Origin of the sequence: Nocardia asteroides, from assembly GCF_900637185.1 — a bacterium.
GTDB classification, from domain to species: domain Bacteria; phylum Actinomycetota; class Actinomycetes; order Mycobacteriales; family Mycobacteriaceae; genus Nocardia; species Nocardia asteroides.
In genome coordinates this window covers 1,146,936-1,259,137 of the sequence record NZ_LR134352.1, presented here as the reverse complement: position 1 = coordinate 1,259,137, position 112,202 = coordinate 1,146,936, and the positions used below count along the sequence as shown (strand labels likewise).

The following is a 112,202-nucleotide window of genomic DNA, read 5'->3' as shown; positions in this document are numbered from 1 at the left end:
GCCACGACCACAGAAACCCAGTTCCTCGAGCTGCATCAGCACGAACGGGGTGAAGTGGTCGTAGAGGATGGCGGCCTGCATGTCGGCGGCGCTCAGGCCGCTCTGCGCCCACAGCTGATCGCCCACCAGGCCCATTTCCGGCAGGCCGGTCATGGCGTCACGGTAGTAGCTGGTCATCACGTACTGGTCGGCACCGCTGCCCTGGGCGGCGGCCGCGATGATCGCGGGGCGCTGCGGCAGGTCACGGGCGCGCTCGGCGCTGGTGACCACGATGGCCACGCCGCCGTCGGACTCCTGGCAGCAGTCCAGCAGGTGCAGTGGTTCGGCGATCCAGCGCGAATCCTGGTGCTGTTCCAGGGTGATCGGCTTGCCGTAGAAGAAGGCGTTCGGGTTCACCGCGGCATGCTTGCGGTCGGCCACCGCGACGGCACCGAAGTCGGCACTGGTGGCCCCGGTGACGTGCATGTACCGGCGCGCGACCATCGCCACCTGCGCGGCCGGGGTGCCGAGCCCCTGCGGATAGGCCCAGCCCGCGTCGATGCCCGACGAGGTGGGCGCGGCCGCCAGCGCGGGCGAGAACTGCCCGAACCGGGCGCCGGACCGCTCGTTGAACGCGCGGTAGGCCACCACCACGTCGGCGACCCCGGTGGCCACCGCCATGGCGGCCTGCTGCACGGTCGCGCAGGCCGCGCCGCCGCCGTAGCCGATGTGGCTGAAGAACTTCAGGCTCGGGATACCGACAGCCCTGGCCACGGCGGCCTGGGTGTTGGTGTCCATGGTGAAGGTGGTCAGGCCGTCGACGTCGGCGGGCGTGAGACCCGCGTCGGCCAGCGCCGCGCTGACCGCCTCGGCGGCCAGGCGCAGTTCGCTGCGGCCGGAGTCCTTCGAGAAATCGGTGGCGCCGATGCCGACGATCGCGGCGCGCCCGGACAGGCCGGTCATGCGTTCTCCAGGGAGGGAAGTTCGATCACCGCGGTGGCGGTGATGTGCTCGCCGAGGCTGTCGCGACCGCGCACATCGATGGTGACGCGCGCGCCGGACACCTCGGTGACGGTGCCCGAGAGCGTCAGCGTGTCACCGGAATACAGCGGCACGCCGAGGCGCAGGGCGATGGACTTCACCAGCGCGGTCGGCCCCGCCCAGTCGGTGACGAAGCGCTGCACCAGGCCGGTGTCGGTGAGGATGTTGACGAAGATGTCGCTGGACCCGCGCTCGACCGCCTTGTCCCGGTCGTGGTGCACGTCCTGGAAGTCCCGGGTGGCGATGGCCGTGCTGATCACGAAGGTGGGATCGGCGTGGATCACCAGCTCCGGCAGCGTGGTGCCCGCCGCGACGGCGGTGGGTGCGGACGTTGCGGTCATAGCGCGGCCTCCCAATAGGGCAGAACGGTTCCGTCGGCGAGCTTTTCGAAGGCGACCCGCACCGGCACGCCGATGGCGACCTCGGCCGGCTCGATGCCGCGCAGCTCACCGAGCATGCGCACCCCTTCGTCGAGTTCCACGAGGGCGACGACGAACGGCAGGTCCCGGCCCGGCACCTTCGGCGCGTGGTGCACGACGAAGCTGAACACCGTGCCGGTGCCCGCCGCGACCACGTAGTCGGTGGTCTCGGCCTTGTCCTGCCACAGGGCGGGGACCGGTGGGTGACGCAGCGAGCCGTCGGGCAGCCGCTGGATCCGCAGCTCACCGGCTTCGGTACCGGCCCAGAAGAATTCGGTGTCCTTGGAGATCACCGGGCCGACGCGGCCCTCCGGCGCGAGCGCGATGTCGCCGGTCGCGGGCGCGGCCTCGTCCTTCGCCGCGGGCGCGAATTTCAGGATGCGGAACAGCATCTCGGTGACCACCTCGTCACCGACCGACCAGGTGGTGGTGAAGGTGAGGAACCAGCCGTCCCCGAGTCCGGTGCGCTTGGGGCCCTTGAACTCCGAGAGCCTGCTGCGGACGGTCACCTCCTCGCCCGGCTGCAGGTAGCGGTGGTAGGTCTGCTCGCAGTTGGTGCCGACGACGGAGGTGAAGCCCGCCTCGTCGAGCAGCTGCGTGGCCAGGCCGAGCGGGTCGTCGGTGGCGCGCACGCCGTGCAGCCCGTTCATCGTCCACACCTGCGCCATGGCGGGCGGGGCGACGATGCCGGGGTGACCGGCGGCCTTGGCGGCCTCGGCGTCGACGTAGATCGGGTTGGTGTCGCCGATCGCCTCGACCCAGTTGTTGATCATCGGCTGGTTCACCGGGTCACGACCGGCCCGCGGTGCGGACTGGCCGGCCGCGGCCAGCTCGGACAGTGCTTCCTGCACGCCCTGCTCCTTGCTCATCGGGGGACGCGCGGCAGTTCCAGGCCGGCCGAGGCCACCAGTTCGCGCATGATCTCGTTGACGCCGCCACCGAAGGTGACGACCAGGTTCTGCTTGGTGCGCCGGTCCAGCCAGCCGAGCAGTTCGGCGGTGCCGGGCTCGGCCGGGTCGCCGTAGCGGCCCACGATCTCCTCGACGAGCCTGCCCGCTTCCTGCAGCGACTCGGTGGAGAAGATCTTGGTGGCCGAGGCGTCGGCGATGACGGTGTTCTGCGCGGCGGCCGGATCGGCGGCGGCGACCTGCCAGTTCAGCAGCTCGTTGAGCCGCACCATGGTGCGCACCCGGCCCAGCGCGCGGCGGACCTCGGGCTCACCCAGCAGCTGGTGCTGGGCCGACCAGTCGTGCAGCCGGTCGTAGAGCTGTTCGATCTTGCCGGACGGACCGAGGCTGACCCGCTCGTGGTTGAGCTGGGTGGTGATCAGCCGCCAGCCGCGGTTCTCCTCGCCGACCAGCATCTGGGCGGGCACCCGCACGTCGTCGAAATAGGTGGCGTTGGTGTGGTGGGCGCCGTCGCAGGTGATGATCGGGGTCCAGGAGTAGCCCGGATCCTTGGTGTCGACGATCAGGATGGTGATGCCGCGGTGCCGCGACTCCACCGAACCGGTGCGGCAGGCCAGCCAGACGTAGTCGGCCTCGTGCGCGCCGGTGGTGAAGATCTTCTGGCCGTTGACGATCCAGTCGCCGTCGCCGTCGCGCACCGCGGTGGTGCGCAGCGCGGCCAGGTCGGTGCCCGCCTCGGGTTCGGAGTAGCCGATCGCGAAGTGGATGTCGCCGGACAGGATGCCGGGCAGGAACTTCCGCTTCTGTTCCTCGGTGCCGTATTTCTGCAGCGTCGGGCCGACGGTCAGCAGGGTCACCAGCGGCAGCGGCACATCGGCGCGCACCGCCTCGTTGAAGAAGATCTGCTGTTCCATCGGGCCGAAGCCCTGGCCGCCGAATTCCTTCGGCCAGCCGACGCCGAGCCAGCCGTCGCGGCCCATTCGGCGCACCACCTCGCGGTAGGCGTCGCCGTGCCGGTTGATCGCCATCTCGGCGTGTTCGGCCGGGGTGACGAGATCGGCGAAATAGGAACGCAATTCCTCGCGCAACCGCCGCTGTTCGGCGGTCAGATCGATGAACATCTTGCTCCCAGAAGGTCGAGGCGCAGGCCCTCGCCACCGAGCAGGCGGGCGAGATCCTTGGCCTGTGAGTAGTACCGGTGCATCGGGTGGGTGATGTCGACACCCAGTCCACCGTGCAGGTGATGACATGTCTGCATGGCACGCGGAACTTCGGTGGCCGCCCAGTAGGCGAGCACGTCGAGATCCTCGTCGATGCGGCTCTGGTGCGCGGCCGACGAATCGTCCTGGGCCAGTGCCCAGCACGCCGATTCGGCGGCCACGTGCAGGGTGCGCGAGACCACGTACAGGTCGGCGACCTGCTGGGCCACCGCCTGGAACTCGGCCAGCGGCCTGCCGAACTGGTGCCGGGTCCGCACGTGCTCGGCGGTCAGCGTGAGCGCGCCCTTGAGCAGGCCGTCGGCGACGGCGCCGATGGTGGCCAGCGCGTAGCGGTGCAGCCGGGGCAGCACGTCGGCGGGCAGCAGCTGCGCGGCGGGGATCTCGACCTCGTCGAGGACCACCGTCGACTCCGGGATGCCTGCCGAACCGGCGACCGGGAGTAGTTGCAGCCCCGGCGCGACCGATTCCACCAGCGCGACACCGGCGTCGGTGGGCACCAGGATCCAGCGCGCCTGTTCGGCGTAGATCACGCCGACCTTGCGACCGGTGATCCGCACGGTGTCACCGTCGCGGACCGCCTTGGTGGTCGGCGCGGTGGTGAACGGGGCGCCCGGTTCGCTGAGCGCGGCCGTGAGCACGGTGCCCTTGCCGACCTCGGCGACCACGCGGCCGGCGAGTTCGTCCGACAGCGCGGGCAGCAGCGGCAGCACGCCGAACCCGAAGGTCGGCAGCGCGGGCACCGCCACCGCGTCGGTGGCCAGCTCCATGAGCAGGGCCGACACCTCCGGCAGGCCCATGCCGTCGCCGCCGAACTGCTCGGGCACGGCGACCGCGAGCAGGCCGGAGTCGATCAGGCTCGGCCACAAATCCATATCTCTGGCCTGCTCACGTTCGAGCAGGCTCACGACCACCTCGGCTACAGCGTCGGCGCTTTCGTCGCGGGTGAAGTCCACGGCGTCCTCCCTCATCGAGCTAACTGTCCGCATCGCGCGGCATGCCGAGAATCCGCTCGGCGGCCACGGTCAACAGGATCTGCTCGGTACCGCCCGCGATGGAGAGACAGCGTGTGAGCAAGAATTCTTTCAGGGCTTCGTCTTCCAGGGAACCTTCCTGACCGGAAAGTTCCAGGGTGTACTCGGCCAGGTCCTGCCGGTGCCGGACACCGACGAGTTTGCGGACGCTCGCCTGGGCGCCCGCGTCGACTCCGGCCATCGTCGCCACGGCGATCCGCTGTTCCAGCAACGAGCCAGCAATCGACGAGGTGATGAGGTCACCGAAGCGGTCCTCGCGCAGTTCTGTTCCCCATCCACCGGGCGGGAAACGGTCGAGCAGCGCCTCCAGCGCGCCGCCGATACCGCCGCCGCCCATGGCGACCCGCTCGGCCGAGAGCGTGGTGCGCGCGATCTTCCAGCCGTTGTTCACCGCGCCGACCAGGCAGTCGTCCGGGACGAACACCTCGTCGAGGAAGACCTCGCTGAAGCGGGCCTCGCCGGTGATGGTCACCAGCGGGCGCACCTGTACGCCGGCCGCGCGCATGTCGACCAGGAAGTAGCTGATCCCGCGGTGCTTGGCCGCGGCCGGATCGGTGCGCGCCAGGCAGATGCCCCAGTTCGCCTCCGAGCCCAGCGAGGTCCACACCTTCTGGCCGCGCAGCACCCAGCCGCCGTCGACCTTCTCGGCGGTGGTGCGCAGCGCCGCCAGGTCCGAGCCGGCGCCCGGCTCGCTGAACAGCTGACACCAGATCACCTCGCCGTGCAGCGTCGGCCAGACGTAGCGCTCGATCTGCGCCTCGGTGCCGAACCGCAGCAGGGTGGGCACGGCCCAGCCCGCGACGGCCAGGTCGGGGGTGGTGAGGTCGGCGCGGCGCAGCTGTTCGGCGATCTGCAGGCAGGTCATCGGATCGGCTTCGCGCCCATACGGTTTCGGCCAGTGCGGCATCACGAAGCCGCCCTCGACCAGTGCGCGCTGCCGCTGCGCCGGGTCCAGCGCGGCGATGGCGGCGACCTCGGCGCTCAGCGCGGAATCACCCGCCGCGTCGCCCAGCACGCGCTCGGCGCCGGTGGTGCGGCGCTGCCCGGCCCTGGTCAGCTCGGTGACCCTGGCCCGCCAGCGCGCGGAACCACCGAGCAGCTGCCGCAGCGAGCTCGCCCGGCGCAGGTAGAAGTGCGCGTCGTGTTCCCAGGTGAAGCCGATGCCGCCGAGCACCTGGACGGCGTCCTTGGCGGTGTCGACCGCGGCGTCGAGCGCGGCGGCGGCGGCGACCGCGGCCGCGATGGGCAGCTCGGCGCCGCCCTCGTCGATCGCGGCGGCCGCGTCGGCGGCGACGGCGCGGATCAGCTCGGTGCGGCACAGCATCCAGGCGCAGATGTGCTTGACCGCCTGGAAACTGCCGATCGGCTTGCCGAATTGCTCACGAACCTTGGCGTATTCGACCGCGGTGCGCAGGCACCAGCCCGCGATGCCCGCCAGTTCGGCCACCGCGAGGGCGACGAACAGGTCGGTGACATCGGCGGCGGGATCGAAGCCACGCGCGGCCGCGACCGGCACCTCGGTGGCGGTGACGCGGGCCAGCGGCACGGTGTGGTCGGCGGCGGCCAGCGGCTCGATGGCGACCGCGTCGGCCGGGATGAGCAGCCAGCGGGTGCCGTCGACGGTGTTGGCGGGCACCAGCACCTGGGTGTCGGTGTCGGCGCCGTAGACGTGGTCCCAGGTGCCCGTGACGATCCAGCCGTCGTCGGTGCCCGCGGCCTTGGCGGTGAGCTCCTCGGTGGGCACAGCGATGCCGCAGGGTGTGCCTTCGGTCACAGCGCCCTGCGTGATCAGGCCGGCCAGCGCGGTAGCCAGCACCGGCCCGCCGACCAGATCGTCGGCGGTCTGTTCCAGCAGCACGGCCAGGTCGGCGACGCTGCCGCCCAGGCCACCGTGCTCTTCGTCGAGCGCGACCTCGAACAGGCCGAACTCGGTCAGCGCGGGCCAGTACTGGCGCCAGCTACCGGCGCCGCCGGCCCGCATTGTTGCAATCGGCGCGACCGAACTCGCCCAGCCCCGCAGCGACTCCGCGGCGGCTTTATGCTCGTCAGTGGTGGCGATGGTCACAAGAAAAACCGCCCTTCCGGCGTGGCTCCCACTCCTAGAACATGTTCTAATATCCGGGCCGGGTGTAAGTCAAGAGACCTACACTGGCTGACGTTTCAGGCGCACTCAGCGAAAGGTTTCCCCGATGGACAGCCCGGCCCCCACGCCCACCGTGACCACACTGTCCGAGGACGAGCTGAGTTCCAACGCGCAGCGGGAGCGCCGCAAGCGCATCCTCGACGCGACCCTGGCCCTGGCGTCCAAGGGCGGCTACGACGCCGTCCAGATGCGCGCGGTGGCCGAGCGCGCCGACGTGGCCGTCGGCACCCTGTATCGCTACTTCCCGTCCAAGGTGCACCTGCTCGTCTCGGCCCTGGCCAGGGAGTTCGAGCAGTTCGAGGGCAAGCGCCGCCCCCTACCCGGCGACGGTCCGTCCGAGCGCATGCACGGCCTGCTCACCCAGATCACCCGGATGATGCAGCGCGACCCGCTGCTCACCGAGGCGATGACCCGCGCGTTCATGTTCGCCGACGCCTCGGCGGCGGCCGAGGTGGATCGGGTCGGCAAGGTCATGGACCGGGTCTTCGCCCGCGCGATGAGCGACGGCGAGCCCGACGAGCGCCAGCTCGCCATCGCCAGGGTCATCTCCGATGTGTGGCTGTCGAACCTGGTCGCCTGGCTGACCCGGCGGGCGTCGGCGACCGACGTCACAGAACGACTCGAGCTCACCGTCGACCTGTTGCTGGGCGATCGCGGATAGACCACAAATCCCCCACAGCTGTTGACACGCGTCGGCCGTGCGCCTTCCAGTGGAAGGATGCATGGCCGACGTCGCATATGCGAAAGGATGCATCTACCGGGGCGACAGACCGTCCCGAAGCATCCGCGCGCCCGATGACCCCGGCCGCGGCGATCGATAGCGATCGGCAATGGCCCGGGATTTGCGAGAAACCGACCGCACAACCCGCCGCGCCGTCTGCGCGCCAGAATTGACGCAGTATTGTTTTTCGCGCCCCCTGATCAACTCCTCCGATCACTAGGTTGGATGCGTGAGCGCACAGGATCTGCCCTTGGAAGTCCGCCGTGCACTGGCGTCGGTTGCGCGCGTGCCACGGCTCTTGGTTGCCTCGGACTATGACGGGACGATTGCCCCGATCGTGTCCGACCCCGCGAAGGCCTTTCCCCAACGGGAATCGGTCAGCGCCTTACGCGCGCTCGCGGGGTTGGCGAACACGACCGCCGCGGTGATTTCCGGTCGGGCCCTACGTGATCTGGCGGCGCTGTCGCGCCTGCCGGTCGAGGTCCAGCTGATCGGCAGCCACGGCTCGGAGTTCGATGTGGGCTTCGTGCACGCGATCGACAACGACGCCAAGCAACTGCTCGCCGAGATCCAGACCGCCTTCGCGCGGATCGCGGCCGAGAACCCCGGTGTGACCGTCGAGACCAAACCGGCCAGCGCGGCACTGCACGTGCGCAACGCCAGCCCCGAGATCGGCAGGCGCGCACTGAATTCGGTGCGCCAGGGCCCGGCCTGCTGGGTCGGCGTCCAGGTGACCGAAGGCAAGGCCGTCATCGAACTCGCGGTGATCCCGACCGACAAGGGCACCGCGCTCGACACCATCCGGCACCAGGAGAGCGCCTCCGCGGCGGTCTTCTTCGGCGACGACGTCACCGACGAGAAGGCTTTCCGGGTGCTGTCCGGTCCCGATGTGGGGATCAAGGTCGGCGACGGTGAGAGCCTGGCCAAGCTGCGCGTGGAGTCCACCGAGGACGTGGCGCGGGCGCTGGCGTTCCTGGTGGAGGAGCGCCGCACCTGGCTGGCGGGCGCGAGCGCGCCGCGGATCGAGCGGCTGAGCATGCTGTCGAGCCCGCGCTCGGTGGCGCTGCTCACCCCGGACGCCACCGTCACCTGGTTCTGCCACCCCGAACCCGATTCGGCCGCGGTGTTCGCGCACCTGCTCGGCGGCGCGGGCGCCGGCCACTTCACCGTGGCGCCCGAGCGCGCGGGCCTGCCGCTGTCGCAGCGGTATGTGGACGGCACCATGACCGTCCAAACCCGCTGGGCCAGTTTGCAGGTCACCGATTACCTGCCGCACGACGTGGCGCCCGACCGCACCGACCTGACCCGGGTGATCACCGGTGACGCGAAGGCCGTCGTGACCTTCGCGCCCCGGCCGGAATTCGGCCAGGTGCCGGTGCGAATCGAGGCCGTGCCCAACGGACTTCGGGTCAGCGGCACCAACGATCCGATGGTGCTGCGCTCCCCTGGTGTCGAATGGGAGATCCTCTCCGACGGCACCTACGAGCAGGCGCGCGCGGTGGTCGACCCGTCCGGCGCGCCGGTGGTGCTCGAATTGCGCTGCGGTACGGCCGATCTGGCGCCGTCGATGACGCCGGAACACCAGCGCCGTCAGCTGGCCGAGCAGTACTGGTCGCAGTGGGCGGCCGGGCTGCAGCTGCCGCCGCTCAAGCCCGACCTGATGAAGCGCTCCGCGCTGACCCTGCGCGGGCTGGTGCACCGCCCCTCCGGTTCGATCCTGGCCGCGGCGACGACCTCGCTGCCCGAGGACATCGGCGGCGTGCGCAACTGGGACTACCGCTACTGCTGGCTGCGCGACGCCTCGCTGACCGCGCAGGCGCTGGTGACCCTCGGTTCGCTGACCGAGGCCGAGGAGTTCCTCGGCTGGGTGCACCGGGTGCTGGACACGATCCCCGGCCCCGAGCGGCTGCACCCGCTGTACACGATCTACGGCGAGACCCTGCCGCCCGAGGCCGTCATCGACCTGCTGCCCGGTTACGCGGGCTCACGGCCGGTGCGCGTGGGCAACGCGGCCAACATGCAGGTGCAGCTCGACGTGTTCGGGCCGATCGTGGACCTGATCACCACGATGGCGCACGAGCGGGAACGTCAGGGCATCACCGCGGCGGCCAAGGCGCTGCCCGACGCCGACTGGGAACTGGTGCACGCCATGGTCTCGGCGGTGCAGCGGCGCTGGACCGAGCCCGACCACGGCATCTGGGAGATCCGCGGCAACCCGCGCCACCACGTGTACTCCAAGGTGATGGGCTGGCTGACCATCGACCGCGCGCTCACCCTGGCCGCGCGGTTCGACCGGCCCGCCGATCCCGAGTGGGCCACGCTGCGCGACACCATCGCCGAGGAGGTGAAGGCGAAGGGCTGGAACGAGGAGGTGCAGTCCTACACCGCCGCCTACGACGGCACCGACCTCGACGCCGCCACCCTGCACATCGGGCTCAGCGGCCTGATCGACCCGGCCGACCCGCGTTTCGAGGCCACGGTCGTCGCCACCGAGGCCGAATTGCGCAGCGGCGCGACGGTGTATCGCTACCACCACGACGACGGCCTGCCCGGCGGCGAAGGTGGCTTCCACCTCTGCGCGGCCTGGCTGGTCGAGGCCTACCTGCTGATCGGCAGGCGCTCGGACGCCGAAGCCCTGTTCGCCCAGCTCGTCGCCGCAGCCGGCCCCACCGGCCTGCTCAGCGAGGAGTACGACCCGGTCGCCGAACGCTCCCTGGGCAACCACCCCCAGGCCTACAGCCACCTCGGCCTCCTGCGCTGCGCCCAGCTCCTCAGCCAACCGGCGGATGTCCTGGTGTAGGTGCCGTGCGTCGAAGCCGGGCTCGGTCCCCGAGCCCGGCTTCGAGGTTGCCTCAGTCGGCGCGGAGCCGTAGCGGTGGCCGCAAATTCAAAATCGACAGTTGTAGACCGAGATCTTGATGAGAATCAGGGATTTCGTTGCTACGCCATTGAACTGTTCCTGCGTGAGGTTCCACTTCGGGTCACTCGGCTCCGTTGTCGAGGGAGTCAGAAGAGCGACCGACGCACCACACTCATCATCGACATCCGGTCGGGAACCCCGCGCTACCACAACACTCCGGTCGGCCACACCGGGGACGTCCACTCGAGGCTGCGAAGCCGTGAGCGACATCGTTGGTATGGATACCGCGGCGAGGACATCCGGCCTCGGTGCAGGTCCAACGAAATAGGCTGCTGCACCGGACGTATAAGCGTCGGGTACTTCCACTATGGCTGTGCGCGTGAAACCAGCGACAGTCGCCGCGTCCACCAGTTGCACAGCCTCGGTAGGCCCATCGTTGGACATTTCCACCCGGACGATGGCCACAGCGGCTATCGCGCACGCCGCAATGCCGGAACCCAAAATCGCAATCTTGCGCCCGCGAGCACCCACTGTGTACCGGCTGGTCACCGATGCGCTGAAAATGTCATACAGGGCTCCCGAGCCGGTGGGTGTAGGTCTCGGACCATCCGGTTGCGAAGGCGCTCGCTGCGGCACCTGCCCAGCTCCCGCCGGCACAGGATTCGACTTCACCGCTGGCAACGTCGAGTACCTGGCCCAAGGTGTCAGCGAGATCGTAGACGTAGTTGCCGACGTCACGGACACTGGCGGGGACCACCGACATGGCCCCGTTCTCTCCCCCTGGGGTGCTCATAGTCCCTGATGCTATCGCGGGTGGATCTGTCTGGGCGACCTCGCATTTCAGCGCGAGTGAGCCCGAATTACACAGTGGCACAATGCTCTACCGCTACAACCATGACAGCGGCCTGCCCGGCGAGAGGGAGTTCCCTGGGCGCTGTCTGATTGACGGAGGCATACCGGCTCATCGGCGGGGCTACCTGTCTCGAGAAGTCTGGCTCGGATTTCGAGCCCGGCTTTTCGGTGTTCTGGCCGCGGGCACATCCGGGCAGGCGCAGTCGGGTACCGCTCTCAGCCCGCCGGTTTGTCGATGCGGCGGACCGGCTGGCCGGTCAGGGTCGCGATGGCCTCGTAGTCGAGGTCGGCGTGGAGGACGGTCAGTTTGTGGTGGGTCGCGGTGACGGCGACGAGCAGATCCACCGGGCCGGCACTTTGGTGTCGGCTGGCGTCCGCGAGGCGCTCTTGTAATGCGGCCGACTCGGTCCAACAGGAGTCCGGCACCGTGAAGTAGGGGAAGATCTCGTGGAGCAGGCCCGCGGCCTCGTAATAGGCCGGGCGTCCGCCGACGGCACGCAGGTACTCCTGGCGGACGGGTTCGCAGACCCCGACCAGACCGGAACTGACGGCTTGATCCCATTCCGCCCCTGTCTGGCCACGAAAGAACCGGACCAGGGCGCTGGTGTCCGCCAGATAGCGCTCGGTCACGCCGCGGAGCCGCGGCGACGGCCTTCGCCATCGAAGTCGATCTCACCGGCCGCGACCATGTCGCGCATCCGGGCGATCGCGGCTGCTCGCCGCCGACGGTCGACGATCTCGCGCAGAGCCGCGTTCACGGTCTCCCGCTTCGTCGTGGTGCCCAGGTAGCGAGCCGCCTCCGCCAGAGCCTCGTCGTCCAGATCGATCACGGTACGAGCCATCGAAACCTCTCCGGTTGATATCAAATTCTTGCCCCAGTATATCAATCGGGCGAGTTCCCGGCCGAGATAGTTGATCAGCGGACGAACTGCTAATCTAAAACGGTAACGATTTCCATTATGATCCAGGGCACAGTGGGGGGTGCCTGATCGAGTCTGGCCAGGAGTACCGCGTGAACAGTCGATTCGCCCGCATGTGTGCCGGACTCACGGTGGGAGTGGCGGCGGCTGTCGTGCTCACCGCGTGTGGTGGTTCCGATGACGCGGACGGGGTGTCCGTCGTGGCCTCCACCAATGTGTGGGGTTCCATCGCCACCGCGGTCGCCGGGCCGGATGTGCGGGTGACCTCGATCATCAGTGATCCCGCCGCCGATCCGCACTCGTTCGAGACCTCGGCCACCGATACCGCCGCGATCAGCGACGCCGATCTGGTCGTGTTCAACGGCGGGCACTACGACGAGTTCATCGAGAAGGCCATCGACGGCAAGGACAAGCGGACCGTCGAGGCGTTCGAGCAGCGCGCCGACAAGAGCGACGAGAACGAGCACGTCTGGTACGACGTGACCACCGTCGCCGCGGTCGCCGACCGGATCGCCGCCCAGCTCGGCGAGATCGACAGCGCCAACGCCGCCGCCTACACCGAGCGCGCCACCGCCTTCAAGAACCAGCTGATCGGCGTCAGCACCATCACCGGCACCATCGCCACCCAGCACCCGAACACACCGGTCGCCCAGTCCGAGCCGCTCGCGCACTACCTGCTGGTGGCCGCGACCGCGCAGGACAAGACCCCGCACGAGTTCCAGGAAGCGATCGAGCAGGAGACCGACCCGGCGCCCGCCGCCGTCGCCGCCACCCGCGACCTGCTCACCGGCAAGCAGGTCAAGGCGCTGATCTACAACACCCAGACCCAGGACAAGATCACCCAGGACCTGCGCGCCACCGCGCAGGGCGCGGGCATCGCGGTCGTCGAGGTGACCGAGACCCTGCCCGCCGGTGTCGATTACGTCCAGTGGCAGACCGCGAACGCCAAGGCGCTCGCCGCGGCGCTGCGCTGAGGCCGGCCATGTCGACGACCGAGGGAACGGCACTGCCCACCGCGCTGTCGCGGGCGGGCACCGGCGACGCCGCCATCCGGCTGCGCGGCGCCACGCTGTCCTTCGGCGACCGCACCCTGTGGCGCGGCCTCGATCTCGACGTGGCACCGGGCGAGTTCATCGCGGTCCTCGGACCCAACGGCTCCGGCAAGACCTCGCTGCTGCGGGTGCTGCTCGGCACGCTCGCGCTGAGCGGGGGCACCGCGCAGGTGGCGGGCAAGCAGGCGGGCGTCGGCAATCCCGGCATCGGCTATGTCCCGCAGCAGAAGACCATCGACGCCGGTGTGCAGCTGCGCGGCAAGGATCTCGTGGGGCTCGGCGTCGACGGGCACCGCTGGGGCCTGGGCTGGCGCCGCCGCACCGAGCGGACGGCGCGGGTCGAGGCGGCCGTCGCCGCGGTCGGCGCGCAGCACTTCGCGGACAAGCCGCTGGAACTGCTGTCCGGTGGCGAGCAGCAGCGGCTGCGGGTCGCGCAGGCGCTGGTCGGCGATCCGGCGGTGCTGCTGTGCGACGAACCGCTGCTCAGCCTCGACCTGGCCAATCAGCGGCTGGTCGCCGAACTCGTCGACCGGCGCCGCCGCGAACACGACACCGCGGTGCTGTTCGTGACCCACGAGATCAATCCGATCCTGCCGCTGGTCGACCGGGTGCTGTACCTGGTCGACGGCGCCTTCCGGATCGGCACGCCCGAGGAGGTGATGACCTCGGCGACGCTCTCGGAGCTGTACGGCACCGATGTCGAGGTGCTGCGGGTGCGCGATCGGCTCGTGGTGGTCGGCACCGGCGACGACATGGACGCGCTGGGCGGTACCGCCTGATGGACAAGCTGAACAAGGTGCTGCACCAGATGTTCGATCTGGGCACCACCGCCGATCTGCTCACCTACGACTTCGTGCAGCAGGCACTGCTGGCGAGCGCGCTGCTCGGCCTGCTCGCCGGGCTGATCGGGCCGCTGATCGTGAGCAGGCAGATGTCGTTCGCGGTGCACGGCACCAGCGAGCTGTCGCTGACCGGCGCGTCGGCGGCGCTGCTGGCCGGTGTCGGCGTCGGGATCGGCGCGATCGCCGGGTCGGTGGTCGCGGCGGTGCTGTTCGGCTGGCTCGGTTCCCGTGCGCGCGAACGCGATTCGGTGATCGCGGTGGTGCTCTCGTTCGGGCTCGGCCTGTCGGTGCTGTTCCTGTGGCTGGCGCCGGACCGGGCCGGGTCGAAGTTCTCGCTGCTCACCGGGCAGGTCGCCAGCGTCGGCTACGACGGCCTGGCGCTGCTGCTCACCTGCACCGCGGCCGTGCTCGCGGTGCTGGCCGTGGTCTACCGGCCGCTGCTGTTCGCCAGCTCCGACCCCGAGGTGGCGGTGGCGCGCGGGGTGCCGGTGCGGGCGCTGTCGGTGATCTTCGCCGTGCTGCTCGGCATCACCGCCGCCTTCGGCGTGCAGATCGTGGGCGCGCTGCTGGTGCTCGCGCTGCTGATCACCCCGGCCGCGGCCGCCGCGCAGGTCACCGCGAGCCCGCTGCGGGCCACGGTGCTGTCGGTGATCTTCGCCGAGGTCGCCGCGGTGGGCGGGCTGTTGCTGTCGCTGGCGCCGGGCGTGCCGGTGTCGACGTTCGTCACCGCGATCTCGTTCGCGATCTACCTGGTGTGCCGGTTCGTCGGCCATCGCAATCGCAGGCTGGCACCGGCTCGCTGATTTCTGGTGCCACTTGGGGCCGAAATCGTCCCCAACCGCCGCGCGGGCGAGCAGACTACACAGCATGATCGACTTCGCTGTTCCGGATGATCTGGCCGCCCTGCGGGATCGGGTTCGCGCGTTCGTCACCGAGCAGATCGTGCCGTTCGAGCGCGATCCGCGGCTCACCGCGCACGGCCCCACCGACGAGCTACGCGCCGAACTGGTCGAGCTGGCCAGGGCCGAGAAGCTGCTCACCGTGCAGGCGCCGGTGGAGTACGGCGGGCTCGGGCTCTCGCATGTCGAACAGGCGCTGGTCTACGAGGCCGCGGGCTGGTCGACGCTGGGCCCGGTCGCGATGAACTGCGCTGCGCCCGACGAGGGCAACATGTTCCTGCTCGGCAAGATCGCCGACCCGGACCAGGTGGACCGGTACCTGATGCCGGTGATCCGCGGCGAGCAGCGCTCGGTGTTCGCGATGACCGAACCCGACGGCGCGGGCTCCGACCCCGGTCAGCTGAGCACCGAGGCGGTGTTCGACGGCGAGAACTTCGTGCTGAACGGGCGCAAATGGCTGATCACCGGCGCCGACGGGGCCAAGACCTGGATCATCATGGCGCGCCTTGCCGAGAACCCGCACCTGCCCGCGGGCCCGACCCTGTTCCTCACCGACGGCGACGCCGAGGGCATCGTCATCGAGCGGATCATGAACACGATGGACCGCAACTACGTGGGCGGCCACGCGGTGGTGCGGTTCGAGAACCTCACCCTGCCGCCCTCGGCCGTGCTGGGACGCACCGGCCAGGCACTGCGCTACGCCCAGCTGCGGCTGGCCCCGGCCCGGCTCACGCACTGCATGCGCTGGCTGGGCGCGGCCGAGCGGGCCCAGAGCATCGCCGTCGACTACGCGCGCACCCGTACCGCGTTCGGCAAGCCGATCGGTGAGCACGAGGGCGTGTCGTTCATGCTCGCCGACAACGAGGTGGCGCTGCACCAGTGCAGGCTGACCATCTGGCACAGCTGCTGGCTGATGGACCAGGGACAGCAGGCCAGGCACGAATCGTCGATGGCCAAGTCGTACGTGTCCGAGGAACTGTTCAAGGTCACCGACCGCTGCGTGCAGGTGCTCGGCGGGATCGGGATCAGCGACGAGACCGTCGTGGAGATGCTGTTCCGCGACATGCGCGCGTTCCGGCTCTACGACGGACCCACCGAAGTGCACAAGTACGCCATCGGCAGGCACCTGCTGCGCGAGTGACGCAACGGCGGGTCGGCGCCGCTAGTACCATTCGATCCCATGAGTTCGGAACTGCTCGTCGATGTCTCTGCCGGAGTCGCCGTGCTCACGCTCAACCGCCCCGCGCAGCAGAACGCCGTCACCCCGACGATGGCGGCCGAGCTCAGCGCCGCGCTGCGCCGTTGCGACAGCGAGGACGCGATCCGGGCCGTGGTGATCACCGGTACCGCGCCCGCGTTCTGCGCGGGCGCCGACCTGTCCGCCCGCGCGAACGGCGAGGTGAGCCTGGATCCGCCGCCGTGGCAGGTCCGCAAGCCGGTGATCGCCGCCGTCAACGGCCACGCGGTGGGGATCGGGCTGGCGCTGGCCCTGCAGTGCGATCTGCGCTATTTCGCCCGCGACGCCGTCTACGGGCTCAGCCAGGTACGGCGTGGCGTGCTGGCCGACGGTTACGCGCACTGGACGGTGCCGCGCCTGGCCGGGCTGGCCAACGCCGCCGACATCATGCTGACCGGCCGCACCTTCGACGGTGACGAGGCCAAGTCGATGGGCCTGGCCAACGCCAGCCTGCCCGCGGGCGAGGTGCTGCCCACCGCGATGGCGGTCGCGCACGACATCGCCAACGGACCGGCGCCGCTGCCCGTCGCACTGACCAAGCGGCTGATCTGGGAGGGCCTCGGTATGACGCCCGCCGTGGTCGGGCAGCTCGAATCCGAGCTCAACGCGCATGTGGCCAAGAGCGTCGACGGCGGCGAGGCGATGGCCGCGTTCAAGGAGCGCAGGCAGCCCAAGTGGACGGGCAGCATCAGCGCGGAATGGCCCGCCTGGGACGCCCACGCGGAGCGCCCCAGCCTGGACTGACGCCTCAGAAGTTCCCGTTGCAGGAGCCGGCCAGGTACAGCATCGCGAACAGCACCATGAGGATGGTGCCGATGATGCCCGCGATGTACCCGATGGTCACCTGGGAACGCCCGGAGAGCGCACCGTAGGACGCGTCGATCTCGTTGAGCGCCCGCTTGCCGAGCACCCACGCGATCGGCCCGAAGATCCCGCAGCAGAACGGGCTGAGCAGCCCGAGCACGAGGATCAGGTTGGCCTGCGGGTGCTCGACCGTCTCACCGATCGGATGGTTGGGTATCGCCACGCATCGAATTCTACGGCGACAGAGCCGATTTGCCCGGAAACCCCGCGCAGATCAGCCCTGACGGCGCTGTCTGGCGATGTCGGCCAGGACGACACCGGCCGCGACCGAGGCGTTGAGCGACTCGACCGGACCGGCCATCGGGATGCTCAGGATGGAGTCGCAGTTCTCCCGGACCAGCCGCGAGAGGCCCTTGCCCTCGGAACCGACGACGACCACCGTCGGCACACTGCCGTCGAACTCGTCGAGGTTGGTGTCGCCGCCCGCGTCGAGACCGACGATCTGGAAACCCTGGGCCGCCCAGTCCTTCAGGGTGCGGGTCAGGTTGGTCGCCCTGGCGACGGGCAGCCGGGCCGCCGCGCCCGCGCTGGTCCGCCAGGCCACCGCGGTGACACTCGCGCTGCGCCGCTGCGGGATCACCACGCCCTGCCCGCCGAACGCGGCCACCGAGCGGATGACCGCGCCCAGGTTGCGCGGATCGGAGATGTTGTCCAGCGCCACCAGCAGGCCGGGCTCGCCGGAGGTCTTCACCCGGTCGATCAGGTCGTCCGGGTGCGCGTAGCGGTACGGCGGGACCTGCAGGGCCACGCCCTGGTGCAAACCGTTGGCGCTCAACCGATCCAGATCGGTCCGCGGCACCTCGAGAATGGAGATGCCCATGTCCGCGGCGCGCTGCACGCTCTCGGAGAGACGGTCGTCGTTCTCGGTACCGACCGCGACGAACAGCGCGGTGGCGGGCACGTCGGCGCGCAGACACTCCAGCACCGGGTTGCGGCCGAGGACCAGCTCGGGACCGTCGTCGGACTTGCGGCCGACGCGCGGCACCCCGGCCTTACCGGTGGGGCGATTCTGCTGCGCCGCTTTGGCTTTGGCGGCGGCCGCGGCCCGCTTGGCGGCGGGATGCTTGGTGCGGGCCTCGGCGGGCGGGGTCGCGCCCCTGCCCTCGAGCCCGCGGCGGCGCTTGCCACCGGAACCGACGACGGCGCCCTTCTTGGTGCCGCCCTTCCTGATCGCTCCGCGTCGCTGTGAATTGCCTGCCATCAGTTCGCCTTTCCGCTCGATGCGCCCAGCGACCATTCCGGCCCCTGCGGGGTATCGGTGACCTCGATACCCGCTGCGACGAGCCGATCCCGTGCGGCATCGGCTTCTGCCCAGTTCTTCTCCGCCCGCGCGCCCGCGCGGCGATCCAGCTCCGACCGGACCAGCACGTCGAGCGCGTCGAGCGCCGCCGAATTGTCGGCGGGGGTGTACCAGTGCGGGTCGAGCGGGTCGACGCCGAGGATGCCGAGCATCGCCCTGACCTGCCCGGCCGCTTCGGCCGCGGTCTCGATCGTGCCCGCCTCCAGCGCGCGATTGCCCTCGTGCACCACGTGGTGGATTTCGGCCAGCGCCTTCGGAACCGCCAGATCGTCGTCGAGCGCGGCCGCGAATCCGTCGGTCCATTTCCCGACCGAGACCTCGCCGACGCGGTCGAGCACGCGATGCACGAATGCCTCGATACGCCGATAGGACGCGACCGCGTCGTCGAGCGCTTTGTCGGAGTATTCGAGCATCGAGCGGTAATGCGCGCTGCCCAGATAGAAACGCAATTCGACCGCGCGGACCCGGGTGAGCACATTCGGGACCGAGAGCACATTGCCGAGCGACTTCGACATCTTCTCGCCGCCCATGGTCACCCAGCCGTTGTGCAGCCAGTAACGCGCGAAACCGTCACCGGCCGCCTTGGACTGGGCGATCTCGTTCTCGTGGTGCGGGAAAATCAAATCCATTCCACCGCAGTGGATATCGAATTCGGCGCCGAGATAGAACTCGGCCATCGCCGAGCATTCCAGGTGCCAGCCGGGGCGACCGGGGCCCCACGGCGACGGCCAGCTCGGCTCGCCCGGCTTGGCCGACTTCCACAGCGTGAAATCGCGCGGGTCGCGCTTGCCGCGGGTCGGCGTCTCGCCCTGGTGCACGTCGTCGAGTTTGTGCCCGGACAGCTCGCCGTAGTTGGGCCAGCTCAGCACGTCGAAGTAGACGTCGCCGTCGGCGGCGTAGGCATGGCCGCGCTCGATCAGCCGCTCCATCAGCCCGACCATCTGGGTGATGTGGCCGGTGGCGCGCGGTTCGGCCGAGGGCGGCAGCACGCCGAGCATCTCGTAGGCGGAGTCGAACGCGCGCTCGTGCGTGGCGGCCCATTCCCACCAGGGGCGGCCCGCCTCGGCGGCCTTGTTCAGGATCTTGTCGTCGATATCGGTGACATTGCGGATGAACCGCACGTCGAAGTCGTGGGCCAGCAGCCAGCGGCGCAGCACGTCGAACGCGACGCCGCTGCGGACGTGCCCGATATGGGGCTGACCCTGCACGGTGGCCCCACACAGATACACCGAGGCACGGCCGGGGACCAGCGGGGTGAATTCCCGCAGGGTCCGCGTGTCGGTGTCAAAAAGGCGCAAGGTCACGGCATTCGATCCTAGTCGGTGGGATGGGCGTGATGATGACCGGCCGCTTCGTGGCTCACGGGGAATCGCCGAGGATGCGAAACGGCGTTGCGGCGGCGGAGGAATTACGGCCCCGTCAGGGCTGCGGACACTCCGCCAGCAGACAGGTCGCGATGGCCGCGACACCCTCGCCGCGACCGGTCAGGCCGAGACCGTCGGTGGTCGTACCGGACACCGAGACCGGTGCGTCAAGTAATTCGCCGAGTACTTTCTGCGCCTCGACGCGGCGCGGGCCGATCTTGGGCCGATTGCCGATGACCTGCACCGCGGCGTTCACAACGGAGAAGCCCTCCTCGGCCAGCAGCCTGCGGACCTCGGTGAGCATGGCGGCGCCGGTGACACCGGACCATTCGGGACGGCCGACGCCGAAGACGGCGCCGACATCGCCGAGACCCGCGGCGGAGAGCAGCGCGTCGCAGAGGGCGTGCGCGGCGACGTCACCGTCGGAATGGCCGGCGCAGCCGTCGGCGTCGGGGAACAGCAGACCGGCCATCCAGCAGGGACGACCGGGTTCGATGGGGTGCACATCGCTGCCGATGCCGACTCTCATCGCGCGACCGCCTCTTCGGCACGTGGCGCGGCGACGGCGGCCTGATCGGCGCGCAGGGCGTCGGCCAGGCGCAGGTCGAGCGGGGTGGTGATCTTGAAGGCCAGCGGGTCGCCCGGCACCGTGCGGACGGCGACGCCGAGGCGTTCGACCAGTCCGGCGTCGTCGGTGGCGCCGACCTCGGTGGCGTAGGCCTCGCGCAGCAGATCGGCGGCGAAGCCCTGGGGGGTCTGGATGGCGCGCAGGTGCGCGCGGTCCGGCGTGCCGGTGACGACGCCCTGGTCGTCGACCGATTTCACGGTGTCGACCACGGGCAGCGCGGGGACCACCGCACGACTGCCCGCCTGCAGCTCGGCGGCCACCCGCGCGATCAGCTCCGGTGGAGTGAGCGCGCGAGCGGCGTCGTGCACGAGGTAGAACGCCGCGTCGGGCGCGGCCGCGATCCCGGCGCGCACCGAATCGGTGCGCTCGGCGCCGCCAACGACGACCTGCACCGGCACAGGGGGCATCGAACCGCCGGTCAGTGAGGTGGTGGACAGCAGAGCGGACGCGGCTTCGACCAGTTCGGCGGGTACGACGACGACCACCCGGTGCACCGCACCGGACGCGATCAGCCCGTCGACCGCCAGCCGGACCATAGGTGTGCCGCCGACCGGGACGAACGCCTTCGGGGTGGATTCACCCAGGCGCACGCCACGACCGGCGGCAGGGACCAGTGCTACGACAGGTCGCACTTCTAGGAAGCCGCGGCGAGGACCTCGTCGAGCAGCGATTCGGCCTTGCCGTCGTCGGTGCCCTCGGCGAGCGCGAGCTCACCGACGAGGATCTGGCGAGCCTTGGCGAGCATGCGCTTCTCACCGGCGGACAGGCCGCGGTCCTGCTCACGACGCCACAGGTCACGCACGACTTCGGCCACCTTGTTCACATCGCCGGAGGCGAGCTTCTCGAGGTTGGCCTTGTAACGGCGGGACCAGTTGGTCGGCTCCTCCGTGTGTGGCGCGCGCAGCACCTGGAAGACGCGGTCGAGACCCTCCTGGCCGACGACGTCCCGGACGCCGACATATTCGGCGTTCTCTGCGGGAACCCGAACGGTCAGGTCGCCTTGCGCGACCTTCAGGACCAGATACTCTTTCTGCACACCCTTGATGGTGCGGGTCTCGATTGCTTCGATCAGCGCCGCTCCGTGGTGGGGGTAAACGACGGTGTCTCCGACCTTAAAAATCATGTGTCCCGTGCCCCTTTCGATGTTCACAGTTTAACATGCGACTCGATAACGGCGCGATCAACTGTGCAGGTCAGGGCCACAACGAGGGCATCGTAGGGGTTGACAACGCCGAATTGTTGTGCATTCCATTGCGCCAGAACGGGTTAACCACCAGCACAGCGAGCCGCGAGCACAGCCGCCCTGCCCCGCATCGATCCGGCAACCCCGCTCCGGACACCGAACTGTTACTTCCGTGCCCGCGCGTCGCGAGCCCGGGCGCCACGCGCGCGAAGCGAACTACTACGCTGCCTAGTTACTACCCTCCGATCCGCCGTGTGGAACGGAGTGAGCCCGGTCGACATGGAGGACAAACCGTGACTGCCCTGAAAGCTGTGACCGCCCCGTCGGCGCGACGTCGCATGGTGACGGTTGCCGCGCTCGCCGCTGCCGCGGGCATCGCCCTGAGCGGCTGCAGTGCCGGCCAGCACACCCAGACCTCGTCGCAGGCCGCCGCGATCAACGGCAACCACGCGAACGTGGGCGACATCTCGCTGCGCAACGTGCACATCGTGTACCCCGCGGCCCCGGCCGAGCACGAGAAGGGCGGCAAGGCCGTCATCGCGCTGTCGATCATCAACGGCAGCGAGATCGTCACCGACGAGCTGACCAGCGTCACCACCGACCTGGGCACCGTCAAGCTGACCGGTCCGGCAGGCGACGCCAAGTTCGTGCTGAAGCCGCAGCAGACCGTGGTCGCGGGCCCGGTCAAGGCCACCGGCGAGAAGCCGGAGGAGGCCGACCACCACGGCGCCACCTCCACCACGGCCGCGCCGACCACGTCCGCCTCGCCCACCACCACGGGCGCCCCGGCGACCGCCACCGGCGACACCCCGTCGATCGATCCGGCCGCCAAGCCGGGCAGCATCGAGATCACCGGCCTGAGCAAGACCATCTACCCGGGCCTGACCTACAACGTCACCTTCAACTTCAAGGACGCGGGCACCGTGCAGGTGTCGGTCCCGGTCGACGCCGCCGAGGCCGACCGCGTCGAGAACGACAAGTCCGGCCCGGCCCCCGAGGGCGCCGGCGGCCACTGATTCCGGTCCCGAGGACGAGCCGTCGCGGTGTTCGCGGCGGCTTTTCCTATTTGTCGGAGCCGGTGCGTAGGGTGCGCTCGTGGCCAAGACCAAAGCTGTCTTCCGGTGCAGTTCGTGCTCGCACGAGGTGTCCAAATGGGTGGGTAAGTGCCCGGAGTGCGGTGCCTGGGGCACGGTGAACGAGGTGGCCGTCTCGGCGGCCGCCGCCGCGCCGGGCAGGCGTGCGATGCTGCCGAGCACGGCCGCGGCGCCGCTGTCGCAGATCGACGCGAAGGTCACCCAGGCGAGGTCGACGGGGGTCAGCGAGCTGGACCGGGTGCTCGGCGGCGGTGTGGTGCCAGGGTCGGTGGTGCTGCTGTCGGGGGAACCCGGCGTCGGCAAGTCCACTCTGCTGCTCGAGGTCGCGCACCGCTGGGCCGCGCAGCGCAGCGAGACCTCGCTGTATGTGACGGCCGAGGAGTCGGCGGGGCAGGTGCGCCTGCGCGCCGACCGCACCGGCGCCGTGCACGACCGGGTGTATCTGGCGGCGGAATCGGATCTGTCGATCGTGCTCGGCCACGTGGAACAGGTGCGGCCGACGCTGCTGGTCGTCGACTCGGTGCAGACGATGCTGGCACCCGAGGTCGACGGCGTGATCGGCGGCGTCACCCAGGTCCGCGCGGTGACGGCGGCGCTCACCTCGCTGGCCAAGGCCAGCGGCATCGCGGTGCTGCTGGTCGGCCATGTCACCAAGGACGGCAATGTCGCCGGCCCGCGCACGCTCGAGCATCTGGTCGACGTGGTGCTGCAGTTCGAGGGCGACAAGAACTCCACGCTGCGGATGATCCGCGGCATCAAGAACCGCTTCGGCAGCGCCGACGAGGTGGGCTGCTTCGAGCTGCACGAAGACGGCATCGCCTGCGTCGACGATCCGTCGGGCCTGTTCCTGCACCATCGCACCGACACCGTGCCCGGCACCGCGGTCACCGTGGCGATGGACGGCAAGCGCCCGCTGGTGGCCGAGGTGCAGGGCCTCACGGTGAAGACCGAGATACCGCAGCCGCGCCGCGCTGTCAGCGGGCTGGACTACAACCGGGTCGCCATGGTGCTGGCGGTGCTGCAGAGCCGCGGACGGGTGTTCCTCGGCAAGCACGACGTCTACGCCGCCACGGTGGGCGGGATGCGCCTGGTGGAGCCCACGGCCGATCTCGCCATCGCCCTGGCCATCGCCTCGGCCGAGGCCGATATCGCGCTGCCCGCGGGCTGGGTGATCCTCGGCGAGGTCGGCCTGGCCGGTGAGGTCCGCAAGGTCACCGGGCTCTCCCGGCGGCTCGCCGAGGCCGAGCGGCTCGGGTTCACCACGGCCCTGGTGCCGCCCGGTTCGGAGAAAACCAAGATCGGTTCGATGCGTATCCACGAGGTCGGGGATCTGCGTTCGGCACTTCGATTGGCGCAACTCCGCAAATCCCGCGCAGCCAAGGAACCGGTCGCCGTGGAATAACCCCGGCAAACACCGGAATTCGCCGAAATCGGCCATTTCCACGGCAACGACCATTGACGATCTGGCCGATCATGCGAAGTCTGCAAATCGACCGAACTCGACCATGTGATCTACAGCGCACCCGCACAATGCGCGACACCTATCGACGGATCGGCCGCCACGACGGTGATACGCCGCGGCTATGCCGCCAGGTTGAACGGTTCGGCGGCGCTGCGCACCGCGCCGAGTTGCGCCACGACCATGTACGCGCCCGCCGGAACCTGCAGCCGGTCGCCTTCGCAGTTGGGCTGCGAGGTGGTGCCGAACCAGGTGCCCTTGTACGACAGCTGTTCGCCCGCCTTGAGGGTCTTCACTTCCGGCGGTCCATCCGGATTGCAGTCGTTGCTCGCCCACAGGCGCCGCTGGCCGTCCAGCGTGTACACCAGGAACTGCGGGCCGGGCCCGAGGTCACGTGAGCACGCCGCCGAGGAGATATTGGTGATCACGGTGCCGAACGCGGGCTGATCGCCCACCCGGTAGGTCGGCTGCCCCACGGACACCTTCAACGCCAGCGACTGGTCGGTGCACGGCTGAGCCGGGGGTTCGGCCGCGACGCTGGTCGCCGAGGCGGCAGCCGAGGTCGAACTGCTCGGTGCCGCGCTGCTCGACTCGGCGGCGCTGCTACTGCTGCCCGCCGCCGAGGTCGACGTGGCCGCGGCCGACGTGCTCGACGTCGCCGCGGCGGTGTCACCGGAGGAGTCGCCGCCCCGCGCGATCATGGTGACGAGCAAGATCACGACCGCCAGCGCGACGATGACGACGCCGATGGCGAGTGCACGGCGACGCCAGTAGATCTCCGGTGGCAGCGGTCCATTCGGTTCCAGCACGCCTCAACGGTAAGCGCACCGCGCGGAGGCGTGCTCGATGACCTCGGCGTGTCGGGGGCAGAACCGGGACTATCCCCCGGTTCAGGACATCTCACCGATGTTTCCGACGACGCGGCGCAGGTGCACCCGTCCGTCCTCGAGCGCGTAGGTGACACTCGCGATCGCCAGCTGGCCGGTGGCCACCCGCTGCGAGATGATCATCGACCGCTGCATGAGCAGCCGGCTGGTCTCCACCACGTGCCTGGCCTCGAACTCGTCGATGGAGGTGAGGCCCTCGCGCCGGCCGACCAGGATCGACGGGGTGACCCGCTCGACCACGCTGCGGATGAAGCCGCCGGGCACCTCGCCGCCGTCGAGGGCGTCGATGGTGGCCTTCACGGCACCGCAGCTGTCGTGACCGAGGACGACGATCAGCGGCACGTTGAGCACCTCGACGCCGTATTCGATCGAGCCGAGCACCGAGCTGTCGACCACGTGACCGGCGGTACGGACGACGAACATGTCGCCCAGGCCCTGGTCGAAGATCAGTTCAGCCGCCACCCGGGAGTCACCGCAGCCGAACAGAATGGCGTGCGGGTGCTGGCCCTTGACGAGCTTGGCTCGGTCGGCGGCGCCCTGGCTAGGATGCAGCAGGTTGCCGCTGACGAAGCGCTCATTGCCTTCGCGCAGTGACTTCCAGGCACTTATCGGATTGGAACCAGGCATACCGACCATTGTGCACAGGCTGTGGGTTACCAGCGAGTCCGCCGCGTTACGCGTCGGCAAAGATGGCCTGGCCGAGGCGGAACGGAAACAGTGAGTATCGACGCGGACGTCCTGCTGGATTGGTTCACCGACACGGCGCGTGATCTGCCGTGGCGGCGGCCCGAGGCCACCGCATGGCACATCCTGATGAGCGAGATCATGCTGCAGCAGACCCCGGTGGTGCGGGTCGAGCCGATCTGGCGGGAGTGGGTGGCGCGCTGGCCGGTGCCGTCGGCGATGGCGGCGTCCTCGCAGGCCGAGGTGCTGCGCGCCTGGGGCAAGCTCGGATACCCGCGCCGGGCGCTGCGGCTGCACGAGTGCGCGCGGGTGCTCGCCGCCGACCACGGCGACGTGGTGCCCACCGACGTCGACGTCCTGCTCGGCCTGCCCGGTATCGGCGCCTATACCGCCCGCGCGGTGGCCTGTTTCGCCTATGGCCAGCGAGTTCCCGTGGTGGACACCAATGTGCGCCGGGTGGTCGCGCGCGCCGTGCACGGCCGCGAGCCGGGCAACCCGTCGTCGCGCGACCTGGCCGAGACCGAGGCGCTGCTGCCCACCTCGGTGCCGCGCGCCGCCACGTTCTCGGCGGCCCTCATGGAACTGGGCGCGCTGGTCTGCACGGCCCGCAATCCCGACTGCGCCCGCTGCCCGCTGCCGGCCTGCGCGTGGGTCGAGGCGGGCAAGCCCGCCGCCGAGGTGGTCCGCAAGGTGCAGAAGTACGAGGGCACCGACCGGCAGGCCCGCGGCAGACTCCTCGACGTGCTGCGCGCGGCCTCGGGTCCGGTGGAACAGGGGCGCCTGGATCTGGCGTGGACCCGCGACCCGGGTCAGCGCGCGCGGGCGCTGGATTCGCTGCTGGTCGACGGGTTGATCGAGCAGACCGAGGACGGCCTGTTCGCGCTGGCCGGAGAAGGCGGGGCCGCGGGTTAGGCACGCGGTCGAGCCCGTCCGGTGCGCCACCGATCGCGGCCTCGAATCGGTCAGCCCAGCACGCCGCGCAGGAACCGGCCGACGTGTTCGCGGTACACCTCGGGCGCTTCGTCGTGCACCAGGTGCGCCGCACCGGCGACGAGCACGTACTCGGCGTCGGGATGCACCTCGGCCATGGTCCGCATCTGCCCCGGCGGGGTGATGGTGTGCTCGCCTTCGAGGAGCAGCACCGGCATTTCGAGCGACTTCCACTCGGTCCAGAAGTCCCTGGTGCCCCACTCCTCGGAGATGGCGCGAAAGGTGTCCACCTCACCGTGCAGGCGGTAGCCGTCGGGCCCTGCGGTGAACGCGCGCAGGAAATACCGGCCCGCGACCGGCCCGAAGTAGTCGAGGACGGCCCGCTCGTCGGCGAAGGGCTGGGGCCAGGAGTGGATGAGCTCGGCCCAGTGCGCGGCGGTGCGGCCGGTGAAATCGGGGGCGATGTCCTCGACCACCAGGGCGCGCACCCGGTCGGGGTGGGTGGCGGCGAAGACCCAGCCGTGGATGGCGCCCATGGAGTGCCCGACGATCACCATCGGCTCGGTGATCCCGGCGGTGAGCTCTGCCAGATCGGCGACGAACGCCTCGGTGGTGAGCTCGGCGGGCGGCACGCGACCGTGCCCGGCGGCGTCCACGGTGTAGAGGTGGCCGTATTCGCGCAGCCACGGCAGCTGATCGGTCCAGGTGCGCGCGCTGCCCATCAGCCCGTGCAGCAGCAGGATCGGGACGCCGGTCCCGCCTTCGTCGTACAACACCCTGCCGATTGTGCCCCAGGCCGGGCTGTTTCCCGCGCGGTCGTATTGTCGGCTCATGGCTGTTGTGAAGATCAATGCGATCGAGATTCCCGAGGGCGCCGGCCCCGAGCTGGAGAAGCGGTTCGCCGCCCGTGCGCACGCGGTGGAGAACTCCCCCGGTTTCCTCGGATTCCAGTTGCTGCGCCCGACCGCCGGTGAGAACCGGTATTTCGTGGTGACCCAGTGGGATTCGGAGGAGTCCTTCGCCGCGTGGCGCGACGGCCCGGCCCGCGCGGCGCACGCCGGTCACGGTGCCGAGGGCGAGCGGCCCAAGCCGGTCTCCACCGGTGCGTCGCTGCTCGAGTTCGAGGTGGTCCTGGACGTGCCGGCGAAGGCCTGATCACGGCGTTTCCCCTGGACATGCGGGCACCCATATTGACGTGCATGGTCGGCTGCTGTCACAGTTCGGGGGAAAACACGCGTGGGTGCGCGGTAATTCCGGTGTGATTCCGGAGCGGTCGCGCCACTGTATTCCGTACCGGGTCCCCGGTGCCGGAGAGCCAGACACCGGCACCTGCGCACCACACTTCGACCATGGGACGCGTATCCCTGAGGAGGACCCGAATGGCAATCGCGCATTCCCCCAGCCGGTCTACCGGCCTGGACACCCTGGCCACCGTGCTCGTCACGGTCGGTGTCGTTCTGCTGGCACTGCTCGCCCTGTACCTGGTCGGATTCGACCAGGGGGCCGTCTCGCGTAGCGGGATGTTCCTGCACGAGCTGATGCACGACGGACGTCACCTGCTGGGTGTTCCGTGCCACTGACCGGATCACTGAAAACCCTGCTGTTGCGTGGCCTGCTGGCCGGCTTGATCGCCGGCCTGCTGGCCGCGACAGTGGGCTACTTCGTCGGCGAGCCCCAGGTGGACGCCGCGATCGCCATCGAAGAAGCTGCCGCCGCTCCGGCGGACCATCCGCACGAGGCAGCCGAGCCCCAGGGCCATTCGCACGGCGGTGACGAGGAACCCTTGGTCAGCCGGACCGGGCAGAAGGCGGGACAATTCCTCGCCCTCGGCCTCGCCGGGATGGCCTTCGGCGCCCTGTTCGCCGCGGCGGTGAACATCGCCCGCCGCTACACCGCGCTGCCGGGACCGCGCTTCTCGCTGATCAGCGCCGGGCTGGCGTGGGCGGCGATCGTCGCGGTGCCGTTCTTCAAGTATCCGGCGAACCCGCCCGCGGTGGGCGATCCGGAGACGATCAACGACCGCACGTGGCTGTGGGTCGCCGCGGTCGTGCTGGGCCTGCTCGCCGTCGCGGCGGCGGTCGCCGCGTACCGGGCGCTGGCCGGACAGCTGGACACGCTCCGGCTCATCGCGGGTGTCGCCGCGTTCGTGCTGGTCACCACGGTCGGCTACGTTCTGCTGCCGGGCGTGAACGAGGTCGCCGACGACTTCCCGGCGACGCTGCTGTGGAAGTTCCGGGTGGCCTCGCTGGCCGAGACCACCACGCTGTGGGTGTCGCTGGGCCTGGCCTTCGCCGCGCTCACCGAATTCTCCACGCGGCGTAGTACTCCCGTAGCGGGGCAGGTCGCTACCGCGGGGTGATTCGCCCCGGTCGTCCGGAAAGGCAGTGTCGGTCTCATGACCGCCACTGCCTTTTCCGTTTCCGCCGACCGCCCCGTCGCCGTCACGGTCGCCTTCGGCGCGCTGCTGACCGCGCTGGCCGCCGGTGCCGCCGAAGGACTGCTGCGCGCCGTGCGCGGCGGTGGTGAATTCGGTGCCACCGCGGCGGGACTGCTGCCACGCCTGGCGATCTATCTCGTCGTGGCCGCCGTCGCGCTGGTCATGCTGCACGGCAGCCGGGTGGCGCGCGCCCTGCTGACGGTGGGGATCGGGGTGGTCGGACTGCTCTCGCTGATCATCGAGCCGGTCGCGGTGCTGCTGTCGGCCGACGACTACGCGGTGCTGTTCGGCGAGCTGGCACCGTCGTCGGCGGTGCTCGTCGGCTGCCGGACCGTGCACATCCTGGCGGTGCTGGTCGCGATCGCGGCCATGTACACGCCCGCGGCTCACCGCTGGTTCACCCAGCGATGAGCCGCGTCACGATGCTCAGATGATCTCGGCGTCCAGCTCCACTTCGGCGACGCCGGCCAGGGCCTTGCTCACCGGGCAGCCGTTCTTGGCGGCGACGGCGGCGGCGTAGAAGCCCTCGGCGTCCAGGCCGGGGGCCACCGCGCGCACGGTCAGCTTGATCTTGCTGATCCGGAAGCCACCGGCCGGGTCGGGACCGAGGGTCACGTCGGCGGTGACGTCCAGGCTCTCCGGGGTGCCGCCGGCGTTGGCGATCTCGGCCGACAGCGCCATCGAGTAGCACGACGAGTGCGCCGCACCGATCAGCTCCTCCGGGCTGGTGCCCTCGGCGGCGTCGGCCACCCGGCGCGGGAAGGTCACATCGAACTTGCCCGCACCGGAGCTGACCAGTTCCACCTGCCCGGTACCGTCCTGCAGTCCGCCTGCCCAGAGGGTGCGTGCGCTACGAGTCGGCATGACAATCCTTTCGATTCGGGGGAATTGCGTCCGCTGACGAACCTACTCGGCCGGGCGCCGGTGCCGACCCCGCTTCCGCTCAGGCGGTGCCGGTGACCTCGTCGAGGCGCTCCAGCATGTCCGGCCAGACCTGCTGGTGCAGATCGCGAATGGCGACGGTGGGGAACCCGGAGTGCCGCAACCGCAGCCGGATGCCACGTGGCTGCTTGAGGAATTCCGCGGCGACCACGGTCTCCACGCCCTCGGTGGCCGCGGTGACCCAGGTGAACTCCACCCGGCGGTCCGGCTCCAGGGCCAGGACACGGCCGTAGTGCGGGTTGCGCTTGTCGGCCGAGCCGGTGTCGAAATAGAGGGGTTCGTCGACGCCGGGGCGGCCGAGCACCGAACCCGGAACCGCCAGCCACAGGTCGAGGCCCTTCGTCCAAGCCGCGTAGAGCAGGCTGGGCGAGGCTTTCATCACGCGCTCGACCGTGAGCTCGTGCGGTCGCGCAGACAGATCAGGGGGGCGAACTGGCTGGTCCATCATCCGACCTTACCGGCCCGGAGCCGGTCAGGGCCGCATCGGGTGTGCGACAGCGTTACTCGGGATTGGTGACCCTGGCGAGCACGATGCCGCCCAGGATCAGCGCCAGCGCCAGCATTCGGCCCGCGCTCAGCGGGTCCTTGTGCACCAGCACCCCGAGGCTGATCGCGCCCAGCGCCCCGATCCCGGTGAACACCGCGTAGGCGGTGCCGACCGGCAGGGTGTGCATGGCCCGCGAGAGCAGGTACACGGCCAGCGAGCCGAGTGCGATGCAGAGCAGAGTCGGGCCGAGTTTGGTGAAGTTCTCGGTGGGCTTGATGGTCTGTGACCAGACGATCTCGACGAGGCCGGCCAGGCCGAGGATTACCCAGCTCATCACACGTACGCCTTCGCGAGCAGGCGGATTTCGGTCAGCGCGGCGGTCAGTGATGCCTCGTGCGCGTCGCGCAGGTGGGCCAGGTTCGGGTCCTGGACGGCATTGGCCAGTTCGGCGTTCACGACGACGGTGTCGGTGACCGCGAAGTGCCCGGCGAAGAAGTCGCGCAGGTAGCGCTCCTGGTAGTCGAACGCGGCTTTGGGCGCGCCGGGCGAGTACGCGCCGCCGCGGGCGCTGACCACCACGAACCTGCGCTCCCCCAGCGACATTCGCGGGAAGGTGATCTGGTCGAGCCAGGCCTTGAGCGAAGCGGGGATCGAGTAGTTGTACATCGGCGTGCCGATGAGGATCACGTCGGCGGCCAGTACCTGCGCCAGCAGCGGCTCGACGATCTCCCACGCCGCCCGTGCCGCCGGTGTCGCGGCCAGTTCGGGCAGCCGGTCGAGATCGGTGCTGCCCGCGGCGAGGACGGCGTCGCACAGCTCGGTCCAGCCTTCGCCGATGAAGGGCGTCGGCTCGGCGGCCAGGTCGCGGTAGGTGTACTCGCCATCCGGGTTCGCGGCCCGCCAGGACTGGACGAATTCCGCGCCCAGCCTGCGGCTGACCGACCGGGTGCGGGCGCTGGCGTCGAGGTGCAGGAGGTGTGTCATGTCGAGCCTTCCATAAATGGACATCATGTCCGCTTGTCGCTGACACGACCATAGAACATAAGTGGACACCTTGTCCACATATTCGTTTCTGGGCTACAGTCGTCACCATGGAGCCCCGATCAGACCTGCTCACCGGCACCGCGCTCGACGCGCCGCGGCCCGCCGAGCGCACCGACGCCGCCCGCAACCGGGCCAAGGTGCTGGCGGCGGCCGCCGAACTGTTCGCCACCCGCGACCCACGCACGGTCACCATGGACGACATCGCCAAGGCCGCCGGCGTCGGCCGCGGCACCCTCTACCGCCGCTACCCCGACCGCACCGCCATCGCCGAGGCCCTGCTCGACGAACACGAACGCGCGCTCCAGGAACAGCTGCTGCGCGGTGAGCCGCCGCTCGGCCCCGGCGCGGCTCCCGCCGACCGGCTGGCCGCCTTCTACGGCGCGATGGTCGAATTGCTCACGGCGCACGCCCATCTGGTGCTCGGCGCGGAGACCGGCGGGGCGCGCTTCGCGACCGGCGCGTACGGGTTCTGGTTCGCGCACGTCCGCGCCCTGCTGGTCGATGCCGCTGTGCCCCAGCCGGATTCGCTGGTCGACGTGGTGCTCGCGCCGCTGGCGGCGGAGATCTACCTGCGTCAGCGCGAACGTGGGCTCGCGCCCGAGCAGATCACCGACGGGCTCGCGGTGCTGGCCCATCGGCTGCTCGGCGGCCCGGAATCTGTCGGTCCCCACGGTTAGCGTCAGCCGGGTGACGACACTGCCGACCGACAGCGAAGCCGCCCAGTTCTGGGCCCTGATCGAAACCGCATGGGACCGGGCCGGTTCCGCGGCCCGCACCGCCCTGCTCACCCCGGGCGCCGATCTCCCGCGCGAACACACCGACCGTTTCATCGACGCCCTGCGCTCGCTGAGCACCGACTTCACCAGCGCCGAGCTGACCGCGCTGGACCGGGTCGCCGAGCGGGCGCTCTACGAGATCGATCGGGCCGATATCCAGGAGATCACCGACGGCTCCGACGACGGCTTCCTGTACGCGCGCGGCTTCATCGTCGCCATGGGGCGCGAGCACTACGAGGCCGTGCTGGCCGATCCGGCCGTCGCCGTGCCCGACGCCGAGTGCGAGGAGATGTGTTACTTCTTCGCCCACCTGCACGACCGCCTGTACGGCGGCTTCCCCGAGACGGGTTCGGGCATCTCGCGGGAGACGGCCTCGAACCCGGCCGGGTGGTCCTGATCGGTCAGGCCAGGTCGCGGCGGGTCATCAGCCAGACCGTCCCGCCGCCGAAGACCAGCAGGTAGCCGGTGAGCAGCGCCAGCGACTCGCCGCGGGTCAGGATGTCGAGCACGCCGGGCGTGGGCGGGCCGTCGACGGTGCGCAGGGCGCCCGCCAGCGACCCGGCGGCCGTACCGGGCAGCACATCGGTCACGGCCTCGATCGGGCCGAAGATGCCTGCCACCCCGCGCAGCAGGTTCTCGACCACGAGCACCCACACCAGACCGAGGCCGACGGCCAGCGCCGGACCACGGGCGACGGCACCGACACACGCGCCCGCCAGCGTCCACATGCTCAGAATCGCCACGCCGGAACCGATTCCGAGCACCGACTGTTCCAGCGACGGCAGCACCAGCGGCTGCCCCTCGCTCACGGCGATCAGCGACGCGACCCCGAGATCGACGGCGAACGCCACACCGACGAGCGCGATCACGACGACGAGCAGGCCGACCAGCAGTCCACCGACCACGGCCTGCCTGCTCGGCCCCTGGGTGAACACCGTCTTCCAGGTGCCCCAGCCGTACCCGCTGCCGACCGCGAGCGCGCCCAGGATCAGCATCAACGCGCCGCCGAACATGGCCATCCCCTGGGTGAACACCTCGGGCACCGCGGCGGGCATCAGCTGGCCGAGCAGCACGTCACGAGGTAGGCCGTCGGCCATGGCCCCGCTCTCGCCGGAGGTGTAGGCGAGGTAATTGAACAGGTAGGCGAAGGTGAGGTTCAGCAGAATCCACACCCCGAGCACGATCCAGAACGTGGGCCAGCGGCCCAGCCGGATCGACTCCGCGCGCAGACTCGCCCACAGATCTCTCGTCATCGCGTGACCTCCACAGCCGTCATCTCGAAGAACACTTCTTCCAGGGATTTCTCGTCGACCCGCAGTTCGAGCAGGTCGGCGCCCGCCGCCAGCACGGCCCGCGCCACGGCGGGCGCCGTCGCCGCCGTGGCCTCGACGCGGATCCCCTCGGCACCGGCCCGCACCGGCGCGCCGGTAACCGCCCGGATCGCGGCGACAGCGGACGCGACGGGGTCCGCGCGTACCAGCAGCGTTGCGGTGCCGCGTAGTTCGGCCACCGTCGACTCCGCCAGCAACCTGCCGCCGGCGATCACGCCTACGCGATGGCAGATCTCCTGCACCTCGGCCAGCTGATGGCTCGACAGCAGCACCGTGTGCCCGTCGGCGGCGAGATCGACGATGAGGGTGCGCATGTCGGCCAGGCCCGCCGGATCGAGGCCGTTGGTCGGCTCGTCGAGGACGAGCAGATCGGGGTCGCCGAGCAGGGCGGCGCCGACACCGAGTCGCTGTTTCATGCCGAGGGAATAGGTGCGAAAGCGGTCGCCCGCCCGGTCCGCCAGGCCGACGCGGCTCAGCGCGCGCTCGACCGCCTCCGCACCGTGGCCGCGATATCGGGCCAGGACGCGCAGATTGTCGCGACCGGACAGGTACGGATAGAAGCCGGGGCCTTCGATGAGCACGCCGATGCGGCGCAGGACCGCCGGGTCGCCCGGCGGCAGGCCGCGCACCAGCGCCGTGCCCGCGCTGGGCCGGATCAGTCCGGCCAGCATGCGCAGCGTGGTGGTCTTGCCCGCGCCGTTGGGGCCGAGGAAGCCGTAGATCTCCCCCGCGCCGACCCGCATACTCACCGCGTCCACCGCGAGGTGCTCGCCGTAGCGCTTGGTCAGCCCGTCGGTGACCACGATCGAATCGTTCATGGACTCAGAATCCGCGCCGGACCGGCGTTCGGGCATCCGTCGCGCGGCGGCTTCGCCACTACGCCGCGCGGCCTACCGCGACGCCAGACATTCGCCCCGAGAGGCGCCGCTGACCGGCCGCGGCGTGGTTCCAGCCGGAATTACGCGCGCAGGCCCACGCGGGCGGCCGTCGCACGCAATAGGGTGACAGAGGTGGGAGCGTCTGCGAAATGGGAGCGTGGCTCGGTCGTTCAGGACTGGGGCCTGGCAGTGGTGGTCGCGGTGATCCAGCTCGCCGGGAGCTCCGGGGCGAATACGCACCAGAGCGGGGTGCGTTCGCTCGACGCGTTCGCGTATCTGTTGCTGCTCGCGGGCCCGATCGCGCTGGGCTTCCGGCGGCTGCTGCCGGAGCCAGTCCTGCTGGTGACGCTGTTCGCCGCGATCGTCTACGTGCTGCGCGACTACGGCTATGGGCCGATCTTCCTGTCGCTGGTGATCGCCTTCCTGACCGCCGCCATCAACGGATCGCGTTGGCGCACATATCCGTTGGTCGCGGTGGGCTATCTGACCATGGTGTGGCCGCTGCCCGCGCTGCTCGGTCGGGGCACCGGCGCCTGGCAGGCCTTCGGGCTACTGGCCTGGATGGGTGTGCTGATCGCGGTGGCCGAGGGGGTGCGTCAGCGGCGGGCGATCGTGCTCGCGCGCAGGCAGCGCGCCGAGGCCGCGCGCCGCGACGAGCAGGCGCAGCAGGCGCGGGCGGCCAGTGAGGAACGCCTCGCCATCGCACGGGAGCTGCACGATGTGCTCGCGCACAGTCTTTCGCTGATCAATGTGCAGTCCTCGGTGGCGCTCGAGCTGTTCGATCGCAAACCGCAGCAGGCCGCCGCCGCGCTGGCCACCATCAAGACCACGTCCAAGGAGGCGCTCACCGAGGTGCACACGCTGCTGCACGCCATCCGCAGCGGAGCGAGCGTGGCGCCCGTCGAGGAGTATTCCGATTCGGTTGCCGCCGCGCCCGATTCGCCGCCACCCGCGCCCCAGCCCGCCCCGCCGCCGCGACCCGCGCCGCGCGCGCCCGCGCCGTCCCTGGACGATCTCGACACGCTGCTGGAACGCACCCGCGCGACCGGATTGACCGTCGACACCAAGATCATCGGCACGCCCAAGAAACTGCCGAGCGTGATGGACGTGGCCGCGGCCAGGATCATCCAGGAATCGCTGACCAATGTGGTGCGGCACGCGCCCGGCGCCGCCGCGCTGATCACCCTGCGCTACACCGCCGAATCGGTCGACATCACCGTCGACAACACCCGGCCCACCGGCCCGGCCGTGCGCTCCGGCGCCGGCGGCAACGGGATCATCGGGATGCGGGAACGGGCGCACGCGCTCGGCGGCGCGCTCACCGCCGGGCCCCGGCCCTCCGGCGGGTTCCGCGTGGCGGCACGGCTGCCCGCGCGGCCGGTCGGCGATGCCCCGCCTGCCGCGAGCGAACCCCCGAACGATCGGGAGGCGACCGCGTGAGCGAGATGGCACCGGTCGCCGCACGGCCGATCGACGCTGCCCCACCGGCCGCGACCGCACCGCCGGACGACCAGGAGGCGAGCGCATGAGCGAGGCGGAGCCGGTGATCCGGGTGCTGGTCGCCGACGATCAGGCACTGGTGCGCGGTGGGTTCGTCGCCCTGCTCGACGCCCAGGACGACATCGAGGTGATCGGCGAGGCCGAGAACGGCGAACAGGCCATCCGGATGACCCGCGCGCTGGTGCCCGATGTGGTGCTCATGGACATCCGTATGCCCATCCTGGACGGGCTGGCCGCGACCAGGATGATCGCCGACGATCCCAAGCTCGCCGAGGTCAGGGTGGTCGTCCTCACCACCTTCGAACTCGACGAGTACGTCTTCGAGGCGATCCGTGCCGGCGCGGCGGGTTTCCTGGTGAAGCACACCGAACCGGCCGACCTGCTGCGCGCGGTCCGGGTGACCGCCGCGGGCGACGCCCTGCTGTCCCCCGGCGTCACCCGCCGCCTGCTCGCCGAGTTCTCCACCCACGCCAAACAACCCCCACCCGCCGCACTGGCCGAACTCACCGACCGCGAACGCGAGGTGATGACCCTGGTCGCCGAGGGCCTCACCAACGCCGAAATCGGCGCCCGCCTCTACCTCAGCCCCGCCACCGCCCGCACCCACGTCAGCCGCATCCTCACCAAACTCGCCGCCCGCGACCGCACCCAACTGGTCGTCCTCGCCTACGAATCCGGCCTCGTCCGCCCAGGTTGGCAGTAGAAACACCGTTGCCATATAGGATCGATGCTATATAGGATCGATCCTATGACCCTCTACGTGGTAGAGCTCGAGCCGGAACTGTGCGAATCGGAACACGATCGAGCCCACGCGGATTTCGACAGAGAGGTACCCGATCATGGCTGAGCATTCCTCGATGGATGACCTTCGGCGCGAACGGAGGAGCAGGCCGGATTTCGATGCCGCGGAGTACGAAGCGGGCCGTGCCGAGGCGATTCTGGCGATCGAACTGGCACAGGCCATCCGTGAACTGCGGCTCGAGCTCGGGCTGACGCAGACGCAGCTGGCCGAACGTGCCGGGTTGCGGCAGCCCGAGATCTCGCGGCTCGAATCAGGCGGTGGTACACCGACAATAGGCATGCTCGAGCGGTTGGCTCACGCGCTGGAGGTGCGTTTCGTCGCCCGGTTCGAGAAATTCGACGCCGCCTGAGCCGACGTGGTCAGGGCTAGCGGCCCGGGTCGGCTTTGCGGCGTTCGGCGGTGGAGAAGCGGGCTCGGCGGGCGGAGCCTGCGGGGGCGGCTTGGGCTCGGGCGGAGTAGGCGGACAGGGCGTCGAAGGCGCCGCGGACGCCGCCCGCGACCGGGGCGTAGGTGATGGCGGAGTCGCGGTCGATGCCCAGGTTGGTGCCCACTTCGACGGCGTCCATATTGGCGCCGAGGAAGACGAAGGTCCAGTTGTAGACGTCCTGCTGCTGGGTGATCAGGGACTTCACCGCCGCGTGGGTCCACTCCCGGCTGGAGTTCTCGTGGCCGTCGGTGAGGACGACGACGATCACGGTGCCGGGCCGCTCGTGCTCGGGCCGGGCCGCGAGTTCGGCCCCCACGTCGGAGACCAGCTTGCCGATCGCGTCGTAGAGCGCGGTACCGCCGCGCGGCACCAGGTTCGGCGGCGGCACCCGGTCCAGCGGCTGGTTGGCGTAGACCACCTCGTAGGCGGTGTCGAACTGCGCCAGCGTCACCTCGATGGATTTCGGCACCGTGCGCTGCTGCTCGAAATAGGCGGCCAGCCCGCCCTCGGTGTCGGCCTTGATCGACTGCATCGACCCGGAACGGTCGAGCAGCACGGCGATCAGTGTGCGATCGGAATCGGTCATGTGAACACCCCCGTGTTGTTTTCCTGCGACGAACAATTCCCACCGTACGCCGCCCCACCGACCGCGAAATGCCATCGAAAGCCGATGAAAAGCGAATGCCAAGCCGACGGCCATTCACTGCGTGCGGCGGTAGAACAACACGTCGGTTCGCCGAAATGAACACGAGCAGAGGGGAATTCATGGGCGCGGTCATGTCGTTCACGAAAGTGGGCCCAGCCGATCTGGAACGGCTCACCCAGGACAGGGAGTGGGCGGAGCGATTCGTCGAGCAGGCGCACACACCCGACACCGAGCCCACCGGCTACCTGGACAAATCCTGGGCGGGCCTGCGGTACCTGTTCGAAGCGGCGCGCACCGGGGTCGACCTGTTCTTCACCGGCCGCCCACTCGACATCGAGACGAAGGGCTACAGCACCTGGACCCCGGAGGACGTGTCGTACACCGCCGAACTGCTGCGCGCCCTCCCCTTCGAGAAGCTGGCCGACCACTACGACCCACAGCGCATGGACGACACCCTGGTGTACCCGCACGTCTGGGTACGCGACGGTGACGACGGCCTGCGCACCCTCAACTATCACTACGCCCAGCTGGTGCGGGTCTTCGACTTCGCCGACCGCCACGGATCGGGGTTCATCCAGAGCTTCTCGTGAAGCGTGGCGTTTCGGTCGGGTCTCGTGGCGTCTGGGTCGCGAGCCGGGGAAAGCAGCGTTGTTGCACCCCGCATGACGACGACATCGACCCTCGCCGCGGCGCCGCACACCGGCCGCCGCGCGTGGCCCGCCCTGCTCACCATGTTTCTGGGCAGCTTCACCCTGGTGACCGCCGAGTTCCTGCCGCCGGGGGTGCTGACCGCGCTCGCCGACGATCTGCGAGTGCCGGAAGGGGTGGTCGGCCTCTCCGTCAGCGCGACCGCGCTGACCGCGCTGCTGGCCGCGCTGGGACTCGGCTCGCTGTTTCCGAAGGTCGACCGGCGGACGCTGCTGCTGGTGCTGACCGTCGGGGCCGCGGTGTCGAACGTGCTGGTCGCGGTAGCGCCGAATATCGCGACGCTGCTGCTCGCACGGCTGCTGCTCGGCGTCGCGGTGGGCGGGTACTGGTCGATGGCGCTGGTGATCGCCGCGCAACTGGTGCCCGCCGAGCGGCTCGGCCGGGCGATGATGATCGTGAACGCCGGCACCACCGTCGCCACGGTGGCCGGGGTGCCGCTGGGCGTGCTGCTGAGCACGTACGCGGGGTGGCGGACGGTGTTCGTGGTCGCGGCCGGGCTCACCGTGCTCGCGGCGGTCGCGGTGCGGCTGATGCTGCCGCCGATCGCGCCGAGCAAGGGCATCGGCTTCGCGGCGATGGGCGCGGCGTTGCGGGCGCCGGGCGTCGCGCTAGGACTGGTGAGTGTGGTCGCGGTCATCGGCGGGCATTTCGCCGGCTTCACCTACATCCGCCCCGCGTTGACCGAGCTGATGGACGCGGGACCGACGGCCGTTCCGGTGCTGCTGGCACTGTTCGGGATCGGCGGCCTGATCGGCAATTTCGTGCTCGGATCGCTCGCCGACCGCAGACTCGAAGTGCTGCTGGTGGCGGTGCCGACGGCCATCGGGCTGTCGCTGCTGGCGATCATCGGATCCGCTGCCGTTCCGGTGCTCGGCTATGTGGCCGTGGTGGTGTGGGGCGGCGCGTTCGGCGGCATCCTCAACCTCGTGCAGGTGTGGGTTTCGCGGGTGCTGCCCGACCGGATCGAGGCGGGCAGCGGACTGGTGGTCGGCGGGTTCCAGCTCGCGATCATTCTGGGTTCGGCGGTCGGCGGACGCGGCGTGGACGGCATCGGTTTGGCCGCGACCTACGGGTTCGCGGCAGGCGCCGCGATCCTCGGCGGTGTTCTGGTGCGGGTATCACTGGCGAGGTCGCGCGGCTGACGCCACCGGTGTCACCGCCACTCACCCACGGGCCGCACGTCGCCATTCGGTCGGTGTGCGGCCCGTGTGCCTGCGGAACGCGCGACCGAACGCGGTCTCGGATCGATAGCCCAGCCGCCGCGCCACCGCACCGACCGAGGCGTCACGCTCGGCCAGGAACAGCTGTGCCCGCTCGACCCGCAGTGCGGTCAGATAGCGGCCCGGGGTGAGCCCGGTCGCCGCCTGGAACCGCGCGGCGAAGCCGGATCGCGACGCCAGCGCGACCCGGGCCAGCGCCTCGACCGTCCACTCCCGGCCGGGGTCGGCGTGCATCGCCGCCACCGCCCGCGCCACGCCGGGCTCGTTCACCCGCAACAGCCACCGCTTGGGCGCGCATCCGCGGGCATGCCAGGACTCGATCGCCATCGAGCCGATCAAGGTGGCGACCCTGTCGCCCTGCACCCCGAACGGGTCGGGGCAGTCCCGCACCAGGTGCTCCAGCATCGTCGCGGCCAACGGTGCGTGCCGGACGAATTCGGTGAGCAGTACCCGCCGCGGCAGCGCGTCCATCGCGTTGCCCGACCCGACCGGATCCAGCCGCACCCGCAGCACAGCGCTTTCGGCGAGGCCGGTGAGGGCGAGGCGGTTCGGGCGGGGGACGAACAGGAAATCGCCACTCGCCAGATCCTCGGCCTCGCCGTCGTGATCAACGGAGGCCGGGCAGTGGACCCGGACCAGGCCGTCGGTCACCACCAGGGCGGTCGGCCCGCCGGCGAGGTGCTCCCAGCCGCCCGCGGCGAGCGCAAATTCGTCCCGGCCTGCGAAGCGCCATTGCAGACCGGCGAGCACATTGTCGAGACCGCTCGCACCAGATTCGATCAGCGTCACCGTGCACATCCTCCGGGTGGATCTCCGACGGATTCACGGTACCAAGGCAGCTCGGAGCCGGTGCGGCGGTGGATCGGGCGGCGCTACGCCTGCGGACGTAGCCGTGATCGGGTCGCGCGGCCGATGTCCGCGCGGCTTCCCGCGAGCAGGCTGAATCCATGAACATCTTCGACAGCGCGACGACGCTCACCGTCCTGGCCGACCACTACGACGGCGGCTGGCATCCCTGGCCGTTCTTCTGGATCTTCCCCCTGCTGTTCTGGGTCACCGTGCTCGCGGTGCTGTTCCTCGCCCGCAGGCGCTGCGCGGGTCGCGGCGGCGGGGTCGCCGCCCTGCGGGACGGTTTCGCCCGCGGCGAGATCAGCGAGGCCGAGTACCGCACCCGCCTCGCCGTACTGACCGAACCCCGCGCGAAGAAGTAGGAGCGGGCCATGCGATTCGGCATCATCCTGACCCCGAGCTCAGGTGCGGAATGGACGCGGGCGGTCGTCGACGCCGAGCGGCGCGGCTATGCGACCGTGCTGCTCCCGGACACGCTCTACACACCCTCGCCCCTACCGGCGCTGGCCGCGGCCGCCGCCGTGACCCGGCACCTGCGGCTGCGCCCCAATGTCCTCGCCGATCCGCTGCGCACGACCGGCCAGACCGTCCGGGATGTGGCCGCGCTGCAACTGCTGTCGGACGGCCGGTTCGAACTCGGCATCGGCACCGGCCGACCGGACGCCCGGTCCGAGGCCGAAAGGCTCGGCCTGCCATGGGCTTCCGCGGGTGAACGCCGACAGCACCTGATCGACACCGTGTCGGCGGTTCGCGCGCAGGTCGATCCCCCACCACCGGTCGTGATCGCGGCCAACGGCCCGCGCATGCTGGCCACGGCCGCCGCGCACGCCGACCGTGTCCTGCTGGCCGCCGCGCCGGATGCCACCGAGGACGAGCTGGCCCGCATGGTCGGCATGGTCACCGAGCACACCGATCGGCCGATCCGGTTCACCCTGCAGCTCACCGGCATCGGCGATCGCGTCCCGGTCTGGCTGAGTGCCCGGCTGGGCCTCACGGCCGACAAGCTGCGCGCGGCACACGCCGCCGGACTTCTCCCCAGCGATCCCCAGGCCGCTGTGGAAATCCTCGAATCCCGCGGCGCCCGCTACGGTATCGACGAAGTGATCGTCCCCGGTGAACTGGCCGACGCCTTCGCGCCGGTCGTGGCCCTGGCACGTCAGTAGATGGCACTCCAGTACGCCTCGACCACGAAACCGACGATGTAGCGGGGATTCTGGGGATCGTCGGTCACGGTCACCGTCGCCTTGGACAGGTCGATCTTCATCCCGTCGTCGTGGCGGAACTGCTGGCTGTTGGCGGTGTAGGTGAAGAACGGCGCCTCGAACGGCTGAGACCGCAGACCGGGCGCCCAGGCGCGCAACACCCGGGTGGTGTCGGCGCGTTCACAGACCGCGAACTTCTCCTTGGAGTTGCGCAGCGCGCCGATCAGCAGCACCGGACGTTCGCCCTCGAGACAGCGCGCGCCCTGATCCAGCCACCCGCGCGCGTCGGCGGCGGTCGGCAGTACACCGTCCACGATCGGCCCCTTGGTTGTCGTCACTACCGCCGTAGACGTCGGCGGCGCGGCGACCTCCGAATCGGCTGTGCCACAACCCGCCACGGCGACACCGACGACAATCACTCCGGCGCACCGCGCCTTTACCCACCCGAACACGCGGGTAAACATAGCAATTCGGGCGGCGGTGTCGGTGGGCGCTGCTAGCTTCGGCCGCAATCAGTGGGAGGCAGGGAGTTGTTGTGGGAGTGATCATGTCGTTCACCCGGGTGAGCGCGGCGGAGCTGGACCGGCTGACGGCGGCTACGGAATGGCCCGACGATTTTCTCGACGAACTGGCCGCGCCCGCAGGCGGTCCCAGTGGATATCTGGACAAGGCCTGGGCGGGGCTGGACCACCTGCTGGCCCAGGCGCAGATCGCGGTGGATCTGTGCGAGACCGGACGGCCGCTGGCCTCGGAGAACTACTTCGCCTGGAGCCCGGACGACGTGTCCGCCACCGCGAAGACCCTGAGCAGGTACCCGTTCGACGAGCTGGCCCTGTTCTTCGACCCGGCGGCAATGGACGAGGCCGGGGTGTACCCGAACATCTGGGTCCGCGACGGCGATGTCGGTCTGCACTATCTCCGGCACCACTACGACGGCCTGACCCTGGTGTTCCGGTACGCCGCCGAACGGAACTCCGGCTTCCTCCAGCACTTCGGCTGACCGGAGACGAGAAAGCCCGCCCCTGGAAATCCAGGGGCGGGCTTTCTGCGTTCAGCCGGTTACTCGCCGGAGGCGGCGGCTTCGGGCGTGGTGCCCTCGCCCGCGCCGGTCAGGACGACCTCGGGCTTGTCGTCGCCCGTGGGCGCCTTGGTCAGCTTCGCCTTGCCCGCGAAGGTGAACTTGGCGTCCTCGCCCTGGCCCTCGCCGTTCCAGCCCTCCACGTCGACCGTGATGACCTGGCCGGCACCGATCTCGCCGAAGAGGATCTTCTCCGACAGCTGGTCCTCGATCTCGCGCTGGATCGTGCGACGCAGCGGCCGCGCACCGAGGACCGGGTCGAAACCGCGCTTGGCCAGCAGGGCCTTGGCCTGCTCGGTCAGCTCGATGCCCATGTCCTTGTTCTTCAGCTGCTTGGCGACGCGGCCGATCATCAGGTCCACCATCTGCACGATCTGCTCGCTGGTGAGCTGGTGGAAGACGATCACGTCGTCGATGCGGTTGAGGAACTCGGGGCGGAAGTGCTTCTTCAGCTCGTCGTTGACCTTGAGCTTCATCCGCTCGTAGTTCGAACCCTCGGCGTTGGACTGGGTGAAGCCCAGGCCGACGGCCTTGGAGATGTCGGACGTACCGAGGTTCGAGGTGAAGATCAGCACGGTGTTCTTGAAGTCGACCGTACGACCCTGACCGTCGGTGAGACGGCCGTCCTCGAGCACCTGCAGGAGGGTGTTGTAGATCTCCTGGTGCGCCTTTTCGATCTCGTCGAACAGAACCACGGAGAACGGCTTGCGGCGCACCTTCTCGGTGAGCTGGCCGCCCTCTTCGTAGCCCACGTACCCGGGAGGGGCACCGAACAGACGCGAGGCGGTGAAGCGGTCGTGGAACTCGCCCATGTCGATCTGGATGAGCGCGTCGTCGTCGCCGAACAGGAAGTTCGCCAGCGCCTTGGACAGCTCGGTCTTACCGACACCGGACGGACCGGCGAAGATGAACGAGCCCGAGGGGCGCTTCGGATCCTTCAGGCCGGCGCGAGTGCGGCGGATCGCCTTGGAGACGGCCTTGACGGCGTCTTCCTGGCCGATGATCCGCTTGTGCAGCTCGTCCTCCATGCGGAGCAGACGGGTGGTCTCCTCCTCGGTGAGCTTGAAGACGGGGATACCGGTCCAGTTGGCCAGCACCTCCGCGATCTGCTCGTCGTCGACCTCGGCCACGACGTCCAGGTCACCCGAACGCCACTGCTTCTCCCGCTCGGCGCGCTTGGCGACGAGCTGCTTCTCCTTGTCGCGCAGGCGCGCGGCCTTCTCGAAGTCCTGCGCGTCGATGGCGCTTTCCTTCTCGCGGCGGGCGTCGGCGATCTTGTCGTCGAACTCGCGCAGGTCCGGCGGCGCGGTCATCCGGCGGATGCGCATGCGCGCGCCCGCCTCGTCGATGAGGTCGATCGCCTTGTCCGGCAGGAACCGGTCGTTGATGTAGCGGTCGGCCAGCGTCGCGGCGGCGACCAGGGCACCGTCGGTGATGGACACCCGGTGGTGCGCCTCGTAGCGGTCGCGCAGACCCTTGAGGATGTTGATGGTGTGCTCGACGGTCGGCTCGCCGACCTGCACCGGCTGGAAGCGGCGTTCCAGGGCGGCGTCCTTCTCGATGTACTTGCGGTACTCGTCGAGGGTGGTCGCGCCGATGGTCTGCAGTTCGCCACGGGCCAGCTTCGGCTTCAGAATCGAGGCCGCGTCGATGGCGCCCTCGGCGGCACCAGCGCCGACGAGCGTGTGCAGCTCGTCGATGAACAGGATGATGTCGCCGCGGGTGTTGATCTCCTTGAGCACCTTCTTCAGGCGCTCTTCGAAGTCACCGCGGTAGCGGCTGCCCGCGACCAGGGAACCCAGGTCGAGGGTGTAGAGCTGCTTGTCCTTGAGGGTCTCGGGGACCTCGCCGTTGACGATGGCCTGCGCCAGGCCCTCGACGACCGCGGTCTTACCGACACCGGGCTCACCGATCAGCACCGGGTTGTTCTTGGTGCGGCGGCTCAGCACCTGCATGACGCGCTCGATTTCCTTCGAGCGGCCGATGACCGGGTCGAGCTTGCCTTCGAGGGCGGCCTGGGTGAGGTTGCGGCCGAACTGGTCTAGCACCAGCGAAGTGGACGGCGTGCCCGCCTCACCGCGCGAGCCGGAACCCTCGACGGGTTCCTTGCCCTGGTACCCGGACAGCAGCTGGATGACCTGCTGACGGACGCGGTTCAGGTCGGCACCGAGCTTGACCAGAACCTGGGCGGCGACGCCCTCGCCCTCACGGATGAGTCCGAGCAGGATGTGCTCGGTACCGATGTAGTTGTGGCCGAGCTGCAGCGCCTCGCGCAGGCTCAGCTCCAGCACCTTCTTGGCGCGCGGGGTGAAGGGGATGTGACCGGACGGCGCCTGCTGGCCCTGACCGATGATCTCCTCGACCTGGCTGCGCACACCCTCCAGCGAGATGCCAAGGGACTCCAGCGACTTCGCCGCCACGCCCTCGCCCTCGTGGATCAACCCAAGCAGGATGTGCTCGGTGCCGATGTAGTTGTGGTTGAGCATCCGGGCCTCTTCTTGGGCCAGGACAACGACACGCCTCGCGCGGTCGGTGAACCTCTCGAACATCGCTCCCTCACTCTCCTGCTCCGACATTCTGGCAACAGACGCCGCAGTGTGCTCGGTACAACCTAGGGCGTCGGACCGACAACTGTCGCCGTCAGCCTGCCATGAAGCCCGGGGGTTGCGGCCCCCGCCTCCACTCTAGTTGGCAGGGGATTCCGCCGCCGCCGGTCCACCCTATTGATGACCGGCGGCAACATGGTCATTCACTCATAACGCGCACGTCGCGGCATTCGTTTCCCTCCGAGTTTTGCCTACAGCGAAATATGTCGGAGTGATGACGGCGCTAGCCGGTGAACGGCGGCACGAACTCGCACGGAACCGGGGCCTGACGGGCCGGATCCAGCGCGTTGAGGACGTGACCTGCGGCGCGCGGGCTGCCCGCGATGGCCATGTGCTCGGAGTAGTCCTGCGCGCAGCCGTCCTGCACCACGATCGAGGTGGCGTTCGGACCGGGCACGAGGCCCGAGGTATACGGGACGACCAGTTCGTCGATCGAGGAGACGATGTTGGTGTAGGTGACCGACGGGCTGTACACCCCGTCGGCGTTGAGCGCGGTCATGAACTCGTCGCCGGTGAGCATCTGTCCGCAGGCCTGGCACAGCGAGGTCGCGACCGCGTCGAAGGCCGGTCCGGCGCCCAGCGCCCGGCTGTAGGCGGCGATGTCGCCCGCGCCGAGCGCGTTGGTGCCCAGCCAGGGCGGGGCGATGCCGACCAGCTTGTCGACCTTGCCGGCGCCGCCGAGCCGCTTGATGTAGTAGTTGCCGACGATGTTGCCCTGGGAATGGGCGACGAGGTCGACCTTGTCGGCGCCGGTGCTCGCCAGCACCCGGTCGACGAAGGCCGCCACCTCGGCCCCGCTCTGCTCGATCGGACGCATGCCGCCGACCGCCGAGACCGGCCAGGGCAGGCCGTAGGCACCGTAGGTGAGGGCGAACACGCAATAGCCCTCGTTGGCCAGCAGCGGGGCGTACACGCCCCAATTCGTCTGCGCGCCACCGCCGGTGCCGTGCAGCAGGACCACCGGGTTCGGATGCGCCGCGGAGGGGACGCAGCCCGGATCGTTCGCGCCGGGCAGCGCGCCGCCCGGGTTGGCCAGCTCCGGCGCGATGCCGGCGAAGAAGTTGTAGTCGACCGGATAGTCCGCGGCGGCGGCGCCCGAATTCCCCCAGGTCAGCAGCGCGGCGGCGGCCAGTACCAGCAACGATCTCGAACTACGTCGCATGAAACGACTCCTCACTAGAACGTGTTCCGCTCATCATGGAACACGTTCTAGTGAGCCGTGGGCGCTATTGACAGATTGCCATCAGCGCCGGATCGGCGCCGCGGCGTAGCCGCCTGCCAGGGGTGCGGCCATCGGCTGCGAAACCTGCTGTCCGGCAACCACACCGGCGGCGGCGACACTCGACTTGCCCTGCTGCACGCCCGCGGCGAACAGCGCGCCGCACAGCACCAGGAACGCGGCGGTGTGCACGACGGCGCGCAGGATGTTCCAGCGCACCCACGCCGCCTCGAAGTCGGCGCGCACCGCGGCCGTGTCGGCGATCGCCGCCGGGTCGCCCGCCGCGGCCAGTGCGTCGTTGAGCGGCACGTTCATCCCCGCGGTCACGGCGAAGGCGATCACATTGAGGGCCAGGGCGACGCCGATCCAGATCAGCGTGGTGCGGTGCTCCTTGCCCAGGGTCAGGACCGCGGCCAGCGCGGTGAACCCGACCGTGCCCATGAAGCCCAGCATGAACCACGGGTTGATGATCACCACGTTGATCTTCTGCATGACGTCGATCAGCGTGCGGTCCTCGGTCCGGGCCAGCGCGGGCATCACCGAGATCGCGTAGGCGTAGAACACGCCCGCGATCAGTCCGGTGCTGAGCAGCGCCGCGACCAGGGCGGCCATCCGAACTGCGAACATGTGATGTCTCCTGACTCGTCGTCCGGAGCGTCGAATCCCGTGCTCCGGTGTTACGACTCAGTCAACAGTGTCACGCGCGTTCCCGACATGGTTCAGACGCTCACGCACCTGCGCGAGCGTCGCGACCTCACAGATCGTGGTCGGAGATCATCCCGCTCTGCATGGCCAGCGCGGCGAGCCGGGTGCGCTTCTGGTTCTGCGGCAGGTTCTCGACCCCGAACTTCGCGAACAACGCGCGCAGATGGGTCTTGATCGCGTCGATGGACAGGAACAATTCCTCGGCGATCTGCTGATTGGAGGCGGGCGTGGCGAAGCCGGTGCCGTGCTTGTACGGCCTGCACAGCGCGATCAGCACCGCGCGCTGGGTATCGGTGAGCGAGCGCATGGTGGGAATGGAGCCGGAGGCGGTGTGCGTGGCGTCGTCGACCACGCCGCCGAAATCGAAGAAGTGCACCAGCGTGGTGCCCACCCGGATGCGGTCGCCGGGGCTGAGCCTGCGCCGGCCGATCAGCCGCTCGCCGTTGACGAAGGTGCCGTTGCGGGACAGGCCGTCGTCGACGATGGTCCAGTGCGCGCCCAGGTATTCGACGGCGGCATGCAGACGGGAGACCTCGGCGTCCCAGCCGAGGACGAGGTCGGCCTGCACATTGCGGCCGATGGTGAACCGCTGCTGAGCGGGCTCCAGCGCCAACTCGTGCTGCCGCCCGGTCTCATCGGTATACCGCAAAAACGAACTAGCCATTCCGGTCACTGCGCGTTCCCGCCTCTCTGTCCCGCCTCTCCGCGATTCAGGCCGGACTCGTGCGCGTCGACAGAAACGTCGGCGGGCGGCGGTAACAGCGTCGTCCGTTCGCCCGCACCCGGTGAGTTACCCATGTACTCGCCGAATCGAGTCGAACCGTCGGCCCTTGCCGACGTGAAAAACCTTGCGCACGAACATCAGTCTATCGCCCCTGGAGGCCGACGCCGCCTACTCCGACCTGGGTCGACACCAGTAGACGTGAACGGCGGTCCGGGTTACGCGTGCGCGCGCCCCAGGACCGCCGCCGAGCTTCAGGCCTTGCCGACTTCCTTGTTGTACGCCTCGGTGATGTCGGCCGAGATGCGGCCGCGGGCCGAGACCTTGTGGCCCTTGCGACGGGCCCACTCGCGAATGGCGGCGCTCTGCTCGCGGTCCATGGAAACCCGGCTCTTGCCCTGCGGCGCCGGCGCGCCCGCGGCCTTCACCCGGCGACGGCCACTCACGCGACGCGCATTGGCGACCCACTCGTCCAAGCCTTCGCGCAGCCGCGCCGCGTTAGCCTCCGACAGGTCGATCTCGTACGACACGCCATCGATAGCGAACTCGATGGTCTCGTCCGCGATGGACTCACCGTCGACATCGTCGATCAGGCTAACGGTGACCTTCTTTGCCATGAGATGAACGTCCTCTCGAAATCGTCAAGCCTGCCTCCAGGCCGAATACCCGAGGCAAGAATACCTCTAATTACGAAAATTCCAACACGAGGTCTTCGCCCCGCAAATCGACTGGTCAGCGACTACTCGGCCGGACAATCGGGAACAGGATCGTTTCCCGGATTCCCAAACCGGTCAGTGCCATCAACAAGCGGTCGATTCCCATACCTGTTCCGGTGGTCGGCGGCATGCCGTGTTCCATCGCGGCGAGGAAGTCTTCGTCGAGCACCATGGCCTCGTCGTCACCGGCCGCGGCCAGGCGTGCCTGATCGACGAACCGTTCCCGCTGGATCACCGGGTCGACCAACTCCGAATAGCCCGTTGCCAACTCGAACCCGCGAACATACAGGTCCCACTTCTCGGTGACACCGGACTTGCTGCGATGCTGACGGGTCAGCGGCGAGGTCTCCACCGGGAAGTCGCGAACGAAAGTCGGCGCGTACAGCTTGTCGCCATACGCGTGTTCCCACAGTTCTTCGACAAGTTTGCCGTGACCGTAGCCCTTGCCCGCAGGAATTTCCAGACCCACCCGATCGGCAAGCGCGAGCAATTCCTCGACGGTGGTTTCCGGAGTCACCTCGACACCGATCGACTCCGACAGCGACGGATACATCTCGACCGTCGTCCACTCGCCGCCGAGATCATATTCGGTGCCGTCGGCCAGGGTCACCACGAGGGTGCCGAATGCCTCTTGCGCGACTTCCTGGATCAATTCCCGGATCATCGTCGCGGAGTCGTCGTAGGTGCCGTAAGCCTCGTAGGTTTCCAGCATCGCGAACTCGGGCGAATGCGTGGAGTCCGCGCCTTCGTTGCGGAAGTTCCGGTTGATCTCGAAGACCTTCTCCAGGCCGCCGACCACACACCGCTTGAGGAACAGCTCCGGCGCGATACGCAGGAACAACTCCATGTCCAGCGCATTGGAATGGGTCACGAACGGGCGCGCGGCGGCGCCACCGTGGATGGTCTGCAGCATCGGGGTCTCGACCTCGAGGAAGCCACGGCGCTCCAGCGCGGTGCGCAGCGCCCTGACCACGTTCACGCGCGTCCGGGCCATCTCCCTGGCCTCCGGGCGCACGATCAGGTCGACGTAGCGCTGCCGGACCCGCGACTCCTCGTTCATCTCCTTGTGCGCCACCGGCAGGGGCCGCAGCGACTTGGCCGCCATCGACCAGGAATCGGCCATGACGCTCAACTCACCGGTCCGTGAGGAGATGACCTCGCCGTGCACGTACACGAAGTCGCCGAGGTCCACATCGGCCTTCCAGGCCGCCAGCGCGTCGGCGCCGACACCGTTGAGGCTGATCATCGCCTGCAGCTTGGTGCCGTCGCCCTCCTGCAGCGTGGCGAAGCAGAGCTTGCCGGTGTTGCGGACGAAAATGACGCGGCCCGCGATGCCGGCCTGCAGACCGGTCTGGGTGTCGGGTTCCAGATCCGGGTAGGCGGCCCGAATTTCGGCCAGCGTATGGGTGCGCGGCACCACCACCGGATAGGCCTCACCACCCCCCGCGAGCAGCCGCTCCCGCTTGTCCCGGCGAATCCGCATCTGCTCGGGGACATCGCTGTCCACGGCGGAACTGACGGCGCGGCCGGTATCGGCGGGGTTAGGGGTGCTCACATCCGATAACAGTAGCGTGCGCCGGAAATGTATTTGCGGGGAGATCACGAAGAACTCGGCGGTAACCGCGCGCCGCACCGACCATTCCCCACCCGGATGCAATCCACGTCACATTCTCGAAACAAATCGCCAGCACGACGTCCCCCGAACCCCCACGCTCCCAGCCCAACTCGGGCCGCCGGCGACGCCGGGCGGACCGCCGCGAGCGGCTAGAGCGAAGCCAGCGCATTCACCTCACGGGCAAAGTGCGGCGCACTCACCGCGACGGTCAGCAGGCCCGCCGACTTGAGCGCCTGATAGCCGCCGATGAGATCGGTGGCCCGGTGCAAGCCCAACTGCTGCAACGAGGCCGCGGCCAGCGAAGAGGTGTAGCCCTCCGAGCAGAAGATGATCCATTCCACGTCGTGATCGACGGCCAGCGACAAACGCGCCGACGAGGTCGGATCGAGGCGCCATTCCAGCACATTGCGCTCTATCACCAACGCGCCCGGCAGCGATCCCTCCCGCACCCGCTGCGCGGCTGGACGGATGTCCACAAGAATGGCGCCCCTGGCCAATGCCGAGGGTAGGTCGTAGACGTAGAGCCTGCTGAGGTCGGCGCGGGCGTTCTCGAGCATCTGATCAATCGTCAAACGACTCATCACAGGTCACCTTCGGGCTGGTCGGTGAGGACGGTTTTGGTGCGTCGCAAGGTGCCGTGACCGGTCACCTCGTAATAGGACATCGCCGACAACGGCGGGGAATAGGCGTGCACGCTCAGTGTCGGGTCGAGCGGGCCCACGGATTCGGCGGCGGCGGGCGCGCGCACCACGTCGTGCACCCAGCCGATCGGGAACGAAGCCTGATCGCCCGCGGCGAGCGTGCGCCTGCGCAACTCCGAACCATTCCAGCGGAATTCCGAGAGCGCGCCGCTGAGCACGGTGAGCGCGCCGAGCGAACCGGCGTGGTCGTGCAATTCGGTGGATTTACCCGGCGTCCAGCTGATCAGCCAGACATCGACCTCGTCGTCGGCGATCAGACGGGTCGCCCAGCGCTCTTCCGTCGGCCAGATGCCGTCGGCGGGCAGCAGGTGGTCGTAGCGGCCGGCGAGCACGTCTTCGGCGCCCTCGTCGGTCAATCGCAGCAGGTCGGCGGGCCGCAGCCGGGTCGGCAGCGCCGAGGCGACGGCGCGGTCGAGCGGCGGCTTCGCGGAATACGCGTCGCGCGCGGAGGAAAGGGAAAGAACAGAGGAACGCATGAGCGCATCTCCAGGAGGTGTGAATCGGTCGAGGGCATAACGGCAGCCTCGAACGGTCGAGGCGAATCAGCCTCGACAACACTCCTGGGTGCTCACACGAAAGGACACGAGCGTGAGTTTAGCAGCTCACGCCCGTGCCCGGGAAAATGACGTGGGCCACAGTCACTTCTTGTTGCGCTCGTACACGTGGCGCAGGCCGGTGAGCGTGAGATGCGGCTCGTGCTTGTCGATGGTCTCCGACTCCGGCACGATCAGCGGCGCGCCCGCACCGGTGGCGACCACGGTGACATCGGTGCCCGCGAAGGCGTCGAATTCGTCGCGGATGCGGTCGATCAGGCCGTCGACCAGGCCGGCGAAGCCGAACACCGCGCCCGACTGCATGCACTCCATGCTGTTCTTGCCCAGCACCGAACGCGGCCGGGTGAGCTCAACCCGGCGCAGCGCGCTGCGCTCCACCAGCGCCTCGGTGGAGATCTCCACGCCGGGCGCGATCACGCCGCCGAGGAACTCGCCCTTGGCCGAGACCAGGTCGACGCAGATGGCCGTGCCGAAGTCCACCACGATCGCGGGCCCGCCGAAGCGGCGGTACGCGGCCAGGCAGTTGACGATGCGGTCGGCGCCGACCTCCTTCGGATTGTCGACCAGCAGCGGGATCCCGGTCCGCACACCCGGCTCGACCAGCACATGCGGCACGTGCGCCCAGTAGCGCGCCAGCATCGTGCGCAGCTCGCGCAGCACCGGCGGCACCGTCGACAGCGCCGAGACGCCGACCACCTGGTCGAGCTCGGCGCCGACCAGGCCGCGCACCTGCATGGCGAACTCGTCGGCGGTGAGCAGCGGGTTGGTGTGGATACGCCAGTGCCGCACCAGGTTCGCGTGCTCGCCGCTGCCCGAGAACAGGCCGAGCTCGATCCCGGTGTTGCGGACGTCGATGGTCAGCAGCATCGCTGTCCCCCCGCCCCGCTCAGACGAACGACAGCGAACGCGGGGAGGTCAGCCCGGAACCCTCGGGCGCGTGCGCCGGGTCCGAACCGAGCTCGACCGGGCGGTTGCGGTCGTCGACGAAGACCACCTTCGGGTCGTAGTCGCGCAGTTCCTGCTCGTCCATCTGGCCGTAGGCGATGAGGATGACCAGGTCACCGGGGTGGACCAGGTGGGCGGCCGCGCCGTTGATCCCGATCACGCCGGAACCGCGCTCGCCCGCGATCACGTAGGTCTCCAGGCGGGCGCCGTTGTCGATGTCGACGATGCAGACCTGCTCGCCCTCGAGCAGATCGGCCGCGTCGAGCAGGTCCTGGTCGACGGTCACCGAACCGACGTAGTGCAGGTCGGCGTGGGTCACCGTGGCGCGGTGGATCTTCGACTTCATCATGGTGCGCAACATCGTCGTCGGCCTTTCTCAGAGCGCCTGCGAAGCAGGCAGGGAGTTCGCGTCGGGGTGCCCGTCGAGCTGGGCGCCGAGCACAATCGGGGCATTGTCGATCAGGCGGGTGTCGCCGACCTTGGCGGCGACCAGCAGCCGGGCGTTGCCCGCGGTGGGCGCGGGGCCCAGGTTGCTGTCGCGCAGTTCGAGGTAGTCGACGTCGACGCCGTCGACCGAGTCGAGCACCGCGCGCGCGGCCCGCACGACCGCGTCGGGACCGAGCCCGGCGGCGTGCCGACCCGCGGCCAGCGCGGCCGACAGGGCCAGCGCCGATTCCCGCTGCGCGGCGTCGAGGTAGCGGTTGCGCGAGGACAGCGCCAGGCCGTCGGGCTCGCGCACGGTCGGGTAGGCCACGATCTTCGCGTCCATGTTCAGGTCGCGGACCATCTGCCGGATCAGCGTGAGCTGCTGGTAGTCCTTCTCGCCGAAGTACGCCTCGGAGGCGTGCGCGATATTGAGCAGCTTCGCGACCACGGTCAGCATGCCGGCGAAATGCGTCGGCCTGCTGCCGCCCTCGAGCTCGGCGCCGAGCGGCCCCGGCAGCACCGTGGTGCGCGGGCCATCGGGGTACATGTCGGAGGCGGTCGGCGCGAAGACCAGGTCGACGCCCTCCTGCCGGAGCAGTTCCAGGTCGGCGTCGAGGGTGCGCGGGTACGCGTCGAGGTCCTCGTTCGGGCCGAACTGCAGCGGGTTGACGAAGATCGAGACCACCACGACCTGGTTGGTCAGCTTGGCCTGCCGGACCAGCTGCAGATGGCCTTCGTGCAGCGCGCCCATGGTCGGCACGAAACCGATCGTGCGCCCGGCGCCGCGCAGCGCCTTGGTCACCGTCTCGAGCACCTCGGGGTTGTGGTGCACGGTCAGCGCGCCCGGCTTGAACGCGCCGGTGGCCCGGGCCCCGCCCTGGTGGTGGTGCACTTCCCTGGTTTCCATCAGTGGCCTTCCTTGGCGAGCAGCTCCAGCAGGGCCGGATTGGTCTGGGCGAGTTCGGCGGTGCGCAGCGACATGGCGCGATAGGCGGCGGCCAGGCGCTCGTCCACCGACTCGAGGGCGGCGAGGTGCGCCGCCACCGCGTCGACGTCGCCGCGCGCCACCGGGCCGGTGAGCGCGGACTTGCCCCGGCGCAGCGCGTTGTCGAGGGCGGCCGAGACCAGCGGGGCGAGCAGCCGCTCGGGCAGGCCGTTGGGCTGCTCGTCGACCACCGGCTGACCGAGCAGGCCGGGGCCCGCCATGGCGGTCCGCAGCGCCGCGACGGCGTCGACGATGACGGTGATCAGGTGATTGGCGCCGTGCGCGAGGGCCGCGTGGTACAGCGTGCGCTGCTCCTCCGGTACCCGGACCGGTTCGCCACCCATCTCGATCACCAGCGCCTGACCGATCGCGTAGCCGACCTCGTCGGCGGCGGTGATCCCGAAACAGGCGTTCGCCAGCCGGTCGATGTCCTCGTCGTGGCCGGTGAAGGTCATCGCCGGGTGGATGGCCAGGCCCAGCGCGCCCTGCTCGGTGAGCGGGGCCAGCACGGCGACGCCGTTCGCGCCGGAGGTGTGCGCCACGATGGTGCCCGGCCGCACGACCCCGGCAGCCGCCAGGCCGCGGACCAGCCCGGCCAGCTCGGCGTCGGGGACGGCGAGCAGCAGCAGTTCACTGCGCGCGGCGATCTCCTCGACCGGCATGACCCGGGATTCGGGCAGCCGGGTACGCGCCCGGTGCACCGAGGCATCGGAGATCGCGGCGACACCGAACACCACATGACCGGCTCGCTCGAGCGCGACTCCGAGAGCCGAACCCACCCGTCCCGCCGAGACGATTCCCACCGTCAGTCGTGCGGGCGCAGGGTCGACACCCACGTTCGCGCCATCGGAATTGACACTTCTCGAGGTCAACGTTGTCCTCTCGATTGCGTTCCAGTCCCGCAGAGCGGGTACCAGACGTACGCGTCGAGAATATCGGGAGGCGTTCACGCCACGCCACGCCCCCGGCCCGTGATCTTTGTCTCCGGGCGGGGGCGCCGCTCGGCGTCATGCGCGCGACGTGCGGATTTCCAGCGCGCAAGCGGTGATCGGCTACGAGCGGGAGCTGGATTCCGACTGGAGGTTGGCCATGATGTCGGCGACCGACAGGCGCGGGGCGCCCTCTTCTTCGGCGCGGCGGCGGCGACGGGAGCTGGTGCCGACCGTGGGGCCGGTGGGCTTCGTGGGCTCGGGTTTGGGGGTGGTGCCGGTCGGCTCGGGGGCCGTGTCGGCGGTACCGGTGGGCTCGGCGGTGGGCGATGTGGGGGTCTCGGCGGGCGTTGCTTGGGTTGCCGCGCCCTGCGCCGAGGTTGCGGCGGCCGATTCCTGGGTCGCGGCATCCGATGCCGAGGTGGGCGCATCCGACGCCGAAGGTGCGGTGCCCGGTGTCGCGGTGCCCGAAGGCGAGGTCGCTGTGTCCGCGGGCGAGGTCGCGGTGCTTGACGTCGAATTTGCGGCCGAGGTCGCGGTCGTCGGTGCCGGGTTCGCGGCAGCCGATGTCGACGGCGCGGCGCCTGCGGAGGTCGGTGTGGCGGCCTGGGTGCCGCGTGCCGGTGCGGGCGCTGTCGTGTCGGCCGGGGTCGCGGTGGGGTTGACGGCCGGGCCGAGTGGGGCGCCGGTGTCGTCGAGCTTCTTGGTGTGCGGGGCCGACAGGCGCGGGGGCGGGGTCTTGCCGTTCGACGGGGTCGGTGCGGCCTGGGCCGTCTGCGCGGCCGGAGCCTGCTGCGTCGCCGCGGCGGGGTGCGGAGCCGGGGTCGGGTGCGGGTCGAACTGCTGGGTCTCGGCGTAGTCGTCGAGCTGGATCGCGGAGGTCTCCGCGGTGACCGGATCGTCGTAGGGGTCGGCGAAGTTGGCCGAAACCGGCTGCATGAACACGGGTTTCAGCGCGCTGGGCGGTTGCTGCCACGGGCCGAACCAGGCCGCGTTGGCATCCACCTGGCTATCGGAATAATCGTGATCCGCGTCGTCGAAAGCGTCGAAATCGCCCGCGGGCAGGGCGTCGATGCGGACCGCGTCGGCCTGCAGGGCGGGCTGTTCCTCGGGTAGCGCGCCGTCGAACAGGACCTGCAGGTTCTGCCGGAGCTGCGCCAGCTCGGCGCGCAGGGCCGCGATCTCGGAGGCGTCGGCGCCGACTTCGGCGCGCACCCGGGCCTCCACCCCCATCTCGTATTCGCGGCGCGCGTTGATCTCCCGCTCGAGCTGCAACTCGTACACCGTCTGCAAATCGCGCACCTTGGCCTTGTCGACCGCGGCGTCCTTGCGGTATCTGGTGGCCGCGAGCGCGCCGATGACCGCCGCCCACAGGGCCGCTACCAGGCCGACCCGAACGTATTGCACGTTCTCGCTGAAGATCAGGAAAACACTCGCGGTCAGGCCGAGCAGGATGAGGACGCCGATGAAGAGCTTTCCCGCGTCGTCCCGTCGTCGACGGGGCGGAGTGCTACGGGAGGGTGAAACCATGTGGGCCAGGGTAGCCGGAAACTGCTGGTCGTCCCACCGAACCACCCGGTGATTCCATTCGCGAATTGCTAGGTGGTAGCCGGTTCGTCCGGTGGTTCCTCCGGGGCCCGGCAGCAATACTCCAGCCACAAAGCCGCAGCAACCAGGGCGGAACCGGCGCACATGCCGACCACCGCGCCCGGGGAATCCGCGGCGGCCGCGGTGACGGTGCCGCGCTGTGGGAAGACCCACAGTAAGAAGCCCAGCCACACGCCCGCCGCGATCGAGCCGACCTGCAGTGAGGCCTTCGCCAGCGCGACCGCGCGCGCGACATTGATCGGATGCAGTTCCTCGGGCCCGTCCCCGATCTTCTCGTCGGCGATCTTGGCCTTGATCACGAACCCCAGCGCCACCTCGATCGCGGCGACCGGCAGCAGGGAGGCGCCGGCGGCCACCGAGATGGACGGGAAGGTCGAGTACGCGAACCGGGTGGCGACCCAGGCGATCGCCGCGGCGACCACCACGTTCAGCGCGAGGTCGAGCACCCGCGTCGGCTTCAGCACCGGCCCGCGCTCTCGTCGCCCAGGACCAGCTCGGTCCGCACCACCCCGGCCCGCTCGGCGGGGTCGAGACCGGCGAGCAGCTCGGCGATCGGCGTCTCGGCGCCGTCGACCCAGAGCCGCGCGCCCGGTTCCACATCCAGCCACGGCACCAGCACGAACGCCCGGTTGTGCGCCTGCGGATGCGGCAGCAGCAGTGCGGGATCGGTGTCGCGGCGAATGGTCGCGCCGGTGGCGTCGGTACAGGAGACGATGTCGACGTCGAGGGTGCGCGCACCCCACCTGACCTCACGCACCCGGCCGGACGCCTGTTCGAGGTCCTGACCGAAGCGCAGCCAGGCGTAGTCGTCGAAGGCCGGATCCTCGGCCACGACAACGGCGTTGAGGAAGTCGTCCTGCTCGACACCGCCCCACGGCGCGGTCGTGTAGACCGGCGAGACCGCGACCACCCGCGGTCCGAGCGCGTCGACGACACCGCGCAGCCGGGCGAGCCGGTCGCCCAGATTCGAGCCGATCGACAGGACGGCGCGAGTCATCGCCGCGGCCCCGGCTCGACCGTGCGGTAGCGCGTGGCCACCACGCGCACGTCGGCGAAGGTGTGCGGGATCGGCGCCGACGGCTTGTGGACCACGACCTCCACCGCGTCGATGCGCGGGTCGGTCATGACGTCGTCGGCGATCTCGGACACCACGGTCTCGATGAGATCGCGCGGCGGACCGGCGACGATGCGCACCGCACGGTCGGCGAGCGCGCCGTAGTCGACGGTGTCGGCCAGGTCGTCGGAGGCCGCCGCCGCGGCGAAGTCGACCCAGACCGTGAGGTCGACGACGAACTCCTGCCCGTCGCGGCGCTCGAAGTCGAACACGCCGTGCCTGCCGAAGACCTTCAGGCCGCGCAGCTCGATCCGCGAGGTCGCGGGCCGGTCGGCGGGCGGAGGCAGCAGCGGTGAGCTCATCGGGTGACTCCTCGGGCGGCAGTGGCGCGGCGCCACGCGTCGACGACGGCGATCGCGTCCAGCGAAGCGCGCACATCGTGCACGCGCACACCCCACGCGCCGTGTGTCGCGGCCAGCGCGGACACCGTGGCGGTGGCGGTTTCCCTGCCGTCCGGCGGACGCGGGCCGGAGTCGTCGGCCAGCAGCGCGCCGAGGAAACGTTTACGGGAGGCGCCGATGAGGATCGGCAGGCCGTCGGCCACGAATTCCGGCAGCGCGGCGAGCAGTTCCCAGTTGTGTTCGGCGTTCTTGGCGAAGCCGAGGCCGGGGTCCAGGATCAGCCGGTCCGGCGCGACACCGGCGGCGACGGCCAGTTCGACCTGCGCGGCGAGTTCGGCGCGCACCTCGGCGACCACGTCGTCGTAGTGGTCGGCGGGGCCGGTGTGGCGGTAGTCGGCACCCGCCCGCCAGTGCATGAGAATCCACGGCACGCCGGATTCGGCGACCACCTTCACCATGTTCGGGTCGGCGCGCCCGCCGGAGACGTCGTTGACCACCGACACACCGGCCGCCAGCGCGGCCTCGGCGACCTCGGCGCGCATGGTGTCGACACTGGTCGGCACGCCGGCGGCGACCAACCCCCGGATCACCGGCGCGACCCGCGCGGCCTCGGTGGCCGGGTCCACCCGGTCGGCGCCGGGCCTGGTCGACTCACCGCCCACGTCGACGATGTCGGCGCCCGCCTCGTACAGCGCCACCCCGTGCGCGACCGCGAGGCCGGGATCGAGGTAGCGACCGCCGTCGGAGAACGAATCGGCGGTCACGTTGACCACGCCCATGACCACACACGAGCGGCCGCCCCGCGCGGTCACGAGGGGCTCGCTCATTTGCGCAGGATCAGGTCCAGCGCCTCGGCTCGCGAGGCGGCGTTGGTCTGCAACAGGCCGCGCACCGCCGAGGTGGTGGTGCTCGCGCCGGGCTTGCGGATACCGCGCATGGCCATGCACAGGTGCTCGGCCTCGATCACCACGATCGCGCCGCGCGGGTCCAGCCTGCGCATCACGGCGTCGGCGATCTGGCTGGTCAGCCGCTCCTGCACCTGCGGGCGCTTGGCGTACAGGTCGACCACGCGGGCCAGCTTGGACAGACCGGTGACCCGGCCGTGCGTGCCCGGGATGTAGCCCACGTGCGCGACACCGTGGAAGGACACCAGGTGATGCTCACAGGTGGAGAACATCGGGATGTCGCGGACCAGCACGAGTTCCTGGTGGCCCTCGTCGAAGGTCGTCGCGAGCACCTCATCGGGCTCGGTGTAGAGCCCGGCGAACATCTCCCGGTAGGCGCGCGCCACCCGGGCGGGGGTGTCGAGCAGGCCGGGCCGGTCCGGGTCCTCGCCGACCGCGATCAGCAGTTCCCGGACCGCGGCCTCGGCCCGATCCTGGTCGAATCGACGGCCGGTCGCCAGCGCCGTCAGGTCCTGCGGGCTCGTCGCACCGAGCTCACCGTCGGCGATCGAGCCGTTCCCCGCCGGCTCGGCGACCTTCTTGTTGGCCGTCACTTCTGCGCACCTCCACATGTCGACGCCGCTGATCGTCCGGCATCCGACGGTCGAGCGTAGTTGGCCACCGGTCAGCGGCGGTCGTCAGATCCTGACTCCGGCTGCTGGGGCGGGGTGCCCGGCTGCTCACCCCACGGCTGGAAACCGCCGTCGCGCTGCCGCTGCTGCTCCGGCGGCGCCCAGCCGTTGCCGTGACCCTGCGGCGGCTGCTGTTGCTGTGGCGGCTGCTGCTGTTGCTGGTCTTCCCGCGGCGGCCAGCCCGGTGCCGACCAGCCCGCCGGAGCGCCGTAGTCGGGACGCGAACCGTGCGTGCCCGAGGTCGGCCGCGGGAACGCCTGGGTCGGCGCGGTGGGCAGCGGGTAGCCCGTGGCGGGCGGCGCGGGCTGACCGTACTGCGGCGGCTGCGCCGGGTAGCCGTTGGCGGGCTCGAGCGGCGCACCGGCCGGAACCGGAGCGGGCGGGGCGGGCTGCACCGGCGGCCACGGCTCGCCGCGCTCGGCGGCCAGCTCACCCGGGGTCTTCACCGGCGGCTTGTCCGAGGGCAGCCGCTCACCGAAGTCGTTGAACGCGGTGATCCTGGGCCGCTTCTCGACCCCGGCCAGCACCTCTTCGAGGTCCTTGCGGTGCAGGGTCTCACGCTCGAGCAGCGCCGACGCCAGCGCGTCGAGCTGCTCGCGGTACTCGCTGAGGATCGACCAGGCCTCGGTGTGCGCGGCCTCGATCAGGTTGCGCACCTCCTCGTCGATCTCGCGGGCCACCTCGTGCGAGTAGTCCGAACCCTGGCCCATCGAACGGCCCAGGAACGGGTCGCCCTGCTCCTGGCCGTAGCGAACGGCGCCGAGGCGCGCGCTCATGCCGTACTCGGTGACCATGCCGCGGGCGATCTTGGTGGCCTGGTCGATATCGGACGACGCGCCGGTGGTGGGCTCGTGGAACACCAGTTCCTCGGCCGCGCGGCCACCCATCGCGAAGACCAGCCGGGCGATCATCTCCGAGCGGGTCATCAGGCCCTTGTCGTCCTCGGGCACCGTCATGGCGTGGCCGCCGGTGCGGCCGCGGGCCAGGATGGTGACCTTGTAGACCGGCTCGATGTCGGGCATCGCCCAGGCCGCCAGGGTGTGGCCGCCCTCGTGGTAGGCGGTGATCTTCTTCTCGTGCTCGCTGATGATCCGGCTCTTGCGGCGCGGACCACCGATGACGCGGTCGACCGACTCCTCCAGCGACTCGCCGGTGATGACCGAGCCGTGCTCACGCGCGGTGAGCAGCGCGGCCTCGTTGATGACGTTGGCCAGGTCGGCGCCGGACATGCCGACGGTGCGCTTGGCCAGGCCCTCGAGGTCGGCGTCGGGCGAGATCGGCTTGCCCTGCGAGTGCACCCGCAGGATCGCGCGGCGACCGGCCAGGTCGGGGTTGCCGACCGGGATCTGCCGGTCGAAACGGCCGGGACGCAGCAGCGCGGGGTCCAGGATGTCGGGGCGGTTGGTCGCCGCGATCAGGATGATGCCGGTGCGGTCGCCGAAGCCGTCCATCTCGACGAGCAGCTGGTTGAGGGTCTGCTCACGCTCGTCGTGACCGCCGCCGAGGCCGGCGCCACGCTGACGGCCGACCGCGTCGATCTCGTCGACGAAGATGATGCAGGGGCTGTTCTGCTTGGCCTGCTCGAACAGGTCGCGCACGCGGGAGGCACCGACACCGACGAACATCTCGACGAAGTCCGAGCCGGAGATGGTGAAGAACGGGACGCCCGCCTCGCCGGCGACAGCGCGCGCGAGCAGGGTCTTACCGGTGCCGGGGGGACCGTAGAGCAGCACGCCCTTCGGGATCTTCGCGCCCAGCGCCTGGTAGCGGGCCGGGTTCTGCAGGAAGTCCTTGATCTCGTACAGCTCTTCGACGGCCTCGTCGGCGCCCGCCACATCGGCGAAGGTGGTCTTGGGCATGTCCTTGGACAGCTGCTTGGCCTTCGACTTGCCGAAGCCCATCATGCCGCCGCGACCACCGCCCTGCATCCGCGACATCACGAAGATGAACAGGCCGACCAGCAGCACCATCGGCACGATGAACAGCAGCAGCTGGGAGAGCCAGCTCTCCTGCTTGACCACCGTGTCGTACTTGGCGCCGGACTGCTGCACCGCGTCGAAGATCTGGGCCGAGGTCTCACCACCGCCCGGGTACTTGGCGACGATCTTGGTGTTGTTGCTCGTTGCCTCGTTGCCGTTGTTCAGCTCGATCCGGAGCTGCTGCTCCTTGTCGTCGATCTGGACATTCTTGACGTTGGCTTTGTCGTTCAGCTGGCTGAGCGCCACGGAGGTGTCGACACTCTCCCAGCCGCGCGTGTCATCGCTGAGAAAGCTGAACAGCCAGATCATGAGCATGATGCCCGAGATGATCGCCAAAGTGCGAAACACTGTCTTGCGGTTCATAGAGCGTCGGCCGGACGGCCCAGTCCTTTCCGGTTATTTCTCCGGGTGTGCCTAGCGAAGCGTCGAGATCGGCGGGTTTCGGATGCGGACATGCCACGTTACCGCGTACGGTCTAGTTCGATACATCGCGCAGTTCGGCTGCTGGTGCAGTTGCACTGGTCAACGTTCAGAGCTGGGGAACGGTTCCCGAAAGCTCCGAACGCGTTGTTGCAAGTGGCCACAATCATGTCATGCCCGCCTTATCGTGGGCGACGACACAACTACAGCGCAGGGGGTATGGACATCGTCGAGCTACGAACACCCACAGCGATTCTGCGCCACGGCAGTGGGCGTCTCACCGTCCTGCGGCCGGGTACCGATGGCGAGCGGGTACTCGATGTTCCCATCGCCGACCTGCTCAAGGTGCGCCTGAACCGCCGCGCCGACGACGCGGTGGTGATCGAGATCTACCTGCGCCACCCCACCCCGGTGCTCACCGGCGTGCCGGCCGACCGCACCCCGCTGCCGGTCCTCATCGCCGAGCACGACGTGCCGGCCGCGCTCGGCATCGTCGACCGGATCAACGACCAGATCATGGCGACCCAGCGCATCGACGTCGCCGCGCCCGATCTCACCCCGCCCGCGCCCGAATGGGGCAAGTCGGGGCCGGTCAGGGCCGATGTCGAGCGCGCGGTGCGCCGGATGGCGCCGCGCAAGGAAGCCCGCTCGGCGATCAACGCGCTGCACCGCTACGTCACCCCCGACGAATACGTGCTGGAGACGGCGATCGCCGTCGCCGCGCCGCCCGCGGGCACCGGCACGGGATTGCTCGCCGCGACGACCACCCGGCTGCTGTTCATCGCCATCGGCGGCAGCGAGCGCTACGCGCACGAACTGGCCGTCGCCGCGATCCTCGGCGCCCGCACCGTCGACGGCGCCCGCACCGCGCCCGGCGAGATCGACACCAGGCACGGTGGCTCCGGCATGGACGTCAGCGACGGCAATCGCACACTGCACTTCGCCGGCGTCGACCGGGCCGACACCGAGCGGGTGACCTGCGCGGTCAACTTCGCCGTGCGCAGGCAGGCCGCCGACGGCGCGGCCGGGCCGGCCGATCCGGGCGTGTCGCAGCTCTACGCCGAATGGGAGCTGCTGGTGGAGCGGCACTCGCTCGGCATGGTCGACGACACCCAGTTCCAGCGCTACGGCCGCGGGATCCTGCGCAGTCTGTGACCCGGGGGCCCGGACCGGACCTCAGTTCGGTTCGGGCGCCTCGGCCTGGGTCTTCTGCTCCGGCTCGTTCAGCTCGATCCGCCGCCACGGGCTGGTCGGGCGGGTCCACAGCCGCAGCAGTTCCATCCGGCGGTCCACGCCGCCGTTCTTGAGTTCGGCCAGATCCTCGGTGGCCTGCCAGTAGGTCCAGCCGGCCAGGTAGGCGTCACCGAACTGACGCCAGTTGCGGTAGCGCCGCTGGGCGGGCCCGAGGGCGCGCATCGCGTACTCCCACGCCACGTCGGCGTCGATGTATCCGGCGGTGAAGGCCATCCGCGCCACCGCGACGACCCGGGCGAGGTCCCAGGCGTGGATGTCGTTGGGTAGCGGGCGGGCCAGGTGATCGGTGAAGCCGATCTTGATGGCCTGGGCCCAGATGTCGTAGTCGCGGACCAGCGCCTCGGGGTTCTCCATGCCGCGGAACGAACCGACCTGGCGCAGGAAGGCGCGGTGCCGGTCGGCGCGCTCACCGAAGCGGTCGCGCTCGCTGGCGTTGATCGAGGCCATCACCAGTGGATGCACCAGCGCGTAGAGGGGGGCGTGCATGCCCTCGAGCAACTGTTCCATCGACGCGCGCGCCTCGGTGCCGTCGGTGATGCCCCACGCGCCGGTGAGGGTGTCGATGGCGAGTTCGCGGCGGTCGCCGAGCGGATGCTCGCGCTCGGGACCGAGCAGCATCGCGTCGTGGAACGCGTCCCACCGGGTGGAATAGAAGGCACCGAGCGCCAGTGCGCGAAGTTCATCGTCGCTCACACCGGCGCCGGACCAGTGGTCTTCCTCGCGACCGTCCAGTTCCGGATAGGGAAAGGTGGTCAGCGCTGGTACTCCCCTGGCAGGCATGCGGCCGAGTCTAGTGCCGTGGCTGCCAGCACGGGCTCAGGAGCGAATCTCCTTTCTTGGCCTGCCGTGACCTGCCCCACAGGTTTATTGTTCTGACATGTGTAGAAATATCACCGTCTTGCGTGGTCTGGAGCCTGCCGCCACCGAGCAGGAGATCTACGCTGCCGCCTTGCAATACGTGCGCAAAGTCGGCGGCATCTCCGGGCTGAGCAGCACCACCAAACCCGCCGTCGACAAGGCCGTCGCCGCGATCGCCGCGGCCACCACGACACTGCTCGCCGAGCTGCCCGATCGCCGGGTCCCCCCGCCCACCGAACCGCCGCTGCGCCGCATCGCGGCCAGGGAGACCGCCGTTCAGGAGACCCCGTAGGCGGCGACACAATCCAGCGCGACCTCCAGCGCCAGCGCACGCGCGGCGACCGGATGTCCGAGTAGCTCCTCCACCCGGGTGATCCGGTATCGCACCGTGTTCTTGTGCACCCCCAGTTCGCGCGCGGCCTCCTCGGGGCTGCGCTGTGCGCGCAGGTAGGCGTGCAGGGTCTCGCGCAGCCGGGTCGCGACCGGGTCGGTGCCGGTGAGCCCGCGCAGTTCGCGCGCGATCAGCCCGCGCATCGCGGCCGTGTCGATCCCGGCCAGATAGGCGATCTCCACCTCGCGGTAACTCGTGACCGCCCGCTCGCCGTGCTCGGCGACCCGCCGGGCCGCCACCGCCTCCCGGTGACTGGCGACGAATCCGTCGACCTGCGCGCCCGGCAGCCCGAACGCCACCCGCACCGGCGCCGCGACCTCGCACCGCGCGATCCGCGCGGCGAGCTCGGCATCGTCGTCGTCGACCGTCGCCCAGGCCCACAGCCCGCTGGCGCTGGCGGCGACCGTGAGCAGCCCGCTCGCGCCGAGCGTGCCCGCGATCCGGGTGGCCGCGCGGTCGAGCAGGCCGCCGGGTTCCTCACCACCACCGTCACCGCCGGTCCACAGCAGGAAGGCCAGGTGCCGCTGCGCGAGCCGGTAGCCGAGGCCGATCGACGCCTCGTCGACGTCGACCACCGTGCCCGCCAGCAGCGCGCGGACCAGTTCGGTGCGGGTGTTGAGCGCGTCGCGCAGGACGTGCTCGCGCTCGGCCATGAACGTTCCGGTGAGCGCCTCGATCGACTGGCCCATCCAGCTGGTCGACCGTTCGAACATCCGCAGCATGACCGCGCGTTCCAGCTCCGGCGGCACCTGACCCGCGGTGATGGTCTCGGTCATCACGGCCTGCGCCTCGGCCAGGCCGGCCCGGTAGGCGCGCAGCAGCACCCGTACGTCCAGTCCGCGCCGGGCGATGGTCCTGGCCAGGACGTGCGCTTCCTCCGGCAGGGCGAGGTCGTCGGTGTCGGTGGCCAGGCCGGTGAGCACCACCCTGGCGTGCGCGCGGGTGCTGGCGGCCAGGTCGCGACGCAGGTCGGGATCGGCGAGTTCGGGGGAATCGGCCAGCACGGCCGCGTCGAGGCGCGCGAGGACGCGGTCCATCGTCTGCGTGCGCAGCAGTTCGTAGACGTACTCGGCGAACCAGCCGCGCACCTGTTCGGCGATTTGTTCTCCAGGCACCAGAAAATCCGATTTCGTTGACGTATACGGCCAAGAATCCGCGCCTCGATTGTGCCAGGCTGATAGTTGGTGAACTGAATCACACAACGCAGTGGGGAGCACGACAGTGACCGAACTCGACCAGACCGCGGCGGCAGGCGCCGAGGTGATCGCGGTGCGCAATCCGGCGACCGGCGAACAGACCGGCACCGTGCCGATCACCGCGCCCGACGACGTGGCGGCCGCTGTCCGCGAATTGCGCCTCTACCAGCCCGAATGGGAGGCGATCGGCCCCGAGGGCCGCAAGAAGTGGCTGCTGAAGATGCAGGACTGGCTCATCGACAACACCGAGCACCTCGCCGCGGTGCTGCAGTCGGAGACCGCCAAGCCGCGCGTGGACGCGCTCATCGACCCGGCCTTCGCCGTCGACCTGCTCGGCTACTACGCCCGGCGCGCCGGCAAGTTCCTCGCCGACGAGCACCCCGCCCCGCACAGCCCGCTGGCCCGGGTGAAGTCGCTGACGGTGGCCTACCGGCCGTATCCGGTGGTCGGCGTGATCACGCCGTGGAACTTCCCGCTCGCCATGCCCGCGATCGATGTGTTCCCCGCGCTGGCCGCCGGCGCCGCGGTGATCCTCAAGCCGTCGGAGGTGACGCCGCTGTCGGCCGTGGAGCTGGCGCGCGGCTGGGCCGAGATCGGCGCGCCGCCGGTGTTCAAGGTGGTCACCGGCGCGGGCGCGACCGGTGCCGCGGTGGTCGAGCACGCCGACTACATCCAGTTCACCGGTTCCACCGCGACCGGCCGCAAGATCGCCGCCGCCTGCGCCGAGCGGATGGTGCCCTACAGCCTGGAGCTGGGTGGCAAGGATCCGGCGATCGTGCTGGCCGACGCCGATATCGACCGCGCCGCGCACGGCATCGCCTTCGGCGGCATGTTCAACGCCGGGCAGGTGTGCATCTCGGTGGAGCGGGTCTACGTCGAGGCGCCGGTCTACGACGAGTTCGTCGAGAAGCTCACGGCCGCGGTCGCCGCGCTGCGCCAGGGCGCCGACGGGCGTGAGTCCAAGCACGACGTGGGCGCGCTGGCCAACGAGAACCAGGTGCGGATCGTGCAGCGCCACGTCGACGAGGCGATCGCCGCGGGCGCGCGGGCGACCACCGGCGGCAAGCGCACCGGCGTGGGCACCTTCTTCGAGCCGACCGTGCTGGTCGACGTAAACCACTCGATGTCGTGCGTCGCCGAGGAGACCTTCGGGCCGACCCTGCCGGTGATGAAGGTGGCCGACGAGGCCGAGGCGATCCGGCTGGCCAACGATTCGATCTACGGCCTGTCGGCCTCGGTGTGGACCGGCGACAAGTCGCGCGGCGAGCGGGTGGCCCGCCAGCTGAACGCGGGCGCGGTGAACATCAACGACGTGTTCGCCAACCTGTTCAACCCGGCGATGCCGATGGGCGGCTGGGGTCAGTCCGGTGTCGGCGCGCGCTGGGGCGGCGCGTCGGGTGTGCGCAAGTACTGCCGGGCGCAGGCGATGACCAAGCCGAAGCTGCCGACCATGAGCAAGGAATTGTTCTGGTACCCGTACGACATGAACAAGCTCGTCGTCGCGGTGGCGGCGATGCGGGCGGCCGGCGCGCGCGGCATGCGCCGGATCGACCTGCCCGCGGTGCTGCGGCTCAAGCAGAAGTAGGCCGTCGCCCGGCCGCGACGGGGTTCGTCGCGGCCGGTTCCGGCACACCCGAAACCTCTTTGTGAGCAAACTCACTCATTCGCAGCATCCGGCGCGCGAACAGTGGTCAGCGGTATGTTTCGCCGCCCGACCGGACCGCCGCGGTGCGTGCCACAGCGCCGACCCGATCTGTGAGTCGGGACGCATTTCCGCTGGTCAACCGCCCAGCTATCGCGGAGCCACCGCTCAGCATCCGTCAGCCGCGGATAAATGACGGCTCAATGATGCAGCGCACCATGTCAGGTCATATGCTGTGCGTTACCAACCTGGTGACTGTTTTGATCCACCTCCGCGAGGTTCCTTGCCCGTTTTGGCTGGAATTTCCCGACCGATTCTGATAGCAAGGTGCTATGGACCCGCATTTGCGCGATCTGCGGTATTTCGTCGCCGTCGCTGAGGAACTGCATTTCACCAACGCCGCTCAGCGGTTGCACATCGCTCAGCCGACGTTGTCACGCCAGATCCGCCAGCTCGAACGCCAGCTCGACGTGGTCCTGTTCGACCGCAACCAGCGCAGTGTCGCCCTCACCGTCGCCGGTAAGGAACTGCTCGAAGGCGCCCGCAAGATCCTGGAACTGTGGGAGGTCACCAACGTCTCCCTGCAGGAAGCCGGCGAGGTCCTGCGCGTCGGCATCCAGTCCGCGCTCGGGCGCGGCCTGCTCAACGACCTGGAGAGCGCCAGCGGCCACCGCCTGGCCCTGCACGCCGCCTCCTGGAACGACCCGTCCAGCGGTCTGGCGGGCCGCCAGGCCGACCTGGCCCTGGTGTGGCTGCCGCTGCCCGATCCCAACCGCTACCGCTGGCAGGTGCTGCGCACCGAGCCGCGCTGGGTGCTGCTGCCCGAGACCCACCCGCTCGCCGAGCAGGAGACGATCGAGTTCGCCGACCTGCTCGACGAGTCTTTCGTCGCCCTGCCCACCGAGGCGGGCGCGGTGCGTGACTTCTGGCTCGGCAACGACGCCAGGGGCGGGCGGGCCGCCAAGATCGGCGCCGAGGCCGCCACTCCCGAGGACAAGCTCGAGGCCGTCAGCCTGGGCCTGGGTGTGTGCCTGCTCGCCGAGAACAACGTCCCGATGTACCGCTGGCCCGGCCTGACCGCGCGTCCGGTGGCCGGCCTGAGCCCGTGCGAGCTGGCCGTGGCCTGGCGCGCCGACGACACCAGGCCGACCATCCTGGAGTTCGCCGGTCGCGCCGTCGACGGTGGTTTCTCCGAGCCGCAGACACCGGCGCCCGCCGCGATCGCGGTCTAGTTCGACAACTCCAGCTGGGCGGCGAGGCCGAGCAAGGTGGCCTCGCTCCCCGGCGGACCGGCCAGCTGCGCCGCGAGCGGGGTATGCGCCTCGGGATGGGTGCCCATCGGCACCGACGCGGCGGGCCAGCCGACCAGATTCCAGAGGCCGGTGAAGGGCGCGTAGCGCGCCGAGGCGAGCACGTTCGCCAGCCAGCCGCGTCCGCTCCACCGCTTGGCCTTGGGTGGCGGCGCCGCGAGCGTCGGGGTGATCACCACGTCGAAGTTCTCGAAGAAGTCGGCCAGGCCCGCCTCGATCCGGTCGACCTGACCCGGCCGGACCAGCCGCAGCCGCCGGATCAGCCTGCCCACGGCCAGATGCCGTTTGGTGCGGGCTTGCAGCAGGTCCGGGTGCGGGAGCCGGGCCGCGTCGGACAAGCCCGCGGTGGGCCAGCGCAGCAGCATGGTCAGCGCGGTGTCGCCGTAGGGCAGTTCGACCGGTTCCACCAGGTGCCCGGCCGCCGCCGCGCGCGCACCCGCCGTGCGCGCCGCCGCCGTCCAGTGTCGATCCATCCGGACGAGTCGCGACGGCGGAGCCACGGCAAGTCCGATGCGTAGTCGGTGTGGCGCGCGTAGCTCGGCCAGGTCCGACCGGCCCGCGAGCACCGACAGCGCCAGCGCCGCGTCCGACACCGTCGTGGCCAGGACACCGTTCTCCGCCATGCCCGCCCACGAATCGGCGCCGATCTCGGACGGCACCACCTGCCTGCCCGGCTTGATCCCGAAGACGCCGCACGCCGCCGCGGGCACCCGGATCGAACCGAGCCCGTCGTTGCCGTGCGCGATCGGCACCAGGCCCGCCGCCACCGCCGCCGCCGCGCCACCCGAGGACCCGCCCGCCGTCCGGCCGACATCGCGCGGATTGCGGGTGACGGTCCCGTCCTCGTCGGTGGTGGCCCACAGCCCCAGTTCGGGCATGGCCGTCACCCCGACCACGATCGCGCCCGCCGCGCGCAGCCGCGCCACCACGGGATGATCCGCCGGTTCGGGATCGGTCGCGCTGGCCGCCGACCCGGCCCTGGTCGGCACGCCGGTCACCGCGATGTTCTGCTTCACCGCCACCGGCACGCCCGCCAGCGGCAGGGCGTCCAGATCGTCGCGCGCGGCCAGCTCGACCGCCTCGGCGCGGGCGGCGTCGGCGCGCACCACGGTGAACGCGTTGATCTTGCGATTTTCCGAGGAGATGCGGGTGAGTGCCTCGGTCACCACATCGAGTGGCACGATCGTGCCCGCGCGAACCCGGGCGGCCAGCGCCGCCGCCGGGCCGCCGATGGGGTACTCGTCGGCGGGTGGGTGGGAAGAGTCCATCGCCACCTCAGCGTCCGTCACGCCGTCGTCGTCGACGGACTCCCATGCTACCGCTGTGAGGTCATCGTGCATGTGCGGATTCGCCCCCGTCGCATGGTCGTCGAAATTCGGGTGATCTGCTCTAAAGGCGCAAGTTATCATTTCGAGTACGGCTCGGGGGACGATGGCGTCGGGTGTGGCGGAAGGAATTTCGCACCGATCCGCTCCGAACCTTAGGTCGGTTGGAATGAGTGATAGCACCGGAGGCGGTGAACGGCCCGACGGGAGCACCGGCGGGTCCACGAACGTGCGCGGCGACATGGTCGAGGCGTTCGCCGCGGCGTGGGGTTCGACCGGTCAGCCGCCCGATATCACCGAGTTCCTGCCCGACGCGCTGACCCTGCGCAGGCAGGCCCTGCACGAGCTGATCCGCGTCGATCTGCGCCACCGCTGGCTGCACCACGCGAGCGAGACCGTCGCCCGCCTGCGCCTGGCCGACTACTGCGCCGAGTTCCCCGAACTCGACTGCTCGACCCTGCCCGCCGGCCTGGTGTTCGAGGAATTCGTGATCCGCAGACACAGCGGCGAACGCCTCGATCCCCGCTCCTACCTGCGCGAATACCCGGACCAGGCATCGAGTCTGCGCGGGCTGCTCAACACCGACGAGCTGGAACAGAGCACCCACCGCGCCGACGATCCCGACCCCACGGTGAACCAACCGCCCGAGTCGATTCGTACTACCCAGGTGACCACGCCCGAGCTCGATCTCACCGCGACAGCGACCGCGTCGGCGACCGCCGCCGACACGGTGCCGGGTGCGTTCGCGCCGCTGGACCGGATCGAGATCGGCCAGCGTATCGGCGACTTCGAACTGCTCACCGGCCTCGGCTCGGGCGCCTTCGCGCGGGTCTTCCTGGCCCGCCAGACCTCCATGCAGCGACTGGTCGCGGTGAAGGTCTCGGCCGACCGCGGCACCGAACCGCAGACACTGGCCCAGCTCGACCACGACTACATCGTCCGGGTCTTCGACCAGCAGCTGCTCGACACCGAGGCGGGCGGCCCGTCCACCGCGCGCCGGCTGCGCCTGCTGTACATGCAGTTCCTGCCCGGCGGCACCCTGCTCGGCCTGCTGCGCTGGGTCCGCGCCACCCCGCCCGCCGAGCGCAGCGGCAAGCTGCTGCTCGACGCCGTCGACGCCGCCATGGAGGAGAAGGGCGAGATCCGGCCCACCGATTCCAGCGTCCGCGCCGAACTGGCCGAGCTGAGCTGGCCGGAGACCGTCGCCTGGCTGGGCAGGCGACTCGCCGAGGCGCTCGACTACGCCGCCGCGCACGGCGTGCTGCACCGCGACGTGAAACCGGCCAACGTCCTGCTCACCGCCGAGGGCGTGCCCAAGCTCGCCGACTTCAATATCAGCTTCAGCCGCACGGTCGCCGGGACCAGCCCGGTCGCCTACTTCGGCGGCTCGCTGTCGTACATGTCGCCCGAGCAGCTCGAGGCCTGTCACCCCGGCCTCGGCCGCAGCGCCGCCGACCTCGACACCCGCTCCGACATCTACTCCCTCGGCGTCGTCCTCTGGGAACTGCTCACCGGCGCCAAGCCCTTCGACGACAGCACCGCCGAAGCGGCAGGCTCCGGCGACGAGACCACCCTCGAGGCGATGCTGGAACGCCGCAGCGGCGGCGTCGACGCGGCCGCCCTGGACCGCGTCCCCGAGAACTGCCCGGCCGCCCTGCGCCGCGTGCTGCTGACCTGCCTGGAACCCGACCGCGCCCGGCGCTGGCCGGACGGCGCGGTGCTGGCCAAGCAGTTCGATCTGTGCCTGGACGAGCGTGCGCGCGACCTGGTCGACCCACCGCCGAAGAGCTGGCGGATGCAGTTGCGCCGGTTCCCGCTGCTGGCGATGGTGCTCTCCGTCGGTGTCCCGAATGCCCTCGCGTCCTGGTACAACATCCTGCACAACCAGACCCTGGTCGTGAGCAGGCTCAGTGAGTCGGCACAGAACACGTTCATCGTGATCACGGCAGGGGTGAACCTGATCTTCTTCCCTGCGGGCACGGCACTACTGATCTACCTGGCCAGATTCATCCTCGGCGTGCCACGAGGATTGCGCAAAGGCCGCCGATATGACCCATCCGTGCTGAGACGCGCTCGACAGGACACGCTCAGATTCGGCGACCGGGCGGTCGTCGTGGCGTTCTCGCTGTGGGCATTGGCCGGCTTCACCTTCCCGATCGCACTCGAGCTCGCGACCGGGAATGTGCCCGGCCCAGCCGTCGTCCATTTCTTCGCCTCGTTGCTGGTCTGTGGCGCGATCGCGGTGGCCTACCCGTTCTTCCTCGTCACCTTTTATCTGGTCCGCTGCATCTATCCGATCTTCCTGCGGCACGGTGAGATCAGCGCCGAGGACAGCGAGTGGCTGAGCGCGCTCAGCAGGCGCAGCACCTGGTACCTGGCGATCGCCGCGTCGGTCCCGCTGCTCGCGGTGGCCGGGGTGACGTTCCTGCCGCCCACCGACATCCCCCAGGTGATCGTGGCGGTCCGGGTGCTCTGCGTGGGCGGCATCATCGCGTTCATCGGCTCCTACCTGCTGTTCCGCGCGCTCGAAGCCGATCTCGCCGCGCTGCGCCGCGTCGTCAGCTGATCGTGATGAACCGCTCGGGGAGTGGGGCCGTACCCCCGGCGTGAGCTCGACACGACTCGGTGAGGTGACCCGGCCCGCGCTCGATCGCACCGGTGCCGCGCATCCGGAGGATCGGCGGGGGCTGGACCGGATCGAGGTGGGGTCCCGGATCGGGGATTTCGAGCTGCTCACCGAGTTGGGGGCGGGCGCGTTCGCGCGGGTGTTCCTGGCTCGGCAGCGCTCGATGCAGCGGCTGGTGGCGGTGAAGGTCTCCGCCGACAGCGGGACCGAGCCGCAGACGCTGGCCCAGCTCGACCACGACTACATCGTGCGGGTCTTCGACCAGCAGGTGCTCGACCGGCCCGCCGACGGCTCGCCCCGGCTGCGGATGCTCTACATGCAGTTCCTGCCCGGCGGCACGCTGCTCGGCCTGCTGCGCTGGGTCCGCGCGACGCCACCGGCCGAGCGTTCCAGCAACCTGCTGCTGGACGCGGTGGACGCGGCGATGGAGGAGAAGGGCGAGATCCGGCCGACCGACTCGGCGGTGCGCGCCGAGATCGCCGGGCTGAGCTGGCCGGAGACGGTCGCCTGGCTGGGCAGCAGGCTGGCCGCCGCGCTGCACCACGCGGCGGGCAACGGCGTGCTGCACCGCGACGTGAAACCGGCCAATGTGCTGCTCACCGCCGAGGGCGTGCCGAAACTGGCCGACTTCAACATCAGCTTCAGCCGGTCGGTGCCCGGCGCCAGCCCGGTCTCCTACTTCGGCGGGTCGCTGGCGTACATGTCGCCCGAGCAACTCGAAGCCGGGCATCCGCGCCGGGCCCGCACCGCCGCCGACCTCGACACCCGCGCCGACATCTACTCCCTCGGCGTGCTGCTGTGGGAGCTGCTGACCGGCGTGAAACCGTTCGACGACACCACCGTCCCCGACAGCGACCGGCACCCCGAGCTGGGCTTGGACGCCGCGCTGGAACGGCGCGCGGCCGGGGTCACCCCGGCGGCGCTGGCCCTGGTCCCCGCCGACTGCCCGGCCGCCCTGCAGCGCGTGCTGCTCACCTGCCTGGCCGCCGACCGCGACGACCGCTGGAGCGACGGCGCCACCCTGGCCGCCCAATTCGACCTGTGCCTGGACCCGCACGCGCGCGACCTCACCGACCCGCCCCCGCACAGCTGGCGAATCCGCTTGCGCCCGTTCCTGTTCGCGCTGCTGGCGCTGTCGATCGCGCTGCCCAACCTGCTGGCCGCGTACTACCAGCGGCAGCTGAACACCGCTCTCATCCACGGCGGGCTGGCCCCCGACACCAGGGCGACCCAGCGCATGGTCTCCGATATCGCGAACCTGATGTTCTTCTCCGTCGGCGGCGCGGTGCTGGTGTATCAGGGGCGGCGCGTGCTCACCGTGCCGCACCGGATCCGCGCCGGGCTGCGCTGCGACCCCGGCACCATCGACCGGGCCAGGCAGGACTGCCTGCGGTTCGGTCATCAGGCCGTCGTCGTGGTGTCGGCGCTGTGGCTGGCGGCGGCCGCGCTCTACGCGATCACGCTCTGGGTGGTCGACGGGATGGTGCCGCTGCGCACCGCGCTGCACCTGTTGCTGGTGGGGGCGATCTGCGCCGCCATCGCGATGACCTACCCGTTCTTCCTGATCACCCTGTACCTGGTGCGCTGCGTGTACCCGGTGTTCCTGCAGCACGGCCGTAACTTCCGCGGCGACCGGCGCTCGCTGGCGACGCTGGCCGTGCGCTGCCGCCGCTACCTGGTGATCGCGGCGTCGATCCCGCTGCTGGTGGTGGCCAGCGCGACCTTCCTGCCGGTACCGGACCTGCTGACGACGATCGCCCCGCTGCGCACGATCTGCGTGGGCGGGGTGATCGGTTTCGTCGGGTCCTACGTACTGTTCCGGATCATCGAGTCCGACCTGGTCGCCCTGTCACGGGTGGTCGGTTCCCGGCGGTCGGATCAGGAATAGACCTTCGGGTCCAGGGTGCCGATGAACGGCAGGTCGCGGTAGCGCTCGGCGTAGTCGAGGCCGTAGCCGACGACGAATTCGTTGGGGATGTCGAAGCCCACGTGGGCCACGTCGACCGGGGTGCGCAGCGCGTCGGGCTTGCGCAGCAGGGTCACCACTTCCAGCGAGGCCGGGTTGCGGGTCGACAGGTTGCGCTTGAGCCACGACAGGGTCAGACCGGAGTCGATGATGTCCTCGACGATCAGCACATTGCGGCCGGCGATGTCCTTGTCCAGGTCCTTCATGATCCGCACGACACCGGAGGACGAGGTGGACGAGCCGTAGGACGACACGGCCATGAACTCGAGCTGGGTGGGGATCGGCAACGCCCTGGCGAAGTCGGTCATGAAGAAGATCGCGCCCTTGAGCACGCAGACCAGCAGGAGGTCGCCCTCGGGGGAATCGGGCGGGTACCGCTTGGCGACGAGCTCGGCCAGCTCCTCGATTTTGGCCTTGATCTCGTCTTCGGTGATCAGCACCGATGCGATGTCGTCTCCGTACACGGAAGTGGGTTTCCCTTCAGTGGGTGTCGATCCCGGCTCGACCGATCCATTATGTGGCATCGTTTCGCGGCTGCGCGCGTACCGTCAGCGTGCCATGCTCGCGCGCCACGACCAACCTGTGGTCCCGTCCGCCGCCGGCCACCGCGACGCCGCCCTGCCCGCGCCAGTTGTGCACGAGCTCGTCGATCGCTTGTAAATGGGCGTTCAGCAAGCCCCCGACGCCCTGCTCGGCGAGCCAGGCCCGGATGACGCGCCGTCGCAGCGCGGGCGCGGCAGTGGCCAGGATCTCGATGGACAGCGCCGGGCGATGACTGTCGCCGGCGCCACCCGGGCGGGCGGCGGCCGAGTGTGCGGTCGCCGCGCGCAGCAGGTCGGCGGTGAGCACGTCGAGCACCTCGCCGTCGGCGCGCAGCTGGTCGGCCGTGCGAGCCAGGGCCTTGGCCACGCCGCCGCCGAGCACGTCCTCGAGCAGCGGCAGCACCTCGGTGCGCAGCCGCACGCGGGTGTAGGCGGGGTCGAGATTGTGCGGGTCGGCCCACGGTTCGAGGCCGAGGTCAGCGCACATCCGCTCGGTCTGGGCCCGCCGCACGCCGAGCAGCGGCCGTCCCCACGGCGCGTTCCAGGTCGCCATGCCGCGCAGCGAGTGACCGCCCGAGCCGCGCCCGAGGCCGAGCAGCACCGTCTCGGCCTGGTCGTCGAGGGTGTGCCCGAGCAGGACCGGCTTGTCGCCGCGGGCCGAGTCCAGGGCCGCGTACCTCGCCCGCCGGGCCGCCGCTTCCACTCCCCCGTCGCGCCCCACGTCGACCGGCAGGACCACGGCTTTCACGCACCCGAGCGCCAGCGCCTGCGCGGCCGCCCGCGCGGCCACCTCCGCCGACCCGTCCTGCAACCGGTGATCCACCACGACCGCGTGCACGGTCTCCGCCTCGACCACGGCGGCAGCCGTCAGCGCCAGCGAATCCGCGCCGCCGGACAACCCGACGCACACCGGACTCGGTCCGCCCCGCGCCGCGAACCATTCCCGCACGCCCCGACGCACCGCCAGCACGGCCGCGGTCTCGGGCAAACGCGGCGTCGAAGTCATGCGCGCCATGCCGGGCAGCGTCGGCGTGATCCGCCGAGCACGATCCTCATGCCAGCAGGCTACCCAGCGCGTCTGCGCCCCTGGTGCGCAGAACGGGCTCCGCGTCGTGCTGCCTCCGCCCGCGACCGGCAGCGCGAATCCGCCGCCGTCTCCGCGCTACAACGAGGCCCGGCCGCGCGCTGGTAGCGACTCGCTGCCCGGCAGAGCAGCCGCCTGGCCGCTCAGAACAGGACGCGCCGGATCCAGCGCTCGGGCTCGTCCACCTCGTCGAGGCGCGGCAGCGTGTCCGCGTTCGTCCACACGGTGTTGAACTCGGTCACCCCCACCCGCTCGACCACCGCGTCGACGAACTTCTTCCCGCGCACGTACTGGGCCACCTTGGCGTCCACCCCGAGCAGCGCCCGCAGCAGCCGCTGCACCGGGTTGGTCGGCTTCTTCCTGCGCTGGTCGAACGCGGCGCGGATATCGGCCACCGTCGGCACCACGGCGGGGCCGACGGCGTCCATGACGTGGTCGGCGTGGCCCTCCAGCAGGGTGCCGAGCATGAGCAGGCGGTCGAGCGCCTCGCGCTGCGGCGGGGCCTGGGCGGCGCGCAGCAGGCCGACGACGCCGCGGCTGTTGGGGTCGTCGGCGGCGTCGCCGTTGCGCCGGGACTTCACCTCGGTGAGCAGCCTGCCGAGCATCTCGCTCATCGGTTCCTCGCCGACCTCGCTGAGGATGTCGACATTGGTGCGCATGTAGCCGGCCAGCCACGGCGCCGAGGAGAACTGCACCCGGTGGGTCACCTCGTGCAGGCACACCCACAGCCGGAAGTCGGTGGCGTCGACGCCGAGCGCGCGCTCCACGCCGAGGATGTTGGGCGCCACCAGCAGCAGGGTGCCGTCGTCGCCGGTGAACGGGTCGTACTGGCCGAGGATGGCGGTCGACAGGAACGCCAGCATGGTGCCCGCCTGCAACCCGGCCGGCTTGCCGACGAGCTTGCCGGTGGTGCTCGGCGCCTCGGTGCCGGTGAGCACGGCCATCGAGTCGGCGGCCGCGGCGATCCAGCCCGGCCGGTCGACGATCCGGGCCGCGGGCACCGGCCGGTCGTCGAGCAGTCCGCTGACCTCACGCACCGGCCCTTCGGCCCGCACCGAGGCGGTGGCGAGCTCGGCGACGACCTGTTCGGCGACCTGCCGGGAGGTGCGAGGCCCCGCGGGCGCGAGCACCGCGCCGGTCCGCGCGGCCAGCCGCCAGTCGACGGCGCCGCCGAATCCGGAGTTGGTCCGCCCGTTCTTGTCCTCGGTCATCGCCACCCGCTCTCAGGAGCATCCGCAGTTGCGCAGCGTGCCCGCGACCGCGTCGAGCGCGGGCCTGCTGACCTCCGGCAATCGGTCGTTGGACATGAGGGCGAAGGTCAATACCCGCCCGTCGCGGTCGAGCACATACCCGACCAACGCGCTGGCCACGCTGAGAGTTCCGGTCTTGGCCCGCACCCAGCCCGCGCCCGCCCGGTTCTGGGTGACGAAGCGCGGCGCGAGCGTCCCGGTGCCACCGGCCACCGGCAGGTCGTCCAGCAGCGGCGCCAGAGCCGCTGCGCGCGGGTCGGTTTCGGGCCTGGCCCGGGTGCCCGCGGGCACGACGGAGGCGGCGCCGGTGGGCTCGGCCGCGGTCGCGATGATCGAGTCGAGCAGCCGCGGCGGCACCCGGTCGTCGACCGAGAGGCCGCTGTTGTCGGCCAGATGCAGTCCGGCGACGTCGAATCCGGCACTGGTCAGCGCGGCCGTGGTGGCGGCGACGGCACCGGCGAAGGAGGGCGGCAGCCCGGTCGCCAGGGCCAGTTCCCGGCCGATCGTCTCGGCCAGCACATTGTCGGAGTGGATCATCATGTCGTGCAGGCGGACTCGCAGCGGCGCGGATTCCACCCTGGCGAGTTCGGCGCCGTTGCGCTCGGCCGGACCCACCCGCACCGCGGCGGGGTCGATGCCGAGTTCGGCGGCCAGAGCGCGGCCGGCGTCGAGCGCGGGCGTGGCGGTGCGGGGTGAGTAGTCGGCCGACGGATCGAATCGGCCGCCGTCCAGCATCACCGGCTCGATCGGGCTGATCGAGCCCTCGGGGATGTCGACCGGGTCCCAGCCCGGCGCCATGGTGGGCCCGACGAAGGCCGCGTTGTCCACCACGATCGCGCTCGCCTTGGTGCCCTTGGCCTTGATCTGGGCTGCCAGGTCGGCGATGCGTGGTCCGTCGGTGTAGTAGCCGCCGTCGGCCTTGGTGGTGAGCGTGGGGTCGCCGCCCGCGACGAGCACCAGTTCCCCGGGCGCGCCCGCGACGACCTTGGTCGCGATCCGCTGATCGTCGGGCAGGGTCAGCAGCGCGGCCGCGACCAGCATCACCTTGGCGGTGGAGGACGGGATCATGGCCTTGGCGGGGTCCTGGCTCCACAGCACCGTGCCGCTGGTCGGGTCGGTCACCTGGCCGGCGAAGGCACCCAGATCCGGACTGCCGACCACCGGCGCGAGCGCGGCCGCGATGCCCGCGGCGGTCGGGGCCGGCGCGTCCGACCTGGCCGGGGTGACCTCAGCGACCGCCCGATCGGTCGACGGCGGCGGCGCGACGGTGAGCCCGCCGTGCCGGAACTCCGGGGACCACGGCTGCGCGATCGCGGCGAATCCGCCCGCGATCACCAGCAGCGCCACCACCACCGCGGACAGCCAGATCCAGCCTGACCTGCGCGAGCGCGGCGGCTGCGAGTCCGGATTGTTGTTGTCGCTTCGACCGATCACGACCGTCGTTTCTCCCTCAACGCCGTCCGACACGCCTCGACTGCGCGCCTGGGCCGCCTGCCGCACCGGTGTACCAGCACACCACACTATCCTCGTTGCGCAACGGTTCCCCAGAACGATCTGGCGATTCGGCAGAGAAGCACTCGAACGAGCAAGGAGATGGCGTGGAGTTCGACGTCACCATCGAGATCCCCAAGGGTTCTCGGAACAAGTACGAGGTCGATCACGAGAGCGGCCGGGTCAAGCTCGACCGGTACCTGTACACCTCCATGGGCTACCCGGCCGACTACGGCTTCATCGAGAACACCCTCGGCGAGGACGGCGACCCGCTGGACGCGCTGGTGCTGCTGCCGGAGTCGGTGTTCCCCGGTGTCATCGTGGAGGCGCGTCCGATCGGCGTGTACCGCATGACCGACGAGGCCGGCGGCGACGACAAGGTGCTGTGCGTGCCCGCGGGCGACCCGCGCTGGGACCACGTCCAGGAACTGAGCGACGTCTCGGAGTTCGAGCTGTCGGCGATCAAGCACTTCTTCGAGCGCTACAAGGACCTGGAGCCGGGCAAGTTCGTCCAGGGTTCGGAGTGGCTGGACCGCGCCGAGGCCGAGAAGGTCATCGACGAGTCCTTCACCCGCCTGAAGGAATCCGGCCACTGAGCCGAGGCCGACGAAAAACGGGAAGTCCGGAGCGATCCGGGCTTCCCGTTCTCGTTACCCGGACCGGGCCGCCGACCCCCCGGCGACGACGCGGTTCACCTCGGCGAACTCCGGCGTACACACCGCAATCTACCGTGTGAACAGTTGTGTTCGCCAGCGCCGCAAGGCGCTTCGTGGGCGGCGATGATGCCGCTATGACGCGGCCATGACGCCGCGCCCGGCCCGCACCGCGGCGAGGTGCTCGTGCAGCACCGCCAGGATCGGCGCCTCGAGTTCGGCGTCGAGCCGCTCGTGGGCGAGGTGCGGGTCCTGCATCGTCGCGAACGTCTCCGCCGCCGCGACGAACGATTCCTCGGCCTCGTCCCGCTTGCCGACGGCCTGCTTGATCAGGCCGCGCAGCACCAGCACCCTGGCCCGGGTGAGCGGGCCGATCGCGCGGGTCAGCACGCAGATCGCCTCGTCGGCCACGGGTTCGGCCTCGGTCGCGCGGCCCGCCATCAGCAGCACGTGTGCCAGCCGCGACAGCGCCCAGCCCAGCCGCAGCTCGATCCCGCCCGCGCGACCCAGCGCCACCGCCTCCTCGCACAGGCGCACCCCGTCCGCCGTCTCGCCCTGATACACCAGGGTGACGCCGAGTTCGTGGGTCGCCATCACCTCGAGCGAGCGGTTGCCCAGCTCGGCGGCCAGCGCCCTGGCGGTGAGCGCGCGTTCGCGCGCGGCCGGGAAGTCGCCCGCGTCGGACAGGGTCTTCACCTCGTGCACCAGGCAGGCGCATTCGACGGCGCGGTCGCCGACCTGGCGCGCCAGCCGGATCGCCCGCGCCGAATGTGCCAGGGGCGCGGCGGTTTCCGTGCCGCGCCGGGTGGACGAGGACAGCAGCTGCGCGGCGAAGGCGGTGAGCCTGGCGTCGCTGAGGGTGCCGCGATCCAGCGACAGCGCGATGCGCTGGTGGTCGCGGCCCTGCCGCAGCGCGCCGAGCGAATAGGCGAACAGCGCGCCCAGGGCCACCCGCACCCGGCATTCCACCGAGCGATCGCCCGTCCGCACGGCGGCGTCGAGCAGTTCCTCGAGCGCCCGCGCGACCTCGTGACAGTGGGCGCCGCCGTCGATGAGTTCGGCGGTGGCCCAGGCGATATCGGCGGCGGGGGCCAGCACCGGCCCGCCCACCTGCGCGCACTGGCGATACAGCGAAACCAGGCTGTGCCGCTGTCCGGCGAGCCAGGCCTGCGCCGCGTGCTCGTCGGCGAACCGCATGCCGCCTGCCACCGTCGCGAGCAGGTGCTCGGGCAGCCGGGTTCCCGGATTACACACGGCGACAGCGTGTTTCACGGTAGCCAGATAGAAGTCCAGCAGTCTGCGCAGCGCGGTCACCGGTGGATCGGCGGCGTCGGGCAGTTCCCTGGCGAACAGGCGCAGCAGGTCGTGATAGGTGTAGCGGCCGGGCGCGGTGGTCTCCAGCAGATGCAGGTCGACCAGGTCCTCGCACACCTGCTCGGCCTGCCGGAGATCGAGCTCCAGGATCGCGGCGGCGCCCTCGGCGCAGAGTTCGCCGACCTCGGGCGCGGCCAGCATCCGGAACGCCCTGGCATGGCCGGTATCGAGCTGGTCGTAGCTGATCCGGAAGGCCAGTTCCACCGCCAGTTCCCCGGTGCGCAGCACGCTGAGCCGCTGGGCGGTGTCGCGCAGCCGGTCGGCCAGGAGGCCTACGGTCCAGGCCGGCCGGGCGGCCAGGCGGGCGCCGACGATACGCACCGCGAGCGGCAGCCCACCGCAGGCGCCGAGCACGGCGGCGACGGCGTCGGGTTCGGCCGCGATCCGGTCCGCGCCCACGATCCCCGCCAGCAGGCTGTGCGCCTCGGCCGCGGTGAGCACGTCCAGCCGCACCGCGGTGGTGCCCGGCAGTTCCGGCAGCGCCGAACGGCTGGTCACCAGGACCGCGGAGCCGGGCGTGCCGGGGATGAGCGGCGCGATCTGCTCGGCCGAGCGGGCGTTGTCCAGCACGACCAGCACCCGCTTGCCGTCGAGCAGACTGCGGAACTGGGCGGCCCGTTCCGCGGCGCCCGCGGCGAGTTCGCCTTCCGGCACGCCGAGGACGCGCAGGAAGTCGCCGAGGGTGTCGGCCGCGTTCGCCGCGCCGTTCGCGCGGTCCGCGGCGAAGCCGTGCAGGTCCACGTGCAGCTGCCCGTCGGGAAAGTGCGCGCGCACCCGGTGCGCGACATGCACCGCCAGCGCGCTCTTGCCGATGCCGCCCATCCCGCCGATCGCGCACACCGGCACCCCGGTCCCGGCGGCCGTGAGGCGGGCGGCGAGCAGGTCGGCCACCTCGGCGCGGCCGGTGAAGTCCACGACATCGGCGGGCAGCTGGGCGACGCGCTGCGGCACCACCGGCCGGGCCGCGGGCTCGTGCGCTGCGCCGAGGTCGCCCGCCAGGATGCGCCGGTGCAGTTCGGTGAGGTCGGGGCCGGGTTCGATGCCGAGCTGGTCGACCAGTTCGCGCCGGGTGTCGGCGTACACGCGCAGCGCCTCGGCCTGGCGGCCCGCGTGATAGAGCGCGGTCATGAGCAGTCCGCGGGGCCGCTCCCGCAGCGGATGTTCGGCGCACAGCGGGGTGAGGGCGGCGACCGCCTCGGCGTAGCGGCCGTGCCGCAGGTCGAGGTCGGCGCGCTGTTCCAGCAGCACGATCCGCCGATCGGCGAGGTGGGCGCGCTGCCGTTCGGCGAAGGGGCCGGGCAGTCCGGCCAGCGGCGTGCCGGTCCAGCAGCGCAGGGCCGCGTCGACGACCGTGTCCTGGTCGGCTTCCGGGTCGCGCAGCAGGGCGTCGACCTGCTCGATGTCCACGCAGCCCGGCGGCAGCCGCAGCGCGTACCCGCCGCCGAGCGCGACCAGCACCCGCGGCGGCGCGCCCGCGGCACGGCCGGGTTCGAGCACCCGGCGCAGGTGCAGGATGTGGTTGCGCAGGGCGCCGACGGCGCTGGCGGTGGGGTTCTCGCCCCAGACGTCGTCGATGAGCTCGTCGACGGTGGCCGCGCGGCCGGGTCGCAGCAGCAGGGCCGCCAGCAGTGCGCGCTGCTGTCGCGAGCCGAGATCGAGCTCGGTCCCGGCGCGCCAGGCACGGATCTCCCCGAGCACGGCGAACGTCAGCATGCGCGGGCCAATCTCTCTCACGGGAAAACTCAGACCGACAATCTAGCCAACCGCCGGTCGCCGGACAGCGCGAAGGGGCACCCGGCCTCACCGGATGCCCCTTCGCGGTGCCGTGGATCAGTACCAGATGTAGAGATCCCAGCCGTCCCAGTTCTCGGTGCACTCCCAGTAGTAGCCGCCGGTGTAGGACGACTCGCCGTCGGCGCGACACGCGGTGAGCGTGGCGTAGGTGCCGTAGTAGGTCCCCGCCGGGCCCGCGGCGGCATTGCCCGCGGCGACCGTCGACACCCCGGCGACGGTCGCGACGGCCAGCAGCCCTGCGGCGATGGTGGATTTGATGCGCATGTCGTTCGCTCCTCTGCGTTCGTTTTCGACATCGAGAACGTTATGGGCGACAACGCGCCGAAACAGCCACCCCTAGGGGGACTTCCGGCCCCACCATGGTCACTTCACCTGCCCCACCCCTGGGTTGGTAGTGCCTGCACCACCTCCACCCCTCCGGTCCGCGCGACCACGGATTCGGGCGCGCGCGGCATGGGCGGGAGCGGCGCGGATTCCTACGCTCGGAACAGAGGCCAAGCACACCGTTCCAGCAGGAGGAAAGCCCAGCTCATGACCATTTTCCGGAGTAGGACAGCACGGATCCTCGCCGCCGGCGCCGGTGCCGTCGCGGTGCTCGCCGTGTCCGCGTGCGGCGGTGAGACCGCGGCCGCGACGACGCCTTCGCCCGAGGTGCGCCGAGCCCTCGACACCCTCGTGCAGGCGGGCTTCCCCGGTGCGCAGGCGGTGATCACCACCCCGGCGGGCGAGCAGACCGTCACCGCGGGCGTCGGCGATGTGGCCGCCGGTACCCCGATCCCCGACGGCGCGTTCGTGCGGATCGGCAGCAATACCAAGACTTTCGTCGCCACCGTGATCCTGCAACTGGTCGCCGAGGGCAAGGTCGAGCTGGACGCGCCCGTCGAGCGCTACCTCCCCGGCGTCGTACGCGGCAACGGCAACGACGGCTCCCGGATCACCGTGCGCCAGTTGCTCCAGCACACCAGCGGCCTGACCGACTACCTCGCGGGCGGCGACCCGAGCCTGCGCACCGACACCGGGTCCCCGCAGCTGCAACCCGACACCGACACCGTCCGCAGACAGCGCTACACCCCCGCCGAGCTCGTCGCCATCGCGATGTCGATGCCGCCGCAGTTCGAACCGGGCGCGCGAGCGGTGTACACCAACACCAACTACATCCTGCTGGGCATGCTCATCGAACAGGTCACCGGCCGTCCCGCCGTCACCGAGATCGGCACCAGGATCCTCGAACCGCTGGGCCTGCGCGACACCTACTTCCCCGCCCCCGGCGAGACCGGCCTGCGCGCACCCCATCCGCACGGCTACCACGAAACCGGTGGTACCCGACTGGACTTCACCGACCTCGACCCGTCCTGGGCCGACACCGCGGGCGCCATGATCGCCACCGGCGCCGACCTCAACCGCTTCTTCATCGCCCTGCTGTCCGGCGAACTCCTGCCCGCCGCGCAGCTCGACGAGATGCGCCGCACGGTCTCCTTCGACCGCATGCCCACGGCCGGTTACGGACTGGGCCTGATCGAGCGCACCGCCTCCTGCGGCGTGCGGGTCACCGGGCACGGCGGCAGCATCCCCGGCTTCGGCACCCACACCGGCGTCACCCCCGACGGTCGCGCGGTCGTCCTCACGGTGAACGAGCTACCCGACAGCGCGGCGCAATCCGAGCTGGTCGACCAGGCCTTCGACACGATCGTGTGCGCGTCGTGAAGCGCGCGCTGCTCGGCGGCGTGCTCGGCGCCGCCGTGGTCGCGGGATTGTTGGCGGCGGTCCCCGCGTCGGCGGACGGTCTCGACACCTTCCGGGACCAGGAGCTCACCTGGCAGACCTGCGACGATCCGCGCCTGGATCCGGTGGGCGCGCAATGCGCCGATGTCACCGTCCCGGTGGACTATTCGGCCCCGGACGGGGAGACAATGACCGTCGCCATCTCCCGCCTGCCCGCCACCGATCCGGCCCGGCGCCGCGGCGTGCTGCTGTCGAACCCGGGCGGTCCCGGCGGCCCCGGCCTGGACTTCGTGGTCGACATCCGCAACGCGATGACCCCTGAGGTCGCCGCCGGCTACGACCTGATCGGCTTGGACCCGCGCGGCATCGGCCGCTCCACACCGGTGAATTGCCGCTGGCGGGAAGGGTTCTGGATCGAGTCCGCCGGATTCGGCGACGCCGATTTCGCCGCGAGCACCGTCCGCCAGGGCGAGCTGGCCGCGCAGTGCGCGGCGACGGAGGGCGCCCGCCTGCGCCACATCACCACCCGCAACACCGCCCGCGACATGGACCTGATCCGGTCGGTCCTCGGCGAGGACCGGATCAGCTATTTCGGCACGTCCTATGGCACCTACCTGGGCGCGGTGTACACCCAGCTCTTCGGCGATCACGCCGACCGCTTCGTCCTGGACAGCGCGGTCGACCCGGCGCGCTACGGCGCCACCGAGATGCTGCGCGACATGGGCCCGGCCAACGAGGCCGCCTTCGATCTGTGGGCGGACTGGGCGGCCGCCCACGCCGGCGAATACCGTTTCGGCGCCGACCGTTCCGCGGTCCGCGAGTTCGTCCAGACCATGGTGCGCCGGGCGAAGGACCAGCCGATCCGGATCGGCGATTTCACCGTCGACCAGCACGATCTGCCCAATATCCTGTTCGCCGGACTGGACGACCCGCGCAAATATCCCGCGCTGGCCGGGCAGCTCCGTCAGCTCGCCGACGCCGCCGATGGCGCGACGGTGACGCCGGACCCGGAACTGGCCGCCACCCTGGCCTTCATGCTGAGAGCCGAGCCGCGCGACCTGTCCACCGCCACCGCCGTGCTGTGCGGCGACGCGGCGTCGCCGTCAGATCCGGCCTGGTACCGGCGCAATATCGAGGCGAGCCGCGCCGATCAGCCGCTGTTCGGCGCGTTCACGAACAACATCACCCCGTGCGCGTTCTGGGCCCTGCCCGCCGAGCCGAAGACGGTGGTCGACAATGCGGTGCCGAGCCTGATCGTGCAGTCCACCGGCGATACGCGCACCACCTATCCCGGCGCGCTCGGCATGCACCGGGCGCTGCGCGAATCGCGGATGGTGACGCTGCCGGACGTGCCGATCCACTGGATCTACGGCAACTATCCGAACAGCTGCGTCAGCACCGCCGTCAACACCTATCTGCTCGACGGGACCCTGCCCGCCACCGACCTGACCTGCCGCGACGAGGCCGGGCCCGCGTCCGGCGCGACGCGGTGAGGATCACGGCCGGCCGGGGCGCGCGTTGAGATAGGCCAGCACCGCGCGCACCCGGCGGTGGCCGGACTCGTCGGCGACCAGGCCGAGCTTGGCGAAGATGCTGCGAATGTGTTTGAGCACAGCGCCTTCGGTGACGACGAGTCCGGCGGCGATGGCGGAGTTGTCCTGACCCTCCGCCATCAGCGCGAGCACCTCGCGTTCACGGGCGGTGAGGGTGGCCAGCGGGTCGTCGACGCGACGGCGCACCAGCAGCTGGGAGATCACTTCGGGATCCATCGCGGTGCCGCCCGCCGCCACCCGATGCAGCGATTCCAGGAACCGGTCGACCTTGCCGACCCGTTCCTTGAGCAGATAGCCGACCCCGCCCGCGCCGTCGCCGAGCAGTTCGGCGGCGTAACTGTCCTCCACGTAGGCCGAGAGCACCAGCACCGGCAGGCCGGGGTGCACGGTCCTGGCGTGGACCGCGGCGCGCAGCCCGTCGTCGGTGAAGGTCGGCGGCAGCCGCACGTCCACCACCACCGCGTCCGGGCGGTCGGCGGTGACGACGGCGAGGAAGTCGTCGGCATTGTCGACGGCGGCGCTCACCTCGATGCCCGCGGTCTTCAGCAGCAGGACCAGCCCCTCCCGCAGGAGGGCGTCGTCCTCGGCGATCACGACCCGCACGGCAACTCCACGCGCACCAGCGTAGGCCCACCGGCGGGACTGCTCAGCGTCATCGCGCCGTCGAGCGCCTCGGCTCGGCGGCGGATACCCGCGAGCCCGCCGCCCTCGGTGACGCTCGCGCCGCCGACGCCGTCGTCGCGGATCTCGACCGTCAGCAGTTCCGGCGGACCGCCCAGCGCGACCGAAAGATGCTCGGCGCCGGAGTGTTTGGTGGCGTTCGTGACCGCCTCGGAGATGACGAAGTAGGCGGCCGCCTCCACCGCCATCGGCCTGCGGGTGAGGCCGTCACGCTCCACCACGCACGGGATCGGGCTGCGTGCGGCGAGCGCGGAGACGGCGCTGGCCAGGCCCCGATCCGAGAGCACCGGTGGATACACGCTGCGCACCACGTCGCGCAGTTCGGCCAGTGCCGCGGACGCCGTGTCCTGGGCGGTGCGCACCAGCGCGGCCGCGGCCTCGGGATCGCGCTCGCGCAGTTGCTCGGACAGGCCGAGCTGCATGATCACCGCGGCGATCCTGGCCTGGGCGCCGTCGTGCAGGTCGCGTTCGATGCGGCGCAGTTCGGCGCCGTGCGCGTCGAGCGCGGCGGCCCTGGTCGCGGTGAGCTCGGCGACCCGGTCGGCCAGCAGGGCGTGCTCGTCCGGCGCGAGCAGGTGCCGGGCCACCTTCGCCTGGGCGGTGGCCGCCTCGGGCGCGCGCAGGGCCAGCGCGCCGTAGACGAGACCGATCAGCACGCTCACCGCCGCCGTCGGCCAGGACCGCACCACCAGGCCGTTGCTCCCCTGCAACGCGTCGGACCCCGCCCACCACAGCACGGGCAGCACCAGATGCTGGACCGCGCTCAGCGGCAGCGCCACCGCCAGCGCGGCCAGTGGCAGCCCGAGCACGGCGTGCAGCACCAGCCAGGCCAGATCGCGGCGGTTGGCGGGATCGGCGGCCAGGGTCGCGAGCTGATCGCGCAGGTCACCGGTCAGCGGACGGTAGGCCGGGGTGATCGGCGTGCCGAGGCGTTCGCCCGCCCTGCGCCGTTCCAGGGTGAGCAGCGGGCGAATCAGTTTGACCGCTTCCGGCAGCGCGGGGATCCCGATCCCGATCAGGCTCGCGGCGGCGACAACCGCCAGCGCGAACACCGCGAACAGGGCGGCCAGCCCGGTCAGCGCACCGACCAGCAGATAGCCGACAGCGGCGGGCAGCCGGCGTATCCGCCGTCCCGCTCCGCCGCCGCCGGTTCGATTCATCCTTCGATCATGCCGGGGGCGCTCCGGCGCGGACCCGGCCACCCGCCTCGTCGTCGCTGCCGTCGAGGTCGGTGGCGCTCGACTGCGCGGCCGTGTCGACCAGCGCGCCCGCGCCGTCGGCGGCCTTGGTGTCGCCCGAGGCCTGGATGCCGCCCTGCATCCGCAGCGGCACCTCCTTCCAGAACAGCACCAGCAGCAGCGCGAGCACCGCGACCGCGGTGGCGACCAGGAACACCGTCGACATCGAGTCGGCGAAGCCCACCTGGAACGGCTTGGCCAGTTCGGGATCGAGCTGCTGGACGATCGAGCTGTCCTCGAGCACCGCGCCCGCCGCCGAGGTGTCGTGCGCGAGCAGGCCCTTGGCCAGCGCCGCGTCGGCGGGGTTGTCGCTCTGCGCACCGGCGATCACGGCCTGCTGATAGGCCGGATCGGTGGCCGCCTGCTGCATCTGCTCGGTGATGTTCGGGGTGAGCAGGGAGAACAGGATCGACAGGAACACCGCGGCGCCGAGGGTGCCGCCGATCTGCCGGAAGAAGGTCGCCGACGCGGTCGACACGCCCATGTCCGCGGGCGGCAGCGCGTTCTGCAGGGCCAGCGTCATCGGCTGCAGCAGATTGCCGAGGCCGAAACCGGTGAAGGCCATGAAGATCATCGCCAGCCACAGCGGGCTGTCGGCGTCGAGCAGGTGCAGCAGGAACAGCCCGATCGTCAGCATCGTCGCGCCGATCACCGGGAACGCCCGGTAGCGGCCGGTTTTCGAGATCAGCCTGCCCGAGACGATCGAGCCGATCATCAGCCCGAGCACCATCGGCAGCATCTGCAGACCCGCCTCGGTCGGCCCGGCGCCCCGCACCACCTGCAGGTACTGCGGCAGCAGCAGCATGCCGCCGAACATGGCGGCGCCGACCACGAACGAGATCACCACGCCCAGCGCGAAGGTGGTGTCGGCGAAGATGCGCAGCGGGATCAGCGCCGCGTCGCGCATGTACTTCTCGACCGCGACGAACCCCGCGATGCCGACCGCGCCGATCAGATAGCAGACCACCGAAGCCGTACTCCCCCACCCCCACTCGCGACCCTGTTCGGCCACGATCAGCAGCGGGACCAGTCCGATCGCCAGCACCAGCGCGCCACCGAAGTCGATCTTGTGGGTGGCGTGCGGCTTGCGCGGCAGCTGCAGCACCCGGGTCACCACGGCCAGCGCCAGCAGGCCCAGCGGCACGTTCACCAGGAACACCCAGCGCCAGCCGGTGATGCCGAGAATGGTGTCCTGACCGGCGAGCAGGCCGCCGAGTACCGGCCCGAGCACGCTCGAGATGCCGAACACCGCGAGGAAGTAGCCCTGGTAGCGGGCCCGTTCGCGGGGGCTGATGATGTCGCCCATGATGGCCAGCGCCAGCGACATCAGACCACCGGCGCCCAGCCCCTGGAACGCGCGGAACGCCGCCAGCTGATACATCGAGGTGGCGAACGTACACAGCAGCGAGCCGATGATGAACAGCCCGATCGCGGTGAGGAAGAACGGCTTGCGGCCGAACATGTCCGAGAGCTTGCCGTAGAGCGGGGTGCTGATCGTGGCGGTGATCAGGTAGGCGGTGGTCGCCCATGCTTGCAGTGAGTAGCCGTGCAGGTCGTCGGCGATGGTGCGGATCGAGGTCGACACGATCGTCTGGTCGAGCGAGGCCAGCAGCATGCCGAGCATGAGGCCGGACAGGATGGTCAGGATCTGGCGGTGGGTGAAGCCGGCGGGTGATTCCACCGGGTCCGCGGTCGTCGTCACGAATCGTTCTCCATCGCGGTCGTGCTCAGCGCGGTCGAGCGGGTGAGCAGGGTCGGGCGCGCCGCGTCGTAGTCGTCGACGAAGCGCGTCAGCAGCGCGGCGAAACTCGCGCGGTCCTCGTCCGACCAGTCCTCGGTGACGATGGCCACCGACTCACGGCGGCGGGTGCGGATCCGCTCGGCGGTCTCGCGGCCGTGCTCGGTCGCCTCCAGGACGGTGGCGCGCCCGTCGTCGGGGTCGGCGGTCCGCCGTACGAGCCCGCGTTCCACCAGTTGCGCGACCTGCCTGCTCACCGTCGACGCGTCCGAGTGCACCGCCTCGGCCAGCGCGCCCGAGCGCATCGGCCCGTCGCAGACCAGCCGGAACAGCACCACGAACCCGGCCGGGTCGATGCCGGAACGGTCCTTGATCTGGGCCAGCGTGCGGTCGCGCAGCCGGTGCAGCCGGACGAGCTGGACCGCGATCGCGTCGATCGCGGGCTCGTTCTCACTCACAGAGTTCACCCTTACTTGCATCAATCAATTAGTTGTGTGATGCAAGTATGTAGACAGAACGGTCGCCGGGGCAACCGTTTGAACCGCCTTTACTCGCCCTTGAACTCCGGGGCGCGCTTCTGGAACACCGCCGTGATCGCCTCGGTGAGGTCCTTCGACGGCAGGAACGCCGCGTTCCAGGTCGACACGTAGCGCAGGCCCTCGGCTACCGCCGGGCTGGTCCGCTGCTCGAGCACGTCCTTGATGCCCTGCACCACCAGCGGCGGGTTGTCGGCGATCTCGCGCGCCATCGCGTGCGCGGCCGCGACCACGGCCTCCTGGTCGGCGAAGACCTCGTTCACCAGGCCCATCCGCTCGGCCCTGGCCGCGTCGATGTCCTTGGCGGTGAACGCCAGCTCGCGCAGGTTGCCCTCGCCGATGATGCCGGGCAGCCGCTGCAGCGAGCCGATGTCGGCCACGATCGCGACCTTGGCCTCGCGCAGGCTGAACTTGGCGTCCTCGCTGGCCAGGCGGATGTCGGCGGCCGCGATGAGGTCGAGGCCACCGCCGATGCACCAGCCCGAGACCGCCGCGATCACCGGCTTGGTGCACTCGGCCACCGAGGTCACCGAGTCCTGCATGCTCCGCACGACCTTGAGGAATTCGGTGCGCGGCGCCGCCTTGGCGTCGTCGGCCAGCACCGGCGCGAGCATGCCGCCCATCGCCGCCAGGTCGAGCCCGAAGGAGAAGTGCTTGCCGGCGCCGGTGAGCACGACGGCCCGCACCTGGGGGTCGGCGTCGAGTTCGCGGAAGATCTCCGGAAGCTCACGCCAGAAGTCGGGTCCCATCGCGTTGCCCTTACCCGGCCCGGTCAGCGTGACCTGGGCAACGTGGTCGGCGATCTCGACGGTGAAGGCCTGCCAATCAGTCATGCGACGAGTCTATTGGCGCGGGGCCAGCCGCGCGCGCAGCCCCTGGGGCAGGCGCCAAAAATCCACTCCCCCGGCATATTTCCCGCAATCGACCTACCCTGGATTTCATGCGCAGGTCGTCTCTTCCGGCGGTCGCATGCCGCGTCGCCGATACGCTCATCGCCCGCGGGCATCACGGCGTCATCGTCTCTCCCGAGACGCCCACCGCCACCGCGGCCGATGCCGCCCGCGCGCTGGGCGCCCATCCCACGGCGATCACCACCTCACAGGTGTTCCTGCTCGACGACGACCCCGTGCTGCTGCTCGTCGCCTGCCATCACGAGGTGGACCTGAAACGCACCGGCAAACGGCTGGAGGGCACGCTCACCCCGGCCTCCGTCGCGCTCGTCGAGCGGATCACCGGTCAGCCGATCGACGGCACCGCGCCGGTGGGTCACCCCACCAATCTGCCCACCTGGGTCGACACGGCACTCGCCGAGCACACCGAAATCTGGGCCGCGGGCGGTCATCCGAACACGGTGTTCCGCACCAACTTCCGCGAACTGGTGCGGATCACCGCGGGTCTGCCGATCGAAGTCGTGTGAGGTGATCCGGATCAACCGGGCAGACCGGGCAGTGGGCGGCCCGCCCGCGCGGGCGTAGGTTGGGGCGGGTGAGCGACGCGCACCAAACTCCGGCCGAACTGGTGGTCCCCGATGATCTGAGCGGGATCACGGCCGAGCAGTATCGCGCCTCGATGCGGCACTATCCGGCGGGCGTCACCGTGGTGACGATCGGCGCCGCGCACGGTCCGGTGGGTTTCACCGCCACCTCGTTCGCCTCGCTGTCGCTGGAACCGCCGCTGGTGTCGTTCAACATCGCGCACACCTCGTCGAGCATCGAGGCCCTGCGCGCCGCCGGGTCGGTCGTCATCCACTTCCTCGGCGAACACCAGCACCACCTGGCCCACCGCTTCTCCCGCTCCGCCGCCGACCGCTTCACCGACCGCTCCCTGTGGACCACCCTCGACACCGGCGAACCCGTCCTGCACGGCACCCCCATCTGGCTGCGCGCCACCCTGCACCAGCTCATCGACATCGGCGACCACACCCTCGCCGTAGGCCTGGTCACCCGAGTCCACGACGAAACCCACGAATCCCCCACCGCCGCCCCCCTCCTCTACTACAACGGCAAATACCACCGCCCCACCGCCCTCGACACCTGATCGACGAAAGTCGTACAATATTTCGTACGACTACCAGTGAGGCTCGCATGACTGCGCTACCGATTTCCACCGCCCGCCAGAACCTCTTCAAGCTGGTTCAGCAGGTCAACGACGACCACGACACGGTCACCGTTGTCACCAAGTCGGGCGAGAACGCCGTGCTCGTCGCCGAATCGGATTGGAACTCCATTCAGGAGACGCTGTATGTTCTCGCCACCCACGGCGGCGTACGACTGCTCGAGTCCGCCCGAGATGCCCGCGAGGGCCGATTCGAGGCACACGAGCTGATAGATCCCGATGCCTGAACGCAAGCTGGCCTTCAGCGCCTACGGGTGGGAGACCTACACATCGTGGCTGGTTCGCGACCGCACGGTCCTAAAAGCGGCCAACAAAGTGATCGCCGCCGCGCTCGCCGACCCATTCGCCGGGATCGGTAAGCCTGAGCCGTTGAAGCACCATCTCGCCGGCCACTGGTCGCGCCGGGTCACCCGCGAGCATCGAATGATCTACTACGTCACCGATTCCGAGATCGTTGTCATCGCGGTCGGCGGGCACTACGACGAGTAGCCCGCCGACCGGCGTGACGATTCAGGCGATGACGCAGGGGGTGGCGCCGTTGGGGTCGGCGGTGAGGGGGCGGGTTTCGGGGGTGGGGTTCCAGAGGCCGTTGGTTTGCGCGTAGGTCCAGGTGGGGCCGGTGGTGGTGAGGGTGGTGATCGCGGCGACCAGGCGGTCGATGTCGGCGGCGGTGGTGCCGAGGCCGATGCTGGCGCGCAGGGCCGCGTCGAGGCCGAGGCGCGACAGCAGGGGGTGGGCGCAGAAGCGGCCGTCGCGGACGCCGATGGCGTGCTCGGCCGAGAGGTAGGCGGCGACTTCGCCGGGGGCGTGACCGGCGACGGTGAAACAGACGATGCCGACGGCGTCGGGGCTGTCGGACCAGATCCGCACCAGGTCGACACCGGGAATCGCGGCCAGCCCGTCGCGCAGCCGATCGGCCAGGAACCGCTCGTGCGCCACGAGCTCGTCGGGATCGAACGCGGCCAGCGCGTCACAGGCGGCGGCGATGGCGGCCGCGCCGAGCACATTCGGCGACCCGGCCTCGTGCCGCTGCGGCGCCGCGGCCCATTCCACCGCGCCGACCCCCACCTCACGCACCGCGCCACCACCGGCCAGGTACGGCGCACCCGCGTCGAGCCAGTCCCGCTTGCCGACCAGCACCCCGGCCCCGAACGGCGCGTACAGCTTGTGCCCGGAGAACGCGAGGTAGTCGATACCGCTCTCCCGCAACGAGATCCGGCGATGCGGTGCCAGCTGCGCCGCGTCCACCAGAATCCGCGCACCGCACAGGTGCGCGATGGTGGCCAGCCGCTCCAGCGGCAGCACCTCCCCGGTGACGTTCGACGCGCCGGTCACCGCGAGCAGCGCGGCCGGTTTGCTGCACAGTTCGGCCACGACCCGCCGGATCGTCTCCTCGACGGTGTCGGCCGCCGCGACGACGCGACGCCCGTGCGCGGTCCACGGCAGGAAGTTGGCGTGATGCTCGATGTCGAGCACCACGGTCTCCCCCGGCACGCAGCCGGCCAGCAGGTTCAGCGAATCCGTTGTGTTGCGGGTGAATACGACGACCTGGTCGTCGCAGGCGTCGACGAACCGGGCGACCGCGCCACGCGAAGCCTCGTAGCACTCGGTGGAGATCCGTGAGGCGTAGCCCGCGCCGCGATGCACGCTGGCGTAGTACGGCAGCAACAGCGCGATCCGGTCGGTGACCTCACGCAACGCGGGCGCGCTCGCCGCGTAGTCGAAGTTGGCGTATCCCTCGGTCCCGCCCTGTACGAGCGGAACCCGCAGGTCGGCGCCGGAGACGGCGGCCAGGGCACAGGTGGGGTCGATTACTGCGGTCATCAGGAAATCCCGTCGGCTCAGGGACTCGATCCCGAAAAGGGTGCTGCGAGTCCGCGCTTGCCGCGCCCACTGCGGACGGCGGCCTGGTCGTCACCCGGAGCACCCCACCGCGGAGGAGGGTTGCCGACCAGCTAGCCGGGGCTTGTCGCTGGTACTCGTGACCTGATTCGAGAGTGACAGACCATCCGGCGCGCTGTCAACCATTCACGCGACACGTCGGGTCGCGCGCCACCGCCCGACACCGCACCGGAACCCGCGTACCGGGCGAAAGCGACACGCCCGCACCAGCACCCGATTGCCTGTGAATTGCCGCAGGTAGCGGTACCGCGCAACCATCTACACACCCCATGGTGGAACACCCAAATGATTGAGTTCCCCCACTATTTGTTAGGGTGGCTCGCATGTCCTCGAACTCGAACTCGGTCCGCGGCCTGCCGCGCTACCCGGTGTACGCGCTCGGACGGCTCACCAAGGCACTGCACGCGGAGATCGACGTGCCGCTGCGTGATCACTGGGTGCTCACCTTCATCGCCGAGAACGCCGACCTGACCCAGAAGAAGGTCGGCGAGGCGCTCGGCATCGACCGGAGCGAGGTCGTCCGCCTGATCGACGCTCTCGAACGCGCCGACCTGGTCGAACGCACCCGCGACGGCAAGGACCGGCGCAAGTACCGGCTGCGGATCACCGAGGCCGGGCGCAAGCAGTGCAAGCGCACCGACAAGCTCATCGCCGACGCCACCGCGCGGGTGCTGGACCGGCTCGACACCGAGGAGCAGGCCACACTGCACCGGCTCGCACTCACCGCGCTGGGCGAGCCACCGGACCCGCCCGCGTGATCTTCCCGGGCGGCGCGCGTCGCGCTGCCGCCCGGTCACACCCGCTCCGAGTACCGTTGGCATCTGGTGACCATCCTGTTTGCCCTCCGGTAACCCGACCGTGAAACAACAGACACCGATGGGGGTCGACCGATGAGAGGTGGACTGAGCGCCATGCTCGAGCCACACACTGAGGACCCGGCTGGCCGGTTACGCGACCCGCTGCTGCGCGCCGACCTGGCCGCGCCGCCGCGCACCCTGGTGGACATCCTCACCAGCACCGCGCTGGCCCACCCCGACGCACCCGCGATCGACGACGGCACCGTCGTGCTCAGCTACATGGAGCTGATCGCCGCGATCGAGACCCGGATGACCGAGCTGACCGCGGCGGGCGTGCGCCCCGGCGACCGGGTCGGCGTGCGGATGCCCTCGGGCAGCGCCGCGCTGTACGTGACGATCCTGGCCGTGCTCTACTGCGGCGCCGCCTACGTCCCCGTCGACGCCGACGACCCGGACGAACGAGCCAGGCTGGTCTTCGGCGAGGCCAGGGTGAGCGCGCTGGCCACCGCCGCGGGCATCGAGTCGGCCACGACCGCGGCGGGCCGCGCGCCCGCCTCGGACTGGAACACCCTGCCGACCCCCGCCGACGACGCCTGGATCATCTTCACCTCCGGTTCCACCGGCACCCCGAAGGGCGTCGCGGTCACCCACCGCAATGCCGCCGCCTTCGTCGACGCCGAGGCCAGGCTGTTCCTGCAGCGCGCCCCGATCGGCCCGGGCGACCGGGTGCTGGCCGGGCTGTCGGTGGCCTTCGACGCCTCCTGCGAGGAGATGTGGCTGGCCTGGCGGCACGGCGCCTGCCTGGTCCCCGCCCCGCGCGACCTGGTCCGCACCGGCGCCGACCTGGGCCCGTGGCTGATGCGCCGGGAGATCAGCATCGTCTCCACCGTGCCGACGCTGGCCGCGACCTGGCCCGCCGAAGCGCTGGAGTCGGTCCGGCTGCTGATCTTCGGCGGCGAGGCCGTCCCGCCGGAGCTGGCCGAACGCCTGGCCGGCGGCGATCGCGAGGTCTGGAACACCTACGGCCCCACCGAGGCCACCGTCGTCGCCTGCGCCGCGCTGCTCGACGGGTCGATGCCGATCCGGATCGGCCTGCCGCTGGACGGCTGGGACCTGACCGTCGTCGACGCGCAGGGCAACCCGGTGCCCGAGGGCGAGACCGGCGAGCTCGTCATCGGCGGCGTCGGCCTGGCCCGCTATCTGGACGCGGCCAAGGACGCCGAGAAGTACGCGCCACTGCCCTCGCTGGGCTGGGAACGCGCCTACCGCAGTGGCGATCTGGTGCGCAACGACCGTCAGGGCCTGATCTTCCTCGGCCGCGCCGACGACCAGATCAAGATCGGCGGCAGGCGCATCGAGCTCGGCGAGATCGACAACGCCCTGCAGCATCTGCCCGGCGTGAGCGGCGCGGCCGCCGCCATCCGGACCACCAAGGCGGGCAACAAGATCCTGGTCGGTTACCTCACCGGGGCCGGTTCCGAGATCGACCTGAAGCAGGCCAGAAAGCTACTGGCCGAACAGCTTCCGGCTCCGCTGGTCCCGCGGCTGGCGGTCGTGCCCGACCTGCCGACCCGCACCTCCGGCAAGGTCGACCGCAACGCCCTGCCCTGGCCCCTGCCGAGTACCGAGGAGCAGCCAGAATCCGGTCTCGGCGGTACGGCGGCCTGGGTGGCCGGGCTCTGGGACGCGATCCTGGGCGCCGAAGCCACCGATCTGGACGCCGACTTCTTCGACCTCGGTGGCGGTTCGCTGGCGGCGGCACAGCTGGTGGGCGCGCTGCGCGAGCGGTATCCGCACGTGACCGTCGCCGACCTCTACGACCATCCGCGGCTCGGCTCGCTGGTGCAGCTGCTCGACGGCAGCGCGCCGGTCGCGGCCGTCGACGCGCGGGTGGTGGCGCCGACACCGCTGCGCGCCCAGCTCACCCAGGTGCTGGCCACCATCCCGCTGACCACCCTGACCGGGTTGCAGTGGGTCACCTGGCTGGCCGTGGTCTCGGCGATCGCGGGCTGGTCCGGCTCGCTGCCGTGGCTGCCGCGACTGTCCTGGTGGTGGATCGCGCTGGCCTTCGTCGTCTTCATCTCGCCGCTCGGCCGGATGACGCTGTGCGTGGCCTGCGCACGCATCCTGCTGGCCGGACTGAAACCGGGCACCTACCCGCGCGGCTCCCTGGTGCACCTGCGGCTGTGGGCCGCGGTGCGGATGTCGGAGGCCAGCGGCGCCGAAAGCCTGTCGGGCGCACCGCTGATGGTGCCGTTCGCGCGGGCCCTCGGCGCGAAGATCGGCAAGGGCGTCGATCTGCACACCCTGCCGCCGGTCACCGGGATGCTCGAACTCGGCGACGGGGCGAGCGTGGAACCCGAGGTGGATCTGTCCGGCTACTGGGTCGACGGCGACCTGGTGCACATCGGCGGCATCACCGTCGGCGACGACGCCGTGATCGGCGCCCGCTCGATCCTGTTGCCCGGCACCAAGATCGGCAAGAAGGCCGAGATCGCGCCCGGTTCCGCGGTCTCCGGCAAGGTCAAGGCCGAGCAGGAATGGGCGGGATCGCCCGCGACCAAGGCGGGCAAGGCCCAGCGCCGCTGGCCCGACCACGCGCCCGAACGGGCCAGTCACTGGCTGCTGGTGTTCGGCCTGTCCTCGATGGCGCTGGCCGCCATGCCGGTCCTCGGGCTGGCCGTCGGCGGCACCTTCATCGCCTGGTGGGTCCGCGAGGAGACCACCATCGGGGCCGCCGCGCTGCGTGGTTTCGCCATCCTGCCGGTCGCGACGCTGCTCAGCCTGGCCGTGTACGCCGCGGCCACCGTGATCGCCGTGCGCCTGCTCGGCATCGGGCTGCGCGAGGGCTACCACCCGGTGCGCAGCCGCACCGGCTGGCAGGTGTGGGCCACCGAGCGGCTGCTCGACTCCGCGCGCACCTTCCTGTTCCCGCTCTACGCCAGCCTGCTCACCCCGCTGTGGCTGCGCCTGCTCGGCGCCCGCGTCGGCAAGAACGTCGAAGCGTCGACCGTGCTGCTGCTGCCCAAGTTCACGGTGGTCGCCGACGGCGCGTTCCTGGCCGACGACACCATGATCGCCAGCTACGAACTCGGCGGCGGCTGGCTGCGCATCGGCGAGGCCAAGGTCGGCAAGCGCGCCTTCCTCGGCAACTCCGGGATGACCGCGCCCGGGCGACGGGTGCCCAAGAACGGCCTGGTCGCGGTGCTGTCGGCGGCGCCGAGCAAGGCCAAGGCGGGGTCGTCCTGGCTGGGCAGCCCGCCGGTGCGGCTGCGGCGCGCGGCCGAACCCAGCGACACCTCACGCACGTTCGACCCGCCGCTGCGGCTGAAGCTGGCCCGCGCCTTCGTCGAGACCTGCCGGCTGATCCCGGTGATGGTGACCTTCGCGATCGGCCTCGGCGTGCTGTTCACGCTGGCCCTCATCGCCCAGCACTCGGACTACCTGGTCGCCGCGCTGCTCTCGGGCGTGGTGCTGATGGCCGCGGGCGCGGTGGCCGGTGCGATCGCGGTGGCCGCGAAGTGGTTGCTGGTGGGGCGGATTCGCGCCGTCGAGCATCCGCTGTGGAGCTCGTTCGTGTGGCGCAACGAGGTGTCGGACGCCTTCGTCGAGACCGTCGCGGCACCCTGGTTCGCCCGCGCCGCCACGGGTACACCTGTGATGAATCTGTGGCTGCGCGGACTCGGCGCCAAGATCGGCCGCGGGGTATGGTGCGAGTCCTATTGGCTTCCGGAGGCTGACCTGGTGACACTCGGTGACGGCGCGACCGTGGAACGCGGCTGCGTGGTGCAGACCCACCTGTTCCACGACCGCATCATGTCCATGGACACGGTGACGCTGGACGCGGGCGCCACCCTCGGACCGCACTGTGTCGCCCTGCCCGCCGCGCACATCGGCGCGGGCGCCACCATCGGCCCGGCGTCGCTGGTGATGCGCGGTGACGTGGTCCCGCCGTCGACCCGCTGGTGGGGCAACCCCATCTCACCGTGGACCGGCACCGCCTCGACCTCGGAGTCGAGGCAGCGCGGAGCCGCCTGATGCGGAGCAAGTTCTACGAGGACCCGATCGACTCCTACCTGCCGCAGAACGGCAACCGCGGCTACCGCGTGTCCAGGTACGAGCTGGAACTGGCCTACAAACCCGCGAGCAACCGGCTGGCCGGGCGCGCGGTGATCATCGCGGTCACCACCACGGTGCGGGCCTGGTTCACCCTCGACCTGGCGCAGGCGCTGACCGTGTCGAAGGTGTTCGTCAACGGGGCCAAGGCGGCGAAGTTCGCCCATCAGCAGGGCAAACTCGCCGTCACCCCGGCGCAGAAGATCCCGGCCGGCGGCGTCCTCGAGATCACCGTCCACTACGCGGGCACACCCAAGCCGGTGCGCGGTCCGTGGGGCGAGGTGGGCTGGGAGGAACTCACCGAGGGCGCGCTGGTGGCCAGTCAGCCCAACGGCGCCGCCTCCTGGTTCCCGTGCGACGACCACCCGAGTTCCAAAGCGTCCTACCGAATCTCGATCACCACCGACAGCCCGTTCTACGCCGTCGCCAACGGCACCCTGGTCCGCAAGCAGGCCAAGGCCAGCCAGACCACCTGGGTCTACGAGGCGCCGGAACCGATGGCGAGCTACCTGGCGACGATCCAGATCGGCAACTACCGCAAGCACCGGATCGGCGCGCCCGGCGAACCGGTGCCGATGCAGGCCGTCGTCCCGCCGCGGCTGCGCGCGAACTTCGACCACGACTTCGCCCGTCAGCCCGAGATGATGGCCCTGTTCACCGACAGGTTCGGCCCGTACCCGTTCGAGAGCTACACCGTGGTCGTCACCGACGACGACCTCGACATCCCGATCGAGGCGCAGGGCATCTCGGTGTTCGGCGCCAATCACTGCGACGGCAAACGCGGTTCGGAACGACTGGTCGCGCACGAGCTGGCGCACCAGTGGTTCGGCAACAGCCTCACCTTGAAGCAGTGGCGTGACATCTGGCTGCACGAGGGCTTCGCCTGCTACGCCGAATGGCTCTGGTCCGAGGCCGCGGGCGGCCCGACCGCCGATCAGCTGGCCAGGGCCGCGCGCACCAACCTGGCCCGCCAGCCGCAGGACATCATCGTCGGCGATCCGGGCCCCAAGGACATGTTCGACGACCGCGTCTACAAGCGCGGCGCGCTCACCCTGCACGCCCTGCGCCTGGAGCTGCGCGATCACCTGTTCTTCCAGCTGATCCGCGAATGGACCGCGCGCTACCGCCATGCCTCGGTGACCACCGAGGAATTCGTCGATCTGGCAGGCCATTACAGCGTGGCGCCACTGCGCGGGTTGTTCGCGATCTGGCTCGGGGCCAAGCAGTTGCCGCAGCTACCGCCGCTGGGCGGGCAGGGGCATCAGAACACCAGGTAGCGCTGGGCGAGCTCCTCGACGAGCGGGTCGTCGGAGGGCACCATCTCGAGCGCCTCGAGGTCGTCGGCCACCGAGATGCTGCGGGAGTCGTCCTGTTCCGGGTCGGGGCCGTCCTCGGCGAGCCGACGCATCAACTTCTGTCGGACTCGATCCTTCAGTGAATCGCGCATACCTCCAGATTGCCCGCCGATCGGCGGGCGCACCAGTATCAGACGGGGGTGAGCCACGTTCCCCACGGCGTGTTGCGCAACACCGTGAACACCCCGAGCAACCCGAAGAACGACCACACCAGCACCGGACTGAGCCCCGGCAGGCGCCAGCGTTCGCCCCGCCGCGCCCGCAGCACCCAGTCGACGACGAACACCGCGAACGCCACGACCAGCGGCAACACCAGCACATTGCTGTGCAGCGAGTCCAGGATCCGGCCGTCGGTGAGGTTGTGCATGGCCCGCATGCCGCCGCAGCCGGGGCAGTACACCCCGAACAGCGCGTACACCGGGCACAGCCCGTAGGAGCCCTCGACGTGCGGATCGCGGAAATGCAGCAGCGCCAGCGTGCCGACGCCGAGGCCGGCCGCGATCAGCGGCGGCGCGAACCGCTGCCAGGCCGGTCGCACCGGCTCGGGGTTCGGAGCACCGGCGAAGGCGGCGACGGGCGAGCTGTCCACGCTCCTACGGTAACCGTGCCCGCCCGAGGCCGCCAGCACCCACGAATCCCACCGCCACGCTGTAATTTTCCGGCGTTTTCGGGCGATCTCACTATGTCGGCTCGGCCAGTGACCCAGTTCACAACAAATGGGACACTGTGACCCGCTAACACTAGCTAGCACCCCAGCTCGCACTGTACGGTGGCCTACGACACAAAGGAGTGCCGACATGCTTGCGAAGTCGATGATGACGCTCGCGGCAGCGCGATCCCTGGTCTCGCAGTTCGAGACCGGCGTACTGACCGCACAGTTCCGTGCCGGACTGCGTACCCGCAGTTTCGCGACCGCGAAACTCAACGCCCCCGCTGTGGCGCACCAGGTCGTCCCGGTGACCACCGCCGACGGCGCCGACCTGCGGGTGCACGTCTACGGCCCCGATACCGCCCCCACCCTGGTCCTCATCCACGGCTGGGCGTGCAGCATCGAATACTGGAATCCGCAGATCACCGCCTTCGCCGGCGAATACCGCGTGGTCAGCTACGACCAGCGCGGCCACGGCGAGTCGACGCTGGGCACCGTCGCCCCGAGCGAGCACACCCTCGCCGACGACCTCGCCACTGTCCTGGACGCGACGCTGCGTCCGGGCGAGAAGGCCGTGCTGGCCGGGCACAGCATGGGTGGTCTCACCATCCAGGCCTGGGCCAAGCACCACCCCGAGCAGGTGTCCGAGCGCGCCGCCGCCGTCCTGCTGGCCAATACGGCCAACGCCGACATCCGCGGGGAAACCGACCTGCTCCCGGTGCTGAACAAGCAGCTCACCCTCGCCGAGTACCCGGTGACCGTGCTCGGCGCGCCGGTGCGCATGCCGCAGCCCTTCAGCGAGTCGCTGCTGACCGCGCCGGTGCCGATCCCCGGCGGCTGGTTCACCGAGCAGCTGTTCCGCTACCGCATCCTCACCCCGGCGGCCACCGCCGACGAGGTCGACTTCGCGATCGGCATCATCCGCTCCTGCCGCCCGCTCGCGCGCGGCCGCCACGCCGCCGCGATGGCCGACATGGACCTGTCGGCGGGCACCGCCAACCTGACCGTGCCCACCACGGTCATCGCCGGCGCCCAGGACCGCCTGCTCCCGCAGCGCATGTCCCGCTCGATCGTCGACATCCTGCGCCGCACCGGCCACCTGGCCGACTTCCACGTCCTGGCGCACGGCCACCTCAGCAACATCGAGGACTCCGAGTCCTTCGACGCCATCCTCCTCCAGATCCTGCACTCCGCCACCAACTCTCGGGCCACCCGCCGCAACGTCGCCGCCCGCTGACCCGAGTCGGTTCTCCCGCCCCGGTCAACGGCGATCGGTTCGGGAGAAACTTGAGAAAAGGCCCCCGCCCTCCCGGACGGGGGCCTTACTCGTGTCACCGACGTCAGTTCGCTGTGATGCCGGAACGCTCCCGCGCGAGAACCGGCAGCCGCAATACTCGGGATCGGCTCCGCGGCTCGCGATGCTGCACCGTGTCTGCCGCGCATCGAACGAATTCGTCGATCGCCGACCTCGCCGCCCGATGGCGCAGTTCATGGTCCTCGGCTGTTCCGGGATCGACCCCGACCCGCTGAATAGACCTAGCGGCATCGATGGCCTCACCCGCCAGCCGGACGATCCGCTCATCGCCGTTCAGCAACCTGATCCGCAACAGCTGAGTGTTGGCCGCCGCCCGCATGTCGTATGCCTCGTGCCGCAACTGCTGCTCGGCGCCCGGATTCTGCGAGAGCTGATGCCACCGCTTGATCTGATGGTGCCGGTAGTCGATCACGGCGCTCGCGAAGTCATGGTAGGCCGACAGGAGATCCTGCCTGAGCCGGTCATCACGGCTCTGCCGCAGCATCCGATCCGCGTTGACCCGCTGGAAGTAGTGCGTGAACGCAGCACCCAGAAGCGTGCCGACGACGGCGATCAAGGCGGTAACCACGCCCATGACACTACTGACGGGACATGAATCTTGCTGTGCCGCAACGAACCGCAGCACCGCTGCGGGCCCGCCGTGACTACGCCCGCACGCAAGGTAGAAGGCCCTTCCCGGATTCCCGGAAAGGGCCTTCTACCTCGGAGCCGCCTGGGGGAATCGAACCCCCGACCTTTTCATTACGAGTGAAGCGCTCTACCGACTGAGCTAAGGCGGCGTACCTATCGGCGGTGCGAGTCTATCGTCTCGCGGTCAGAACGCGAAAACGGCAGGTCATCGGGTGCCTTCAGCACGAGGGTTGGAAGGGGTAGCAGGACGGAGGCGCGGTTGGTGCGGGCCGTAGTGGTTCCGCGGCGGCCGTCGTCTGCACCACGCCGCCGGTACTCGTCGGGGCGTCCCCCTGGTCGTCGGGGGAATCCATGTGGGTGACGGTCAGGATGACCAGCAGCAGGAACACGCCGCCGACCAGCCCGCCGAGAGCCAGCAGGATCGGTGTGACCGAAGCGCTGCGATAGCCATGAACATGGAGAGACCGATAGCGCCCCGGCCTGGCCCGGCGGCGGCTCATCTCCCGGATCCTTCGATACGACCGACCGTCCCCCGAACAACCTCACACCCCATGCAGCAAGTATGACCCTGGGGGGCGACAGATTCGCCTGGATCAGGCCGAGCGGGCGGCGATGAGGGTGGCGACCATGGCGGCGACGGCGAAGCGGGGTTTGACGTTGAGGTCGAGAGCTTCCCGGCATTCCAGGACCGCGTCGATGCTGCGGAGCAGGCCCTCGGGGCGGACGTTGGTGGCCAGGTCGGTGATCTCGGCGGCCATGTCGGGGTGGGTGAGGGTGATGCGGACGCCGCGGCCCGCGAAGCGCATGGCGAGCGCGTCGCGGTACATGCCCGCCACGTCGATGAGGGCGCGGTCGAGCGCGTCGCGGCCGGTGCGGGTGGCGCGGGACTTCTGGCGGCGTTCGAGTTCCTTGAGCACGCCGGCCGAGCCGCGGGTGGCCGAGGCGGCGCCCTTGCCGGTGCCGCCCGCGCCGAGGGCGGTGGCCAGTTCGTCGCGTTCGCGGTCGTCGCGTTCGGCGCTCATCTGCTTGGCTTCGTCGTCGGCCGATTTCACCAGTTCGTCGGCGGCGGCGTAGGCGGCGCCCGGCCGTTCCGTCGCGGAGACCAGGGCGAGGGCGCGCTGACGGCGCTTGCGCGCGTCCTCGTCGGTGGCCAGGCGGCGCGCCCGGCCGACGTGCCCGCCGCTGACCGAGGCCGCCCAGTCGGCGGTCTTCGGATCGAGCTGATCGCGCTCGCGCAGCACCTGCGCGATGGCGGGAATCGACGGCGTCACCAGGTGCACGTGCCTGCACCGCGAACGCAATGTGACAGAGATGTCCTCGGGGTCGACCGAGGGCGCGCAGAGCAGGAACACCGTCCGGTCCGGCGGTTCCTCGACCACCTTCAGCAGCACGTTGCCCGCCGCCTCGGTGAGCCGGTCGGCGTCCTCCACCACGACGACCTGCCACCGGCCGGTGCTCGGCCGCCGCGACGCCACCTGGACGATCTCGCGCATCTCCTTGGTGCTGATGCTCAGCCCCTCGGGCACCACGCGGCGCACGTCACCGTGGGTTCCGGCCATGGTGGTGGTGCAGGCATGGCAGCGACCGCAGCCGACGGTGTCGGGATCGGTGCACTGCAGCGCGGCGGCGAAGCACAGCGCGGCGATCGACCGACCCGAGCCGGGCGGGCCGGTGAACAGCCACGAATGCGTCATCGCGCCGGTCACGACGCCCGCCCTGGCCGCCGTCGCGGCAGCCGTCAGCTCGGCCTCGACCACGTCTTGGCCGACCAGTCGATCGAAGACACCTGCCACGCGCTACACCCTAGCCGCGCGGTCCGACAGCTTTTCCGCACGGCCGGATCACCGTTCAGTCCGCGTCGGTACCAGCGGTTTTCGCCGCCGCCTTCTTGGCGGGCGCCTTCTTGGCCGCCGTCTTCTTCGCCGCGGTCTTCTTGGCGGCGGTCTTGGTCGCCGTCTTCGTCGCCGTCGACTTGGCCGCGGTCTTCTTCGCCGGAGCCTTCTTGGCGGCCTTCTTCGCGGTGGTCTTCTTCGCCGCCTTCTTCACCGGACCGCGCGCCCGGCGGTCGGCGAGCAGCTCGGAGGCGCGCTCGTCGGTGATCGACTCGACCTCGTCGCCCTTGCGCAGGCTGGCGTTGGTCTCACCGTCGGTGACATACGGGCCGAACCGGCCGTCCTTGATCACCATCGGCTTGCCGGTGGCCGAGTCGTTGCCCAGCTCACGCAGCGGCGCCGCGCTGGCGGCCTGGCGACCCCGGCGCTTCGGCTCGGCGTACAGCTTGAGCGCCTCGTCGAGGGTGACCGAGAACAGCTGCTCCTCCGTCGCCAGCGAACGCGAGTCGGTGCCCTTCTTGAGGTACGGACCGTATCGGCCGTTCTGCGCGGTGATCTCCTCGCCCGAGGCCGGGTCGGCGCCGACGACGCGCGGCAGCGACAGCAGCTTGAGCGCGTCGTCGAGGGTGATCGTCGCCAGGTCCATCGATTTGAACAGCGAACCGGTGCGCGGCTTGACCTCGGCGGCCTTCTTGGCCGTCTTCTTCGCCGGGGTGGCCGACGGCTCTGGCGCGGGCGGCTCGGGCAGCACCTCGGTCACGTAGGGACCGAAACGTCCCTCCTTGGCGACGATTTCGTGCCCCGACACCGGATCGACACCGAGCGAACGGCCCTCCTGCGGCGTCGAGAACAGCTTCTCGGCCACCTCGGGGGTGAGCTCGTCGGGCGGCAGATCGTCGGGCAGATTGGCCCGCTGCGACACCGGATCACCGTCGGGGTCATCGGGATTGACGACCATCCGCTCCAGGTACGGACCGAACCGGCCCACCCGGACCACCACGTCGCGACCTTCGTCGTCGACGAACATCTTGATCGAGTTCACTTCGCGGGCGTCGATGTCGTCGAGCTGCTCGCCGACCATCTTCTTCAGGCCGCCGGACCGCGCGACCGAACCCTCGGCGCCGCTGTCCCCGCCGAAGTAGAAGCTGGACAACCAGTTTCCGCGCTGCTCGCGACCGCCGGCGATGGCGTCGAGGTCGTCCTCCATCGCGGCGGTGAAGTCGAAGTCGACCAGCCGGCCGAAGTACGCCTCGAGCAGACCGACCACCGCGAACGCCACCCACGACGGCACCAGCGCGCTACCGCGCTTGTACACGTAGCCGCGGTCGAGGATCGTCTTGATGATCGAGGAGTAGGTCGACGGGCGGCCGATACCGAGTTCCTCGAGCGTCTTGATCAGCGAGGCTTCGGTGTAGCGCGCGGGCGGGTTGGTGCTGTGCCCGTCGGGAGTGAGCTCGACGGCGGTGACGCCCTGGCCCTCTTCCAGCGCGGGCAAACGGGATTCGGCGTCGTCGGACTGGCCGCCCGCCTCCTCGTCGACACTCTCGACATACGCCTTGAGGAAGCCGGGGAAGGTGATCGTGCGACCCGAGGAGGAGAACACGCACTCCTCGCCGGTACGGGCGGTGCCGGTGATGCGCAGGGTCAGCGTGGTGCCGCGCGCGTCGGCCATCTGCGAGGCGACGGTGCGCTGCCAGATCAGCTCGTAGAGCCGGAACTCGTCCTGGTCGACCTTGGATGCCAGCTGGCCCGGGGTCATGAACGTGTCGCCCGAGGGACGGATCGCCTCGTGCGCTTCCTGGGCGTTCTTCACCTTGCGCGTGTACTGGCGCGGCGTCGGCGAGACGTACTCGGCGCCGTAGAGCTGGGTCGCCTGGGAGCGCGCCGCGGCGATGGCCGACTCCGACAGCGTGGTCGAGTCGGTACGCATGTAGGTGATGTAGCCGTTTTCGTACAGGCGCTGGGCCACCCGCATCGTGCGCTCGGAGGTGAAGCGGAGCTTGCGTCCGGCCTCCTGCTGCAGCGTGGAGGTCATGAACGGCGGGTACGGCTTGCGCGAATACGGCTTGGCCTCGGCGGAGGAGACCACCAGGTCGGCGCCGTCGAGCGCCTCGGCGAGCCGGCGCGCGTACGCCTCGTCCAGCACCACGACGCCGGACGCCGACTTGAGCTGCCCGTCGGAGCCGAAGTCACGGCCCGAGGCGACCCGGTCGCCTTCGACCTGGACCAGGCGCGCGCCGAACGTGCGCGGGTTGGTCGAATCGGAGCTCTCGTCGACACCGGCGTCGAGCTTGGCGGCGATGTCCCAGTACTCGGCGGAGCGGAACGCCATGCGCTCCCGCTCGCGCCGCACGATGACGCGGGTGGCCACGGACTGCACGCGGCCTGCCGACAGGCGCGGCATGACCTTCTTCCACAGCACCGGACTGACCTCGTAGCCGTAGAGGCGGTCCAGGATGCGGCGGGTCTCCTGCGCGTCGACCAGATCGTTGTCGAGCTCGCGCGTGTCGGCGGCGGCGGCGAGGATCGCGGGCTCGGTGATCTCGTGGAAGACCATCCGGCGGACCGGGACCTTCGGCTTGAGTGTCTCGAGCAGGTGCCAGGCGATGGCCTCGCCCTCGCGGTCGGGGTCGGTGGCGAGGTAGAGCTCGTCGGCGTCGGCCAGCAGGCTCTTGAGTTCGGAGACCTTGGCCTTCTTGTCCGGGCTGACCACGTAGATCGGCTCGAAGTCGTGATCGACGTCGACACCGAGGCGGGCCCAGGACTGGCCCTTGTACTTGGCGGGCACGTCGGCGGCGCCGCGTGGCAGGTCGCGGATGTGGCCCACCGAGGCCTCGACGGTGTAGTTGCGACCCAGGTAGGGCGCGATCTTGCGGGCCTTTGTCGGTGACTCGACGATCACGAGACGACGCAGGGGTCGGCCCTGGTCGGCTGAGCTGCGGTCTCGTGTTGCCACCGGCGAACACCTTCCTTCTATATCCGCGCGTCGGGAGGTCCGCTCGGTGCGCGGCTGGGGCAGACGGCGCGACGTTCGGACATCGCCACCAGTGACGTTTATACCCTGCGCACTTGGGTAGCCGCGTTCACGGCGGCCGACGACGCGGGTTCGCTGCCCTGTCGAGCGGCGTGGTTCTGGGCGACTTTACCCGGAAATGGCTCGTCCCCCACCTCCGCGTGGGAGATGGGGGACGGGCGTTGTTTCGTTTCGCAGCTCAGGAGAGCGCGCGAACGCCGGTGGCCTGCGGGCCCTTGGTGCCCTGGCCGACCTCGAACTCGACCTTCTGGTTCTCCTCGAGGGTACGGAAGCCCGTGCCCTGGATCTCCGAGTAGTGGACGAAGACGTCAGCGGAGCCGTCCTCGGGCGCGATGAAGCCGAACCCCTTCTCCGCGTTGAACCACTTCACAGTTCCCTGTGCCATTCTGTTCCTTCTCTTTCTTACCGGAACGGCGGACAACTGGGTTCGTCCACCGGGTCCGTTCCGACCGCTGTACTGTGGGTCCCCCTGCAAGGAAAGCCTGAGCACGGCGTTCGCAACATCGATCCTGCTGACGGTTTGGACTTTCGATCCGTCCCTCGAACACAGAAGCTTGCGACCGAGACCCAGTGAACCATGTCTTTGAGCAATTCGACAGTCGAGTTACCGACAATTTGCAAAATTCTTGATCTTGCGAATGCGCAGGTAAGGGAGAGATTGGGTGAATCCGTACTTCCAGTCTGTTTGCTTCACGATAACCGGGTGAGCTTCCAGCAAACCTGCTGTGACCCAGGTCGCTATTGGGTTACGAAAACGCAGGTGGGGCTTGCCGCACACACACGTTTCACACTTCCGGCGCGGCGCGAGAGGGCGATGGGATGAATCCGGCAGAGCGGACCGAGGTCCAGCGACCTGCGGAGAGCGAAAGCTACGGTCGATCGTTGCTGAATCGTGTCCTGATGGAGGCTGCCGCCGGCGGCGATCCACTGACCCACGTCGCCGAGCTGCCCGCGCGCCGAGCCCGGACCACGGATTGGCCGGAATGGACACCATCCGCCCTGGTCACGTCGTTGGACGCGATCGGGATCGAGCGGCCGTGGGAGCACCAGACCCGCACGGCCGAGCTCGCCGCGGCCGGTCAGCACGTTGTCGTCAGCACCGGCACAGCATCCGGGAAATCTCTCGGCTACCAACTGCCGGTGCTCGCGGCACTGCACGACGACCCACGCGCGACCGCCCTGTACCTGTCCCCCACCAAGGCGCTCGGCGCCGATCAGCTGCGCGCTGTAGGCCGGTTGATCCACGACAACCCGCTGCGCGAAACCCACCCGGCGAGCTACGACGGCGACACTCCCGCCGAGGTCAGGCAGTGGGTGCGGGCCAATGCCAGGTGGATCTTCACCAATCCCGACATGCTGCACGTCGGGGTGCTGCGCTCGCATCAGCGCTGGGCGAGGGTGCTGCGCCACCTCCGGTACGTGGTGGTCGACGAATGCCACTCCTACCGGGGCGTCTTCGGATCGCACGTCGCCCTGGTGCTGCGCAGGCTGCGCCGGCTGGCCGCGTTCTACGGCGCCGACCCCGTGTTCATCTTCTGCTCGGCGACCTCCGCCGACCCCGCCGCGTCGGCGAGCAGGCTGATCGGCGCGCCGGTCAGCGCCGTCACGACGGATGCCTCCCCGCGCGGCGCACGGACCGTCGCCCTGTGGGAACCGCCGCTGAGCGCGGCGCTGACCGGGGAGAACGGCGCGCCCGTGCGGCGTACCGCGACCGGCGAGGCGGCCAAGATCATGGCGAGTCTGGTGTCCGAAGGCGCGCGGACACTCACCTTCGTGCGTTCCCGTCGCGGCGCCGAACTGATCGCCCTCGACGCCCGGCGCGTCCTCGCCGAAAGGGCACCCGAGCTGCAGGAACGCGTCGCCGCGTATCGGGCGGGCTATCTCGCCGAGGACCGGCGTGAGCTGGAGCGGTCGCTGTCGGAGGGCTCGCTGCTCGGCGCGGCCAGCACCAACGCGCTCGAGCTCGGCGTCGACATCGCCGGCCTCGATGCCGTGGTCATCGCCGGTTTCCCCGGCACCGTGGCGTCCTTCTGGCAGCAGGCGGGCCGCGCGGGCAGGCGCTCACAGGGTTCGCTGGTCGTCCTGGTGGCCACCGACGATCCACTCGACACCTACCTGGTCCACCACCCTTCCGCCCTGCTCGACCGGCCCATCGAGGCCACCATCACCGATCCGTCCAACCCCTACGTGCTCGGTCCACAACTCCTGTGCGCCGCCATGGAGCTGCCGCTCACCGACACCGAGGTCAGCGAGCTCGCGGCCGCCGATGTGCTCGCCGACCTGGCCGGACAGGGCCTGATCCGCCGACGGCCCGGCCTGCGCGGCGGGCAGGGCCGCTGGCATGTCACCGCGCACACCCACCCGCACGACTCCGTCGACGTGCGGGGCGGGCTCGGTACACCGATCGCCATCGTCGACGCCGAATCCGGCCGCCTGCTCGGCACCGCCGACGCCGGTCGCGCGCCCGCGACCCTGCACAACGGCGCCGTGCACCTGCATCAGGGCGAGACCTACCTGGTGGACGAACTCGACCTCGAGGGCGGAGTCGCTTTCGTCAACGAGGTGGATCCCGGCTTCACCACCAGCGCCCGCCAGGTCACCTCGATCACCGTCGACACGGTGCTCGAACAGCGCGTGTGCGGCGGCGTCACCACCGCATCCGCGCAGGTCGCGGTCACCAACCAGGTCGTCGGCTACCTGCGCACGCTGGTCACCGGCGAGGTGCTCGACCAGGTGGAACTCGATCTGCCCGCCCAGACGCTGCACACCAAGGCGGTCCTCTATACCGTCACACCCCAACTGCTGGCCGCCGCGGGCATCGGTGAGGACGAACTCCCCGGCGCGCTGCACGCCGCCGAACACGCCGCGATCGGCATGTTGCCCCTGGTCGCGGGCTGCGACCGCTGGGACATCGGCGGTGTGTCCATCGCCGAACACCCGGACACCGGGGCCCCGACCGTGTTCGTCTACGACGGACAGCCCGGCGGCGCCGGCTTCGCGGAGCGCGGATTCGCCCAGCTCACGCCGTGGCTGGCCGCCACCCTCAGCGTGATCCGCAGCTGCGGATGCCAGGACGGGTGCCCCTCGTGCGTGCAGTCACCCAAGTGCGGCAACGGCAACAACCCGCTGGACAAGGACGCCGCGGCCCGCCTGCTGGCCGCCGTCCTGGGCGAGCTGCGAGCGCATCCGGACCCCGCCGTCGATTCGTAATACCGCCGCAGCGGACACGTGACCGGCGCTACACCACAACTGTCCGAATGCTGGTCGCCTGTCCGGTTTTGCGTTGACCAGCGACGACGTGGACCCCGACGAATAAAGAGGATAACTCTCAGGTTAACTGACGCATTGCCAATGGGCCCGGAACCGGACGTCACACGGTTGATTTCATTTTGTTCCTCACTCATAAAAGAATGCGCACGGAAATTCGGAGAATATGTCTCCGCTGAATGGCGGATTAGTTCGGGACGGAACAACCACGGGCCAGTGTTGACACTTCCGCGTCACCCGGTGTCGTCCACCGGCCCGGCTCTGGCCGCCGCGGTGACGATGCGCACACCGAACACGCCGAAGGCCGCGCGCGCTCGCACCACGACCACCGCGTCCCACTGCTCGACGTCGCACCGCTCGACCCGGACGGCCATGCGTCGCGCGACCTCGCCCGCCTCCGCGCACCCGGCCTCGGCTCCTTCGGTCAGCACACCGGCTGCGGCGAGCGCGCCGAGGTCGGCCGCGGCCTGTGCCCGGTGGCGGGCGACCACGACGGCGCCCACCTGGGCGACCACTCCCGTCAGCGCGAGCAGTCCGGCCAGGACGACACAGGCGAAGACCGTGGCACCGCCCTCGTCGCGGGCGAGCCGCCTGGTCACGAGCCGACTCCCGGCTCGGTCACCGCGACCGCCTCGGCCCGCAAGCGCAGACCGGGCAGCAACGGCGTGCCCGCGGTGACGACGGCCGTGACCCGGTCGCCGCCACCACGGACTTCGACGACCGCGCCCGGCGGTGCGACCGTCCGCGCGGCGGCGACGGCCTGCGCCGTGTCGCCGCGCGCGGCCAGCCGAGCCGCCTCACGGGCCGCGTCGACACAGCGCACCTGGGTCGACGCGGCGAGCAGCGCACCGATACACAGCACCACCGCTGCGACCAGTGCCGCGAGGGCGATGGCGGCCTCGACCGTCACCGCGCCTGCGTCGTCACCGAGAATACCTGTGCCGCAAGGATTTACACACTCG

General features: G+C 70.2%; 113 protein-coding genes, 1 tRNA gene and 2 riboswitches (2 of these 116 cut by a window edge). Of the genes, 42 read left to right on the top strand and 72 right to left on the bottom strand.

All coding sequences use genetic code 11. From position 1 onward, the window contains the following. The 6 genes in view from EL493_RS06010 to EL493_RS05985 are tightly spaced (at most 19 nt apart) and all read right to left on the bottom strand, a layout consistent with a single transcriptional unit that may run on beyond the window. Positions 1-942 carry the 5' portion of a lipid-transfer protein gene (locus EL493_RS06010; protein WP_019044705.1) on the bottom strand. 228 nt of this gene lie to the left of the window's left edge, so the window shows 942 of its 1,170 coding nt (coding positions 1-942); it begins with the start codon at positions 940-942; its stop codon lies off the left edge, out of view. Continuing rightward, a complete protein-coding gene (locus tag EL493_RS06005; RefSeq protein ID WP_019044704.1) occupies positions 939-1,361 on the bottom strand; it encodes a MaoC family dehydratase in 423 nt (140 codons plus the stop codon). Before EL493_RS06005 ends, EL493_RS06010 begins: the two co-directional genes overlap by 4 nt. After that, positions 1,358-2,308, bottom strand: coding sequence for a bifunctional MaoC family dehydratase N-terminal/OB-fold nucleic acid binding domain-containing protein (locus EL493_RS06000; protein WP_019044703.1), 951 nt, complete (start codon positions 2,306-2,308; stop codon positions 1,358-1,360). Before EL493_RS06000 ends, EL493_RS06005 begins: the two co-directional genes overlap by 4 nt. Next, positions 2,305-3,468: an acyl-CoA dehydrogenase family protein gene (locus tag EL493_RS05995; protein WP_019044702.1), complete on the bottom strand. Its 1,164-nt coding sequence runs from the start codon at positions 3,466-3,468 to the stop codon at positions 2,305-2,307. Before EL493_RS05995 ends, EL493_RS06000 begins: the two co-directional genes overlap by 4 nt. Then, positions 3,453-4,520: an acyl-CoA dehydrogenase family protein gene (locus EL493_RS05990; RefSeq protein WP_019044701.1), complete on the bottom strand. Its 1,068-nt coding sequence runs from the start codon at positions 4,518-4,520 to the stop codon at positions 3,453-3,455. Before EL493_RS05990 ends, EL493_RS05995 begins: the two co-directional genes overlap by 16 nt. Positions 4,521-4,539: 19 nt before the next feature. Further along, positions 4,540-6,663 carry an acyl-CoA dehydrogenase gene (locus EL493_RS05985; protein ID WP_022566435.1) on the bottom strand — a complete coding sequence of 708 codons (2,124 nt, stop codon included), beginning with the start codon at positions 6,661-6,663 and terminating at the stop codon, positions 4,540-4,542. 124 nt (positions 6,664-6,787) lie between these two features. Between EL493_RS05985 and kstR the strand changes: the two genes are divergently transcribed. Together kstR and otsB are read left to right on the top strand one after the other, a co-directional pair. After that, positions 6,788-7,402 (top strand): cholesterol catabolism transcriptional regulator KstR, encoded by a 615-nt coding sequence (gene kstR / locus EL493_RS05980; RefSeq protein ID WP_019044699.1) that lies wholly within the window; start codon positions 6,788-6,790, stop codon positions 7,400-7,402. A gap of 289 nt (positions 7,403-7,691) precedes the next feature. Further along, positions 7,692-10,262 carry a trehalose-phosphatase gene (otsB, locus tag EL493_RS05975; protein WP_030204188.1) on the top strand — a complete coding sequence of 857 codons (2,571 nt, stop codon included), beginning with the start codon at positions 7,692-7,694 and terminating at the stop codon, positions 10,260-10,262. A gap of 87 nt (positions 10,263-10,349) precedes the next feature. Here the strand turns inward: otsB and EL493_RS05970 are convergent, their stop codons facing one another. From EL493_RS05970 to EL493_RS05960, 3 genes are all read right to left on the bottom strand, one after another. After that, positions 10,350-10,871, bottom strand: a complete 522-nt coding sequence (locus tag EL493_RS05970; protein WP_022566437.1) for a hypothetical protein — start codon at positions 10,869-10,871, stop codon at positions 10,350-10,352. Between the two features lie 519 nt (positions 10,872-11,390). Then, complete coding sequence (locus EL493_RS05965; RefSeq protein WP_019044697.1) at positions 11,391-11,804, bottom strand: PIN domain nuclease; 414 nt, start codon at positions 11,802-11,804, stop codon at positions 11,391-11,393. After that, positions 11,801-12,004: a type II toxin-antitoxin system VapB family antitoxin gene (locus EL493_RS05960; RefSeq protein WP_019044696.1), complete on the bottom strand. Its 204-nt coding sequence runs from the start codon at positions 12,002-12,004 to the stop codon at positions 11,801-11,803. The genes EL493_RS05965 and EL493_RS05960 overlap by 4 nt, the downstream gene beginning before the upstream one ends. Positions 12,005-12,207: 203 nt before the next feature. Here EL493_RS05960 and EL493_RS05955 point away from each other — a divergent pair, with 203 nt between their 5' ends. The 5 genes from EL493_RS05955 to EL493_RS05935 all read left to right on the top strand — a co-directional run bounded on the left by EL493_RS05955 (position 12,208) and on the right by EL493_RS05935 (position 16,868). Beyond that, positions 12,208-13,068, top strand: a complete 861-nt coding sequence (locus EL493_RS05955; protein WP_030204185.1) for a metal ABC transporter solute-binding protein, Zn/Mn family — start codon at positions 12,208-12,210, stop codon at positions 13,066-13,068. An 8-nt stretch (positions 13,069-13,076) separates the two neighbouring features. Then, a complete protein-coding gene (locus tag EL493_RS05950; RefSeq protein WP_019044694.1) occupies positions 13,077-13,925 on the top strand; it encodes a metal ABC transporter ATP-binding protein in 849 nt (282 codons plus the stop codon). Continuing rightward, positions 13,925-14,791 carry a metal ABC transporter permease gene (locus EL493_RS05945; RefSeq protein ID WP_019044693.1) on the top strand — a complete coding sequence of 289 codons (867 nt, stop codon included), beginning with the start codon at positions 13,925-13,927 and terminating at the stop codon, positions 14,789-14,791. The genes EL493_RS05950 and EL493_RS05945 overlap by 1 nt, the downstream gene beginning before the upstream one ends. Positions 14,792-14,855: 64 nt before the next feature. After that, positions 14,856-16,028 carry an acyl-CoA dehydrogenase family protein gene (locus tag EL493_RS05940; RefSeq protein ID WP_019044692.1) on the top strand — a complete coding sequence of 391 codons (1,173 nt, stop codon included), beginning with the start codon at positions 14,856-14,858 and terminating at the stop codon, positions 16,026-16,028. A gap of 39 nt (positions 16,029-16,067) precedes the next feature. Further along, entirely contained in the window at positions 16,068-16,868 is an 801-nt protein-coding gene (locus EL493_RS05935) for an enoyl-CoA hydratase/isomerase family protein (protein ID WP_019044691.1), read from the top strand. A gap of 4 nt (positions 16,869-16,872) precedes the next feature. On the opposite strand, the gene EL493_RS05930 is transcribed toward EL493_RS05935, so the two are convergent. The 6 genes from EL493_RS05930 to carD form a co-directional block, all read right to left on the bottom strand. Further along, positions 16,873-17,151, bottom strand: a complete 279-nt coding sequence (locus EL493_RS05930; protein ID WP_019044690.1) for a DUF4190 domain-containing protein — start codon at positions 17,149-17,151, stop codon at positions 16,873-16,875. A 51-nt stretch (positions 17,152-17,202) separates the two neighbouring features. Further along, positions 17,203-18,189, bottom strand: a complete 987-nt coding sequence (gene rlmB / locus EL493_RS05925; RefSeq protein ID WP_022566441.1) for a 23S rRNA (guanosine(2251)-2'-O)-methyltransferase RlmB — start codon at positions 18,187-18,189, stop codon at positions 17,203-17,205. Further along, entirely contained in the window at positions 18,189-19,592 is a 1,404-nt protein-coding gene (gene cysS, locus EL493_RS05920; protein ID WP_019044688.1) for a cysteine--tRNA ligase, read from the bottom strand. Before cysS ends, rlmB begins: the two co-directional genes overlap by 1 nt. Positions 19,593-19,707: 115 nt before the next feature. Next, complete coding sequence (gene ispF / locus EL493_RS05915; RefSeq protein WP_030204182.1) at positions 19,708-20,181, bottom strand: 2-C-methyl-D-erythritol 2,4-cyclodiphosphate synthase; 474 nt, start codon at positions 20,179-20,181, stop codon at positions 19,708-19,710. Beyond that, complete coding sequence (gene ispD / locus EL493_RS05910) at positions 20,178-20,912, bottom strand: 2-C-methyl-D-erythritol 4-phosphate cytidylyltransferase (protein ID WP_030204180.1); 735 nt, start codon at positions 20,910-20,912, stop codon at positions 20,178-20,180. Before ispD ends, ispF begins: the two co-directional genes overlap by 4 nt. A 2-nt stretch (positions 20,913-20,914) precedes the next feature. Further along, positions 20,915-21,403 carry an RNA polymerase-binding transcription factor CarD gene (gene carD / locus EL493_RS05905; protein WP_019044685.1) on the bottom strand — a complete coding sequence of 163 codons (489 nt, stop codon included), beginning with the start codon at positions 21,401-21,403 and terminating at the stop codon, positions 20,915-20,917. A gap of 353 nt (positions 21,404-21,756) precedes the next feature. Here carD and EL493_RS05900 point away from each other — a divergent pair, with 353 nt between their 5' ends. Further along, positions 21,757-22,479 (top strand): hypothetical protein, encoded by a 723-nt coding sequence (locus EL493_RS05900; protein WP_022566442.1) that lies wholly within the window; start codon positions 21,757-21,759, stop codon positions 22,477-22,479. A gap of 79 nt (positions 22,480-22,558) precedes the next feature. Continuing rightward, entirely contained in the window at positions 22,559-23,959 is a 1,401-nt protein-coding gene (gene radA, locus EL493_RS05895) for a DNA repair protein RadA (protein WP_019044683.1), read from the top strand. 179 nt (positions 23,960-24,138) lie between these two features. Here the strand turns inward: radA and EL493_RS05890 are convergent, their stop codons facing one another. Beyond that, on the bottom strand, positions 24,139-24,825 hold the full coding sequence (locus EL493_RS05890; protein ID WP_019044682.1) for a hypothetical protein: 687 nt from the start codon (positions 24,823-24,825) through the stop codon (positions 24,139-24,141). Between the two features lie 81 nt (positions 24,826-24,906). Beyond that, a complete protein-coding gene (locus tag EL493_RS05885) occupies positions 24,907-25,530 on the bottom strand; it encodes a carbonic anhydrase (protein WP_019044681.1) in 624 nt (207 codons plus the stop codon). A gap of 90 nt (positions 25,531-25,620) precedes the next feature. Between EL493_RS05885 and EL493_RS05880 the strand changes: the two genes are divergently transcribed. Beyond that, positions 25,621-26,499, top strand: a complete 879-nt coding sequence (locus EL493_RS05880; RefSeq protein ID WP_019044680.1) for an HhH-GPD family protein — start codon at positions 25,621-25,623, stop codon at positions 26,497-26,499. Positions 26,500-26,549: 50 nt separating this feature from the next. Here EL493_RS05880 and EL493_RS05875 read toward each other — a convergent pair whose 3' ends face one another. Beyond that, entirely contained in the window at positions 26,550-27,293 is a 744-nt protein-coding gene (locus tag EL493_RS05875; protein ID WP_030204178.1) for an alpha/beta fold hydrolase, read from the bottom strand. A 55-nt stretch (positions 27,294-27,348) separates the two neighbouring features. Here EL493_RS05875 and EL493_RS05870 point away from each other — a divergent pair, with 55 nt between their 5' ends. The 4 genes from EL493_RS05870 (at position 27,349) to EL493_RS05855 (ending at position 29,365) form a co-directional block, all read left to right on the top strand. After that, the gene (locus EL493_RS05870; protein ID WP_022566445.1) at positions 27,349-27,672 is read left to right on the top strand and encodes an antibiotic biosynthesis monooxygenase family protein; all 324 of its coding nucleotides are present in this window, start codon (positions 27,349-27,351) and stop codon (positions 27,670-27,672) included. Between the two features lie 38 nt (positions 27,673-27,710). Next, a riboswitch (cobalamin riboswitch) is annotated at positions 27,711-27,862 on the top strand. A 34-nt stretch (positions 27,863-27,896) separates the two neighbouring features. Further along, positions 27,897-28,097, top strand: a complete 201-nt coding sequence (locus EL493_RS05865) for a CbtB domain-containing protein (protein WP_019044677.1) — start codon at positions 27,897-27,899, stop codon at positions 28,095-28,097. Continuing rightward, on the top strand, positions 28,088-28,876 hold the full coding sequence (locus tag EL493_RS05860) for a CbtA family protein (protein WP_019044676.1): 789 nt from the start codon (positions 28,088-28,090) through the stop codon (positions 28,874-28,876). The genes EL493_RS05865 and EL493_RS05860 overlap by 10 nt, the downstream gene beginning before the upstream one ends. A 36-nt stretch (positions 28,877-28,912) precedes the next feature. Then, on the top strand, positions 28,913-29,365 hold the full coding sequence (locus EL493_RS05855) for a hypothetical protein (RefSeq protein WP_019044675.1): 453 nt from the start codon (positions 28,913-28,915) through the stop codon (positions 29,363-29,365). A 15-nt stretch (positions 29,366-29,380) separates the two neighbouring features. On the opposite strand, the gene EL493_RS05850 is transcribed toward EL493_RS05855, so the two are convergent. From EL493_RS05850 to EL493_RS05835, 4 genes are all read right to left on the bottom strand, one after another. Continuing rightward, positions 29,381-29,818 (bottom strand): OsmC family peroxiredoxin, encoded by a 438-nt coding sequence (locus EL493_RS05850; RefSeq protein ID WP_019044674.1) that lies wholly within the window; start codon positions 29,816-29,818, stop codon positions 29,381-29,383. 79 nt (positions 29,819-29,897) lie between these two features. Next, positions 29,898-30,275, bottom strand: a complete 378-nt coding sequence (locus tag EL493_RS05845) for an SRPBCC family protein (RefSeq protein WP_019044673.1) — start codon at positions 30,273-30,275, stop codon at positions 29,898-29,900. A 121-nt stretch (positions 30,276-30,396) separates the two neighbouring features. Further along, the gene (locus EL493_RS05840; RefSeq protein WP_019044672.1) at positions 30,397-30,717 is read right to left on the bottom strand and encodes a DMT family transporter; all 321 of its coding nucleotides are present in this window, start codon (positions 30,715-30,717) and stop codon (positions 30,397-30,399) included. Beyond that, complete coding sequence (locus tag EL493_RS05835; RefSeq protein WP_019044671.1) at positions 30,717-31,367, bottom strand: FMN-dependent NADH-azoreductase; 651 nt, start codon at positions 31,365-31,367, stop codon at positions 30,717-30,719. Before EL493_RS05835 ends, EL493_RS05840 begins: the two co-directional genes overlap by 1 nt. Positions 31,368-31,474: 107 nt before the next feature. Between EL493_RS05835 and EL493_RS05830 the strand changes: the two genes are divergently transcribed. Then, positions 31,475-32,104, top strand: a complete 630-nt coding sequence (locus EL493_RS05830; protein WP_019044670.1) for a TetR/AcrR family transcriptional regulator — start codon at positions 31,475-31,477, stop codon at positions 32,102-32,104. Positions 32,105-32,114: 10 nt separating this feature from the next. Then, positions 32,115-32,600 carry a DUF4240 domain-containing protein gene (locus EL493_RS05825; RefSeq protein WP_019044669.1) on the top strand — a complete coding sequence of 162 codons (486 nt, stop codon included), beginning with the start codon at positions 32,115-32,117 and terminating at the stop codon, positions 32,598-32,600. Positions 32,601-32,604: 4 nt separating this feature from the next. Here EL493_RS05825 and EL493_RS05820 read toward each other — a convergent pair whose 3' ends face one another. Together EL493_RS05820 and EL493_RS05815 are read right to left on the bottom strand one after the other, a co-directional pair. Next, entirely contained in the window at positions 32,605-33,456 is an 852-nt protein-coding gene (locus tag EL493_RS05820) for an ABC transporter permease subunit (RefSeq protein WP_019044668.1), read from the bottom strand. Continuing rightward, the gene (locus EL493_RS05815; RefSeq protein ID WP_019044667.1) at positions 33,453-34,352 is read right to left on the bottom strand and encodes an ABC transporter ATP-binding protein; all 900 of its coding nucleotides are present in this window, start codon (positions 34,350-34,352) and stop codon (positions 33,453-33,455) included. The genes EL493_RS05820 and EL493_RS05815 overlap by 4 nt, the downstream gene beginning before the upstream one ends. 192 nt (positions 34,353-34,544) lie before the next feature. Here EL493_RS05815 and EL493_RS05810 point away from each other — a divergent pair, with 192 nt between their 5' ends. The 3 genes from EL493_RS05810 (at position 34,545) to EL493_RS05800 (ending at position 37,063) form a co-directional block, all read left to right on the top strand. Beyond that, positions 34,545-35,852: a sensor histidine kinase gene (locus EL493_RS05810; protein ID WP_022566447.1), complete on the top strand. Its 1,308-nt coding sequence runs from the start codon at positions 34,545-34,547 to the stop codon at positions 35,850-35,852. A gap of 85 nt (positions 35,853-35,937) precedes the next feature. After that, a complete protein-coding gene (locus tag EL493_RS05805) occupies positions 35,938-36,615 on the top strand; it encodes a response regulator (RefSeq protein ID WP_019044665.1) in 678 nt (225 codons plus the stop codon). 136 nt (positions 36,616-36,751) lie between these two features. Continuing rightward, positions 36,752-37,063: a helix-turn-helix domain-containing protein gene (locus EL493_RS05800; protein ID WP_022566448.1), complete on the top strand. Its 312-nt coding sequence runs from the start codon at positions 36,752-36,754 to the stop codon at positions 37,061-37,063. Positions 37,064-37,079: 16 nt separating this feature from the next. Here EL493_RS05800 and EL493_RS05795 read toward each other — a convergent pair whose 3' ends face one another. After that, positions 37,080-37,727, bottom strand: coding sequence for a vWA domain-containing protein (locus EL493_RS05795; protein WP_019044662.1), 648 nt, complete (start codon positions 37,725-37,727; stop codon positions 37,080-37,082). 155 nt (positions 37,728-37,882) lie between these two features. Between EL493_RS05795 and EL493_RS05790 the strand changes: the two genes are divergently transcribed. Both EL493_RS05790 and EL493_RS05785 read left to right on the top strand, forming a co-directional pair. Beyond that, entirely contained in the window at positions 37,883-38,377 is a 495-nt protein-coding gene (locus EL493_RS05790; protein ID WP_162178117.1) for a DUF1877 family protein, read from the top strand. A gap of 72 nt (positions 38,378-38,449) precedes the next feature. Then, on the top strand, positions 38,450-39,637 hold the full coding sequence (locus tag EL493_RS05785; RefSeq protein ID WP_019044660.1) for an MFS transporter: 1,188 nt from the start codon (positions 38,450-38,452) through the stop codon (positions 39,635-39,637). 21 nt (positions 39,638-39,658) lie between these two features. On the opposite strand, the gene EL493_RS05780 is transcribed toward EL493_RS05785, so the two are convergent. After that, entirely contained in the window at positions 39,659-40,513 is an 855-nt protein-coding gene (locus tag EL493_RS05780) for a helix-turn-helix domain-containing protein (protein ID WP_019044659.1), read from the bottom strand. Positions 40,514-40,662: 149 nt separating this feature from the next. Here EL493_RS05780 and EL493_RS05775 point away from each other — a divergent pair, with 149 nt between their 5' ends. Then, on the top strand, positions 40,663-40,926 hold the full coding sequence (locus EL493_RS05775) for an SHOCT domain-containing protein (RefSeq protein ID WP_019044658.1): 264 nt from the start codon (positions 40,663-40,665) through the stop codon (positions 40,924-40,926). 9 nt (positions 40,927-40,935) lie between these two features. Continuing rightward, complete coding sequence (locus EL493_RS05770) at positions 40,936-41,727, top strand: LLM class flavin-dependent oxidoreductase (RefSeq protein WP_019044657.1); 792 nt, start codon at positions 40,936-40,938, stop codon at positions 41,725-41,727. Here EL493_RS05770 and EL493_RS05765 read toward each other — a convergent pair. Beyond that, positions 41,721-42,080, bottom strand: coding sequence for a hypothetical protein (locus EL493_RS05765; protein WP_022566449.1), 360 nt, complete (start codon positions 42,078-42,080; stop codon positions 41,721-41,723). The two genes, EL493_RS05770 and EL493_RS05765, sit on opposite strands and share 7 nt — an antisense overlap. 233 nt (positions 42,081-42,313) lie before the next feature. Between EL493_RS05765 and EL493_RS05760 the strand changes: the two genes are divergently transcribed. Further along, entirely contained in the window at positions 42,314-42,766 is a 453-nt protein-coding gene (locus tag EL493_RS05760; RefSeq protein WP_126405586.1) for a YfbM family protein, read from the top strand. Between the two features lie 59 nt (positions 42,767-42,825). Here EL493_RS05760 and EL493_RS05755 read toward each other — a convergent pair whose 3' ends face one another. From EL493_RS05755 to ftsH, 19 genes are all read right to left on the bottom strand, one after another. Then, positions 42,826-45,393, bottom strand: coding sequence for an ATP-dependent Clp protease ATP-binding subunit (locus tag EL493_RS05755; RefSeq protein ID WP_019044654.1), 2,568 nt, complete (start codon positions 45,391-45,393; stop codon positions 42,826-42,828). Between the two features lie 280 nt (positions 45,394-45,673). Next, complete coding sequence (locus EL493_RS05750) at positions 45,674-46,612, bottom strand: esterase/lipase family protein (RefSeq protein ID WP_030204171.1); 939 nt, start codon at positions 46,610-46,612, stop codon at positions 45,674-45,676. An 81-nt stretch (positions 46,613-46,693) separates the two neighbouring features. Beyond that, complete coding sequence (locus tag EL493_RS05745; protein ID WP_019044652.1) at positions 46,694-47,296, bottom strand: anthrone oxygenase family protein; 603 nt, start codon at positions 47,294-47,296, stop codon at positions 46,694-46,696. 127 nt (positions 47,297-47,423) lie between these two features. Then, complete coding sequence (locus EL493_RS05740; RefSeq protein WP_030204170.1) at positions 47,424-48,038, bottom strand: FHA domain-containing protein; 615 nt, start codon at positions 48,036-48,038, stop codon at positions 47,424-47,426. Positions 48,039-48,349: 311 nt separating this feature from the next. Then, complete coding sequence (locus EL493_RS05735; protein ID WP_019044650.1) at positions 48,350-48,712, bottom strand: histone-like nucleoid-structuring protein Lsr2; 363 nt, start codon at positions 48,710-48,712, stop codon at positions 48,350-48,352. 115 nt (positions 48,713-48,827) lie between these two features. Then, complete coding sequence (lysS, locus tag EL493_RS05730; RefSeq protein WP_051719624.1) at positions 48,828-50,294, bottom strand: lysine--tRNA ligase; 1,467 nt, start codon at positions 50,292-50,294, stop codon at positions 48,828-48,830. Positions 50,295-50,575: 281 nt separating this feature from the next. Then, positions 50,576-51,007 (bottom strand): rhodanese-like domain-containing protein, encoded by a 432-nt coding sequence (locus EL493_RS05725; protein ID WP_022566454.1) that lies wholly within the window; start codon positions 51,005-51,007, stop codon positions 50,576-50,578. Next, a complete protein-coding gene (locus EL493_RS05720) occupies positions 51,007-51,603 on the bottom strand; it encodes a cysteine dioxygenase (protein ID WP_019044647.1) in 597 nt (198 codons plus the stop codon). The genes EL493_RS05725 and EL493_RS05720 overlap by 1 nt, the downstream gene beginning before the upstream one ends. A 162-nt stretch (positions 51,604-51,765) precedes the next feature. After that, positions 51,766-52,548, bottom strand: coding sequence for a type III pantothenate kinase (locus tag EL493_RS05715; protein ID WP_019044646.1), 783 nt, complete (start codon positions 52,546-52,548; stop codon positions 51,766-51,768). Positions 52,549-52,567: 19 nt separating this feature from the next. Further along, positions 52,568-52,987, bottom strand: a complete 420-nt coding sequence (panD, locus tag EL493_RS05710) for an aspartate 1-decarboxylase (protein WP_019044645.1) — start codon at positions 52,985-52,987, stop codon at positions 52,568-52,570. Between the two features lie 15 nt (positions 52,988-53,002). Beyond that, positions 53,003-53,959: a pantoate--beta-alanine ligase gene (panC, locus tag EL493_RS05705; RefSeq protein WP_019044644.1), complete on the bottom strand. Its 957-nt coding sequence runs from the start codon at positions 53,957-53,959 to the stop codon at positions 53,003-53,005. Continuing rightward, positions 53,959-54,873 carry a Rossmann-like and DUF2520 domain-containing protein gene (locus EL493_RS05700; RefSeq protein WP_030204164.1) on the bottom strand — a complete coding sequence of 305 codons (915 nt, stop codon included), beginning with the start codon at positions 54,871-54,873 and terminating at the stop codon, positions 53,959-53,961. The genes panC and EL493_RS05700 overlap by 1 nt, the downstream gene beginning before the upstream one ends. A gap of 216 nt (positions 54,874-55,089) precedes the next feature. Next, a complete protein-coding gene (locus EL493_RS32095; protein ID WP_019044642.1) occupies positions 55,090-56,496 on the bottom strand; it encodes a DUF6779 domain-containing protein in 1,407 nt (468 codons plus the stop codon). Positions 56,497-56,564: 68 nt separating this feature from the next. Beyond that, on the bottom strand, positions 56,565-57,038 hold the full coding sequence (locus tag EL493_RS05695) for a DUF3180 domain-containing protein (RefSeq protein ID WP_019044641.1): 474 nt from the start codon (positions 57,036-57,038) through the stop codon (positions 56,565-56,567). Then, the gene (gene folK / locus EL493_RS05690) at positions 57,032-57,571 is read right to left on the bottom strand and encodes a 2-amino-4-hydroxy-6-hydroxymethyldihydropteridine diphosphokinase (protein WP_019044640.1); all 540 of its coding nucleotides are present in this window, start codon (positions 57,569-57,571) and stop codon (positions 57,032-57,034) included. Before folK ends, EL493_RS05695 begins: the two co-directional genes overlap by 7 nt. Next, positions 57,568-57,990, bottom strand: coding sequence for a dihydroneopterin aldolase (folB, locus tag EL493_RS05685; protein ID WP_019044639.1), 423 nt, complete (start codon positions 57,988-57,990; stop codon positions 57,568-57,570). The genes folK and folB overlap by 4 nt, the downstream gene beginning before the upstream one ends. Beyond that, complete coding sequence (folP, locus tag EL493_RS05680) at positions 57,987-58,856, bottom strand: dihydropteroate synthase (RefSeq protein ID WP_019044638.1); 870 nt, start codon at positions 58,854-58,856, stop codon at positions 57,987-57,989. Before folP ends, folB begins: the two co-directional genes overlap by 4 nt. Then, positions 58,853-59,527 (bottom strand): GTP cyclohydrolase I FolE, encoded by a 675-nt coding sequence (gene folE / locus EL493_RS05675; RefSeq protein WP_019044637.1) that lies wholly within the window; start codon positions 59,525-59,527, stop codon positions 58,853-58,855. The genes folP and folE overlap by 4 nt, the downstream gene beginning before the upstream one ends. A 71-nt stretch (positions 59,528-59,598) precedes the next feature. Beyond that, on the bottom strand, positions 59,599-61,947 hold the full coding sequence (gene ftsH / locus EL493_RS05670) for an ATP-dependent zinc metalloprotease FtsH (RefSeq protein ID WP_022566458.1): 2,349 nt from the start codon (positions 61,945-61,947) through the stop codon (positions 59,599-59,601). 276 nt (positions 61,948-62,223) lie between these two features. Between ftsH and EL493_RS05665 the strand changes: the two genes are divergently transcribed. After that, a complete protein-coding gene (locus EL493_RS05665) occupies positions 62,224-63,159 on the top strand; it encodes a hypothetical protein (RefSeq protein ID WP_019044635.1) in 936 nt (311 codons plus the stop codon). 21 nt (positions 63,160-63,180) lie between these two features. On the opposite strand, the gene EL493_RS05660 is transcribed toward EL493_RS05665, so the two are convergent. Next, positions 63,181-64,038: a DUF1266 domain-containing protein gene (locus EL493_RS05660; RefSeq protein ID WP_022566459.1), complete on the bottom strand. Its 858-nt coding sequence runs from the start codon at positions 64,036-64,038 to the stop codon at positions 63,181-63,183. Between the two features lie 97 nt (positions 64,039-64,135). Between EL493_RS05660 and EL493_RS05655 the strand changes: the two genes are divergently transcribed. Then, the gene (locus EL493_RS05655; RefSeq protein ID WP_030204155.1) at positions 64,136-64,408 is read left to right on the top strand and encodes a DUF2277 domain-containing protein; all 273 of its coding nucleotides are present in this window, start codon (positions 64,136-64,138) and stop codon (positions 64,406-64,408) included. Here EL493_RS05655 and EL493_RS05650 read toward each other — a convergent pair. Continuing rightward, a complete protein-coding gene (locus tag EL493_RS05650) occupies positions 64,393-65,622 on the bottom strand; it encodes a PucR family transcriptional regulator (protein ID WP_232017274.1) in 1,230 nt (409 codons plus the stop codon). The genes EL493_RS05655 and EL493_RS05650 overlap by 16 nt on opposite strands. Before the next feature lie 106 nt (positions 65,623-65,728). Between EL493_RS05650 and EL493_RS05645 the strand changes: the two genes are divergently transcribed. Together EL493_RS05645 and EL493_RS05640 are read left to right on the top strand one after the other, a co-directional pair. Next, complete coding sequence (locus EL493_RS05645; protein WP_019044631.1) at positions 65,729-67,288, top strand: aldehyde dehydrogenase family protein; 1,560 nt, start codon at positions 65,729-65,731, stop codon at positions 67,286-67,288. Positions 67,289-67,677: 389 nt separating this feature from the next. Further along, positions 67,678-68,577: a LysR family transcriptional regulator gene (locus EL493_RS05640; protein ID WP_019044630.1), complete on the top strand. Its 900-nt coding sequence runs from the start codon at positions 67,678-67,680 to the stop codon at positions 68,575-68,577. Here the strand turns inward: EL493_RS05640 and EL493_RS05635 are convergent. Continuing rightward, the gene (locus EL493_RS05635; RefSeq protein WP_126405582.1) at positions 68,574-69,923 is read right to left on the bottom strand and encodes an amidase; all 1,350 of its coding nucleotides are present in this window, start codon (positions 69,921-69,923) and stop codon (positions 68,574-68,576) included. The two genes, EL493_RS05640 and EL493_RS05635, sit on opposite strands and share 4 nt — an antisense overlap. A gap of 226 nt (positions 69,924-70,149) precedes the next feature. Between EL493_RS05635 and EL493_RS05630 the strand changes: the two genes are divergently transcribed. Together EL493_RS05630 and EL493_RS05625 are read left to right on the top strand one after the other, a co-directional pair. Next, positions 70,150-72,546: a serine/threonine-protein kinase gene (locus EL493_RS05630; protein ID WP_019044628.1), complete on the top strand. Its 2,397-nt coding sequence runs from the start codon at positions 70,150-70,152 to the stop codon at positions 72,544-72,546. Between the two features lie 40 nt (positions 72,547-72,586). Next, positions 72,587-74,494, top strand: a complete 1,908-nt coding sequence (locus tag EL493_RS05625) for a serine/threonine-protein kinase (protein ID WP_074965646.1) — start codon at positions 72,587-72,589, stop codon at positions 74,492-74,494. Here EL493_RS05625 and hpt read toward each other — a convergent pair. The 4 genes from hpt to EL493_RS05605 all read right to left on the bottom strand — a co-directional run bounded on the left by hpt (position 74,485) and on the right by EL493_RS05605 (position 78,882). Continuing rightward, complete coding sequence (gene hpt, locus EL493_RS05620; protein WP_019044626.1) at positions 74,485-75,036, bottom strand: hypoxanthine phosphoribosyltransferase; 552 nt, start codon at positions 75,034-75,036, stop codon at positions 74,485-74,487. The genes EL493_RS05625 and hpt overlap by 10 nt on opposite strands. A 49-nt stretch (positions 75,037-75,085) precedes the next feature. Further along, positions 75,086-76,129 (bottom strand): tRNA lysidine(34) synthetase TilS, encoded by a 1,044-nt coding sequence (tilS, locus tag EL493_RS05615; RefSeq protein WP_022566461.1) that lies wholly within the window; start codon positions 76,127-76,129, stop codon positions 75,086-75,088. 212 nt (positions 76,130-76,341) lie between these two features. Continuing rightward, a complete protein-coding gene (locus tag EL493_RS05610) occupies positions 76,342-77,409 on the bottom strand; it encodes a zinc-dependent metalloprotease (RefSeq protein ID WP_019044624.1) in 1,068 nt (355 codons plus the stop codon). Between the two features lie 12 nt (positions 77,410-77,421). Then, positions 77,422-78,882 carry a D-alanyl-D-alanine carboxypeptidase/D-alanyl-D-alanine-endopeptidase gene (locus tag EL493_RS05605; protein WP_019044623.1) on the bottom strand — a complete coding sequence of 487 codons (1,461 nt, stop codon included), beginning with the start codon at positions 78,880-78,882 and terminating at the stop codon, positions 77,422-77,424. 164 nt (positions 78,883-79,046) lie between these two features. Here EL493_RS05605 and EL493_RS05600 point away from each other — a divergent pair, with 164 nt between their 5' ends. Further along, positions 79,047-79,535 carry an inorganic diphosphatase gene (locus tag EL493_RS05600; protein ID WP_019044622.1) on the top strand — a complete coding sequence of 163 codons (489 nt, stop codon included), beginning with the start codon at positions 79,047-79,049 and terminating at the stop codon, positions 79,533-79,535. 192 nt (positions 79,536-79,727) lie between these two features. On the opposite strand, the gene EL493_RS05595 is transcribed toward EL493_RS05600, so the two are convergent. Beyond that, complete coding sequence (locus tag EL493_RS05595; protein WP_198041189.1) at positions 79,728-82,700, bottom strand: AfsR/SARP family transcriptional regulator; 2,973 nt, start codon at positions 82,698-82,700, stop codon at positions 79,728-79,730. Between the two features lie 96 nt (positions 82,701-82,796). Next, positions 82,797-83,024 (bottom strand): hypothetical protein, encoded by a 228-nt coding sequence (locus EL493_RS05590; RefSeq protein WP_019044620.1) that lies wholly within the window; start codon positions 83,022-83,024, stop codon positions 82,797-82,799. A 267-nt stretch (positions 83,025-83,291) separates the two neighbouring features. Here EL493_RS05590 and EL493_RS05585 point away from each other — a divergent pair, with 267 nt between their 5' ends. Then, the gene (locus EL493_RS05585) at positions 83,292-84,464 is read left to right on the top strand and encodes a serine hydrolase domain-containing protein (protein WP_019044619.1); all 1,173 of its coding nucleotides are present in this window, start codon (positions 83,292-83,294) and stop codon (positions 84,462-84,464) included. Next, the gene (locus EL493_RS05580) at positions 84,452-85,975 is read left to right on the top strand and encodes an alpha/beta hydrolase (RefSeq protein WP_019044618.1); all 1,524 of its coding nucleotides are present in this window, start codon (positions 84,452-84,454) and stop codon (positions 85,973-85,975) included. Before EL493_RS05585 ends, EL493_RS05580 begins: the two co-directional genes overlap by 13 nt. A 3-nt stretch (positions 85,976-85,978) precedes the next feature. On the opposite strand, the gene EL493_RS05575 is transcribed toward EL493_RS05580, so the two are convergent. The 5 genes from EL493_RS05575 to EL493_RS05555 all read right to left on the bottom strand — a co-directional run bounded on the left by EL493_RS05575 (position 85,979) and on the right by EL493_RS05555 (position 91,061). Further along, on the bottom strand, positions 85,979-86,638 hold the full coding sequence (locus tag EL493_RS05575) for a response regulator transcription factor (RefSeq protein WP_019044617.1): 660 nt from the start codon (positions 86,636-86,638) through the stop codon (positions 85,979-85,981). Further along, positions 86,626-87,876, bottom strand: coding sequence for a sensor histidine kinase (locus tag EL493_RS05570; protein ID WP_019044616.1), 1,251 nt, complete (start codon positions 87,874-87,876; stop codon positions 86,626-86,628). The genes EL493_RS05575 and EL493_RS05570 overlap by 13 nt, the downstream gene beginning before the upstream one ends. Before the next feature lie 7 nt (positions 87,877-87,883). Continuing rightward, the gene (locus EL493_RS05565) at positions 87,884-89,656 is read right to left on the bottom strand and encodes an MDR family MFS transporter (protein ID WP_019044615.1); all 1,773 of its coding nucleotides are present in this window, start codon (positions 89,654-89,656) and stop codon (positions 87,884-87,886) included. Further along, positions 89,653-90,150 (bottom strand): MarR family winged helix-turn-helix transcriptional regulator, encoded by a 498-nt coding sequence (locus tag EL493_RS05560; protein ID WP_019044614.1) that lies wholly within the window; start codon positions 90,148-90,150, stop codon positions 89,653-89,655. The genes EL493_RS05565 and EL493_RS05560 overlap by 4 nt, the downstream gene beginning before the upstream one ends. Positions 90,151-90,239: 89 nt before the next feature. Then, the gene (locus tag EL493_RS05555; protein ID WP_019044613.1) at positions 90,240-91,061 is read right to left on the bottom strand and encodes a crotonase/enoyl-CoA hydratase family protein; all 822 of its coding nucleotides are present in this window, start codon (positions 91,059-91,061) and stop codon (positions 90,240-90,242) included. A 107-nt stretch (positions 91,062-91,168) separates the two neighbouring features. Here EL493_RS05555 and EL493_RS05550 point away from each other — a divergent pair, with 107 nt between their 5' ends. From EL493_RS05550 to EL493_RS05535, 4 genes are all read left to right on the top strand, one after another. Then, positions 91,169-91,645 carry a YbaK/EbsC family protein gene (locus tag EL493_RS05550; protein ID WP_019044612.1) on the top strand — a complete coding sequence of 159 codons (477 nt, stop codon included), beginning with the start codon at positions 91,169-91,171 and terminating at the stop codon, positions 91,643-91,645. A 152-nt stretch (positions 91,646-91,797) separates the two neighbouring features. Continuing rightward, entirely contained in the window at positions 91,798-92,265 is a 468-nt protein-coding gene (locus EL493_RS05545) for a flavin reductase family protein (protein ID WP_081723129.1), read from the top strand. 47 nt (positions 92,266-92,312) lie between these two features. Then, on the top strand, positions 92,313-92,570 hold the full coding sequence (locus EL493_RS05540) for a type II toxin-antitoxin system Phd/YefM family antitoxin (RefSeq protein ID WP_019044610.1): 258 nt from the start codon (positions 92,313-92,315) through the stop codon (positions 92,568-92,570). Then, positions 92,563-92,832 (top strand): Txe/YoeB family addiction module toxin, encoded by a 270-nt coding sequence (locus EL493_RS05535; RefSeq protein WP_019044609.1) that lies wholly within the window; start codon positions 92,563-92,565, stop codon positions 92,830-92,832. The genes EL493_RS05540 and EL493_RS05535 overlap by 8 nt, the downstream gene beginning before the upstream one ends. Before the next feature lie 21 nt (positions 92,833-92,853). Here EL493_RS05535 and EL493_RS05530 read toward each other — a convergent pair whose 3' ends face one another. Beyond that, positions 92,854-94,167 (bottom strand): aminotransferase class V-fold PLP-dependent enzyme, encoded by a 1,314-nt coding sequence (locus EL493_RS05530; protein ID WP_019044608.1) that lies wholly within the window; start codon positions 94,165-94,167, stop codon positions 92,854-92,856. Positions 94,168-94,215: 48 nt separating this feature from the next. Next, positions 94,216-94,330: riboswitch (SAM riboswitch) on the bottom strand. Positions 94,331-94,568: 238 nt separating this feature from the next. Here EL493_RS05530 and EL493_RS05525 point away from each other — a divergent pair. From EL493_RS05525 to EL493_RS05515, 3 genes are all read left to right on the top strand, one after another. Then, complete coding sequence (locus EL493_RS05525; protein ID WP_019044607.1) at positions 94,569-95,003, top strand: MarR family winged helix-turn-helix transcriptional regulator; 435 nt, start codon at positions 94,569-94,571, stop codon at positions 95,001-95,003. A 153-nt stretch (positions 95,004-95,156) separates the two neighbouring features. Next, entirely contained in the window at positions 95,157-99,080 is a 3,924-nt protein-coding gene (locus EL493_RS05520; protein WP_019044606.1) for a Pls/PosA family non-ribosomal peptide synthetase, read from the top strand. Further along, on the top strand, positions 99,080-100,435 hold the full coding sequence (locus EL493_RS05515) for a M1 family metallopeptidase (RefSeq protein WP_022566463.1): 1,356 nt from the start codon (positions 99,080-99,082) through the stop codon (positions 100,433-100,435). The genes EL493_RS05520 and EL493_RS05515 overlap by 1 nt, the downstream gene beginning before the upstream one ends. Here EL493_RS05515 and EL493_RS05510 read toward each other — a convergent pair. Both EL493_RS05510 and EL493_RS05505 read right to left on the bottom strand, forming a co-directional pair. Then, complete coding sequence (locus EL493_RS05510) at positions 100,420-100,605, bottom strand: hypothetical protein (protein ID WP_019044604.1); 186 nt, start codon at positions 100,603-100,605, stop codon at positions 100,420-100,422. The two genes, EL493_RS05515 and EL493_RS05510, sit on opposite strands and share 16 nt — an antisense overlap. A gap of 38 nt (positions 100,606-100,643) precedes the next feature. Beyond that, positions 100,644-101,102, bottom strand: a complete 459-nt coding sequence (locus tag EL493_RS05505) for a DUF2752 domain-containing protein (protein ID WP_019044603.1) — start codon at positions 101,100-101,102, stop codon at positions 100,644-100,646. 208 nt (positions 101,103-101,310) lie between these two features. Between EL493_RS05505 and EL493_RS05500 the strand changes: the two genes are divergently transcribed. Beyond that, a complete protein-coding gene (locus tag EL493_RS05500; protein WP_022566464.1) occupies positions 101,311-102,399 on the top strand; it encodes an alpha/beta fold hydrolase in 1,089 nt (362 codons plus the stop codon). 103 nt (positions 102,400-102,502) lie between these two features. Here EL493_RS05500 and EL493_RS05495 read toward each other — a convergent pair whose 3' ends face one another. The 6 genes from EL493_RS05495 to EL493_RS05470 form a co-directional block, all read right to left on the bottom strand. Then, positions 102,503-103,045 carry a hypothetical protein gene (locus EL493_RS05495; RefSeq protein WP_126405573.1) on the bottom strand — a complete coding sequence of 181 codons (543 nt, stop codon included), beginning with the start codon at positions 103,043-103,045 and terminating at the stop codon, positions 102,503-102,505. Between the two features lie 138 nt (positions 103,046-103,183). After that, positions 103,184-103,256: transfer RNA gene (locus tag EL493_RS05490), tRNA-Thr, on the bottom strand. 69 nt (positions 103,257-103,325) lie between these two features. Next, a complete protein-coding gene (locus EL493_RS05485) occupies positions 103,326-103,607 on the bottom strand; it encodes a hypothetical protein (protein ID WP_019044600.1) in 282 nt (93 codons plus the stop codon). 93 nt (positions 103,608-103,700) lie between these two features. Further along, a complete protein-coding gene (locus EL493_RS05480) occupies positions 103,701-104,900 on the bottom strand; it encodes a DNA polymerase III subunit delta' (protein WP_030204142.1) in 1,200 nt (399 codons plus the stop codon). 55 nt (positions 104,901-104,955) lie between these two features. Then, entirely contained in the window at positions 104,956-107,895 is a 2,940-nt protein-coding gene (gene topA, locus EL493_RS05475; RefSeq protein ID WP_036836776.1) for a type I DNA topoisomerase, read from the bottom strand. 256 nt (positions 107,896-108,151) lie between these two features. Further along, entirely contained in the window at positions 108,152-108,358 is a 207-nt protein-coding gene (locus EL493_RS05470) for a cold-shock protein (protein WP_019044597.1), read from the bottom strand. Between the two features lie 515 nt (positions 108,359-108,873). On the opposite strand from EL493_RS05470, the gene EL493_RS05465 reads away from it, so the two are divergent. Continuing rightward, positions 108,874-111,183 (top strand): DEAD/DEAH box helicase, encoded by a 2,310-nt coding sequence (locus tag EL493_RS05465; RefSeq protein ID WP_019044596.1) that lies wholly within the window; start codon positions 108,874-108,876, stop codon positions 111,181-111,183. Positions 111,184-111,473: 290 nt separating this feature from the next. Here EL493_RS05465 and EL493_RS05460 read toward each other — a convergent pair whose 3' ends face one another. The 3 genes in view from EL493_RS05460 to EL493_RS05450 are tightly spaced (at most 41 nt apart) and all read right to left on the bottom strand, a layout consistent with a single transcriptional unit that may run on beyond the window. Further along, positions 111,474-111,839, bottom strand: a complete 366-nt coding sequence (locus EL493_RS05460; protein ID WP_019044595.1) for an Rv3654c family TadE-like protein — start codon at positions 111,837-111,839, stop codon at positions 111,474-111,476. After that, on the bottom strand, positions 111,836-112,150 hold the full coding sequence (locus EL493_RS05455) for a TadE family type IV pilus minor pilin (protein WP_019044594.1): 315 nt from the start codon (positions 112,148-112,150) through the stop codon (positions 111,836-111,838). The genes EL493_RS05460 and EL493_RS05455 overlap by 4 nt, the downstream gene beginning before the upstream one ends. Positions 112,151-112,191: 41 nt before the next feature. After that, positions 112,192-112,202 carry the 3' portion of a DUF4244 domain-containing protein gene (locus tag EL493_RS05450; protein WP_022566466.1) on the bottom strand. The gene runs 199 nt beyond the window's last position, so only the last 11 of its 210 coding nucleotides appear in the window; the start codon falls outside the window, past its right edge — the gene reads right to left on this strand; the stop codon is at positions 112,192-112,194.

Excerpts from the sequence above, each read along its gene's own strand:
- EL493_RS06005 (WP_019044704.1), bottom strand. The coding sequence starts at position 1,361 with ATGACCGCAACGTCCGCACCCACCGCCGTCGCGGCGGGCACCACGCTG.
- EL493_RS06000 (WP_019044703.1), bottom strand. The coding sequence starts at position 2,308 with ATGAGCAAGGAGCAGGGCGTGCAGGAAGCACTGTCCGAGCTGGCCGCG.
- EL493_RS05995 (WP_019044702.1), bottom strand. The coding sequence starts at position 3,468 with ATGTTCATCGATCTGACCGCCGAACAGCGGCGGTTGCGCGAGGAATTG.
- kstR (WP_019044699.1), top strand. The coding sequence starts at position 6,788 with ATGGACAGCCCGGCCCCCACGCCCACCGTGACCACACTGTCCGAGGAC.
- EL493_RS05955 (WP_030204185.1), top strand. The coding sequence starts at position 12,208 with ATGTGTGCCGGACTCACGGTGGGAGTGGCGGCGGCTGTCGTGCTCACC.
- EL493_RS05950 (WP_019044694.1), top strand. The coding sequence starts at position 13,077 with ATGTCGACGACCGAGGGAACGGCACTGCCCACCGCGCTGTCGCGGGCG.
- EL493_RS05945 (WP_019044693.1), top strand. The coding sequence starts at position 13,925 with ATGGACAAGCTGAACAAGGTGCTGCACCAGATGTTCGATCTGGGCACC.
- EL493_RS05940 (WP_019044692.1), top strand. The coding sequence starts at position 14,856 with ATGATCGACTTCGCTGTTCCGGATGATCTGGCCGCCCTGCGGGATCGG.
- EL493_RS05935 (WP_019044691.1), top strand. The coding sequence starts at position 16,068 with ATGAGTTCGGAACTGCTCGTCGATGTCTCTGCCGGAGTCGCCGTGCTC.
- rlmB (WP_022566441.1), bottom strand. The coding sequence starts at position 18,189 with ATGGCAGGCAATTCACAGCGACGCGGAGCGATCAGGAAGGGCGGCACC.
- ispF (WP_030204182.1), bottom strand. The coding sequence starts at position 20,181 with ATGAGAGTCGGCATCGGCAGCGATGTGCACCCCATCGAACCCGGTCGT.
- carD (WP_019044685.1), bottom strand. The coding sequence starts at position 21,403 with ATGATTTTTAAGGTCGGAGACACCGTCGTTTACCCCCACCACGGAGCG.
- EL493_RS05885 (WP_019044681.1), bottom strand. The coding sequence starts at position 25,530 with ATGCCTGGTTCCAATCCGATAAGTGCCTGGAAGTCACTGCGCGAAGGC.
- EL493_RS05870 (WP_022566445.1), top strand. The coding sequence starts at position 27,349 with ATGGCTGTTGTGAAGATCAATGCGATCGAGATTCCCGAGGGCGCCGGC.
- EL493_RS05865 (WP_019044677.1), top strand. The coding sequence starts at position 27,897 with ATGGCAATCGCGCATTCCCCCAGCCGGTCTACCGGCCTGGACACCCTG.
- EL493_RS05855 (WP_019044675.1), top strand. The coding sequence starts at position 28,913 with ATGACCGCCACTGCCTTTTCCGTTTCCGCCGACCGCCCCGTCGCCGTC.
- EL493_RS05850 (WP_019044674.1), bottom strand. The coding sequence starts at position 29,818 with ATGCCGACTCGTAGCGCACGCACCCTCTGGGCAGGCGGACTGCAGGAC.
- EL493_RS05845 (WP_019044673.1), bottom strand. The coding sequence starts at position 30,275 with ATGAAAGCCTCGCCCAGCCTGCTCTACGCGGCTTGGACGAAGGGCCTC.
- EL493_RS05840 (WP_019044672.1), bottom strand. The coding sequence starts at position 30,717 with ATGAGCTGGGTAATCCTCGGCCTGGCCGGCCTCGTCGAGATCGTCTGG.
- EL493_RS05835 (WP_019044671.1), bottom strand. The coding sequence starts at position 31,367 with ATGACACACCTCCTGCACCTCGACGCCAGCGCCCGCACCCGGTCGGTC.
- EL493_RS05830 (WP_019044670.1), top strand. The coding sequence starts at position 31,475 with ATGGAGCCCCGATCAGACCTGCTCACCGGCACCGCGCTCGACGCGCCG.
- EL493_RS05820 (WP_019044668.1), bottom strand. The coding sequence starts at position 33,456 with ATGACGAGAGATCTGTGGGCGAGTCTGCGCGCGGAGTCGATCCGGCTG.
- EL493_RS05815 (WP_019044667.1), bottom strand. The coding sequence starts at position 34,352 with ATGAACGATTCGATCGTGGTCACCGACGGGCTGACCAAGCGCTACGGC.
- EL493_RS05805 (WP_019044665.1), top strand. The coding sequence starts at position 35,938 with ATGAGCGAGGCGGAGCCGGTGATCCGGGTGCTGGTCGCCGACGATCAG.
- EL493_RS05800 (WP_022566448.1), top strand. The coding sequence starts at position 36,752 with ATGGCTGAGCATTCCTCGATGGATGACCTTCGGCGCGAACGGAGGAGC.
- EL493_RS05795 (WP_019044662.1), bottom strand. The coding sequence starts at position 37,727 with ATGACCGATTCCGATCGCACACTGATCGCCGTGCTGCTCGACCGTTCC.
- EL493_RS05790 (WP_162178117.1), top strand. The coding sequence starts at position 37,883 with ATGAACACGAGCAGAGGGGAATTCATGGGCGCGGTCATGTCGTTCACG.
- EL493_RS05785 (WP_019044660.1), top strand. The coding sequence starts at position 38,450 with ATGACGACGACATCGACCCTCGCCGCGGCGCCGCACACCGGCCGCCGC.
- EL493_RS05780 (WP_019044659.1), bottom strand. The coding sequence starts at position 40,513 with ATGTGCACGGTGACGCTGATCGAATCTGGTGCGAGCGGTCTCGACAAT.
- EL493_RS05775 (WP_019044658.1), top strand. The coding sequence starts at position 40,663 with ATGAACATCTTCGACAGCGCGACGACGCTCACCGTCCTGGCCGACCAC.
- EL493_RS05770 (WP_019044657.1), top strand. The coding sequence starts at position 40,936 with ATGCGATTCGGCATCATCCTGACCCCGAGCTCAGGTGCGGAATGGACG.
- EL493_RS05760 (WP_126405586.1), top strand. The coding sequence starts at position 42,314 with ATGTCGTTCACCCGGGTGAGCGCGGCGGAGCTGGACCGGCTGACGGCG.
- EL493_RS05755 (WP_019044654.1), bottom strand. The coding sequence starts at position 45,393 with ATGTTCGAGAGGTTCACCGACCGCGCGAGGCGTGTCGTTGTCCTGGCC.
- EL493_RS05750 (WP_030204171.1), bottom strand. The coding sequence starts at position 46,612 with ATGCGACGTAGTTCGAGATCGTTGCTGGTACTGGCCGCCGCCGCGCTG.
- EL493_RS05745 (WP_019044652.1), bottom strand. The coding sequence starts at position 47,296 with ATGTTCGCAGTTCGGATGGCCGCCCTGGTCGCGGCGCTGCTCAGCACC.
- EL493_RS05740 (WP_030204170.1), bottom strand. The coding sequence starts at position 48,038 with ATGGCTAGTTCGTTTTTGCGGTATACCGATGAGACCGGGCGGCAGCAC.
- EL493_RS05735 (WP_019044650.1), bottom strand. The coding sequence starts at position 48,712 with ATGGCAAAGAAGGTCACCGTTAGCCTGATCGACGATGTCGACGGTGAG.
- lysS (WP_051719624.1), bottom strand. The coding sequence starts at position 50,294 with ATGCGGATTCGCCGGGACAAGCGGGAGCGGCTGCTCGCGGGGGGTGGT.
- EL493_RS05725 (WP_022566454.1), bottom strand. The coding sequence starts at position 51,007 with ATGAGTCGTTTGACGATTGATCAGATGCTCGAGAACGCCCGCGCCGAC.
- EL493_RS05720 (WP_019044647.1), bottom strand. The coding sequence starts at position 51,603 with ATGCGTTCCTCTGTTCTTTCCCTTTCCTCCGCGCGCGACGCGTATTCC.
- EL493_RS05715 (WP_019044646.1), bottom strand. The coding sequence starts at position 52,548 with ATGCTGCTGACCATCGACGTCCGCAACACCGGGATCGAGCTCGGCCTG.
- panD (WP_019044645.1), bottom strand. The coding sequence starts at position 52,987 with ATGTTGCGCACCATGATGAAGTCGAAGATCCACCGCGCCACGGTGACC.
- panC (WP_019044644.1), bottom strand. The coding sequence starts at position 53,959 with ATGGAAACCAGGGAAGTGCACCACCACCAGGGCGGGGCCCGGGCCACC.
- EL493_RS32095 (WP_019044642.1), bottom strand. The coding sequence starts at position 56,496 with ATGGTTTCACCCTCCCGTAGCACTCCGCCCCGTCGACGACGGGACGAC.
- folK (WP_019044640.1), bottom strand. The coding sequence starts at position 57,571 with ATGACTCGCGCCGTCCTGTCGATCGGCTCGAATCTGGGCGACCGGCTC.
- folB (WP_019044639.1), bottom strand. The coding sequence starts at position 57,990 with ATGAGCTCACCGCTGCTGCCTCCGCCCGCCGACCGGCCCGCGACCTCG.
- folP (WP_019044638.1), bottom strand. The coding sequence starts at position 58,856 with ATGAGCGAGCCCCTCGTGACCGCGCGGGGCGGCCGCTCGTGTGTGGTC.
- ftsH (WP_022566458.1), bottom strand. The coding sequence starts at position 61,947 with ATGAACCGCAAGACAGTGTTTCGCACTTTGGCGATCATCTCGGGCATC.
- EL493_RS05665 (WP_019044635.1), top strand. The coding sequence starts at position 62,224 with ATGGACATCGTCGAGCTACGAACACCCACAGCGATTCTGCGCCACGGC.
- EL493_RS05660 (WP_022566459.1), bottom strand. The coding sequence starts at position 64,038 with ATGCCTGCCAGGGGAGTACCAGCGCTGACCACCTTTCCCTATCCGGAA.
- EL493_RS05655 (WP_030204155.1), top strand. The coding sequence starts at position 64,136 with ATGTGTAGAAATATCACCGTCTTGCGTGGTCTGGAGCCTGCCGCCACC.
- EL493_RS05640 (WP_019044630.1), top strand. The coding sequence starts at position 67,678 with ATGGACCCGCATTTGCGCGATCTGCGGTATTTCGTCGCCGTCGCTGAG.
- EL493_RS05635 (WP_126405582.1), bottom strand. The coding sequence starts at position 69,923 with ATGGACTCTTCCCACCCACCCGCCGACGAGTACCCCATCGGCGGCCCG.
- EL493_RS05630 (WP_019044628.1), top strand. The coding sequence starts at position 70,150 with ATGAGTGATAGCACCGGAGGCGGTGAACGGCCCGACGGGAGCACCGGC.
- tilS (WP_022566461.1), bottom strand. The coding sequence starts at position 76,129 with ATGGCGCGCATGACTTCGACGCCGCGTTTGCCCGAGACCGCGGCCGTG.
- EL493_RS05610 (WP_019044624.1), bottom strand. The coding sequence starts at position 77,409 with ATGACCGAGGACAAGAACGGGCGGACCAACTCCGGATTCGGCGGCGCC.
- EL493_RS05590 (WP_019044620.1), bottom strand. The coding sequence starts at position 83,024 with ATGCGCATCAAATCCACCATCGCCGCAGGGCTGCTGGCCGTCGCGACC.
- EL493_RS05585 (WP_019044619.1), top strand. The coding sequence starts at position 83,292 with ATGACCATTTTCCGGAGTAGGACAGCACGGATCCTCGCCGCCGGCGCC.
- EL493_RS05570 (WP_019044616.1), bottom strand. The coding sequence starts at position 87,876 with ATGAATCGAACCGGCGGCGGCGGAGCGGGACGGCGGATACGCCGGCTG.
- EL493_RS05555 (WP_019044613.1), bottom strand. The coding sequence starts at position 91,061 with ATGACTGATTGGCAGGCCTTCACCGTCGAGATCGCCGACCACGTTGCC.
- EL493_RS05550 (WP_019044612.1), top strand. The coding sequence starts at position 91,169 with ATGCGCAGGTCGTCTCTTCCGGCGGTCGCATGCCGCGTCGCCGATACG.
- EL493_RS05545 (WP_081723129.1), top strand. The coding sequence starts at position 91,798 with ATGCGGCACTATCCGGCGGGCGTCACCGTGGTGACGATCGGCGCCGCG.
- EL493_RS05540 (WP_019044610.1), top strand. The coding sequence starts at position 92,313 with ATGACTGCGCTACCGATTTCCACCGCCCGCCAGAACCTCTTCAAGCTG.
- EL493_RS05535 (WP_019044609.1), top strand. The coding sequence starts at position 92,563 with ATGCCTGAACGCAAGCTGGCCTTCAGCGCCTACGGGTGGGAGACCTAC.
- EL493_RS05530 (WP_019044608.1), bottom strand. The coding sequence starts at position 94,167 with ATGACCGCAGTAATCGACCCCACCTGTGCCCTGGCCGCCGTCTCCGGC.
- EL493_RS05525 (WP_019044607.1), top strand. The coding sequence starts at position 94,569 with ATGTCCTCGAACTCGAACTCGGTCCGCGGCCTGCCGCGCTACCCGGTG.
- EL493_RS05520 (WP_019044606.1), top strand. The coding sequence starts at position 95,157 with ATGCTCGAGCCACACACTGAGGACCCGGCTGGCCGGTTACGCGACCCG.
- EL493_RS05515 (WP_022566463.1), top strand. The coding sequence starts at position 99,080 with ATGCGGAGCAAGTTCTACGAGGACCCGATCGACTCCTACCTGCCGCAG.
- EL493_RS05510 (WP_019044604.1), bottom strand. The coding sequence starts at position 100,605 with ATGCGCGATTCACTGAAGGATCGAGTCCGACAGAAGTTGATGCGTCGG.
- EL493_RS05500 (WP_022566464.1), top strand. The coding sequence starts at position 101,311 with ATGCTTGCGAAGTCGATGATGACGCTCGCGGCAGCGCGATCCCTGGTC.
- EL493_RS05485 (WP_019044600.1), bottom strand. The coding sequence starts at position 103,607 with ATGAGCCGCCGCCGGGCCAGGCCGGGGCGCTATCGGTCTCTCCATGTT.
- EL493_RS05470 (WP_019044597.1), bottom strand. The coding sequence starts at position 108,358 with ATGGCACAGGGAACTGTGAAGTGGTTCAACGCGGAGAAGGGGTTCGGC.
- EL493_RS05465 (WP_019044596.1), top strand. The coding sequence starts at position 108,874 with ATGGAGGCTGCCGCCGGCGGCGATCCACTGACCCACGTCGCCGAGCTG.